This window comes from Burkholderia sp. Bp8992, from assembly GCF_003853705.1.
Taxonomy (GTDB): Bacteria; Pseudomonadota; Gammaproteobacteria; order Burkholderiales; family Burkholderiaceae; genus Burkholderia.
Genome location: NZ_QTQI01000005.1, coordinates 1 through 115,343, shown reverse-complemented (window position 1 = coordinate 115,343; position 115,343 = coordinate 1). Strand labels below are relative to the sequence as shown.

100 protein-coding genes (1 of these 100 running past the window's edge) are annotated in these 115,343 nt (G+C 68.4%); 36 read left to right on the top strand and 64 right to left on the bottom strand.

All coding sequences use genetic code 11. The annotated features are described in order from the left end of the window. Together DIE03_RS09655 and panE are read right to left on the bottom strand one after the other, a co-directional pair. Positions 1-610: the 5' portion of an AraC family transcriptional regulator gene (locus tag DIE03_RS09655; RefSeq protein WP_124449705.1), read on the bottom strand. It extends 350 nt beyond the left edge of the window; the window shows 610 of its 960 coding nt (coding positions 1-610); the start codon lies at positions 608-610; the stop codon falls past the left edge of the window. A gap of 246 nt (positions 611-856) precedes the next feature. Further along, the gene (gene panE / locus DIE03_RS09650) at positions 857-1,804 is read right to left on the bottom strand and encodes a 2-dehydropantoate 2-reductase (RefSeq protein WP_124449703.1); all 948 of its coding nucleotides are present in this window, start codon (positions 1,802-1,804) and stop codon (positions 857-859) included. Positions 1,805-2,050: 246 nt separating this feature from the next. On the opposite strand from panE, the gene DIE03_RS09645 reads away from it, so the two are divergent. Beyond that, positions 2,051-3,604, top strand: coding sequence for a methyl-accepting chemotaxis protein (locus DIE03_RS09645; protein ID WP_124449701.1), 1,554 nt, complete (start codon positions 2,051-2,053; stop codon positions 3,602-3,604). Positions 3,605-3,629: 25 nt separating this feature from the next. Here the strand turns inward: DIE03_RS09645 and DIE03_RS09640 are convergent, their stop codons facing one another. Beyond that, on the bottom strand, positions 3,630-4,307 hold the full coding sequence (locus tag DIE03_RS09640) for a LuxR C-terminal-related transcriptional regulator (RefSeq protein WP_124449699.1): 678 nt from the start codon (positions 4,305-4,307) through the stop codon (positions 3,630-3,632). 377 nt (positions 4,308-4,684) lie between these two features. Here DIE03_RS09640 and DIE03_RS09630 point away from each other — a divergent pair, with 377 nt between their 5' ends. Beyond that, positions 4,685-5,176 (top strand): hypothetical protein, encoded by a 492-nt coding sequence (locus DIE03_RS09630; protein WP_124449697.1) that lies wholly within the window; start codon positions 4,685-4,687, stop codon positions 5,174-5,176. Positions 5,177-5,203: 27 nt separating this feature from the next. On the opposite strand, the gene DIE03_RS09625 is transcribed toward DIE03_RS09630, so the two are convergent. The 4 genes from DIE03_RS09625 to DIE03_RS09610 all read right to left on the bottom strand — a co-directional run bounded on the left by DIE03_RS09625 (position 5,204) and on the right by DIE03_RS09610 (position 9,550). After that, positions 5,204-5,710 (bottom strand): hypothetical protein, encoded by a 507-nt coding sequence (locus DIE03_RS09625; RefSeq protein WP_124449695.1) that lies wholly within the window; start codon positions 5,708-5,710, stop codon positions 5,204-5,206. Between the two features lie 132 nt (positions 5,711-5,842). Next, the gene (locus DIE03_RS09620; protein ID WP_260434839.1) at positions 5,843-7,201 is read right to left on the bottom strand and encodes a sigma-54 dependent transcriptional regulator; all 1,359 of its coding nucleotides are present in this window, start codon (positions 7,199-7,201) and stop codon (positions 5,843-5,845) included. Between the two features lie 175 nt (positions 7,202-7,376). Next, positions 7,377-7,961 (bottom strand): hypothetical protein, encoded by a 585-nt coding sequence (locus tag DIE03_RS09615; RefSeq protein ID WP_124449691.1) that lies wholly within the window; start codon positions 7,959-7,961, stop codon positions 7,377-7,379. Positions 7,962-8,116: 155 nt separating this feature from the next. Further along, the gene (locus tag DIE03_RS09610; protein WP_260434838.1) at positions 8,117-9,550 is read right to left on the bottom strand and encodes a chemotaxis protein CheA; all 1,434 of its coding nucleotides are present in this window, start codon (positions 9,548-9,550) and stop codon (positions 8,117-8,119) included. Between DIE03_RS09610 and DIE03_RS38695 the strand changes: the two genes are divergently transcribed. Further along, entirely contained in the window at positions 9,522-9,839 is a 318-nt protein-coding gene (locus DIE03_RS38695) for a hypothetical protein (RefSeq protein WP_260434837.1), read from the top strand. The genes DIE03_RS09610 and DIE03_RS38695 overlap by 29 nt on opposite strands. Here the strand turns inward: DIE03_RS38695 and DIE03_RS09605 are convergent. The 4 genes from DIE03_RS09605 to DIE03_RS09585 form a co-directional block, all read right to left on the bottom strand. Next, entirely contained in the window at positions 9,823-10,101 is a 279-nt protein-coding gene (locus DIE03_RS09605) for a hypothetical protein (protein ID WP_124449687.1), read from the bottom strand. The two genes, DIE03_RS38695 and DIE03_RS09605, sit on opposite strands and share 17 nt — an antisense overlap. A gap of 73 nt (positions 10,102-10,174) precedes the next feature. Beyond that, positions 10,175-10,765: a hypothetical protein gene (locus DIE03_RS09600; protein ID WP_124449685.1), complete on the bottom strand. Its 591-nt coding sequence runs from the start codon at positions 10,763-10,765 to the stop codon at positions 10,175-10,177. Positions 10,766-10,875: 110 nt separating this feature from the next. After that, the gene (locus tag DIE03_RS09595; protein ID WP_124449683.1) at positions 10,876-11,199 is read right to left on the bottom strand and encodes a hypothetical protein; all 324 of its coding nucleotides are present in this window, start codon (positions 11,197-11,199) and stop codon (positions 10,876-10,878) included. Positions 11,200-13,125: 1,926 nt separating this feature from the next. Then, positions 13,126-14,049, bottom strand: coding sequence for an AraC family transcriptional regulator (locus tag DIE03_RS09585; protein ID WP_124449681.1), 924 nt, complete (start codon positions 14,047-14,049; stop codon positions 13,126-13,128). A 180-nt stretch (positions 14,050-14,229) separates the two neighbouring features. Between DIE03_RS09585 and DIE03_RS09580 the strand changes: the two genes are divergently transcribed. The 7 genes from DIE03_RS09580 (at position 14,230) to DIE03_RS09550 (ending at position 32,779) form a co-directional block, all read left to right on the top strand. Beyond that, a complete protein-coding gene (locus DIE03_RS09580) occupies positions 14,230-14,691 on the top strand; it encodes a (2Fe-2S)-binding protein (RefSeq protein WP_069252121.1) in 462 nt (153 codons plus the stop codon). Positions 14,692-14,693: 2 nt separating this feature from the next. Then, positions 14,694-16,904: a xanthine dehydrogenase family protein molybdopterin-binding subunit gene (locus DIE03_RS09575; RefSeq protein ID WP_124449679.1), complete on the top strand. Its 2,211-nt coding sequence runs from the start codon at positions 14,694-14,696 to the stop codon at positions 16,902-16,904. Between the two features lie 446 nt (positions 16,905-17,350). Continuing rightward, entirely contained in the window at positions 17,351-17,749 is a 399-nt protein-coding gene (locus tag DIE03_RS09570) for a winged helix-turn-helix domain-containing protein (protein WP_124449677.1), read from the top strand. Between the two features lie 372 nt (positions 17,750-18,121). Further along, positions 18,122-19,276, top strand: coding sequence for a type III secretion system cytoplasmic ring protein SctQ (gene sctQ, locus DIE03_RS09565; RefSeq protein ID WP_124449675.1), 1,155 nt, complete (start codon positions 18,122-18,124; stop codon positions 19,274-19,276). A gap of 3 nt (positions 19,277-19,279) precedes the next feature. Continuing rightward, positions 19,280-19,954 (top strand): type III secretion system export apparatus subunit SctR, encoded by a 675-nt coding sequence (sctR, locus tag DIE03_RS09560; protein ID WP_124449673.1) that lies wholly within the window; start codon positions 19,280-19,282, stop codon positions 19,952-19,954. After that, positions 19,951-20,739 (top strand): lytic transglycosylase domain-containing protein, encoded by a 789-nt coding sequence (locus DIE03_RS09555; protein ID WP_124449671.1) that lies wholly within the window; start codon positions 19,951-19,953, stop codon positions 20,737-20,739. The genes sctR and DIE03_RS09555 overlap by 4 nt, the downstream gene beginning before the upstream one ends. A gap of 196 nt (positions 20,740-20,935) precedes the next feature. Continuing rightward, positions 20,936-32,779, top strand: coding sequence for an LWXIA domain-containing protein (locus DIE03_RS09550; protein ID WP_124449669.1), 11,844 nt, complete (start codon positions 20,936-20,938; stop codon positions 32,777-32,779). Between the two features lie 39 nt (positions 32,780-32,818). On the opposite strand, the gene asnB is transcribed toward DIE03_RS09550, so the two are convergent. From asnB to DIE03_RS09470, 15 genes are all read right to left on the bottom strand, one after another. Further along, positions 32,819-34,786, bottom strand: coding sequence for an asparagine synthase (glutamine-hydrolyzing) (gene asnB, locus DIE03_RS09545; protein WP_124449667.1), 1,968 nt, complete (start codon positions 34,784-34,786; stop codon positions 32,819-32,821). Positions 34,787-35,063: 277 nt separating this feature from the next. After that, positions 35,064-36,095: an EscU/YscU/HrcU family type III secretion system export apparatus switch protein gene (locus tag DIE03_RS09535; RefSeq protein ID WP_124449663.1), complete on the bottom strand. Its 1,032-nt coding sequence runs from the start codon at positions 36,093-36,095 to the stop codon at positions 35,064-35,066. Between the two features lie 16 nt (positions 36,096-36,111). After that, on the bottom strand, positions 36,112-36,921 hold the full coding sequence (sctT, locus tag DIE03_RS09530; RefSeq protein WP_124449661.1) for a type III secretion system export apparatus subunit SctT: 810 nt from the start codon (positions 36,919-36,921) through the stop codon (positions 36,112-36,114). After that, positions 36,915-37,571, bottom strand: coding sequence for a hypothetical protein (locus tag DIE03_RS09525; protein ID WP_124449659.1), 657 nt, complete (start codon positions 37,569-37,571; stop codon positions 36,915-36,917). Before DIE03_RS09525 ends, sctT begins: the two co-directional genes overlap by 7 nt. Further along, positions 37,564-38,940 (bottom strand): type III secretion system ATPase SctN, encoded by a 1,377-nt coding sequence (sctN, locus tag DIE03_RS09520; RefSeq protein WP_124449657.1) that lies wholly within the window; start codon positions 38,938-38,940, stop codon positions 37,564-37,566. Before sctN ends, DIE03_RS09525 begins: the two co-directional genes overlap by 8 nt. Continuing rightward, the gene (gene sctL, locus DIE03_RS09515) at positions 38,937-39,566 is read right to left on the bottom strand and encodes a type III secretion system stator protein SctL (RefSeq protein ID WP_124449655.1); all 630 of its coding nucleotides are present in this window, start codon (positions 39,564-39,566) and stop codon (positions 38,937-38,939) included. Before sctL ends, sctN begins: the two co-directional genes overlap by 4 nt. Then, positions 39,548-40,297 carry a SctK family type III secretion system sorting platform protein gene (locus DIE03_RS09510; protein WP_124449653.1) on the bottom strand — a complete coding sequence of 250 codons (750 nt, stop codon included), beginning with the start codon at positions 40,295-40,297 and terminating at the stop codon, positions 39,548-39,550. The genes sctL and DIE03_RS09510 overlap by 19 nt, the downstream gene beginning before the upstream one ends. Then, positions 40,294-41,175: a type III secretion system inner membrane ring lipoprotein SctJ gene (gene sctJ / locus DIE03_RS09505; protein WP_124449651.1), complete on the bottom strand. Its 882-nt coding sequence runs from the start codon at positions 41,173-41,175 to the stop codon at positions 40,294-40,296. The genes DIE03_RS09510 and sctJ overlap by 4 nt, the downstream gene beginning before the upstream one ends. Before the next feature lie 52 nt (positions 41,176-41,227). Further along, on the bottom strand, positions 41,228-41,707 hold the full coding sequence (locus tag DIE03_RS09500) for a hypothetical protein (protein ID WP_124449649.1): 480 nt from the start codon (positions 41,705-41,707) through the stop codon (positions 41,228-41,230). Positions 41,708-41,855: 148 nt separating this feature from the next. Continuing rightward, positions 41,856-42,065 (bottom strand): hypothetical protein, encoded by a 210-nt coding sequence (locus DIE03_RS09495; RefSeq protein ID WP_124449647.1) that lies wholly within the window; start codon positions 42,063-42,065, stop codon positions 41,856-41,858. A 141-nt stretch (positions 42,066-42,206) separates the two neighbouring features. Then, positions 42,207-43,550, bottom strand: a complete 1,344-nt coding sequence (sctD, locus tag DIE03_RS09490) for a type III secretion system inner membrane ring subunit SctD (protein ID WP_124449645.1) — start codon at positions 43,548-43,550, stop codon at positions 42,207-42,209. After that, entirely contained in the window at positions 43,531-45,567 is a 2,037-nt protein-coding gene (gene sctC, locus DIE03_RS09485; protein ID WP_124449643.1) for a type III secretion system outer membrane ring subunit SctC, read from the bottom strand. Before sctC ends, sctD begins: the two co-directional genes overlap by 20 nt. Then, on the bottom strand, positions 45,567-45,845 hold the full coding sequence (sctS, locus tag DIE03_RS09480) for a type III secretion system export apparatus subunit SctS (RefSeq protein WP_124449641.1): 279 nt from the start codon (positions 45,843-45,845) through the stop codon (positions 45,567-45,569). The genes sctC and sctS overlap by 1 nt, the downstream gene beginning before the upstream one ends. Next, a complete protein-coding gene (gene sctV, locus DIE03_RS09475; protein WP_124449639.1) occupies positions 45,842-48,040 on the bottom strand; it encodes a type III secretion system export apparatus subunit SctV in 2,199 nt (732 codons plus the stop codon). The genes sctS and sctV overlap by 4 nt, the downstream gene beginning before the upstream one ends. Positions 48,041-48,296: 256 nt before the next feature. Next, the gene (locus tag DIE03_RS09470; RefSeq protein ID WP_124449637.1) at positions 48,297-49,124 is read right to left on the bottom strand and encodes an autoinducer binding domain-containing protein; all 828 of its coding nucleotides are present in this window, start codon (positions 49,122-49,124) and stop codon (positions 48,297-48,299) included. Between the two features lie 284 nt (positions 49,125-49,408). Between DIE03_RS09470 and DIE03_RS09465 the strand changes: the two genes are divergently transcribed. Continuing rightward, positions 49,409-50,314 carry a LuxR family transcriptional regulator gene (locus DIE03_RS09465; protein WP_124449635.1) on the top strand — a complete coding sequence of 302 codons (906 nt, stop codon included), beginning with the start codon at positions 49,409-49,411 and terminating at the stop codon, positions 50,312-50,314. A gap of 123 nt (positions 50,315-50,437) precedes the next feature. Here DIE03_RS09465 and DIE03_RS09460 read toward each other — a convergent pair whose 3' ends face one another. Together DIE03_RS09460 and DIE03_RS38210 are read right to left on the bottom strand one after the other, a co-directional pair. After that, positions 50,438-52,084: an Nramp family divalent metal transporter gene (locus tag DIE03_RS09460; protein ID WP_124449633.1), complete on the bottom strand. Its 1,647-nt coding sequence runs from the start codon at positions 52,082-52,084 to the stop codon at positions 50,438-50,440. Between the two features lie 121 nt (positions 52,085-52,205). Continuing rightward, a complete protein-coding gene (locus DIE03_RS38210; protein ID WP_165765561.1) occupies positions 52,206-52,343 on the bottom strand; it encodes a hypothetical protein in 138 nt (45 codons plus the stop codon). A 1,081-nt stretch (positions 52,344-53,424) separates the two neighbouring features. Between DIE03_RS38210 and DIE03_RS09455 the strand changes: the two genes are divergently transcribed. Beyond that, a complete protein-coding gene (locus tag DIE03_RS09455; RefSeq protein WP_124449631.1) occupies positions 53,425-53,694 on the top strand; it encodes a hypothetical protein in 270 nt (89 codons plus the stop codon). A gap of 120 nt (positions 53,695-53,814) precedes the next feature. Beyond that, a complete protein-coding gene (locus tag DIE03_RS09450; protein ID WP_124449629.1) occupies positions 53,815-55,302 on the top strand; it encodes a carbohydrate porin in 1,488 nt (495 codons plus the stop codon). A 96-nt stretch (positions 55,303-55,398) separates the two neighbouring features. On the opposite strand, the gene treA is transcribed toward DIE03_RS09450, so the two are convergent. Then, positions 55,399-57,126, bottom strand: a complete 1,728-nt coding sequence (gene treA / locus DIE03_RS09445) for an alpha,alpha-trehalase TreA (protein WP_124449627.1) — start codon at positions 57,124-57,126, stop codon at positions 55,399-55,401. A 136-nt stretch (positions 57,127-57,262) separates the two neighbouring features. Next, positions 57,263-57,892, bottom strand: coding sequence for a TetR/AcrR family transcriptional regulator (locus DIE03_RS09440; RefSeq protein WP_124449625.1), 630 nt, complete (start codon positions 57,890-57,892; stop codon positions 57,263-57,265). A 450-nt stretch (positions 57,893-58,342) separates the two neighbouring features. Between DIE03_RS09440 and DIE03_RS09430 the strand changes: the two genes are divergently transcribed. Both DIE03_RS09430 and DIE03_RS09425 read left to right on the top strand, forming a co-directional pair. Beyond that, the gene (locus DIE03_RS09430; RefSeq protein WP_124449623.1) at positions 58,343-59,731 is read left to right on the top strand and encodes an MFS transporter; all 1,389 of its coding nucleotides are present in this window, start codon (positions 58,343-58,345) and stop codon (positions 59,729-59,731) included. Between the two features lie 361 nt (positions 59,732-60,092). After that, complete coding sequence (locus tag DIE03_RS09425) at positions 60,093-61,304, top strand: winged helix-turn-helix domain-containing protein (RefSeq protein WP_124449621.1); 1,212 nt, start codon at positions 60,093-60,095, stop codon at positions 61,302-61,304. Between the two features lie 57 nt (positions 61,305-61,361). Here the strand turns inward: DIE03_RS09425 and DIE03_RS09420 are convergent, their stop codons facing one another. The 3 genes from DIE03_RS09420 to DIE03_RS38205 form a co-directional block, all read right to left on the bottom strand. Then, the gene (locus DIE03_RS09420) at positions 61,362-61,580 is read right to left on the bottom strand and encodes a DUF1653 domain-containing protein (protein WP_006480837.1); all 219 of its coding nucleotides are present in this window, start codon (positions 61,578-61,580) and stop codon (positions 61,362-61,364) included. Between the two features lie 57 nt (positions 61,581-61,637). Then, positions 61,638-62,081, bottom strand: coding sequence for a GNAT family N-acetyltransferase (locus DIE03_RS09415; RefSeq protein WP_124449619.1), 444 nt, complete (start codon positions 62,079-62,081; stop codon positions 61,638-61,640). 184 nt (positions 62,082-62,265) lie between these two features. After that, positions 62,266-62,940, bottom strand: a complete 675-nt coding sequence (locus DIE03_RS38205) for a DUF4087 domain-containing protein (protein ID WP_185658133.1) — start codon at positions 62,938-62,940, stop codon at positions 62,266-62,268. Here DIE03_RS38205 and DIE03_RS09400 point away from each other — a divergent pair. Further along, positions 62,939-63,562: an HAD hydrolase-like protein gene (locus tag DIE03_RS09400; protein WP_124449615.1), complete on the top strand. Its 624-nt coding sequence runs from the start codon at positions 62,939-62,941 to the stop codon at positions 63,560-63,562. The two genes, DIE03_RS38205 and DIE03_RS09400, sit on opposite strands and share 2 nt — an antisense overlap. A 399-nt stretch (positions 63,563-63,961) precedes the next feature. Further along, entirely contained in the window at positions 63,962-64,537 is a 576-nt protein-coding gene (locus tag DIE03_RS09395) for a DUF4142 domain-containing protein (protein ID WP_124449613.1), read from the top strand. 92 nt (positions 64,538-64,629) lie between these two features. Here the strand turns inward: DIE03_RS09395 and DIE03_RS09390 are convergent, their stop codons facing one another. Both DIE03_RS09390 and DIE03_RS09385 read right to left on the bottom strand, forming a co-directional pair. Continuing rightward, a complete protein-coding gene (locus DIE03_RS09390; protein ID WP_124449611.1) occupies positions 64,630-65,229 on the bottom strand; it encodes a GNAT family N-acetyltransferase in 600 nt (199 codons plus the stop codon). Positions 65,230-65,285: 56 nt separating this feature from the next. After that, the gene (locus tag DIE03_RS09385; RefSeq protein WP_124449609.1) at positions 65,286-66,200 is read right to left on the bottom strand and encodes a LysR family transcriptional regulator; all 915 of its coding nucleotides are present in this window, start codon (positions 66,198-66,200) and stop codon (positions 65,286-65,288) included. Between the two features lie 109 nt (positions 66,201-66,309). Between DIE03_RS09385 and lysA the strand changes: the two genes are divergently transcribed. Continuing rightward, positions 66,310-67,548, top strand: coding sequence for a diaminopimelate decarboxylase (gene lysA, locus DIE03_RS09380; RefSeq protein ID WP_124449607.1), 1,239 nt, complete (start codon positions 66,310-66,312; stop codon positions 67,546-67,548). A 26-nt stretch (positions 67,549-67,574) separates the two neighbouring features. Here the strand turns inward: lysA and DIE03_RS09375 are convergent, their stop codons facing one another. Then, positions 67,575-68,462 carry a DMT family transporter gene (locus tag DIE03_RS09375; RefSeq protein WP_124449605.1) on the bottom strand — a complete coding sequence of 296 codons (888 nt, stop codon included), beginning with the start codon at positions 68,460-68,462 and terminating at the stop codon, positions 67,575-67,577. A 123-nt stretch (positions 68,463-68,585) separates the two neighbouring features. On the opposite strand from DIE03_RS09375, the gene DIE03_RS09370 reads away from it, so the two are divergent. Next, entirely contained in the window at positions 68,586-70,046 is a 1,461-nt protein-coding gene (locus DIE03_RS09370; protein WP_124449603.1) for a PLP-dependent aminotransferase family protein, read from the top strand. A 48-nt stretch (positions 70,047-70,094) separates the two neighbouring features. Here the strand turns inward: DIE03_RS09370 and DIE03_RS09365 are convergent, their stop codons facing one another. Together DIE03_RS09365 and DIE03_RS09360 are read right to left on the bottom strand one after the other, a co-directional pair. Beyond that, positions 70,095-71,528, bottom strand: a complete 1,434-nt coding sequence (locus tag DIE03_RS09365; RefSeq protein ID WP_124449601.1) for a nicotinate phosphoribosyltransferase — start codon at positions 71,526-71,528, stop codon at positions 70,095-70,097. A 73-nt stretch (positions 71,529-71,601) separates the two neighbouring features. After that, the gene (locus tag DIE03_RS09360) at positions 71,602-72,642 is read right to left on the bottom strand and encodes a bifunctional nicotinamide-nucleotide adenylyltransferase/Nudix hydroxylase (protein WP_124449599.1); all 1,041 of its coding nucleotides are present in this window, start codon (positions 72,640-72,642) and stop codon (positions 71,602-71,604) included. A 189-nt stretch (positions 72,643-72,831) separates the two neighbouring features. Between DIE03_RS09360 and DIE03_RS09355 the strand changes: the two genes are divergently transcribed. Then, on the top strand, positions 72,832-73,284 hold the full coding sequence (locus DIE03_RS09355) for a type II toxin-antitoxin system RatA family toxin (RefSeq protein ID WP_124449597.1): 453 nt from the start codon (positions 72,832-72,834) through the stop codon (positions 73,282-73,284). A 96-nt stretch (positions 73,285-73,380) separates the two neighbouring features. On the opposite strand, the gene DIE03_RS09350 is transcribed toward DIE03_RS09355, so the two are convergent. Genes DIE03_RS09350 through DIE03_RS09330 form a run of 6 tightly spaced genes read right to left on the bottom strand, consistent with a single transcriptional unit; the run spans position 73,381 to position 77,285 of the window. After that, positions 73,381-73,758: a hypothetical protein gene (locus DIE03_RS09350; RefSeq protein WP_124449595.1), complete on the bottom strand. Its 378-nt coding sequence runs from the start codon at positions 73,756-73,758 to the stop codon at positions 73,381-73,383. Positions 73,759-73,783: 25 nt separating this feature from the next. Continuing rightward, the gene (gene speD, locus DIE03_RS09345; protein ID WP_124449593.1) at positions 73,784-74,167 is read right to left on the bottom strand and encodes an adenosylmethionine decarboxylase; all 384 of its coding nucleotides are present in this window, start codon (positions 74,165-74,167) and stop codon (positions 73,784-73,786) included. Continuing rightward, complete coding sequence (locus tag DIE03_RS38200) at positions 74,164-74,313, bottom strand: hypothetical protein (protein ID WP_185658142.1); 150 nt, start codon at positions 74,311-74,313, stop codon at positions 74,164-74,166. Before DIE03_RS38200 ends, speD begins: the two co-directional genes overlap by 4 nt. Next, a complete protein-coding gene (locus DIE03_RS09340; protein ID WP_124449591.1) occupies positions 74,310-75,821 on the bottom strand; it encodes a DUF4178 domain-containing protein in 1,512 nt (503 codons plus the stop codon). The genes DIE03_RS38200 and DIE03_RS09340 overlap by 4 nt, the downstream gene beginning before the upstream one ends. 9 nt (positions 75,822-75,830) lie before the next feature. Next, positions 75,831-76,871 carry an SPFH domain-containing protein gene (locus tag DIE03_RS09335; protein WP_124449589.1) on the bottom strand — a complete coding sequence of 347 codons (1,041 nt, stop codon included), beginning with the start codon at positions 76,869-76,871 and terminating at the stop codon, positions 75,831-75,833. Positions 76,872-76,898: 27 nt separating this feature from the next. Further along, entirely contained in the window at positions 76,899-77,285 is a 387-nt protein-coding gene (locus DIE03_RS09330; protein ID WP_059239663.1) for a DUF350 domain-containing protein, read from the bottom strand. 121 nt (positions 77,286-77,406) lie between these two features. Here DIE03_RS09330 and DIE03_RS09325 point away from each other — a divergent pair, with 121 nt between their 5' ends. The 6 genes from DIE03_RS09325 to DIE03_RS09300 all read left to right on the top strand — a co-directional run bounded on the left by DIE03_RS09325 (position 77,407) and on the right by DIE03_RS09300 (position 83,098). Continuing rightward, positions 77,407-78,921, top strand: coding sequence for a polyamine aminopropyltransferase (locus tag DIE03_RS09325; RefSeq protein WP_124449587.1), 1,515 nt, complete (start codon positions 77,407-77,409; stop codon positions 78,919-78,921). Beyond that, positions 78,921-80,540, top strand: a complete 1,620-nt coding sequence (locus DIE03_RS09320; RefSeq protein ID WP_124449585.1) for an NAD(P)-binding protein — start codon at positions 78,921-78,923, stop codon at positions 80,538-80,540. The genes DIE03_RS09325 and DIE03_RS09320 overlap by 1 nt, the downstream gene beginning before the upstream one ends. 124 nt (positions 80,541-80,664) lie before the next feature. Continuing rightward, positions 80,665-81,435 (top strand): N-acetylmuramoyl-L-alanine amidase, encoded by a 771-nt coding sequence (locus tag DIE03_RS09315; RefSeq protein ID WP_124449583.1) that lies wholly within the window; start codon positions 80,665-80,667, stop codon positions 81,433-81,435. A 54-nt stretch (positions 81,436-81,489) separates the two neighbouring features. Beyond that, positions 81,490-81,879 (top strand): lysozyme inhibitor LprI family protein, encoded by a 390-nt coding sequence (locus DIE03_RS09310; RefSeq protein ID WP_124449581.1) that lies wholly within the window; start codon positions 81,490-81,492, stop codon positions 81,877-81,879. Between the two features lie 62 nt (positions 81,880-81,941). Beyond that, the gene (locus DIE03_RS09305) at positions 81,942-82,520 is read left to right on the top strand and encodes a hypothetical protein (RefSeq protein ID WP_124449579.1); all 579 of its coding nucleotides are present in this window, start codon (positions 81,942-81,944) and stop codon (positions 82,518-82,520) included. 50 nt (positions 82,521-82,570) lie between these two features. Beyond that, on the top strand, positions 82,571-83,098 hold the full coding sequence (locus tag DIE03_RS09300) for a GNAT family N-acetyltransferase (protein ID WP_124449577.1): 528 nt from the start codon (positions 82,571-82,573) through the stop codon (positions 83,096-83,098). Between the two features lie 25 nt (positions 83,099-83,123). On the opposite strand, the gene DIE03_RS09295 is transcribed toward DIE03_RS09300, so the two are convergent. From DIE03_RS09295 to DIE03_RS09285, 3 genes are all read right to left on the bottom strand, one after another. After that, complete coding sequence (locus DIE03_RS09295) at positions 83,124-84,470, bottom strand: glutamine synthetase family protein (RefSeq protein ID WP_124449575.1); 1,347 nt, start codon at positions 84,468-84,470, stop codon at positions 83,124-83,126. Positions 84,471-84,623: 153 nt separating this feature from the next. Continuing rightward, the gene (locus DIE03_RS09290) at positions 84,624-85,181 is read right to left on the bottom strand and encodes a helix-turn-helix domain-containing protein (protein WP_124449573.1); all 558 of its coding nucleotides are present in this window, start codon (positions 85,179-85,181) and stop codon (positions 84,624-84,626) included. A 16-nt stretch (positions 85,182-85,197) separates the two neighbouring features. Continuing rightward, positions 85,198-86,487: an FAD-binding oxidoreductase gene (locus DIE03_RS09285; RefSeq protein WP_124449571.1), complete on the bottom strand. Its 1,290-nt coding sequence runs from the start codon at positions 86,485-86,487 to the stop codon at positions 85,198-85,200. Positions 86,488-86,746: 259 nt separating this feature from the next. Here DIE03_RS09285 and DIE03_RS09280 point away from each other — a divergent pair, with 259 nt between their 5' ends. The 3 genes from DIE03_RS09280 to DIE03_RS09270 all read left to right on the top strand — a co-directional run bounded on the left by DIE03_RS09280 (position 86,747) and on the right by DIE03_RS09270 (position 88,411). Continuing rightward, positions 86,747-86,974, top strand: a complete 228-nt coding sequence (locus DIE03_RS09280; protein ID WP_124449569.1) for a DUF2945 domain-containing protein — start codon at positions 86,747-86,749, stop codon at positions 86,972-86,974. Continuing rightward, entirely contained in the window at positions 86,971-87,537 is a 567-nt protein-coding gene (locus DIE03_RS09275) for a DUF488 family protein (RefSeq protein WP_124449567.1), read from the top strand. The genes DIE03_RS09280 and DIE03_RS09275 overlap by 4 nt, the downstream gene beginning before the upstream one ends. Positions 87,538-87,673: 136 nt before the next feature. Beyond that, positions 87,674-88,411 (top strand): sulfite exporter TauE/SafE family protein, encoded by a 738-nt coding sequence (locus DIE03_RS09270; protein ID WP_124449565.1) that lies wholly within the window; start codon positions 87,674-87,676, stop codon positions 88,409-88,411. A gap of 125 nt (positions 88,412-88,536) precedes the next feature. Here DIE03_RS09270 and DIE03_RS09265 read toward each other — a convergent pair whose 3' ends face one another. The 6 genes from DIE03_RS09265 to ftrA all read right to left on the bottom strand — a co-directional run bounded on the left by DIE03_RS09265 (position 88,537) and on the right by ftrA (position 94,821). Further along, positions 88,537-89,115, bottom strand: coding sequence for an NnrU family protein (locus DIE03_RS09265; protein ID WP_124449563.1), 579 nt, complete (start codon positions 89,113-89,115; stop codon positions 88,537-88,539). A gap of 310 nt (positions 89,116-89,425) precedes the next feature. Next, on the bottom strand, positions 89,426-90,001 hold the full coding sequence (locus DIE03_RS09260) for a TfoX/Sxy family protein (RefSeq protein ID WP_124449561.1): 576 nt from the start codon (positions 89,999-90,001) through the stop codon (positions 89,426-89,428). Next, positions 89,998-91,107 carry a malate/lactate/ureidoglycolate dehydrogenase gene (locus DIE03_RS09255; RefSeq protein ID WP_124449559.1) on the bottom strand — a complete coding sequence of 370 codons (1,110 nt, stop codon included), beginning with the start codon at positions 91,105-91,107 and terminating at the stop codon, positions 89,998-90,000. The genes DIE03_RS09260 and DIE03_RS09255 overlap by 4 nt, the downstream gene beginning before the upstream one ends. 60 nt (positions 91,108-91,167) lie before the next feature. Then, a complete protein-coding gene (locus DIE03_RS09250) occupies positions 91,168-92,622 on the bottom strand; it encodes a M20 family metallopeptidase (RefSeq protein ID WP_124449557.1) in 1,455 nt (484 codons plus the stop codon). Between the two features lie 80 nt (positions 92,623-92,702). Beyond that, complete coding sequence (locus tag DIE03_RS09245) at positions 92,703-93,773, bottom strand: nitronate monooxygenase family protein (protein WP_124449555.1); 1,071 nt, start codon at positions 93,771-93,773, stop codon at positions 92,703-92,705. Positions 93,774-93,858: 85 nt separating this feature from the next. After that, a complete protein-coding gene (gene ftrA / locus DIE03_RS09240; RefSeq protein ID WP_124449553.1) occupies positions 93,859-94,821 on the bottom strand; it encodes a transcriptional regulator FtrA in 963 nt (320 codons plus the stop codon). Positions 94,822-94,934: 113 nt separating this feature from the next. On the opposite strand from ftrA, the gene DIE03_RS09235 reads away from it, so the two are divergent. Both DIE03_RS09235 and DIE03_RS09230 read left to right on the top strand, forming a co-directional pair. Continuing rightward, complete coding sequence (locus DIE03_RS09235; protein ID WP_124449551.1) at positions 94,935-95,354, top strand: rhodanese-like domain-containing protein; 420 nt, start codon at positions 94,935-94,937, stop codon at positions 95,352-95,354. Positions 95,355-95,444: 90 nt separating this feature from the next. Next, on the top strand, positions 95,445-95,771 hold the full coding sequence (locus DIE03_RS09230; RefSeq protein ID WP_124449549.1) for a superinfection immunity protein: 327 nt from the start codon (positions 95,445-95,447) through the stop codon (positions 95,769-95,771). Positions 95,772-95,786: 15 nt separating this feature from the next. On the opposite strand, the gene DIE03_RS09225 is transcribed toward DIE03_RS09230, so the two are convergent. From DIE03_RS09225 to DIE03_RS09195, 7 genes are all read right to left on the bottom strand, one after another. Continuing rightward, a complete protein-coding gene (locus DIE03_RS09225) occupies positions 95,787-96,956 on the bottom strand; it encodes a cytochrome P450 (protein WP_124449547.1) in 1,170 nt (389 codons plus the stop codon). Positions 96,957-97,057: 101 nt separating this feature from the next. Beyond that, on the bottom strand, positions 97,058-97,324 hold the full coding sequence (locus DIE03_RS09220) for a YodC family protein (protein ID WP_011354382.1): 267 nt from the start codon (positions 97,322-97,324) through the stop codon (positions 97,058-97,060). Positions 97,325-97,659: 335 nt separating this feature from the next. After that, the gene (locus DIE03_RS09215; RefSeq protein WP_124449546.1) at positions 97,660-98,520 is read right to left on the bottom strand and encodes an oxaloacetate decarboxylase; all 861 of its coding nucleotides are present in this window, start codon (positions 98,518-98,520) and stop codon (positions 97,660-97,662) included. 133 nt (positions 98,521-98,653) lie between these two features. Next, a complete protein-coding gene (locus DIE03_RS09210) occupies positions 98,654-100,321 on the bottom strand; it encodes an ankyrin repeat domain-containing protein (RefSeq protein WP_124449544.1) in 1,668 nt (555 codons plus the stop codon). 186 nt (positions 100,322-100,507) lie between these two features. Continuing rightward, the gene (locus tag DIE03_RS09205) at positions 100,508-100,933 is read right to left on the bottom strand and encodes an N-acetyltransferase (RefSeq protein WP_124449542.1); all 426 of its coding nucleotides are present in this window, start codon (positions 100,931-100,933) and stop codon (positions 100,508-100,510) included. A gap of 56 nt (positions 100,934-100,989) precedes the next feature. Then, complete coding sequence (locus DIE03_RS09200) at positions 100,990-101,850, bottom strand: MurR/RpiR family transcriptional regulator (protein ID WP_124449540.1); 861 nt, start codon at positions 101,848-101,850, stop codon at positions 100,990-100,992. A 55-nt stretch (positions 101,851-101,905) separates the two neighbouring features. Further along, a complete protein-coding gene (locus tag DIE03_RS09195) occupies positions 101,906-102,259 on the bottom strand; it encodes a YgiW/YdeI family stress tolerance OB fold protein (protein WP_034189342.1) in 354 nt (117 codons plus the stop codon). A gap of 233 nt (positions 102,260-102,492) precedes the next feature. Here DIE03_RS09195 and DIE03_RS09190 point away from each other — a divergent pair, with 233 nt between their 5' ends. From DIE03_RS09190 to DIE03_RS09175, 4 genes are all read left to right on the top strand, one after another. After that, positions 102,493-103,155: a response regulator gene (locus DIE03_RS09190; protein WP_124449538.1), complete on the top strand. Its 663-nt coding sequence runs from the start codon at positions 102,493-102,495 to the stop codon at positions 103,153-103,155. After that, positions 103,152-104,534 carry a cell wall metabolism sensor histidine kinase WalK gene (locus DIE03_RS09185; RefSeq protein ID WP_124449536.1) on the top strand — a complete coding sequence of 461 codons (1,383 nt, stop codon included), beginning with the start codon at positions 103,152-103,154 and terminating at the stop codon, positions 104,532-104,534. Before DIE03_RS09190 ends, DIE03_RS09185 begins: the two co-directional genes overlap by 4 nt. Positions 104,535-104,718: 184 nt before the next feature. Further along, positions 104,719-105,213 (top strand): hypothetical protein, encoded by a 495-nt coding sequence (locus DIE03_RS38690; RefSeq protein WP_260434836.1) that lies wholly within the window; start codon positions 104,719-104,721, stop codon positions 105,211-105,213. Positions 105,214-105,416: 203 nt separating this feature from the next. Beyond that, positions 105,417-105,617, top strand: coding sequence for a hypothetical protein (locus DIE03_RS09175; protein WP_124449534.1), 201 nt, complete (start codon positions 105,417-105,419; stop codon positions 105,615-105,617). A 479-nt stretch (positions 105,618-106,096) separates the two neighbouring features. On the opposite strand, the gene blaPEN-bcc is transcribed toward DIE03_RS09175, so the two are convergent. Further along, a complete protein-coding gene (blaPEN-bcc, locus tag DIE03_RS09170) occupies positions 106,097-107,032 on the bottom strand; it encodes a PEN family class A beta-lactamase, Bcc-type (RefSeq protein ID WP_124449532.1) in 936 nt (311 codons plus the stop codon). Positions 107,033-107,159: 127 nt separating this feature from the next. Between blaPEN-bcc and penR the strand changes: the two genes are divergently transcribed. After that, positions 107,160-108,050: a beta-lactamase transcriptional regulator PenR gene (gene penR / locus DIE03_RS09165; protein ID WP_124449530.1), complete on the top strand. Its 891-nt coding sequence runs from the start codon at positions 107,160-107,162 to the stop codon at positions 108,048-108,050. Between the two features lie 493 nt (positions 108,051-108,543). Here the strand turns inward: penR and DIE03_RS09160 are convergent, their stop codons facing one another. The 3 genes from DIE03_RS09160 to DIE03_RS09150 all read right to left on the bottom strand — a co-directional run. Beyond that, positions 108,544-108,795, bottom strand: a complete 252-nt coding sequence (locus tag DIE03_RS09160; RefSeq protein WP_006482135.1) for a hypothetical protein — start codon at positions 108,793-108,795, stop codon at positions 108,544-108,546. 96 nt (positions 108,796-108,891) lie between these two features. Then, complete coding sequence (locus DIE03_RS09155) at positions 108,892-111,114, bottom strand: amylo-alpha-1,6-glucosidase (protein ID WP_124449528.1); 2,223 nt, start codon at positions 111,112-111,114, stop codon at positions 108,892-108,894. Between the two features lie 156 nt (positions 111,115-111,270). After that, positions 111,271-115,343 (bottom strand): autotransporter domain-containing protein (locus DIE03_RS09150; RefSeq protein WP_124449526.1); only part of this gene is annotated, 4,073 nt, incomplete at its 5' end.

Sequence of the window (115,343 nt, the reverse complement as noted above, 5' to 3'; positions counted from 1 at the left end):
GGGCGAGATCGGATTCGCGCAGCTCGGACGCGAGGTTCTTGCCGATATACGACAGCGCGTGGCTAAGCCGCGTGGGCGTGACATCGGCCTGGTCGTATGCAGGGCTCGCGAGCAGCGTGCGCTCGGCCGCGCCGCACAGGCGCTCGAGGATCGTCATGAAGAGCGCGATGCGGCGCATGCCGCGCGCGGTCAGCAGTTCGTCGAACAGCGGCGCGATCGCGGCGCTCGTCGCGGCGTCGAAGCCGACCCCGCGCCGCGCATCGTCGAGCAGCGCATGTGCGTCGCGACATTCGGGAAACGCGTCCATGCAGCGGCGCACGAACGCCGGGTCGAACTGGATCACGAGGTTGCGGCGCTCGACGGTCTCGCCTTCGGCCATGTCGCTGACCCAGTTGTGCGGCAGGTTCGGGCCGAGCAGCACGAGATGGCCGGGGCCGAACGAGCCGATGTGGTCGCCGACGAAATACTTGCCGCGCGTCGCGACGATCAGGTGCAGCTCGAATTCGGGATGGAAATGCCAGCGGATCGTGCGATACGGATAGCCGTGCGACCAGACCTTGAACGACTCGTCGCGTCGCACGTCGACCACTTCGAGATCGGGGTGCATCATGTTGGCGTCTCCATTCCCATGTATCGCTGGCCGGCCTGTTCGGCTGGGCGCACATCGCCGCGTGTCTCGCGCGGCGACGCGACCGGTCGCATGGGAAGCAATGTAGGTCGATCGAGCGCGCGGCTCCACCAACTTTACGCCTGATTTTCGATACTTTTTTGCCGCCCTCGGGCTGAAATGGCGCCGGATGGCAAATTTGTTGCAGCGCGGAACGGCGCGGCCGGCCGCACCGGCTGCCCCGCCGGCTTACGCCGCCGCGTGTTCGCGCGCGGTGCGCACCTCGTACGCCTTCAGGTGGTTGTATGCGATCCGCAGCAGCGACAGCGTATCGGCCGCCTGCGGATCACGGCGCGCGAGCAGGTCGCCGATCACGTGATCGGCTTCGACGCGTGCATGGTTCTCGACGTCGCGCAGCATCGACGCCGTCAGCGGCGACGGCGTCAGCACCATCCGCTGCATCCGTTCGACGGCGCCCGGATCGGGCCGGTGGCCGTTGTGTTCGGCGATCGCGCTGCATTCGGCGAGCATCGTCTCGAGCAGGCGGCGGCCGTCCGGCGCGGCCAGAATGTCGCCGACCGAGCCGCGAAACAGCGACGTGCTCGCGGCAAGCGTGGCGAGGAACACCCACTTCTCCCACATCCGTGCGGCGATGTCGTCGCTGAGCGTCGCGTCGAAGCCCGCGCCGCCGAGCACGTCGGCGACTGCCCGCACGCGCGGCGATTCGCCGCCGGCGAGTTCGCCGAACGACACGCCGTGCGTGTCGTTCAGGTGCACGATGCGCTGTTCGCGATCGAGCGTGGCCGCGATCACGCACAGCCCGCCGAGCACCTGCGCGGCGCCGAAGCGCTCGCGCAGCACGTCGAGGTGGCGCATCCCGTTGAGCATCGGCAGGATCAGCGTCTGCGGGCCGACGAACGGTGCGAACGAGGCAATCGCGTCGTCGAGGCTGTATGCCTTGCAGCTCAGCAGCACGAGATCGAACGGCGCGACGCCGGCATCCGCATCGGCCGCGCGCACGGTCTGCACGTTCGCGAGCGTCAGGTCGCCGAGCGGGCTGCGGATCAGCAGCCCGTCGCGTGCCAGCGCAGCGGCGCGTCCGTCGCGCACCAGGAACGTCACGTCGCGCCCCGCCGCGGCCAGCCGGCCGCCGAAGTATCCGCCGACCGCACCGGCCCCTACCACCAGAATTCGCATCGTTGCCTCCTTTGGGTTTCGTTCAGTGCCGGCGCCGACGCGGGCGCGCGGCGCGACGCAATTGCCCGACAGTATAGCGATGCCCGTTATGCATATGCATAGATACCCCTGTCGGCATCGAAGGCATGGGCGACGGCATCGGTTCCTAGGGATAACCCGTCTACGGCGACGCGCATCAAACGCCGTCAAGACACTTATCCCGTCACGCCGCCCCGGCGAGCATCCTCGACTGACCGACCACACACCATGCGCAACCTTTCCCTGAATCAGAAACTCGCTTCGATGATCGTCATCCTGTGGCTCGGCCTGCTCGTGATCGCCGGGCTCGGCGCATGGCAGACGCGCGCCTCGATGATCGCGGACCGCCGCGACCAGCTCGCGTCGCTGGTCGCGCAGGCCGCGAGCGTGACCGACCATTACTACAAGCTGTCGCAGCAGAACGTGCTGCCTGAAGCCGATGCGAAGCAGAAGGCGATCGAAGCGATCGCCGCGATGCGCCACGGTGCCGACGGCTATATCTCCATCAACGATTCGAAGCCGGTGATCGTGATGCACCCGATCAAGGCCGAGCTCAACGGCAAGGACGTGTCGAATTTCACCGACCCGAACGGCAAGCACCTGTTCGTCGAGATCGTGAAGGCCGGCAACGAGGAAGGCGGCAAGGGCTTCGTCGAATATCTGTGGCCGAAGCCGGGCGCCGACAAGCCGCAGGAGAAGACCAGTGCCGTGCAGCGCTTCGCGCCGTGGGACTGGTATCTCGTCACGGGCATGTACATGAACGACGTGCGCTCGGCCGTGCTCGCGAGCATCGGCCGCTGGCTCGCGATGACGGCCGTGCTCGGTGCGCTCGCGACCGCCGTGATGGTGCTCGTGCTGAAAAGCGTGCGTGCGAATCTCGGCGGCGAGCTCGAGGACGCACTCGACGCCGCGCAACGCATCGCGCGGGGCGACCTGACCGCGCGCATGACCGTGAAGCAGGACGATCGCGGCAGCCTGCTGCATGCGCTGCACACGATGCAGGGCGGGCTGATCGACATGGTGTCGCGCGTGCGGATGGGCACCGAGAACATCAACGTCGGCGCAAGCGAGATCGCGTCCGGCAACACGGACCTGTCGCAGCGCACCGAGGAACAGGCGGCGGCGCTCGTGCAGACCGCGTCGAGCATGGACCAGATGACCGCGAACGTGAAGCAGAACGCGGACAGCGCCGCGCAGGCCGCGTCGCTCGCCGGCCAGGCCGCGCAGGTTGCGACGCGCGGCAGCGCGGTGGTCGACGACGTCGTGCGCACGATGAACGAGATCACCGACCGCTCGCACAAGATCGGCGACATCATCGGCGTGATCGACGGGATCGCGTTCCAGACCAACATCCTCGCGCTGAACGCGGCCGTCGAGGCCGCGCGCGCGGGCGAGCAGGGCCGCGGCTTCGCGGTGGTCGCGGCCGAAGTGCGCTCGCTCGCGCAACGCTCGGCGACGGCGGCCAAGGAAATCAAGTCGCTGATCGTGTCGTCGAACGAGACGGTCGAACACGGCGCCGCGCTCGTTTCGAATGCGGGCGAGACGATGGCCGAGCTCGTGCAGTCGGTGCGGCGCGTGAACGAGATCCTCGACGAGATCAGCCATGCGTCGCGCGAGCAGAGCGCCGGGATCGAGCAGGTCAATCGCGCGGTGGGCGAGATGGACCAGGTCACGCAGCAGAACGCGGCGCTCGTCGAAGAGGCCGCGGCGGCCGCGCATTCGCTGCGCGATCAGGCCGAAGCGCTGCGCGACGCCGTCACGCGGTTCGCGTTGCCGGCTTGAAGGCGCCCGGCCGGCGCGGGCGTGCTCACCCCGCGCCGCCGGCCCGCGGCGCGGCCGCCCCGCTGCCGAGCCCCAGCCCGGCCGCCCGCTGGATCAGCTCGACGTCGTTGTTCGCACCGAGCTTCTTCATCGCGCTGATCTTCTGCGCGCTGACCGTCTGCTTGCCCTTGCTGAGGCGTTGCGCGATCGTCTTGATCGGCACGCCCGCCAGATACAGGCGAATCACCTCGATCTCCCTTGCCGACAGCTTCACGGGCGCCTCGCCGCACGCGCCGAGCGTGTCGACCGCGCGCCTGACGACCGGCGACTGGTACGCGCCACCGCTGTAGCTCGAATGGATCGCCGTGACGATGTGGCCGACCTCGTCGAACTTGCTGACGACGCTCACGCCGTCGATCGCGAGAATGGACCGGAAGATCAGCGGGTTCTCGTTCGCGACCAGCGCGACGATCCCGACTTTCGGCCGCGTGCGGCGCAGCCAGCCGAACAGCGCGAGGCCGTCCATCTGCGCGTCGCCGCGAATCGCATAATCGACCAGCACGACGTCGCAATCGACCGCGCCGAGCGACGCGACCAGTTCGGCCGTGCTCCGGTAGACCGCGACGAGCTCGATCGCGCAGGCGCTGCCGGCGACCTGCTCGATACCGGCCAGTGTCAACGGCCAGTCGTACGCGACGACGACGCGAACATTGAATTTCCTCATGCGTAGTTCCCGGTGGTTCGCCGGCCGCGCGGCGCGAAACGCGGGCGGCCGGTTGAGCGTTGAAAGGGCATTCAGGCTATTTTTAGCCTGAAACCCGATTCTAGGCAGCCAGGCGCGGGCGGGATATCGGACAACACATGGATCGGGCGCCGGGGACGTAATACGAGTTTGATATTTGCACGGGTTCGAGCGCACGGCAGCCGGCGGCCAACCGGCGCAGCATCGGCCCAATGGCAGGCGTCGTGCGCGATGCGGCCGGCCAGCAGGTAAAATTGCGCCTTTGCATGCCACCCCGGGCCCCCGGCGGCGAGCGATGCGCCGATGCCGGCCGCGCGCCCCCGCCCTTTTTGCCGGCTGCCCGCACTCGCGCTTTCCTCATGACCGAATCCGACCTGCAATCCGACGACACCACCCTCCACGAAGACGGCCTCTGGCGCGACAACGGCTGGACGGCCCGCATCATCAAGAACGAGGACGACGACGGCTGGGCCGTCGAGATGATCAAGGACGGCGAGTCCGAGCCCGCGCTCGTCGGGCCGTGGACGATGGGTCGCGACAAGAAGAACCCGAAACCGATGGACGCGAACGCATTCCGCACGCTCGTGAAGACCGCGACCGAAGTGCTGATGCGGCACGAGCAGCAACGGCGCGCGATGCTGCACAAGGAGGTGACGGTCCAGGGCGACGACGGACAGGATGTATCGGTGACGCTCGATATCGTGCCGGACGAGTTCGAGCCGTATGCGCAACTGAAGGCATTCGATCCGTACGGCGAGCTGCTGGCCGAAGCGAAGGTGTCGGCCGGGTTCAAGCTCAACAAGGCCAGCGCCGAACGCTGGGTCGCATCGGGCTTCGAGCGGCCGGCCTGAGCGGGCGCGGCGCGCGCGAGCGCACGATCAGGTGCCGGCGCCCTGCTCCGCACGCTCGAGCCGGCGCGCGGCCAGCTTGCGCCGCACGAACTCCTCGAACTGCTGCGTCGCGACCTCCGGGTCGCGCGCGGCCAGCCCGAGCGCGTTGCGCACGAGCTGGATCGGCGTCAGCACGATGCCCCACGGCAGCCCCCACCAGCCGAGCGTGGCCGATGCGAGCAGCGCGACCGCCTGCTTCCTGCGCCCGCAACGGCGGCAACACACGTGGCGCCGCGTCGTCCAGCGCGTGACGAACAGCAGCGATACGACGCGATGCGACGCATGCACGTCGACCGGCTGCCCTTCGCGCAGGCAGATCGGGCACGGCCCGTAGCGCCAGTCGTCGACATACTGCCGGACCTTCGCGTCGGGCACCCGTTCGGCCTCGACGATGATCGGATGCGCGCGTGCGCACGCCCGGCTGCAATAGCGGCGCCCGTCGATCGACCGGCCGCCGACCAGGAACGTCCTGCCGCAGTGACTGCACTCTGTCACGATAAACCTCGGATAAGCGTGATGCGCCGCGTGCCGGCCGCGCGCGCATCGATGCGCCGGCCGTCCGCACGGGTCATTTCCTGTTTTAACGGCCGCTGCCGCGCAGTCTTGAGCGGCGCGCGCCGGCGCGCCTCAGCCGTGCAGCCCGAGCGCGATCATCAGGCGGTACAGCGTCGCGCGCGAAATACCCAGTTCGGCGGCGGCATCCGCATGCTGGTGGCGGTTGCGCATCAGCGTTTCCTCGATCGCGCGCCGCTCGGCCTGCCGGCGCGTTTCCGCCAGCGTCGGCGGCTGGCGCGACGTGTACGCGCGCAGTTCGAGATCGGCCGCCGAGATCAGCGGACCGTTCGTCATCACGACCGCGAACCGGATCCGGTTGATCAGCTCGCGCACGTTGCCGGGCCACGGATAGTTGTGGATCGCCTCGACCGCGCAGGGCATGAAGCCGCGAATCCGGTGCGAACTGTCGCCGCGATAACGCCGCAGCACATAGTCGGCGAGCAGCATGATGTCGCGCCCGCGCACGCGCAGCGGCGGCTCGTCGATGCGCAGCACGCACAACCGGTAATACAGGTCGGCGCGGAACCGCCCCGCCTGCATCGCGGCCTCGAGATCGACGTGGGTCGCCGACACGATCCGCACATCGACCGGCAGCGACGCATGCCCGCCGAGCCGCTCGATCTTGCCCTCCTGCAGGAAACGCAGCAGGCTCGCCTGGCTCTCGAACGGCATGTCGCCGATCTCGTCGAGAAACAGCGTGCCGCCGTGCGCGGCCTCGATGCGGCCGATCTTGCGCTGGTGCGCACCCGTGAATGCGCCACGCTCGTGACCGAACAGTTCGGCCTGCAGCAGCGACGACGGAATGGCCGCGCAGTTCACGGCGACGAACGGTGCGTCGGCCCGCATCGACTGCTGATGGATCGCCGCGGCGGTCAGCTCCTTGCCGGTACCGGATTCGCCGGCGATGAACACGGTGGCGTCCGTGTTCGCGACCTTGCGGATCGTCGCGAACAACCGGCGCATCGCGTCGCACGAACCGATCATCGTGCCGCCGGGCGGCGCAGCCTCCGCCGCCGGGTCGCCGTCCGCGAGCTTCAGCATCCCGTACGCGTGGCCGACGAGATAGCCGATCGTCGTGTAGGCCGTCGCGTTACGCACGTAGTCGAAACAGCAATGGCGGATCAGGCGCGCGACTGAAATGTCGCGCAGCCGCTCGCCGTCGGTGAGCGCGACCCAGCCGACGCGCCGGTCGCGCAGCAGCGCTTCGAACGACGCGATGTCGAGCGATGCGAAGCTGCCGAAATCGACGATACCCGCATGCGGGCGATTCGCCTTGACGAGATTCAGTGCGTCCGCAACGGTTTTCGCGCGCCACACGTCCCAGCCGCGCGACGCCAGGCAATCGACGAGCGCGGCATCGTGCCGCTGCGACAGATAGACGAGCGGCCGCGACGGCACCACCTGATCGCGCCGGATGGCGACGAACGGCATCGCGCCGGCTTCCCGCTCGACATCCTGCGGGCCTGGCACGCTGAGCTGACAGCAAGAGTTCACGATGGCCTCGCCGCGTAGGGTTGGTTATCGGGGCGGCCGTTGCCGGATCGCATATGGCGGGGCCTCGTGGTCCCGCGGCGCGGCGCCGCCCCGTCCTCGAATCGATGTTTCGTTATCGGCAGAACACGACGCGCTGCGTGTAGATCTGCGGTTCGACGAACGGCTTCGCCGCTCCGTTGAGACCGTCGCGGTAAGTGCGGTAGGTCTTGCCGTTCACCGTCACGTCTTCCGCGCGAGCCGTCTCGATCTTGTCGAGCCCGTTGAGCTGCCACTCGCTCACGCGGTCCGCCGCCGCCACGCTCGACTCGCCGGCGATCTTCTGCGTGATCGCACTGCCATCGCTCCACGGCAGCGTCCGCATGTCTTCCGTGCGCTGCAGCGCGCCGACCGTCTTGCCCGTCGGCACCGGCCCGTTCTGCGCCTGGAACGGCGCGCCGCGACCGTACACCGGCGATTGCCACGACGGCGCGTGCCCTTCCTCGGGCATCATGTAAATCATCTGCGGGTCGCCGATCATCATCATCGGTGCGCACGCCGTGTTGTCGGGACGGTTGAGCGTCGAGAGCGCCTGCTGGACGCTTGCGGCGTTCGCGAGGGTCTGCTCGTTCAGGATGACGAAGACCGCGGGATTCTGGAAAACCGACTGCGCAGCGGCTTGCACGCCGACCAGCAGCAAAGCGACCAAAAAGATCCTCATGATTGAGGCCTCCTTGCATCCTCGTCAGGCAAAAAGAGGTGTTGACCTCGGGGATGGGAGCAACACCCGTCCAACCGGAACGATCGTCGTGCATCGGCGCCGGCCGTCTGCCGTGCGACCGCCATGCCGGCCACATGGCAGACGGCCCCGCGTGCTTACGACGACGTGCTCGTCGAGATGACTGCCGGTGCCGGCGCGACCGGTGCTGCCGGTGCGGCCTGCTGGTCGACCGCAGCCGGCGGCAACGCCTGGGCCGGGTCGGACAATGCCGGCATGTCGGCGGACGGCGCAGCCGGTGCGGCAGCGGATTCGACCGCTTCGGACACCTTCGCGTCGGCGGCAGGCATGTCGGCCGGCGCTGCTGCGGCAGCAGGCTGCGCGGCTTCCGGAGCGGGCGCTTCGACAGCCGCTTGCGACGCCGGCTCGGCAGCCTTTGCATCGGCTGCCGGCGCCGCGACGACGGCAGCAGCCGGCATCGGTTCGGCAACCGGTTCGCCGGCGGCCTGCGCTGCGTTGTCGGTCGCGGCCGGCATCGGCTCCGGCGCCTTGTCGGCGACAGGCTGTGCGGGCTCGGGGGCTTTCGTGTCGGCGATGGGCTGTGCAGGTTCAGGTGCCTTCGTGTCGGCGACGGGTTGCGCAGGCTCGGGGGCCTTCGTGTCGGCGACGGGCTGTGCGGGCTCGGGTGCCTTCGTGTCGGCGGCCTGCGCAGGCTCGGGTGCCTTCGTGTCGGCTACCAGTGCGGCAGGCTCTTGCGATGCCTTGTCGGCAACTGCCGGCGCAGCAATGATGGCCGCAGCCGGCACGGCTGCCATCGCTGCCGCCGGTACGACCGCGGCGGCAGGCGCCGCTGCCGCAGGCGCTGCAGCCATTGCCGGTGCAGCAGCCGCAACGGCGGGCGTTGCGACCGCCGGAGCGGCTGCGGCGACTGCCGGCGCCGCCACTGCCGGCGCGGCGGCAACTGGCGCAATCGCCGGTACAGGAACCGGCACCGGAACAGGCGCGGCCTGCACCGACGTCGTCTGGATCGGACGCGTCGGCGCGGGAGCCGGTGCCGGCGCGGCGGAACCGAGCGGCGGCAAGCCCATGCGGTCGCGCACGATCGGATCGCGATACTTCACGTCGTCGGCGACGGTCGCTTCGACGCTCGGCGCCACGTTCGAACGCGCGAGCGGCGCGGTCGTGCCCGGGCACAGGTGGCCGGTCGCTTCCACTGCGCGCCGGTTCGCATCGCTCTGGCACAGCAGCGCGAGCGCCACGTCGGTCAGCCCCATCGCGCGGAATTCACGCGCATCGAGACGCCGGACGCACGCCTGGTCGACCAGTGTCGTGCCGCCCGTCGCGCCGAACCCCGGGAACGATACGCCGACGCTCACCGATCCCATGCAGGTATCGGACAGCGTGGTCGTGAGGCCCGGTGCCTGAATCGACGGGTTGGTCTTGATCGTCTGCGTACCCGAGTAATTGACGTTTTCGGAAGTCTGGGTGTTGTAGGGGTTGGTGCCTGGCGAGCCCGACGTCTGGAGCGTGCTCACGCTCTGCGGCGTCACGTTCGAGCCGCCGTTGCTGCCGGACGGCATCGTCACGTTCACGTTCACGCTCGAATTGCCGCTGCCACGCACCCCGCTGCTGCTCGTTGCATTGCCGCCGCGCGAACTCGTGGTGTTCGTGTTCATGCTCGAGCCGCCGCCCTGGCTGATCGCCGTCGACGACGTCGAGGATTGCGCGCTCGAAGTCGAGTCGGCAGTTTGCGCCTGGGCACCGATCGTGGTCATCGCGAACATCGCCGCGCATGCCACCCTGATCCTGTTGCTGTTCATTTCACTCTCCGGACGAGGTTATACCTCCCACCCAGGCAACCGTGCTACTTCCCCTGAATGACTTCAGTTCTTGCTGCTTCCCCGAACTGCTTCCAGCCGCTACCCAGCTGGGACCACGGGCCATCCGACATTCCCTGCTGCTGGGCGTCCGATGCGCCGATGGCAATGCCCGACGAAAGCGATTGTTGTTCCGACGGTTTGGTTGTCTGAGAAGGGTTGTTTGACGTCTGCATATTCGATTGCCCACCATCGGCAGCACGGTCAGCGCCATATGCCGTCAGTGACGCGAGCATCAGAGCGGCGGCAATCAGGTTCTGCTTCATGCCAACTCCTTACGTGACAACAAGGCGGGAAAAGAGACCAGCGTCGCTGGGAAACTGGCCCCCCCACACCTGACTAATGACTGCTCCCGATCGCGCTCGAACTGCCCTGGCTTCCGCCCGATGCGGACGGCGAGCCAGCCGGACCGGTACTCCACGCGGTCGACGAGTTGTAGTGATTCGAACCCGTGATCGCAGCCGATCCGCCACTGCCCGTCAGTCCAGCGGCACCCGCGTTGGCATTGCCGTTGTCGTTCGCGCCCGTGGCCGTGTAGTGGTTCGCGCCGAGTACGATCGTGGCGGTCACCCCTCCCGACAGTGCGTTTGCGTTCTCGTTCGTTTTGCTGTTTCCGCCGTACGAGCCTGCGGCACCGATACCGCCGCCTGCCGCAAACGCGCCCCCGTTCGTGCCGGAACCGCTGGCCGTCGAGGTCGAGTTGTGGTTGGCGGACGCCGTGCCGACGGAACCAGCGGGTGTCACGGTACTTCCGGCGCTTGCACCAGCCGTCGATGTCGAATTGCTCGTATAGCTGCCGGACCCGACCAGTACCGAACCGGACACACCCGCTGCGACGGATTGCGTCTGGTTGTTCGTGAACGAACCTGCTGCCAATGCGGCCGACGATAGGACGGTGAGCGCTGTCGCTAATATGACTTTGGCTTTCATAGCAATTCCTTGCCGTGAGAAAGTTCGACGGTTCAGGAACCGGGTCCGTCCTTGTGGATCAAGACCCGGCCCCGTCCCGCCAGCCAATGACGAACGCTACGCGCCGCGGCTTAGTGGTGATATGTCCAGCCGGTCGAGCCGGCATTCGCGCCGCTGCTGCCGCCAGCCTGCGCACCGCCGAAGCCGAAGCCGCCGACCGTCGACGTTTGCGTGTGGCTCGTGTACGAGATCGAGCCGCTGCCGGGACCACCTGCAAGTGCACCGGCCGCGCCAAGTGCCGCGCCGGAATCGGTCGCGGTGAAGTGGCCGAACCCTGCGACCCCGGCCATCGTCTGGCCACCGCTCGACGAGTTGCTGCTCGAAATCGTGCCGCTCGCTGCGAACGCTGCACCCGAAACCGCCAGAACTGCTGCTGCAATCAGAAGCTTCTTCATGGTCGACTCCATAACGGCGTGGATGGAATGAGCCAGGGAGACCGCACGCCATCGATCCTCCTGTCTTGAGCAATCCTCAAAAAATTAAGGATCACTATTCAATCAGTACATGTTTATTGAATTTGAAATTATTCTTTGAAATTTTGGCCAGCCCGATTCTAGTTTTTGTTTTTATGTTTTCCAAAATTCATGGATAGGCGTTTTCGATTAATTCCATGAACATTGAGTTAATTACAAAAAACACCATGACTCAATCGACCGGAATCACGAACGCATCTTTCCGGCTCGCGACGTTCGATACCTCGCCGGACGAGATACCGGCATGCGGCATCCGTTTCCGGAATCGAAAATGCGCGAATATATTAACCACCGCAAAATGCAGCGCCGTTCAAAATGCTCTTTCTAACCGAGCGACCACGGGCCTGCATTGCAGCCAGGCGGCATGTCTTCTCCCTGAACGAGCGACGAAATGGCTTCCGGATAATCCGGCCCGCGGGCGTTCGACCTAATCCGGCCGGCGCCGGCATTGGCCCGGCGCAATCGAAACCGCCCTGCACGGTTGAAGACGAACCGGTGTCACGCTGTCCGGCACGAACAGCCCGATCCATCCGGGTGAACTGAATGAAGGTGAGCACCGCTGTCGCCCGGTTGCCGCGCGGCGGGACAGCCGCTCCAGCAAACGAGGCGCACGGCGGCCGTGCAATCGACACCGGGCAACCCGCGAAGCTGGCACTGCGTCGCGAGCAACATCCCGGTCTGTCCGACTACCCCTGTGGTGCGCAAAGTACGCGCCGATCAAGCTACTGCTTCTGGTCTTCATCGCCGTTTCCCCGACTGCTTATTGACGAGTTGGCCGCCCCCACATCGTTGTTGCATCGTGTCGACCGCTCGCCGGTGCGTTGAATATCGCAAGCGGCGTGCCACACGTTGTTCCGTCGTTCATTGCGCGTGACGGACCGCCTCAAGATGGGGGTATTCCTCCGGAAACGACATTTTTTGTTTCAGGAATGTATCGCGGCAAAGGTTTGGCACCCGCCGCGATCGTTGAGCGTCACGAAGCAATCCCCGGATTAGACGGACGAATCCGGCCCGCGAACCCTCGCCGAATGACCGGGTGAACGACTGTTTCAAACTTGAGAAGCGCGCTGCCGCGCCGGCCGGGCGGCACCGCACTTTCCGCTTGCAAATCGCATGGCGGGACACGTGCGGACGTCCTCCGATGCGAAGACGAACGAGAATCGATTCGCACCGTGCTCGGCCCCGGGCCGCATGCAGCATGCCTGCGATACGTCCGCGCCCGCACTCGTCCAGACTGTCGAAACGAATTTGATTCATCCGTGAAAATACCGACACGATCACGCGAGGAGGATGTCGGCATCCGGATGCGTCATCGTTGTAATAATCAAAAAATGACAACGCGTAGTTGAGATCGAAGCGGAGACACCGGCTTCTCATTTTCATTCGATGCAGCTTTCACACCATGAGTCATTCGGTAAGCGATGCATCGAAGAACTATTTCCAAGAAATTTTTCCCGCAATTCTCATCGATGAAACATATCGACTCGACATCTTCCTTAAGCTGGCAAGTTCGTAATGTCCTGATTTTTCGGGAATTTATTCGTATCGAATTGCATTGTCCCGGCACTCGCGCAGGTTCTTTTCCTGTCCCCACGATTCACGCGTGAAACATCCGCACGCCTGTCGAACGGCGATCGCGTGCACGCCCGCGCCCGACGGGGCTGCACGTCCATGGCATGCCGATTGCCTGATATCCGGCTCTCGCCGAGCGGCACGCCACCGCACACGCATCACGCCAGTCAGCGCGCCGGGGGGAAGGCGATGAATGACGGGCTCGCGCACGAAACGCGCGCCGGCCAGCGCATGCCGGTGACGGTCGCCGCGCAATAACCGCCATGCGGCGGCACGTCAGCCGAGCAGTTCCTTCTTGCGAAGATGCACGACGTCGCGCATCGGCGGCGCGCCGAACAGCCGGCTGTATTCGCGGCTGAACTGCGATGCGCTTTCGTAGCCGACGACGGCCGCCACCGACCCGACGTCGCCGCCCTGCCGCAGCAGCAATCGCCGCGCTTCGTGCAGCCGCAACTGCTTCTGGTACTGCAGCGGGCTCAGCGTCGTCACGTGCTTGAAATGATGGTGCAGCGACGACACGCTCATGTTGACCGCCTGCGCGAGCGACTCGACGCGCATCGGCTCCGCGAAGTGATCGCGGATCCATTCGATCGCGCGCGCGATCCGGTGCGTCTGGCTGCCCGCGATGGCCATGTGCCGCAGCCGCGTGCCCTGCCCGCTCGTCATCAGCCGGTACAGCACTTCCTTTTCGATCAGCGGCGCGACGACCGGAATGTCGCCGGGCGTATCGAGCAGGCGCAACAGCCGCAGCGCGGCGTCGAGCAGCGGCGGCGTCAGCTCGGCGAGCGCGATCCCCTCGCCTTCCGGGCCCGCGTCGGGCTCGGGCAGCCGCATCTCGGCCGCGAGCTCGACGATGCGCTGCGGATCGAGCGTGAGCGACAGGCACAGGTACGGCGCATCCGCCGACGCGCGCGTCACGCGCGAGAGGATCGGCAAGTCGATCGACGTAATCAGGCAATTGTGCGTGTCGTATTCGTAAGCCTGGCCGGCCACGATCACGCGCTTCGCGCCCTGCGCGGCGATCACGAGCGCAGCCCGCGACACGCCGCAGCCGAGATCGACCGGACGCGTGTGCCGATGCAGCATCAGGCCCGGCACGGCCGTCGAATGCGAGCCGTCGGCCGGCGCGAAACGGCCGATCAGCGATGCCAGCTCGCGCCGCCCGGATTCGCGCGACGCCACGATATCGGTCATGTCCATGACGCATCCTCGAATGATTTCCCGTGTCGCGGGAGCATAGCGAAACGGCCTGCCGCGTGCCGGGGATTTGCAGGATTGTTCAATAAATTTGCAGGATTGGGTAGACGCAAAAAGCGGCGGCTCGCGCACACTCCCGGCTAACCTGCCCGTATGGCGGGTTTTCCCCATGGAGACATAAAAATGCCTACCTCGTTTGTCCTGAACGGCAAGAACGTCACGCTCGACGCCGATCCGTCGATGCCCGTCCTCTGGGCGATTCGCGAACATGCGGGACTGACCGGCACGAAGTTCGGCTGCGGCATGGCGCAGTGCGGCGCGTGCACCGTGCATCTCGAAGGCCAGGCCGTCCGCTCGTGCGTGCTGCCGCTCGCCGGCATCGCGGGCAAGCACGTCACGACGATCGAGGGTCTGCAAAGCAAGCCCGCGCATGCCGTGCAGGCCGCCTGGGTCAAGCTGCAGGTGCCGCAATGCGGCTACTGCCAGTCCGGCCAGATCATGTCGGCCACCGCGCTGCTCGAACAGAACCCGAAGCCGACCGACGCGGACATCGATGCCGCAATGAACGGCAACCTGTGCCGCTGTGCGACCTACGCCCGCATCCGGGCCGCGATCCACGACGCGGCAGCGACGCTGGGAGCCTGACCATGACGATTGAACTCGACAACAACGATACGGTGCGCCCGTCGCGCCGCACCTTCCTGAAGGCCGCGGGCGCCGCGGCCGCGGTCGGCCTGACCATCGGCTTCGACTTCAGCGGCTTCGGCCGCCGCGCGCTCGCCGCGACCGCGCCCGCCGCCGGTTTCGCGCCGAACGCATTCCTGCGCATCACGCCCGACGGCACCGTCACGGTCATCGCGAAGCACGTCGAAATGGGCCAGGGTGCGTACACGGGCATCGCGACGATCGTCGCCGAGGAGCTCGACGCGAACTGGTCGCACGTGCGCGTCGAAAGCGCGCCGGCCGATGCGAAACGCTACGCGAACCTCGCGTTCGGCACGATGCAGGGCACGGGCGGCAGCTCGGCGATGGCGAACTCGTGGCAGCAGTTGCGCGAAGCCGGCGGCAAGGCGCGCGCGATGCTGGTGTCGGCCGCCGCGACCCGCTGGAAGGTGCCGGCCGGCGAGCTGACGACTGCCAACGGCGTCGTCACGCACGCGAAGACTGGCAAGACCGCGCCGTACGGCACGCTCGTCGCCGATGCGTCGAAGCTGCCCGTGCCGGACAAGGTCACGCTGAAGCAGCCGGCCGATTTCAAGCTGATCGGTCAGCGGATCCCGCGCGTCGATGCGTCGGCGAAATCGAACGGCACCGCGCACTTCACGCTCGACACGACGTTCCCCGGCATGCGCGTCGCGCTGCTGCAGCGCCCGCCGCGCTTCGGCGCGAAGGTGAAATCGTTCGACGCGACGGCCGCGAAGGCCGTGCCGGGCGTCGTGTCGGTCGTGCAGGTGCCGGGTGGCGTCGCGGTCGTCGCGAACGGCTTCTGGGCCGCGAAGCAGGGCCGCGACGCGCTGAAGGTCGATTGGGACGAAACGAACGCGGAAAAGCGCGGCTCGGACGAGATCATGCGCGAATACCGGCAGCTCGCCGACAAGCCGGGCACGTCGGCACGCAAGGACGGCGATGCCGACGCGGCGATCGCGGGCGCGACGCGCAAGATCAGCGCGACGTACGAATTCCCGTATCTCGCGCACGCGCCGATGGAGCCGCTCGACGCGGTCGTCAAGCTGACGGCGAACAGCTGCGAAATCTGGGCCGGCGACCAGTTCCAGACCGTCGACCAGGCCAACGCGGCCAGGACGGCGGGGCTGACGCCCGAGCAGGTGCAGATCCACACGCTGTATGCGGGCGGCAGCTTCGGCCGGCGCGCGAACGCGTGGTCGGACTACGTGGTCGAGGCCGTGTCGATCGCGAAGGCGCTCGGCGCGGACGGCAAGCCCGTCAAGCTGCAGTGGACGCGCGAGGACGACATCCAGGGCGGCTTCTACCGGCCGATGTACTTCCACAAGCTCGACGCGGGCCTGACCGCGGACGGCAAGCTGGTCGGCTGGCGCCACCGGATCGTCGGCCAGTCGATTCTCGCCGGCACGCCGTTCGAGGCGTTCATGGTCAAGAACGGCGTCGATGCGACGTCGGTCGAGGGTGCGGCGAACCTGCCGTACGCGGTGCCGAACGTGTCGGTCGAGCTCGCCACCGCGAAGACGGGCGTGCCCGTGCTGTGGTGGCGCGTGGTCGGCAGCTCGCACACGGCCTACGCGGTCGAGGCGTTCATCGACGAAGCCGCGCACACGGCCGGCAAGGATCCCTACGCGTTCCGTCGCGACCTGCTCGAGAAGGAACCGCGGATGCGCGCGGTGCTGGACCTCGCCGCGCAGAAGGCCGGCTGGGATCCGGCCAAGCCGCTGCCGAAGGGGCGCGGGCGCGGGATCGCGGTCGCCGAAGCGTTCAAGAGCTATGTCGCGCAGGTGGCCGAGGTGTCGGTCGACGCGGACGGCAAGGTGAAGGTCGACCGCGTGGTGTGCGCGGTCGATTGCGGGATCGCGATCAATCCCGACATCGTCGCCGCGCAGATGGAAGGCGGCATCGGCTTCGGGCTCGGCGCGGCGATGCACAGCGCGATCACGCTGAAGGACGGCCAGGTCGAGCAGCGCAACTTCGACGGCTATCACGTGCTGCGGATGGCCGAGATGCCGAAGGTCGAAGTGCACATCGTGCCGTCGGCCGAGGCGCCGACCGGTGTCGGCGAGCCGGGCGTCGCGCCGGTCGGCCCGGCCGTGGCGAACGCGATCTTCGCGGCGACGGGCAAGCGGCATTACGTGCTGCCGTTCGATTCGGCGGATAGCACGAAGGCCTGATGCGACGGAACGCCGGCTGCGGGAAGAAGATATTCCGCGGCCGGCGTGTTTTCGCGCGAGACGCGATGCAGGGTTCGATGTCGGCAAAAATCTCCGGCAATGCGTTGATTTACATACACAATTCTTCAAACCTGCAGGGGTCGATGTCGGGTTCGTCGTCCAGCGGAAAACCCTCGTGTAGCCCCCCAACCTCCCTCTCCCCCCACGTTACATCAGACGTAACGCCCGTAACGTCGCCCGGCGATGCTACGTAACAATCCTTCAACATTGTTCTGCCCCCTTCACAACCCGCATCGCACCTCACGTTAAAAATTCTTTTAAATTCAAATATGTAGAGCCACCCGCATCGGCACGGCCGTCAGCTGGCGACCGTCAATCCTCCCCCTGGCCCGGAAGTTGCAGCACAGAGCCCGCAAACACTCCTTTACGGACATGCGAGGGCCACCATGGATTGCAAATACCTGTACATCGACAACATAAAAATCAACTTCGTGCGCCGCACGATCGAGATCGACAACACGATCGTCGACGTCACGCCGCGTGAATTCGACGTCGTCGAATTCCTGCTCGACAACATGAACAAGATCGTGCCGCGGCAGGCAATCCAGGAGGCCGTATGGGGCCGCGAGCTCGGCGTGTCGTCGCGCACGCTCGACACCCATATCTCGCGTATCCGTTCGAAGCTGCGGCTCGACCACGACAAGAACCTGCGGATCATTCCGATCTACGCGGTCGGCTACCGCCTGGTGCTGTTCGGCGCGGCGATGACGCACGTCGAGCGCCACGAAGCCGCGCCGATCCTGCGAGCCGCGCCGCAACCCGCGATGGCCGCCGACTACGCGTGACGCTTCGCCCGCGCGCCGCCTGCTCGCGGCGCGCCGGCCACGTTCCCCTTACCGCGCTGCGCCTGGCCGCAGCGCTTCGCGGCCTGCCGGCCGGACCGGGCCTGCACGCCATCCGGCCCGCCATCCCGCCGCGACCCGACCGCCGCCTCCGGGCGGCGGTTGCTTTTGGGCGCCGGTCGCGTCCTGCCCGCCTTCCTCACGCTTCGTAGCACCCCGCTTCCGCGATCGCCGGGCAATGCACGCGACTACGGATTCCGGCGCGGCACGCGGCCATGGCCGTCCCTACAATCGACGCAGCAGCCGCGCGCCCTTCCGCGCCGCCGGCCCCAGAACAACCCGTCGAATCAACGCCGAATCCGCCCCGATCCCGCCGTGCCTGCGCTGTTCCTGACGAATGCCGACGCCGGCGACGCCGCCAGCCGGGCGATGCCCGCCGCTTCCGCGCCGCCCGCCGCTGCACCGGCCGCGGTCGCGCTCGACGCGTCGCCCTACCTGCCGCGCCTGTCCGCCGCCGCCGCGCGCGGGCTGTCGCACGCGTACTGCGCAACCGGCGCCGCCCCGGTCATGCTCGGTGAGCACGCGTACGAGGTGCGCTGGCGCGTCGACGCGGAACCGGCCGCCGATGCGCACGCCTACCGCTTCGTCATCGGCCCGGCCACGGGCACGCTGTGGATCGATCCGATCGCGGAAACCGAATGGCTCGGCGACGCAGCCGATCCGGCCGTGCCGGCCGTGATCCGCGCGGCGTTGCTCGCCGACCTGTGCGCGCCGCTCGCGGCCGTGCTGCAGGCCGCGACGCGGCAGCGCGTGGAACTGCTGCCGCCGCCCGACAGCGTGCCGGCCTGGCGCGCGGCGCCGGACGCGCTGCGCTTCGAGCTGCGGCGCACCGATGGCGCGTGGCGCTGCCATGGCGCGCTGCTGTTCGACGTGCCGGACGCGCTGGCCGTGTTCTTCGCGACCGCGCCGGCCGCGCTCGCCGATACCCGCGCGGCCTACGCGAACCTGCCCGTGCCGCTCGTGTTCGAGATCGGCCGCACCGAGCTGACGACGGCCGAGCTGGCCGACGTCGTCGGCGGCGACATCATCGCGATCGAACGCTGGCAGGCGCACGAGCAGAGCCTGCTGTGCGTCGCGCGGCTGCCGGCCGCGCCGGCATGGGAGATCACCGGACGGCCGTCGGGCAACCGGCTGACCGTCGAACGAATCAGGGAGATGCCTTTGGAACCGACCCGCACCGACAACGCGCCCGCCACGACACACGACGCGCCCTCCGCCGATGCACCGCGCACGCTCGACGGCCTCGCGGTCAACCTGCGCTTCGAGCTGCCGCCCACGTCGATGCCGCTCGGCGAGCTGAGCGCGCTGCAGCCGGGCGCCGTGATCGAGCTGCAGCAAGGGATCAACCAGAGCGTGATCCATCTCGTCGCGAACGGGATGCTGATCGGCACGGGCCACCTGATCGCGGTCGGCCAGAAACTCGGCGTGCGCGTCGTCACGCTGACGCAACCCGCACCGCGCGAGCGCTGAACGATGGGCAGCCTGCCGAATCCGGTCGCGCTGATCGCGGTCATTGCCGCGCTCGGCATCGCGCCGTTCGCGGCGCTGATGGTGACGAGCTACACGAAGCTTGTGGTCGTGCTCGGCCTGCTGCGCTCCGCGCTCGGGATCCAGCAGGTGCCGCCGAACCTCGTGCTGAACGGCATCGCGCTGATCCTGTCCCTGTTCATCATGGCGCCCGTCGGGATGTCGATCCGCGATGCGCTGCAGGCGCGCCACTTCGATGCGTCGGCGCAGTTGTCGACCGCCGATATCGGCGCGCTCGCCGACGCCGCGCTGCCGCCGATCAAGGATTTCCTCGTGTCGCACACGCGCCAGCGCGATCGCGAGTTCTTCGTGCGGACCGCGACGTCGGTGTGGCCGAAGAACCGTGCGGACGGCATCAAGGACGACGACCTGCTCGTGCTGGTGCCGAGCTTCACGCTCGCCGAACTGACGAAGGCGTTCCAGATCGGCTTCGTGATCTATATCGTGTTCATCGTCGTCGACCTGCTGGTCGCGAACATCCTGCTCGCGCTCGGGATGCAGATGATCTCGCCGACGACGATCTCGGTGCCGTTCAAGCTGCTGCTGTTCGTCGCGCTCGACGGCTGGTCGCTGCTCGTACACGGGCTGGTGATGTCGTACCGCGTGGCGGGCGCGGGATGAGCGCGCGCGGCCTGCGAATCGCGGCCGCGTGCCTGTGCGCGGTGGTCGCGCTCGCCTGCGCATGCCTGCCGCTGCGCAGTGCGCAGGCCGCAGGCGCCGGTACCGGCTTCGCGCCGCTCGCGCGCGCCTGCGCGCCGAACGTCGATCCGGACACGCTCGCCGCACTCGTGCGTACCGAGTCGGGCTTCAATCCGTATGCGATCGGCGTGGTCGGCGGCCATCTGGCGCGCCAGCCCGCGTCGCTCGACGAAGCGCGCGCGACCGTGCGCGACCTCGCGGCGCGCGGCTTCAGCTACAGCGTGGGCCTCGCGCAGGTGAACGAGCGCAATTTCGCGAAATACGGGCTCGATGAAGCGACGATGTTCGAACCGTGCCGCAACCTGCGGGCCGGCGGCGCGATCCTGACCGAATGCTTCGCGCGCTCGTCGGGCACCGGCCGCGCCACGCAGGCCGCGTTGCGCGCGGCGCTGTCGTGCTACTACAGCGGCAACTTCACGACCGGCTTCTCGAGCGGCTACGTGAGCCGCGTCGTCGCGAGCGCGCAGCGCAACGCGCGCGAAGGCGGCGTCGGACCGATTCCCGTCGTCGGCGACCCGCCGCCGCCCGCGCGCCAGCGGCGCATGGACGCGGCCGCGACCACGCCGCCGGAGCGCGCACGCCGGCTGCCGTCGCCTGCCGCGTCCGCCGATGCGCCGTCGTGCCACGCCCGCCCGGTCGTGATGATGTGCCGCGGGCTCGCGGCCAGCCAGGCGAAGCGGCTGTGCGTGAGGTGTCTCGACGAGTAGCGGTGCGGCGCAACACACCGGCCCCGCCGATGCGCATTTCGTAGCCGTCGGGCCCCGTGTGCGCCGCACGCATCGCACTGCTACGAAACTGGCGCCGCGCGCTGCGCACCCCGTTCCGTACACTCGAACCGGCGGCGAGTGCCGGGCGCCGGGTCGCGTGCACCCGCACGCCACGGCGGCCTGACAGGAGACTTTCATGCTGGACATCGACGGCGTCGGGATGGGCGTCAACTGGATGGCGTTCCTCGAGCGTACGCTCGAAGCCGAACGCGCGAAGGCGGCGAGCCAGGCCGCCCAGCAGTCGAGCGACCCGTCGAAACAGCAGGCCATCGCGCCGCCGGCCCCGCCGCTCACCGTGCAGGTCACGCCCGACAGCGATCCGTCGAAGCCGACCAACGCCGAAATCTCGTCCGCAACGTCGCTGATCCAGAGCCTCGCCGAGCAATACCGGCCAACCGCGCCGGACATCACGGTCGACGATCCGCTCACGAAGGCCGCGCAGACCGCGATCCAGGGGGCGCAGACGAAGTTCGACGACGCGCTGAAGGACGAACAGGGCAAGCAGACGGCTCTCACAGCCGCGCAGAACGATCCGCAGTCGTCGCCGGCCGCGATCGACCAGGCCCGCACTGCGTACGACCAGGCGCACACCGCCACCGCCAAGGCGGAGAAGGAGCTCGACGTCACGACCGACGCCGGCTACATGATCGCGTATGCGCAACAGGCCGATCACGACAACGCCGCGCTCGACCCGAAGCAGGCCGGCTCCGCGCAAGCGAACGCGAATGACGCGCTCGACAAGCTGAAGGCCGCCGTGCCCGGCATCGGCGACGATCCGACGAAGGCGTCGCAGGACACATGGACGCCGCAGCAGAAACAGGCCTACGACACGTGGCAGCGCGCGGATGCGAAGCTGTCCGAAGCGAAGGCGCGCCACAACGCCGACATCGCGAACTCGAACCTCGCCCTCGCGCAATTGCAGTCGTATGCGTCGAACGGCGATTATTCGGACGCAATGGATGCCGGCATCGCGCGCGTCAACGACCAGCTCGCGCCGCTCGGCCGCATGATCGACGCGCCGGCGGCGATGAATCCGGACGACGCGCAGAAGGCGCTGGCCGGCGCGGCCGACGACGCCAACTATGCGAACGCCTGCCTGAACGCCGCGACCGACGCGGCGAATCTCGCCGACGTCCAGATCACGTACAACACGGTGTCCGGCAAGTACGGCCCGACCGTGATGAGCACGACCGTCGATGCGCAGCAGAACCTGCTGAACCACGCACAGGCGAGCGCGCGCGTGAGCGGCGGCTATCTGCAGATGCTCTATGCGAATCGCCAGGTCACCGAGCAGCAGGCGAATTACGACGCCACGCAAAAGAGCGCGACGCAATGGCGCCACGACCATCCAGGCGTGAAGCTCGCGGATCCGCGAGCCGATCTCGGCGTCGACGACGCGGCCGCGCAACTGTCGAAGGCCAAGGATGCCGCGAGCCTCGCGCACGACGGCTACGTCGCCGCATACGGCAACGCGCTCGCGATCCACTATGACGACGTCGCTGCCGGCGTGCAGGACCAGTACAACCACCGCACGATGTGCCTCGTGAACGATCCGACGCCGCTCGAGATCAAGGGGCTGAAGACGATCGCGTCGGCACTGCATCAGGCCGACGACCGGATGACGGCGACCGTCAACGAGCGCGCGACGAAGCAGGCGCTCGCCGACGCGCAGGCGAAGCAGTCGGATCTGCAGATCAAGGTCGACGGGTTGCAGGCCCTGTACGACCAGTGGAACCGCGATCACGGCATCGGCCAGGCGCCGAGCGTGCTGGCGGTGACGAAACCGGACAGCACGCCGAAAAACATCCCGCTGACCGCGCCCGTCCCGTTCGTCGTGAATCCGTACGCGCAGCAGCTGACGGATGCGCGCGCGACCCTCGACCAGGCGAACCGCGACGTCCAGCAGGACCAGATGCTCAGCGAAACGCTGCATCAGCAGGTGCTGTTCAACGAATTCGACGCGCATCTCGACGAGCGGCTGCGCAACCCGAAGACGGAATCCGATCAGAAGGACTACGCGAAAGCGCTGTCCGACTTCTTCGGCGCACACCGCAGCGAGCTGTCGCAATCGCTGCTCGACAAGGCCGGCGAAGCGACGCAGCACGGCGCGACGATCGACTTCGGGAAGCTCGACGACACGCAGCAGCGCAACCTCGTCGGCGTCGCGATCGGGCTGTCGCCGGACAGCACGTCCAGCGATCCGCATGCCGCGCAGTTCACCGACGGCAAGAAACTCGAGTCGATCGACAAGGTGCGCAACGAGCTGCTGAAGGTGGGCGGCGGTGCGGGCACGCGTGTGAACGTGATGCCGATCGTCTACGCGTCGAAGGACGCCGGCCTGATGACGAGCGCGATCTTCAAGGTCACGAATGCGAACGGCGACACGCACTACGTCGACGACCAGGGCTCGAAGTATTCGGACATCGGCAATTTCCTCAACGACAACGAGCTGTCGTCGAACGGCACGCTCGACATCGCCACCGGCTACGACGCGAACGGCGTCGCGCAGATCGACCGCCACAACAGCGCGCACGACGACAGCTGGTGGGAAAGCGTGATGCATACGCTTGGCGCCGGCGACGTGAACCTCGGCATGCTGATCGGCGGCCTCGCGCTCGAAGTGGGCGGCGGCCTGCTCGATGCGACCGTGTTCGGCGCGCCGCTCGGCATCGCGCTCAACGCGGTCGGCACGGGGTTGATGTATACGTCCGCGACGGCGGCCGTCGTGAACTCCGGCTACGACCTCGCCAACCGGATGGAGCACGACCGCACGATCAACCCGCTCGATGCGGGCGCCCGCGCGGACTACCTGAACCTCGTGCCGCTCGGCGTCGGCAAGTTTGGCGAAGCGTTGTCGTTCGCGAGCCGCACCGCCACCGCCGAAAAGCTCGTGCAGCGCTTCGGCGGCGATGCGACGCAATTCGCATCGCGCGTGAAGACCGGCACGCAGTTTGCAACGAAAGCGTCCGCATACGGCGGCGCAGTAGACGCGGCCGGCCAGTTCGGCTACGACCTCGCGACCGGCCACACCGACCGGCTGTCCGGCGATGCGACGTCGTTCCTGCTCAACGCCGGGCTCGCGGCGGGCCCGCAGCGGATCAAGGCGCTGTCGACCGGCATCGTGCGTCGCACCGGCAGCTTCGGCGCGCGCGACCTCGGCAACCACGCCGTGTCGATCGGCGACCAGCGCGTGACGGTCGGCCAGGACAAGTACGCGGCGCTCGATACGCTGCGTGTCGGCCGCCAGCAGGCGACGCTCGACGGCCGCTCGATCACCGTCGCGAAAGACGGCACGTTGATGGTCGGCAACAAGATCCTCACCTACGAAGGCGTGCCGATCCGCGTGCTGAACCGCGGCAATGACGTCAACACCGGCGCACGCGGCAGAACCGAATCGACCGCGTTTCTCGACCAGGACGGCACGATCACGCTCGGCGAACGCGTGAAGGGCCTGACGCTCACGCGCTTCAACCGGTACGAGACGGATGCGCGCATCTCGGCCGACGAACACGGCGGACTCACGCTGTCCGACGGCATCGAGCTCAAGTACGCGCACGACCTCGCCCCGCCCCGCGCGGCCACGACGCCGGCCGCGCCATCGCAGGGCGACGCGCAGCCGCCAGACCAGGCGAGCCGCACGACCCCGGTCGCCGCACGCGCGACCGACGCGGCCGGCCCGGCGGCCTCCGCCGACGAGCCGGCAGCCGCGACCTCGCGGGCGACCGCGCAAACACGCCGTGCGTCGTCCGACGTGCGCGAACGCGCCGCCGAGAACGACCAGGACGCCCGGATCACGTCGAATGCCGATCGCCGCAGCGGCGATGCACGCACGATCAACTACCGGCGCGTCGTCGATCCGGCCGAATCCGGAGCAGGCGGCGCACTCAAGCCGCTGACGTTCCGCGAGCGGGTCGCGTGGACGATCCTCAACGCGCTCGAGACGTCGCCGCTGTCGCCCGGCTTCGTCGCGCGCGACGCCGACGTGACGCTGGCATCGCGCCGGCCGCTCGTCGAGCAGCACGAGTACGGCGGCCGCACGCTGTACGTCGTGCGCAACGACCGTGCCGGCGGCGCGTTCGCGACGCGCGACGGCGTACCGGTCGGCGGGCACGAACTCGCGCTCGATGCCCGCTACGCCTTTCGCGCGCCGGCCGACATGGCGGAACCGATCGTGCTGATCGCCGAGCAGGCGGACGCGAAGCTCGCGCCCGAACTCGCGAACGTGTGGAACCGGCCGGTGTTCGTCGCGCCGCGCGACGCGCTCGCGGCCGACGGCACGCTGCGCGCGACGAGCGGCTACCTGCGCTACGACCCGGCGCCGCACCCCGAAGTCGATCTCGGCCCGCTGCGCGCGGACGGCACGACCGTGTTCCATGCCGATACCGGCAAGCCGGTCGATCTCGCCGAGCATCTCGGCGCGCTGATCGCGTTCGGCAACGAGAAAGGCGGCTTCGCGCTCGGCCGCGGCGCGGTGCTAGGCCTGTACGAAGATCTGACCAGCACGCGCACCGAGCAGCGCAACGCGGCGCTCGCCGAGCAGGCCGGCCTTGCGCTGCTGCGCGGCCGCTTCGATCTGCCGACCGTGTCGATGGACGGCCCGTTCTCGCATGCGAACCGCGTCGCGGTGTTGTACCAGCCGCGCGGTGCGCTGCATACGCAGGACGTCGAGCGCGGCGTGCTGCCGCCGACGCTGAAGGCCGAGACGCTCGACCAGTTGCGTGCGCTCAAGTCGCTCATCGCGGAGAACCGCCTGTACTTCGACGTCCAGGGCATTTATCACGACGGCCGCCTGCTGATGACGGACCCGGGCCGCATCGAGACCGGCAACGACGGCTACCGCGGCACGCGCGATCGCGTGGACGACCAGCTGCAGCTCCTCGAGCGCGGCGTCGAACGCGGCGACGTGACGCTCGCGCACCCGGAAACCACCGAGGTCGCGCCGTCCGGCGACAAACCCGGGCTCGTCGCCCGGCTCCAGATGCGCTTCGGCGGCGCGCCGCTGCCGAACGAGGTCAGCGCGCTCGCGCAGCAGTCGGGCACGCTCGCGCAGCAACTGCGCATGCTCGACGACAACGGCTGGCGGGTGCGGGTCGGCAAGCGCGGCGGCGGCAGCCGGATCGATGCCGGCAAGAAGCGCGTCACGATCGACGGCGCGCTCACGCACTCCGAATCGATGACCTACACGCTCGCGCACGAGGCCAAGCATGCGGTCGAGGCGATCGACGGCTCGCTCGGGCTCGACTACAGCGGCCGACGCCGCTTCACGCGCAAGGCGCTCGAAGCGGAGGCGCGCGCGCAGCTCAATGCGTTCGAGGCGCGCTACGAAATCCAGATGAAGAGCGGCGTCGACATCGCCGCGCACGTCAAGCTGCCCGACGCGATCCAGGAAGTCGCCGACGCATGGCAGCCGTCGCACGACTACGCGGGCACCGTCGCGACACTGGCTGATGCGTTCGCGCGTTCGCCGGTGTCGGGCACGCACGGGCAGCACTACGAAGCGTTCTACGGCGACGCGTTCGATCGCGGCGCGGCGCAGGCGGCCCGCACGATGCCGGCACCGCAGGACGCACAGGCGGCCGGCGACGCGCCGCGTTCGATGCGCGAGATCCAGGCGCAGCGCGTCGCGTGGACGAACGACCACGTGGAGCGCAATGCGTCGCCGTTCGGCGCGGGCGGGCCGCCCGCGCTCGACACGCTGTCGTTCCTGCGCAGCGACGAGCACATCCGGCTCGATCCGCGCAACCGGATCGCGATCGTGCCGGCCGAATCGATGCGTGGCGGCACACTGCTCGGCCCCGACGGGCAGCCGGTCGATCCGCACACGTTCACGCTGCTCAACCCGCCGCCGCCCGATCCGGAGTACACGACAATCCTGTCGGCCCGCCACGCGAACGAAGGCGCGGCCGCGCAACTCGCGAACCTGTGGCAACGCACGATCTACGCGGCGCATCCGGATGCCGTCGGCGACGCCGGCGCGCTGACCGACCTGTCCGGCCTGAACCGTTACACGCCGGCCGCCTATCGCCAGCCGTCGCTTGGCGAACTGTCGGTCGACACGGCGCGCGATCGCCTGCATGTCACCGGCGACCCGTCGCGCGTCGTCGACCCGGCGGATTACCTCGGCCCGGTGCTCGGCTCCGGCGCGGACAAGACCGTGTTCGACGGCGGTGCCGGACAGGCCATCGGCATCTATCGCAACGGCACGCCCAGGGGCCTCGTCAACGCGTACGAAGCGGTCGCCCTCGAACAGGCCGGACTGCGCGAGCTCAAGGAGACCTACAAGCTGCCGACCAGCACGACCGACGGGCCGTTCACGGTCGCCAATCGCATCGGCGTCGTGCTGAAGCCGTCCGCGCAGCTGAGCAGCGTCGACGTCGAATTCGACGTCGGCCTGCCGGGCGTGGTATCGCACGACGGCCTGACCGATCTCGGCAAGATTCGCCACGTCACCGCGCAGCACCATTTGCTGTACGACTTCCAGGTGCTGTTCGGCCGCCGCGGCGAAGTCATGCTGCACGACCCCGGCGAGGTCATGCACGAGGCCGACCCGGACGGCAGCGTACTCGAACGGATCGACGACGTCGCCGCACGAATTCACCATGGACTTCAAACCGGGCGCATCCGCCTCGCGCACCCCGAGATGGCCGAGCACGGCGCCTACGCGCCGCGGCGCGGCGTCATCGAGCGCGTCGTCACGACCTTCCGCGGCGTCGTGCTGCGCATGCGCGCGCACGCGCTCGCGTCGCGTTCGCCGACGCTGATGGCGCAGATGCGGCTCGCGAAGCAGGACGGCTGGAAGGTGAAGCTCGGCGCGCGCGGCGAAGGCCAGTCCGTCGACGCCGAACGGCGCGTGATCGTCCTCGACGGCAACACGCGTCACGCCGGCACGCTGGTGTTCGCGCTCGCGCACGAAGCGCAGCATAGCGTCGACATCTCGACCGGTGCGCTCGGTCTCGATCACACGAGCCACGATGCATACGTGCGCAGCCTGCTGCTCGCGGAAGCTCGCGCGCAGGTTAATGCGTACCGCGTTCGCGACGAGATCCTCGCGGCGGGCGGCGGCGACATCGCGGCCCACGTGCAGCTGCCGGACGCGCTCGCGCGCGCCGCGCGCCGGGCGTACGAGAGCGGCGATCCGGCCGCATTGCAGGCTCTCGCGGACCAGTTCGGCGACACGCGCACGTCGCTGCCCGGCAATCCGACCTATCGCGTGCTGTACGCCGAGCAGGCGCGCGCGCTGACCGGCGACGCGCGACTGCCGAAGCTCGCCGCGCCGGGGTCCGGCAACGGCGCAGCGGGTGCATCAGGCGCCTCCGGCGGCGGGCGCGCACGCGAAAGCGCACGGATGAAGCGCGCACGCGCATGGCTCGACGAACGCGGGTTGCGTACGTTGACGCGCGTCGCAGGCAACAGCCTGCCGGAACTGCGCAACCTCGTCCGGGAAACCGGGCGCAGCACCTACGTGCTGATCGCGCGTGCCGGCACGCCGAGTGCCGGATCGCCGCCGAAGTTCGTCGCCGAGGCGCAGGTCGATGCGAACGGCGCGATCGAGATCACTTTTACCGACCGGTCGCTCAAACGCGCGGGCCGGAATACACTCGACGACGCGCTGTCGCTTGCGCTCGATGCACGGAATCGCAACGCGGCCGCGGCAGCACGACTCGACTTCGATTTCTACGTATCGAAGGTGCCGCTCGCCGAATTGAAGCGCCTGGGCGGCCCGTCGAAGATCGAGCCGGCGCACGATGGCGACACGATCGAGCTCGCCCATGCGGGCCAGGTCGACGACGCGCTCGCGGCCGCGATCGATGCACTCGGCTCGGTCAGGCACTATTCGAACGCCAACAAGGCGATCGCGAATGCGCGCAACGCCGATACGATCTATGCGGTCGACCGGAAAACCGGCGAGATCGTCGGCCATGCGACGCGCGATCCGAACAGCGGGGTGTGGTACTACGAGGCAAAGGCGCCGCTCGACGGCACCCGCGTCACCCCGCGCACGCTCGACGACGCGTTCCAGCGCCGCGTGAAGGCGCGGATGCTGCCGGGCGGCCCGCGCCACCGGATTCCGCTGTCGCGCGCACGCCAGCGCGGCGTCTCGTTCATCGTGACGGAGATCGGCGCCGACATGATGGCGCGCATCGGCCGCTTCGATCCGGTCAAGGCGCCGAAGGAAAAGGCCGACCGCCTGCCGTCGCGCCTGCGCCCGCGCTATGTCAGCCAGACCTCGATCGCGTGGACCCTCAACGCGAGCCACCGCGTCGCGCTGCTGACGCGCGCCCGCGCCACCGCACTGCTGAAGCGACAGGCGATGCCGGGCGCCCTGCCGTCGGGGTCGGCGGCGCCCCATGCGCAGCCCGTCCCGGCCACGCCGGCAGGCGCCCGCGCCCCATCCCGCCCGACGCTGCACGACGCGCTGGTCGAAGCGCACATGCTGCCCGTCGACGCGAACCACGCGCTTGACTTCAGCGGCCCGAACGCCGTGCATCTGCTGACCCTCGCCGAGCACGGCATGCTGGCCCCCGACACGCACCGCGTCTACGTGTACCGCAACGGCCAGACGATCGCGCACCAGCTCGACGCACCCGACGGCGTGCTCGTGCCCGACGCCGACGGCAACCTGCTCTGGCACGACGACTGGCGCGACACGAGCGGGGCCGGCGTGCCGCTCGACGCGTCGCCGATCGGCCGCGGCCCCTACGGCGCCGACGTCCATCTGCTGCTCACCGAGCTCAAGCCGGACGGCGTCGACACCTATGCGGCCGGCACGCGCGTGGACGCGCTGAACAAGCAGATCGCACGCCTCACGAAGCTGCAGGGGGCGTCGAGCCGCAACCTGGTCGATACGCTGCGCAAATGGGCCAGGCAGGAAAAGGCCGCGGCCGTGCGCGAACGCAACGCCACGCAGCAGCGCATCGATCGCGAAATCAAGGCCGCACGCAAGCGCAACGCGCCGCCGCCCGAGCATCCGGTGCTCGAAATCAAGCCATACCAGCCGGCGCTCGTCAGCTCGACGCAGATCGAATGGAAGCGGCGCTACGGCGACGGCGGCATGCCCGACCCGCTCGCGCATATCGCGCGGCTCAAGGCGTTCATCGAGCGCGAAGGCAACACGCGCGCCGGGCCGCTCGAATTCGAGGACACGCCAGGCGACAGCGCGCCGCCGGTGATGATGGCCGACGCGAAGGGATGGACCGGGCTCGGCAAATGGCTCGGCGTCGCACGCGACTATGCGACGGGTGGCGCGCGTTATGCGCCGGTGCCGCGCTGGAAGGACATGCAGCGCAAGCTGAGCGCGGCCGCCGCCATCGACCGGCAGATCATGCGTGCGTTTTTCCGGTCGAGCCGCGACGTGCAATATCGCGTCGCGCCGATGAGCCGCGCCTACCGGCTGTCCGACGATCCGCAGGCGTTTCTCGCGTGGTTGCGCCGCAACGGCGCGGCGGGCGCGGTCGTCACGCTCGTTGTCGATCCGCATACGCTCGCGGCGGCCCAGGGCAAGAAGCACGACCAGGATTTCGTCGACGACGTGAAGCGGCTCGGCGACCAGACGCGCGCGAAGCTGGACTACACCGATGCGACGATCACCGGCGAGAACGGCCACGTCGTGCATCTCGACGAGCTGACCGAGAAAAGCCTGCACGCGTGGCTCGACGCCGCGGCCGAAGGCGGCTTCCTGCTGCGGCTCGAAACCGCGTCGGGCCGTGCGCTGGTGTCGCGTACCGACGAGCGCTACCAGGCCGGCACCAACGACCAGTATCACGACTACGTGCGGCTCGCGTCGCTGCTCGAGAAGTGGGCGAACCAGCACCCGCGCGAAACCGCGCCGCACGTGATGGTGACGTTCCACGGCTGGGATGCCGTGCCGGAACCGGTGCCGGGCGCCGGTCACGTCGAACTCGTGAACGCGCTGCTCGACCGGCCGGCGCTGAACTGGGTCCACGTCGGGCTGTCGTACGCGACGCACGGCGCCGACTTCATTGCGAATCCGGACCTGACGAGCGCGCTCGCGAAGATGCTCATCGAGCGTGCGGGTCCGCACGCAGGCAGACGCAACCACGCCGCGTTCGAGCGGATTCACGGCGGCGACGCACTGACCCGCGTCTTCGAGCGCGTCGATGCCGACACGCTGGTCGAGCAGCATCAGATGCTGCTCGCCGAAATCGACCGGATCGGCCGCGACAGCGGGATGACGCCCGACGAGATCGGCTCGCTCGTCAGCCGGCTATACGAAGGCAACACGACGAAGCTGCTGAATCGCGCGCGCTACGCGGTCGCCGACTACGCGACGCGGGCATGGCAAGCGGACCCGAACAACGCGCCGAAGCCGAACTCGAAGGTGCGGCGCTTTACCGAAGACTGGCAGCGCGACATCGGCAGCAAGCTCGACAAGCCGCAGCAGAGTCAGACCATCGGGAGACGCCCGTTCTCGACCCCACCCGACTGGCGCGCGGTCGTGCAACGTCCCGAATTGCTGGTCGACGACGCGAAGCCGCTCAGCGACAGCCGCCTCGTCAGCAGCCAGTCGAACCGGCCCGACCCGGCCGCGCAAACCGAACCGCCGCTGACGCCCGAGCAGGCCGCGCATGCGGAACTGAACGCGCTGCGGCTGCAGCAGGCGGGCCGGCTGCGGTCGTGGTTCACGCGGGAAAACGTGCTGTCGATGCTGGCCGGCGTCGGCGTGGGCTTCGGCGTCGGCTTCGGCGCGCACCAGTTCGGCCTCGCGTCGCCCGAGTTCAAGCAGACGAGCAATGCGATGTTCGTCGGCGCGCGCACCGGCCGTCTCGTGCAGGCCCTGCACCAGGATTCCGTGCGGGCGCTGCAGGATGGCGATCCGCGGCTGTTCCGGCGCATGCTCGATCGCTTCGTGCGCGGGCTTGACAGCCAGCTCGCCGCACACGAGATGGACCGCGACACGCGCGGCGCGTCGCTCAGGCTGCTGGCCAACGAGGCGCGCGCCAAGGTGAACCAGCTGATCGCGCTGCACGAAAAGCAGAAAGTGCCGGCGGACGAGGTGGTCACCTATACGAAGATGATCGCGAACGACATGATCGCGCAGATGCAAGGCGTGCTCGGCGGCACGTCGATCCAGCAGATGCACCACGGCAACCCGCGCCGCTTCTTCGGCAAGCTCGGGCGCTCGGCGGCGCTGGCCGGCTACGTCGGCCTCGGCGAGACCGCGATCCACAACCTGTTCACGGATCCGTCGATCGTGCCGGTGCTCGGCGGCGTCGGCGCGCTGCTCGGTCTCGGCTATACGGCCGCCATCCATCTCGGCGCGACGCGCAACCTGTCGCTCGACCGCCGCAGCCGGCTGGTGCGCGCGATCGATGCGACGTCGGATGTCGTGTCGGTCGCGGCCGGCTATACGGGTGCGTTCATCGGCGCGCACGCGACGATCCACTCGAACGTCCCGCTCGCGCTGTCGGGCGCAACCTCCGCGACGCTGCTCGCGCTCGCGCGCATCGACACGCATTTCCCGAACGCGACCAAGGCGATCACCGGCCGGATTCCCACCGCGATCGTGCTCGTGCCGATCGCGATCTACGTCGGCAACTGGATCTACACGTTCTTCGACGACAAGGGCAAGCCGGCGCCGAAGTCGAACGTCGCGCCGCCGGGCGCCGGCGCGTCGCCATCACCGAGCGCGTCGTCGCCCGCCCCGTCGCCGTCGGCCACGCCGTCCGCGAGCGTGCAGCCGACACCCGGGCCGTCCGCGACGGCCACGTCGACGCCGCCCGCCAGCCCGTCAACGCAGCCGCCGCGCTACTTCGTCGTCGACGGGGATTCGCTGTGGGTGATCGCCGACCAGCATCGCGATTCGCTGCTCGACGCCGCCCACGTCCCGCCCGCGGACCGGCCTGCGATGTCGCGCGCAGAGCAGGACGCGGCGGCACTCCGGGAGATCCTGCAGCTCAATCCGGCGGTAGCCGCCGATCCGGCGCACCTGGCGATCGGCACGCCGCTGAACGTCGGCTGACCGCGGCCCGGCCGCGCGTCGGCCGGCCGCGGCGCCGCGTCACCCCGCGCGCTGATGTTCCAGCCATGCCTGGAACATCAGCACCGCCCACAACTGGTGCTGCCAGTTCATCCGGCCGGTCTGGTGCTGCCGCCACAGACGCTCGACCGCGGTCGCGTCGAAGAAGCCCTCCTCGCGCAGTCGCGACGGCTGCAGCAACGCCTCGGCCCAGTCGCGCAGCGCGCCGCGCAGCCAGTGGTCGACGGGCGCGCAGAAGCCCTGCTTCGGCCGGTCGATCAGCGCGGACGGCACGTACCGGTCGAGCAATCGGCGCAGCAGCGCCTTCGACTGCCCTTCCGGCAAGCGCACGGCCGCCGGCACGCGCCACGCGAATTCGACGACGTGATGGTCGAGGAACGGCATGCGCGTCTCGAGGCTGACGGCCATCGCGGCACGATCGACTTTCGCGAGGATGTCGGTCGGCAGGTACGTGAGCGTATCGATCGCCATCGCCTGCTCGGCGAAGCTCAGGTGCGCGGGCCACGCGGATACCGTGTCCAGCGGCGTCGGCGGCTCCTGCCCCGACAGCGCGATGCGCTCAGGATGATGCACCGACGACATCAGCAGCCGGTATAGCCCGATGCGGCTCTCGGCCGTCATCACGTGGCCGAGCTTGTGCAGGCGATCGCCGATGCGCGTCGCCGAGTCGCGCGCCTCCACGCCGCCCCACGCGCCCTGCGCGACGGCCGCAAGCTGGTCCGCATGATCGGGCCGCAGCGCATGCAGCGCGGCCGCGATCCGCGCGCGCACGGCCGCCGGCACGCGATGCAGCTTGCGCCACAGGCGCGGCGTCAGGAAATAGCGCGTATAGCCGCCGAACAGCTCGTCGCCGCCGTCGCCGGACAGGCTCACCTTCACGTGCCGGCGCGTCAGCTCCGACACGAGGAAGGTCGGGATCTGCGACGCATCGGAGAACGGCTCGTCGTAGATCGACGGCAGCTTCGGCACGACGCCGAGCGCATGGTCGGCCGTCACGTAGAGCTCGGTATGACGCGTGCCCAGGTGGCGCGCGACGGCCTTCGCGTAGCCGGCTTCGTCGTAGCCGGCCTCGTGGAAGCCGATCGTAAACGTGTCGACCGGCGTCGACGATTGCGCCTGCATCAGCGCGACGATCGCCGACGAATCGATGCCGCCCGACAGGAACGCGCCGAGCGGCACGTCCGCTTCCATCTGCCGCGCGACGGCCTGGCGCAGGATCGTGTCGAGCTGGCCGACGGCCTCGTCGGCGCTGCCCTCGAACGGTTGCGCACGGCCGTTCTCGATCGCCTGTTCGAGCGTCCAGTACGTCCGCACGCGCGGCGTGTCGCGCGCATGTTCGAACTGGATGAAGGTGCCGGGCGGCAGCTTGTGGATGCCGCGATAGATCGTGTAAGGCGCCGGCACGCTCGACTGGCGCAGGTACAGGCACAGCGCGTCGCGATCGATCGCGCCGTCGAAGCCCGGATAGCCGCGCAGCGCCTTCAGCTCGGACGCGAACACGAGCGCGTCGCCGATCCGGCCGTAGTAGAGCGGCTTCTCGCCGATCCGGTCGCGTGCGAGCGTCAGCACGCGCGACGCGCGATTCCACAGCGCGAACGCGAACATGCCGATCGCGCGGCGCAACGTTGCCTCGACACCCCACGCGACGATCGCCGCGATCAGCACCTCGCTGTCGGAGTGGCCGCGCCACGCCGGTGCGCGACCCGCGCGCTCGAGTTCCGCGCGCAGTTCGCGGTGGTTGTAGATTTCGCCATTGAAGACGAGGACGTAGCGGCCGCATGCGGATGCCATCGGCTGCCGGCCGTGTACCGACAGGTCGACGATCGCGAGCCGCCGGTGGCCGAGCGCGATGCCGGCTTCCGGGTCGACCCAGATCCCCTGCCCGTCCGGCCCGCGATGCGCGAGGCTCGCCGTCATTCGCGCGAGCGTGCCGCGCGCTGTCTCCTCATCGAAGGCGACGCTATTCAGAAAGCCGTCGATTCCGCACATTTGATATGTCTGCCCCTGTTGACCTGTTCCGTCACGTGCGGCGCAACCTCGCTGCCCGCCGTCCGGCATGATGGTCGGGCCATATTACGAAGAAATAAATCAGCAATAATTCACCAGTGAATGCCGGATAAAACCGGAAAAAAAATGGCGTCAAGCGCCCTGCGCTGATAGCAACGCCAAGGGGCCATATCAAATCGGAGCGAATGGCCACTGCACAGCGCAGAACGAAAAAAGGGGCGGTATTCAAAGAAGCCCGCAGCGGCCTTCGCCACGCGCGTCACCCCGCGCCGGTCGCCCATTTCAGCAACTGCGCGACCTCGCGGAAATGCTGCGGCTGGATCGTGCCGTTCTCGGGTGTCGTCTCGTAGAGCGCCTGCGCGAGCCCGACGTTCGCGAGCGTCGGCCGCAACTCATCGCGGGCGAGCCGCACGATCCGCTCGGCCGCGTCGCCCTCGCCGCGCGCGAGCACCCACGGCAGCGTGCCGATCCCGCCGTAGTAGAGCGCGACCGCGACGCGCGGCGAATACACGACCACCGACGCATAGCCGATGCGGTCGGGCAGCGACGCGAACTGCGCTTCACGCGCGAGCTGCCGGCGCTTGGCCTCGATGTGCGGATCGCCTTCGTCCTCCTTGTGCTCGCGCCGCACTTCGTCGATCGACATCTTCATCTTCTGGTTGAACTCGTGCCGCTGGTGCACGATGTCGATCAGCGCCATCACGATGTAGATCAGCGCGGCCCAGCCGAACAGCAGCATCAGCAGCTTCACGATCAGCGCGAGGATCGAGACCGGCCGCGTGAAGCCCGACTGCACCGCCGGATCGAGCGACTCGACGATCAGCCAGCCGAGCGTCGCGACCAGCAGCGCCGTCTTCAGCAGCATCTTCGCGAGATTGACGAGGTTGCGCAGCGACCACAGGTTCTTCATCCCCTCGGCCGGATTGAGCCGCGACAGCTGCGGCACGAGGCGGCTCCACGCCATCACGCCGCCCACCTGCACGAAGCCCGCGAGCAGGCCGGCAAGCAGCCCGGCCGCGACGATCTGCGCGGACAAGGTCGCCCAGTCGCGCGCGGCGCCGTCGATCAGCACCGCGATCCGCGCGGACGGGTCGGCGACGCCTGCCGCATCGAACACGAGCCGGAACAGCGCCTGCAGCCGCGCGAACAACGAACCGATACCCACCGCGAGCGCCACGCACACGCCGACGAAGAACGCCGACGAAATCGTTTCCGCGCTCTTCGGCACATCGCCCTTTTCGCGCGCCTCGCGCAGGCGCTTCGCGGTCGGCTTCTGGTCCTTTTCGGCCATCTCGGCTCCGGCCCGCTCAGCCGCCGCCGTGCGCGGCGAACAGCGCGCGCAGCAGCGCCATCAGCCCGCTGTCGGGGCTCAGCAGCGAATGCAGCGACGCATACACCACCGGCAGGAACAGCATCATCATCAGCAACGCGAGCGCGCTCTTCAGCGGCTGCGAGAACACGAAGATGTTCAGCTGCGGCACCGCACGCCCGACGAGGCCGATCCCGAGCTCGACGAGGACCAGCACGATCGTCACCGGTGCGGCGAGCTTCACCATCCATTCGAAGATCGTGTCGGTCTGCCGCACGATGAAGGTCTGCAGCATCGACGAGAAATCGGGGCCGAGCGAGCCGATCGGCCACCACGCGTACGACTGCGCGAACAGCTGCACGAGCACCTGCAGGCCGCCCGCCGTGACGAACAGCGCGATCGCGACGAAATTCAGGAATCCCGACGTCGGGCCGCCTTCGTGACCGCCCATCGGATCGAAGAACGCGGCGCTGCCGCTGCCGGTCTGGAAGTCGATCAGGTAGCCGACGCCCTGGATCGCGAACAGCACCGCGCTGAACGCGCCCGCGAGCAGCATGCCGACCACCGCCTCCTTCGCGACGAGCAGGCACCACATCAGGAACGGCAGCGCGGCCACCTGCGCGGCATCGATCGCCGGCGCGACGAACGCGGCGATCACGACGGCGATGCCGTTGCGCACGAGACCCGTGATGATCTGCTCGTTGAACACGGGCACGACGAACATGATCGGCAACAGGCGCGGCATCACGTAGAGCAGCGGTCGCAGCGTGCCCGCGACGTCGTTGAAACCCGCGGCCTGGTCTAGCATCGGCGCTCCGCGGCGGCAGGCGAAGCGGTCTCGTCGGCCGCGGCGGATGCGCCCGGTTCGATGCCGGCTTCAGCGTCGGTCATCTCCGCATCGAACGCGGCGGCCGCTTCAGGCTGCGCGGACGCATGACCGGACACATCGCCCGCGCCGGCCGCCCACGCGCCGGCCGTCGAGAAACGCCGCACCGCGTAGCCGTCCGCCACTTCGTCGGCGTCGCGCTCGACGCGCGCGGCGCGCGCATGCAGCGCCTTCTCGCCGGCCTTCTCGAGCTTGTCCTCGGCGGCCTTCGCCTTGCGCGCGGCGCGCTGCAGGTCGGCCAGCGTCGCCTCGTGGCCGCGATGCACGTGCGCGGCCTCGTGCACCGATGCGTTCGCGGTGCCGATGTGGCGGTCGAACGTGCGGGTGTCGGCCGCGGCATCCTGCAGCGCGCGCGCCTCGCGCAAATCGTCGGCGAGCCGCGCCTGGATCGCGGCCTTCGCGGCAACCTGCTGCGCGAGCTGCGCGTGCGCGGCATCGAGCGCGCGGCGGCTTTGCGCGGCGATGCCCTGCTGGCGCGCGGCCGCGACGCGGGCGATCTGGCTGCGCATCTCGCGCACGCGCTTCAGGCGCGCGAGCGTCGCGAGCACGAGGCGGTCGTCGGCTTCAGACATGATCGTTCGCCAGCTTCATCAGCTTCGCGAGCTGCGCGTCGAAACGCACGTCCTCGTCCGACGCCTGCGCGCAGAACGCGCCGATCGCGTCGCGCGCACGCAGCGCGAGATCGCCGAGGCGGTCGCTGCCTTCGCGATATTCGCCGATCTGCACGAGCAGCTCGATCTCCTGGTACTTCGCGATCAGCTCGCGCACGCGCGCGGCGGCATGCTGGTGCGCGCGGCTCGCGACGAGCGGCATCACGCGCGACAGGCTCGCGAGCACGTCGATCGCCGGATAGCGGTTCGCGAGCGCGATCTTGCGCGACAGCACGATATGGCCGTCGAGGATCGAGCGCACTTCCTCGGCGATCGGGTCCGACTCCTCGTCGCCTTCGACGAGCACCGTGTAGAGCGCGGTGATCGACCCGTGCGCGCCCTGCCCCGCGCGTTCGAGCAGGCGCGGCAGCACCGCGAACGTCGACGGCGGGAAGCTGCGCCGCGTCGGCGGCTCGCCGCTCGCGAGGCCGACCTCGCGTTGCGCACGGGCAAAACGCGTCAGCGAATCGACCAGCAGCAGCACGCGCTTGCCCGCATCGCGGAAATGCTCGGCGATCGCGGTGGCGACCAGCGCGGATTTCACGCGCTCCATCGCGGGGCGATCGGACGTCGACACGACGACGATCGACCGTGCGCGCACCTCCGGCGACAGGCTGTGCTCGATGAATTCGCGCACCTCGCGGCCGCGTTCGCCGACCAGCGCGATCACGTTCACGTCGGCCTGCGCGCCGCGCGCGATCATCCCGAGCAGCGTGCTCTTGCCGACGCCGGACGGCGCGAAGATACCGACGCGCTGCCCGATGCCGAGCGTCATCAGGCCGTCGATCACGCGCACGCCGGTCGGAAACGGCGTGTCGATCATCTTGCGCGCGAGCGGATTCGGCGGATCCTGCTGCGTCGATACCCACGCGGCGCCCGTCACGGGGCCGCGATCGTCGAGCGGCCGGCCGAGCCCGTCGAGCACGCGGCCGAACAGCCCTTCGCCCACCGGAAACACGTGCTCGCGCCCGGACGGCACGACGGTCGTCTCCGGCGACAGCCCGGCCACGTCGCCGAGCGGCGTAAGCAAGGTCGTCTGCCGCGAAAAGCCGACCACCTCCGCGAGCAGCGTCGGCTGGTTCGGCGTGCGCAGCTCGCAGATCTCGCCGAGCCGCGCCCGGATGCCCGTCGCGTTCAGGATCTGCCCGACCGCGTGGTTGACGCGCCCCTGCACCGACACCGGCGAGAAGAACGCGAGCCCCGCATCGAGTTCGCCGACGAGGCGGCCGCGATCGAACGGTGCGCCGTCGTCGTCGCCGAACGGTTGCGGATCGTCGAGCGGCGCGTTCATCGCGCGGCACCCTTCAGCGCATCGCGGCGGATCGCCTGGCGCAGCGCATCGATCTGCAGGTCGAGGCTCGCGTCGATGCGCCCCGACGGCGTCTCGACCGTGCACGCGTGGCGTTCGAGCTGCGCATCCTCGACGATGCGGATCTTCTGCCGGTTCGACTGCCCGGCGAACGCGCCGTCGAGCGCATCGCGCATCTCGTCCTTGCGGCCGGGCGCGACATGCACGACCAGAAACGCCTCGTCGCGCACCAGCGGCGCGATCCGCGCGAGCGCGGCCTCGTACAGCTTCTGCGTGCTCATCTCGCCGACGATCGCGCGCACGGCCTTCACGACGATATCGGCCATCGCGTCCTTCATCGTCTCCATCGTGCGCGTGGCGGCCAGCGCCTGCGTGTACGCCTGCGCGGCCTGCTCGCGCTGCGCGCGGCGCATGCCTTCGTCGTAGCCGGCGGCCTGGCGCTTGTCGAATTCGCGCTGGGCATCGGCGACGATGCGCGCGGCCTCTTCATGCGCGGTCGCGATCACCGCGGACGCATCGAGCAGCGCCGCGTATTCGCGCTCCTTGAGCACCTTGCGCTCCGACAGCAGCTGCAGGTTGTCGCTCGTGATCAGAAAAGCCAGTCCCATGACGCAAGCCTCTCGGGAATCAGAAACAGGAACATCAGTTCGCCGAACTGGTCGCGCTGCGCGCGGTTCAGCCAGTAAGGCGCTTCATCGTCGATCGCGCGGTTGAATTTCAGGCGCACGCGCCGCGCGACGGCGTCACCGGCCACGCCGATGAAATCCGCGAGCAGGCGAGCACCGCGCGCGCGGATCACGACCGGCAGCGCGGCGGGATCGGCTCGCCACGGCTCGAGCGTCTCGGCAAGCGCGCCGAATTCCGGCGCGCGTTCGAGCGTCAGTTCCAGCGCGTCGCCGCCGAGCCGCGCCGCGACTTCCGCGCGGATGCGGCGCCCGGCCAGCGCGTCGCGCAGCCAGGTGCGATGCAGCAGCAGCCCCGCATACGCGGCCAGTTGCTCGAGCGCCGCGCCCGGCAGCAGCGCGAGCCGCGCGCACGGGTTCGCGACGTCGAAGTCATGCCAGTCGGCTACCCCGTTCGCAGCGAGCAGGTGCCGCGCGAGCAGCTTGCGGCCGGCTGCGCCGAACGCGTCCGGCGAACGATAGCGCGCAGGCCAGTCGGCCGGCACGCGCGTCACGTGCAGGTAGCGGTCGGGCCGCAGGTTGAAGTCGCACACGAGCGCGTGAAACGCGCTGCGGCGCGCAGCCGGCGGCGGCGCGAGCGGCTGCAGCCACGGCAGCGGCACGGCGTCGGCCGGGTCGGGCCCGGCGCCTGGCAACGGCGCGTGCGGATCGCTCATGCGCCGTCGCGCGCACCGTCCGGCGTGCGCAGGCCACCGCCCGACTGCGACGCACCGCCGGTGCCGTTCGCGCCGCGCGGCGCGCCGAGCAGGCCCGCGAGCCGCGCGCCGAACATTCCGCGCCGTGCGGCCGACAGCGCAATCACCGCGCAGGTCAGCAGGATCAGCGCGAACACGAGCCAGCCCAGCGGCGAGCGCAGCCGCAGGACGTCCGATACCGCGCTGCCGATGCCGTCCACGCGCGTCGCGCGCGCGGCGGCCGGCTGCAGGAACAGCGACACGTTGTCGTATTGCAGCCCTTCGATGCTGTGCGCGACGAGATCCTTGACCATCGGCGCCATCGCGCGCAGGTCGACGCCCGGCCGGTAGCGGATGTACACGGCCGCCGACGACGGCTTGATCTTGTCCGCGAGCGGATCGTTCTCCGGAATCACGACCTGCACGCGCGCGACGACCACGCCCTCGATGTCCTGCAGCGTGCGCGACAGGTCCTGCGACACGCCGTACAGGTAGCGCACGCGTTCCTCGGCCGGCGTCGACACGAGGCCCTGCTTCTGGAACAGCTCGCCGAGGCTCGCGTAGCTCGGCTTCGGCAGCCCGTTCGCGTGCAGCACCGTGAGCGCCGGCTGCATGTCGCCGTCGGCGACGCTCACGAGCCACGCGTTGCGGTCCGACGTGTCGCGCGCATCGTTGTCCTTCGACGCGCTGATGCCCGCGTCGCCGAGCACCGCGATCATCTGGTTCGCGTCGCGCTCCGACAGGCCCGAGTACAGCTCCTTCTGGCACCCGGCCAGCAGCACGAGCAGCCCCGCGAGCAGCGCGCGCGCCGCCCGGCTGCGCCACGCATGCACGCGTGGCGTCGAATCGATCGTCGTCATCGTTTGTCCGCTTCAGGGTGCGTGAGGCCATCGACGGCCCGCACGCACGCTTTCACTCCTGCGTCTTCAGCACGGTGTGCGTGAAGCCGTTCGCCGCCTGCGCGACCGACAGGCTCAACTGGTATTCCGAAATCGTGGTGGTCGCCGTCCACTGGAAGTCCATCGCCTTCACCATCGTCATCAGCGGGTCGCTGCGGTTGTCCGCCATCGACGTCAGCATCTCGCTGCGATGCTTGTCGATGTTCGCGTACCGCGAATCGAGATCGTTGCCGTAGGTGCGCAACCGCTCGACGAGCGACGACTGGTTCGCCTGCGCGGGCGTCATCTGCACGGCCGGCGCTGCATCCGCCGGCGCGCGCGACATCGCGACGCCCGATGCGGACGGCGGAGCGGACGGCGATGCCCCCGGTTGCATCAGCGCATCGAACTGGCGCACCTGCGCCGGATCGGACGCCGCTCCCGCCTGCTGCTGCGCGGCACTCGCGAGCGCGGCCGCGCCCGGCGGCGCCGCGCCTACGCCTGTCACTGACATGTCCATGCCCTCCTTGAATGGCCGACACCGGACCGGATCGGTCGGGCCAGCCCGGAACGGGCCGGCCGGCACGCACGCATCCGCCGCCGGACGCCCTCGTCGGGCAGACCCGGCGCGCGGTTACGCGCGGCACGGCCGGCGGCCGGCGTCATGCGCGGCCGGCCGAGCTCAGGTGTTGCGCAACCTGGGCGTTCGCCGTCCCCTCTTGCGCGGTCACTGCGTTGCTGGTTTCGAACGTGGCCGTCGACTGCTGGACCTGGAAGTTGATCTTCGTCAGTTCGAGCTGCGTCTTGGTCAGGTCGTCGGCCTGCTGCTGGACCTGGTTCGTGTTGGTTGCACCTGCTGCCTGCGTACCCATGTTGCGCTCCTTTACGTGAACGTCATCCACCTTCCGGCGGCGGCCCCATGCCCCGCCTGCGACGGGGGGCGCCGCGCCCATGCGACGCCCCGCGTATTGCACGCACCGCGCGCCGCGCGATGCGCATGACCTGTCGCGACGCTAGTGCGCCGCCTCCTTCGATGCGCCGGCGGCGGCCGCCGCCTCCGGCAACAGCGTCGGCCCCGGCACCGGCTGCGCGACCCCGGCGGCCGCGCCGCTCGCGAGCGGCGCCACGGGCGGCGCCGGCGCCTGCTCGGGCGCACTCGCCGACGGGCCGCCGAGCGGCATCGTGATGCGCTGGCCGCCGCGTTCGAACACGACTGCGTCCGGGCCGATCGACACGACGGTCGCGCCCTCCTTCAGCCGCGCACCTTCGAAATAGCGGCTGCCGTCGGCCGTCTCGATATAGCGCTGGTCGCCGTCGCCGGCGAACACCGTCGTGATCTCCGGAATGCCCGCCATGCCGCCGAGCGTCGTCGCCGTGCGCGGCGCGGCCGGATCGGCATCGCGCACGTGATCGACCACTTCGAGCGCCGGACGCGCGTCCTTCATGTAGTTGCGGATGCGCGGCTCGATCTGCGCGCGCGCGGCCGCCCCCGTCAGCTCGATCCGGCCGCGGCCGAGATACGTGACCGTCAGCGCCGTATCGCTGAAGTAGGTCTGCGCGGTCGCGACCAGGTCGCTGACCACGTAGATGTTGCCGAGCGCCGCGTTGTCGACGCCCGCGACGATCTGCGCGACGCGTTCGCGCGCGGCCGGGTCGCTGACGTAGCCGGACACGATCACGCCGTCGTCGCGCGGCGCGACGGCCAGCTCCGGATACGCATGCAGCAGTTGCTGCAGCCGGTGCGTGCGCGCGAGCACCGATTCGTGCTGCCACGGCAGGCGCCCCGACCACGTGACGAAGCCGTAGCCGAGCGCGCCGAGCAGCACGCCGAGCCACAGCGCGACCAGCGCGATCACGAGCCGCCGGCTGCCGAGGCGGCGCAGCCCGCCCGTGAGCCAGCCGAGCCACGCGGCCTCGTGCGCGGCGGCCGGCGCATCGGCTTCGTCCGGCACCGCGACGCTCGCCTGCGCATGCCGCGCGATCCCGAGCCGGATCGAACCGACCGTCACGACGTCGTGCGGCGTCAGCGAGCGGCGGCCCGCGCCGAGCGGCTCGTCGTTGAACAGCACCGCCGCGCCGGTCTCGCCGCCGTGGTTCTGCACCGTCACCGCGAGCGCGCCGACCTGCAGGCACACCTGCTTCGCGCCGATCTCGCGATCGGGCAGGATCACTTCGCAATCGGCCGCCGTGCCGACCCAGTTCGCGCCGCGCGCGAGCGACATCGTGCGGCCGTACATCGGCCCGCTCAGGAAGCACAGGTTCCACGGCGACGCGAGCGCGGCCGAACCGGCCCCCGCGCCTCCCGCGCCGCCGGGCAATGCGCCGTCGCCGTGCGGATCAATGATGGTCGTCGACATGGGTGGTGGCTCCTGCGGTCGTCGCCGCCGGCCGCGACGCCGCATCCTTAGGCGGCGGCAGCGCGGGCGGACCGAACTTCGTGCCGGGCAGCGGCGTCGGCGTCAGCGGCACCGCGACGTCGTTGTCCGGCGGCCGATACATCGACATCCCTTCCTGGCTCGCCGGCCCGTCGGCGCCCGGATTCACGGGCGATCCGTCCGGCGCGTACATCGACGCGGTCGTCACCACGCGCGGCGTCAGCAGGTAGAACCGCTCCATGTGATTGCCCGACTTGTCGGTGTACTTGAACAGGTTGCCGATCAGCGGAATGTCGGACAGCCAGGGCACGCCGCTCTTGTTCAGCCTCACCTCGTCGTCGTTGAAACCGGCGATCAGCAGGCTCTTGCCTTCGTCGATCATCGTCTTGGTGACGATGTTGCGCTGCTGGATCACCGGCACGTTCGACACGGCCTGCCCCGGTACGATGTTGCCGTCCTGGATGTCGATCGACATCATCACGCTCTGCGGATTGCCCGACACGGCCGCCGCGTTGCGGATCGCCTCGTCGACGATCATCGGCGTCACCTTGATGCTCGTGCCGGTCGTCACGCTGTACAGCGACGAATCCTGGTAGCCCGGCACCTGTACGTAGAACTGCGTAAGGTTCTCGAGGATCGCCTCGGTGTTGTCGAGCGCGAGCACCTTCGGCTTCGATCGCATCTGCGCCTGGCCCTTCTGCGCGAGCGCGTTGATACGCGTGAGCAGGTAATTGCGCAGCGACCCGCCGATCGACGCGGTCAGCGCGATGCCGGTCGGCATGAACGCGCCCGTCTGCCCGGTTTCCGACGTGCCGATGCCGAACGTCAGCGGCGGATTGCCGACGCCGTTGTACTGCGTGTTGCCGTTCAGCGGGTTTTGCCCGTTGCCGATCTGCACGTCGCCGTGCGTCGTGTGCAGGCGCCAGTCGATCCCGAGGCTGTCGAGCGAATCCTCGTTGATGTCGATGATCGTCACGTTGATCTCGACGATGCGCGGACGCTCGTCGAGCTGGCCGATCAGCGACTGGTAGCGGTACATGTTCTCCGGCAGGTCGCGCACGATCACCGCGTTGATCGCCGGGTCGGCGACGATCTGCGGCAGCGTTTCGCCGCCGCTGCTCGAGAACGGCGAGAAGCCGCCGCTCGCGCCGCCGTCGCCGGAATAGCCGCCCGAACGCGGGCCGCCGGAGATGTCGGGGAAATCGAGGCGCGGCACCGCGATCGTCAGCCCCGAGCCGAGCTTCACCTGGCGCGCGGCCTGGCCGAGCGACGGGTTCGTCGGTGCCGCCGCCGTGTCGCCGGCCTTGCCGAACAGCCGCCGCAGGATCGTCGCGACACCGGGCACCGTCACTTCCTTGCCCGAACGGTTAATCGTGAAATCCGATGCCCAACCGTACTTGAGCCGGAACGCGCGGATATCCGCATGCGCACCATTCGCCGACGGATCGCCGACCGAGCCGACCGCCTGCCGCACGAGCTCGACGTAGCGGCGCGGGCCGGCCACGTACACGCTGTTCGCGCGATCGTTGATCACCAGCGTGTAGCGCTTGTCGGGAATCTGCATCGCCTGCAGTGCACGGCCGATTTCACCGGAGGCATTCGGCGGGATCGGGATCATCTGCGTCTGCGACTGGTCGGCCGGATCGACGTACAGGAACGAGCCGTCGTAGTACCACGTGAGCCCGTAGGTCGAGCAGATCGTCTCGAGCGTCTGTTGCGGCGTGCCCGAGAAGCGGCCGCTGATCACGCCGTCGACCTTCGGGTCGACCACCGCCGTCACGCCCTGCGACGACGCGAGCTCGCGGATGAAGTCGCCGATCTTCTTGCCGTTCGCGACGATCGTGAACGGCTTGTTGCGCCAGCGCAGGTCCGCGGCCCGCGCATGCTGCGCGGGCGCCATGCACAGCGACGCCGTGAGCAGCGCGGTCGCGCACATGGCGAGCGCGGCCCGTTGCAGGCTGCGCGGTTGAAACGGGATCGAGGCGACGCGTCGACGCATCAAAGGACTCCTGTGGAAGAAACGAACATGCGTTCCAGCGCCTGCTGCGCGAAGCGCAGCACTTCGCCGCCGAGCCAGGCCGACAGCAGCACGAGTGCGACCATCACGGCGATCAGCCGCACCGCGATGCCGATGTTGGCGTCCTGCACCTGCGTGACGGCCTGCAGGATCGCGACGACGAGGCCCGTGACGGTGGCGATCAGCACGATCGGCAACGACAGCAGCAGCACGAGCATCAGCGCCTGGCGCGTCAGGTCGAGGATCGTCGAGCTCGTCATTGCGCGGCTCCCGGTACACGCACGTCGGCGCCCGCGCCGACCGTGCCGTCATCCGGCGGGTTCTTGACCCAGCCGACCGTATGCAGCTGCACGTCTTCCTCGACTTCCTGGTACGACAGCACCGCGAGGTCGGGCAGCACGGGCTGCAGGATCGTCTTCACGTAGCGGCGCGCACCGAGCGCGACCATCACCGCGAGCCGCGCGGCGCCCTGCGCGGTGCCGTGGCCGCCCGCCTGCGCGGCCTGCACGATCGCGCGCACCTGCTCGCCGATGTCCTGCTTGACCGCGCTCGACAACGCGAGGAAATTGCCCTGCTTCGTGCGCATCACCGCACTCTCGATCCGCTCCTGCAGGTTCTGCTCGAACAGCACGACCCGCAGCTGGCGCGTCGTGCCCGCATGGCGGTCGGTGATCATCCGGCGCAGGTCGACGCGCACGAGCTCGACCAGCGCGATCACGTCGTCCGGTTCGTTCGGCGCCCACGTGATCAGGCTTTCGAAGATCACGCGCAAATTGCGGATCGGCACCTGCTCGGCGAGCAGCCTGCGCAGCACCTCGGTCACGCGCTGCAGCGGCACGAGCCGCGTCAGCTCGCCCACGAGTTCCGGGTGCTCGCGGCGCACCAGATGCACGAGCGCCTGCGTTTCCTGGATCCCGAGCAGTTCGTCCGCATGCTGGCGCACGATCTGCTCGACGTGCGCGGCGAGCGCGCTTTCGCTCGACAGCCACTTGCCGTCCGGCGCGGGGCCGTCAGGCTTGATCCACAGCGCGGTCGCGAACGGGCCGAATGCTTCGGCCGGCTGGCGCTCCGCGCGCTCGGGCAGCGGCGCGACGCCGTCCCACAGCAGCCAGCCCGGCTTCAGCGCGCCGTGCGCGGCGAGCACGTCCTGCAGATAGATCCGGTACGTGCCGGCCGCCGCACCTTCGTCGTCGTTCAGCGTGATGCGCGGGAACACCGTGCCGATGTCCGCATCGACGCGCGCCTTCGCGCTCGACAGCGCGGCCTGCAACTGCGCGAGGTTCAGGCTCGTGCGCAGGTCGTCGGACAGCGACACCGCGATCAGCGACGTGACGCCCGCCGCATGCGACACCTTCGCCGGCTGGCCGTCGTCGGCCGCGCCGACACGCCCCGCGATCTGGATCAGGTTGAAACTGGGCGCGGCCGTCTTGCGCTTGAGCTGCGAGAACGCGAACACGCCGAGGCCGATCGCGATCAGCGCGAACGACCATTTGGGGAAACCGGGCACGACGAGAAAGCCGGTCAGCACGACCGCCGCGATCAGCAGCGCACGCGGATGCGCACCCAGCTGCTCGCCGAGCTGTTCGCCGAGCTGGCGCTGCCGCGCATCGCGCGTCGCGACGCGGGTCGTCACGATGCCGGCCGCGATCGACACGAGCAGCGACGGAATCTGCGATGCCATCCCGTCGCCGACCGTCAGGATCGCGTAACGTTGCAGCGCCTGGCCGATATCCATCCCGTGCATCAGCGTGCCGACCGCGATCCCCGCGACGATGTTGATGAACGCGATCACGAGGCCCGCGATCGCGTCGCCCTTCACGAACTTCATCGCGCCGTCCATCGCGCCGTGCATCTGCGATTCCTGCTCGAGCTTCTCGCGGCGCTCGCGCGCTTCGTCCGCGCTGATGATGCCCGCGCGCAAGTCCGCGTCGATGCTCATCTGCTTGCCGGGCATCGCGTCGAGCGAGAAGCGCGCGCCGACTTCCGCCACCCGCTCCGACCCTTTCGCGATCACGATGAACTGCACGACGGCGATCACGAGGAACACCACGCCGCCCACCACGACGTTGTTGCCGACCACGAGCCGCCCGAACGCGTCGATCACGTGGCCCGCGTTCGCGTGCAGCAGGATCAGCTTGCACGACGCGATGTTCAGCGCGAGCCGGAACAGCGTCGTGAACAGCAGCAACGCAGGAAACGACGAGAAGCTGACCGCCGACGGCACGTAGGTCGAGACCGTCAGCAGCACGACGCTCGCGGCCAGGTTCAGCGAGATCATCCCGTCGAGCGCGGCCTGCGGCAGCGGCAGGATGAACAGCGCGACGACCGCGATGATGAACGCCGCGATGAACAGGTCGGCGCGCGGCGACGCGCCCCCGAGACGCCGTCCGGACACGCCACGGCCAGCGGAAAACAACCGCTGCCAGTCGCGGGAGAGCGCCTTCGGTTCTGCCATCGTGCCGGTGTCCTGTCGTTATCGCCGGCTGGCACGGGCAATCCTGCCCCTGCCGCGCGGACCGTTGAATGGGACGAGTGTAGCGACGGGAAACGGTGGAAAAAGGGACGCGCCTCGTAGCGTGAAAGCGCGTTTTCCGGCGACGATCGAATCGGACTACGAAACCCGGCGGCACGCCCGGGAGCGCGCCGCCGGAACCGCTTCCATTGCGTGCGAACCGCCGGCGCGCGCACGTCGGCGGTGCGTCAGGCGACGGTTACAGGCGCCGCGCGGCGAGATACGCGAGTTGCGCGCGGTTCTGCACGTTGAAGAGTTTCTCGAGCGAACGGATGTGATGGCCGACCTTGTGCAGCGACGTGCGCAGCGCGCTCGCGATCTCCTGGTCGGATAGCCCGTGCACGAGCCGGTCGAGCACCTGTTGCTGCTCGTCGCCGAGCGCGAAGCCACGCATGCGGGCGATGCGCGCCTCGAGGAACGGCAGCGCGACGCGATGCACGGCGAGGCTGACCGACAGCGCGCCGCCGATCACCCGATCGTCGATCCATTCGGTGCCGTGCGTCTCCGACGTCACGTTCACCGCGACGCGCAGGTCGAGACGCGGCGCCGACAGGCTGAAGATCACGCCGCTGTTCATTGCGTGCGCACGCAAATGGCCAGCGAGCGCCAGCACCTTGCGGTCGCCGCTGCCCTGCGCGGCCGCCTCGATCTCGTCGAGCCGCCATGCGACCGGAAAGCCGCTCTGCCGCACCTGCGCGAAACGCGGGTCGCTCTCGTAGAGCATTCCCTCGATGAACGGCTGCATGAACGTCGCCGGCGCGAGGTCGCGCAGCAGATGCGCGCACAGAATGCGCCGCCCGATCATTTCGTAGGCGCCGTAACCGAGCGTACTGAATCCGATTTGCCGCAATCGCGCATGGCATTGCGCGAAATCGATTTGCGCAAGGTCGGTTTTACCGGATCCGATTTGAATGCCGGTAAAAAAGTCGCGCTCGATTGCCTGATATTCGTTCGAATAAGCGGCAGCGGTCGCTATATCGGCCTGTGAGAACCATTCGACGCGTGGTGCGCCGTCAGCATGTGTCATGAGGAGCCCGCCCCTTTCCCAATATATGAAACTGCGCCCCGTCACGATCTGGTCTTTTCTTTATGATTTTCTGGTAATCAATATATGCGCGCGAACATGAACCTTTCGCCGCAATTAGTATTACGGCATATTACGCATACACAGGCATTTTTGTACAATGCCCCCGCGTTTCGTCAGGGATGACGATCGGCGCATATCAAAACGATGCTCGATCGCACCGCCGCGAATGCCGTTCACGATACGGCCGCCGCCAGGCGATGCGCGTCGATTCCGAGGGATGGCTCATGTCCGATATTGCATTGCATGAAGAAGCGGTCGCCCCAACCTTTGCACGCCCGTCGCGCGGGTCGGGCGCCTGCGCGGATGCGCTGCGGGAGCGCGCCGTGCAGGTCGTCTGGTGCGACGACGTGAAGCGCGGCGACGTCGCGCAGCCGCACGCGCCGAAGCTCGGCGTCGCCGATACGCTCGCGCACGCGCAGAGCACGGCCGAGCGCAACCGGATCGTCACGAGCCTGCTGCATCTGACAGGCTTCTCGACGTTCGCGTACTTCGCGCTCGAATTCGCGCGCGACCGTGTCGAAAGCCTCTACCTGCACGAAGCGTTCACGCCGCCCACCTATCGCGGCGACTATGTGCGCCACAACCACCACGATGTCGATCCGCGCACGCTCGGCGCGCGCGTGTGCAACATGCCGATCGTGTGGGACCTGCAGCAGCTGCGGCGCGATCACCGCGAGCGCGAGGACAGCCCGTACGCGAGCCCCGCCGCGCTCGACGGCTTCCTGCAGACGATGCAGGACGACGGCATGTGCAGCGGCATCATGTATTCGATGGCCGTGCCCGGCACGCGGCTGCATGCGTTCATGAGCTTCACCGCGCCGCGCCGTACGCGCGAATGGATCACGCCGGCGACCATCGAGCAGGCGCTGTCGATCGGGCTGTCGGTGCACAAGTTCGCGTCGCCTCAACTGATCTCGACGTCGCGCGAGCGCGCGGTGAACGGGCTCACGCCGTTCGAACAGGAACTGCTGCTCGGCATTGCCGAAGGCGCATCCGACAAGGAGATCGGCCGGCGCCTCGACACCAGCGCGCACAACGTCGACTATCACCTGCGCAAGTTGCGCAAGCGCTTCGGCGTCGCGAACCGGATCCAGCTCACGTACCTGACGTCGAAGCTCGAGCTGATCTGAGCGCGCCGCAACGGCGTTTCATGAAATCGAACGCGTAAACGCACATGCCGGCCTCGCGGGCCGGCATGTGCGGGTTGCGGCGCGGTGCCGGGTCCGGCGCCGCTTCCTGGCAGACGTCCTGCGTTACTTCAGCAGCGTCATCTGCACGACCTTCACGATCACGAGGCCGACCGCGATCACGAGATAGCCGCGCAGCACGGCCATCCAGATCCGCGTCGCGACCGTCATGTTCTGCGGCTCAAGCGTTTCAAGCGGCGGCATGCGCCACGTATCGCGCAGCGAGCGATCGAGCGCCGGCTCGACCACGCGCTTGTTGCGGCGAATCAGGACCGTCGCGAGATAGCCGGTGATCGCGAGCACGGTGCCGCCCACCAGCACGTCGACGATCGCTTCGCCGCTGATATCCGGATACATCACCGATGCGGTCAGGATGATCGACAACAGCACGAGCACCCAGATCACCGCGCCCGTGAACACGTTGAGCTTCGTCGAGTTGACCCAGGGCCCAAGCACCTGGCGGTCGTTGCACAGCACGAGCAGGAACACGGTCGCGCTCGGCAGCAGCACGCCGGCCAGCGTCTGCACGGCTTCGGTCAGCAGGCCGAGCGGGCTGCCCGGGATCAGCACGAGCGTGGCCGCGGCCGCGACGATGCCGAAATAGACGAGATAGAAGCCCTTCGCATCGGTCACGCCGCGATGCAGCGAGTGACGGATCTTGAACACGTCGCCGATCGCATAGGCGGTCGACAACGACACGGCCGCCGCACCGATGATGCAGGCATCGAGCAGCGCGACCGCGAACAGCGTCGCGCTCGTGCGGCCTGCATACTTCTCGAGGCCCGCGATGATGCCGCCCGCGTCGGTGAAGTTGCCGGCTTCCGGACGGCCGTTGAACAGCGCGGCGCTGAAGCCGATCATGGCCACCGCACCGACCAGCACGAATGCGATGCCGATCCACAGGTCGGCCTTCTCGTACTTCATGAAGCGCGGCGTGATGCGCTTGTCGATCACGTAGCTCTGCTGGAAGAACAGCTGCCACGGCGCCACCGTCGTGCCGACGATGCCGATCACGAGCAGCATCACGTCCGACAGTTTCGCGTGCGCGGGCCAGTTCGGCACGAAGAAATCGCGCGTCATCTGCGCGACGGGCGGGTGGATCGACACGAGCACCGGCACGAGCAGCAGGCTCAGCACGCAAAGCCCGATCGCGAATCGCTCGAAGCGCCTGAAATCGCCGGTACTCACCGCGGCCATCGTCAGCGCGGCGGCCACGCACACGCCGGCTACCTTCGGCAATCCGAAGAAGTCGAGCACGAACGTGATGCCGATGAACTCGGTGACGATGGTCAGCGCATTGAGCAGGAACAGGTCGATCACGCTGAACGCACCCCAGAACTTGCCGAAGCGTTCGAAGATCAGGCGCGCGTGGCCGACGCCCGTCACCGCGCCGAGGCGCAGCACCATTTCCTGGTTCACGTACAGCACCGGCACGAGCAGCAGCAGCGTCCACAGCAACGTCGTGCCGTAGTTCTGGCCGGCCTGCGTGTAGGTGCCGAATGCGCCGGCGTCGTTGTCGCCGACCATCACGATCAGGCCGGGGCCGATGATCGCGAGCAACGTGCGCAGGCGCGCCCACCACGAGCCGCGCGCACCGGTGTCGTGGCGCTCGATCGTGCCGAGTGCACCGCGGATGTCGCCCAGGTGGGCTTCGTCGAGCACGGCGCTGCGTTCGACGGCGACCGGTGGAGAGACGTTGGATGGCGTGGACATGATGTGTTCCGTACGGCTAAGGGTTATTCGATTCGATAAGCGTGTGACCTTGGAATGCGCACGAGGCAACCGCTCGAAGGCGGATACGCGTGCGCATGCCGAGTCGCGCTCGGCACTTCTTTCAGCGGATCAACGATTTCAGCTGGTTCAGCAGGCGGGAAAACACCCGCGGACGGGCGTCGAGCGTCAGCATCGCGTCGTAGTGGTTGCGCGATTCCGTGACGTGCGGAAGGTTCGACAGCAGAAGGCCGAAGTTCATGGTCTGGCTCCGTGCGGCGACGGCAGGCGTGCCGGCCGCGTGGTGGGTGCGGGGCCAGTCCGGGGCCTGAACGACGAGTCAGGCTAGTCGGCCGGAGTGTCCCTGCGACCCGGGTTCAAAAGGGTCGGTGCATGCAACGGGCATAAGGGACAACTGTCACTGTCGTTCATGGCGGCTCCTATGCGGTGTTCCGGAAAACACGGTTGACCGCCGTCAGGCCTGCGGGCCGCCATTCGCGAGCATGGAACAAGCATGCGCGAACGCGGCCGCCTGCCGGGCGGCGGTGAAACCGGGCAACGCATGCGAGAACGCATCACGCTAACCGGCGCGAATCAGGGTGCACGTAGGAATTTGCTGCGGAATACTGCTGCGCGCACCGTTTGCCTGGGAGACAAACGGCGGCTTCGGTGAGGCGCGGACGTCGGTCGCTCAGGCGGAAATTTCGTTCGAAGATCGACTACTGCAGGCGTCCAAGGCGGCGGCCCCAAGAGTGAAGATGGCGGATTCTATGGACGGCCCGAAAGTGAAGTCAACCCCTCCAAACCCCATTTTTCGAAATAAATTTCCCCCTTTCCGCCACTGAAAGATTTGCCCTTGAAACGGCGTACCGGAACCTTTCAGCGCGTCACGGCGCGGTCAGGCACGCGACGCGTGCGAACAACGGCGCGGCACCCCACTGTGCGCGCCTCCCGTCCCTGCCCGGACGCCGTCGCGCCGCGGCGGTCCGTTGCGACGCGCACGCCACAGACGTCATCTTTTGTGCGTTTTTTACTTGCACCGCAGCAAAAGTCGCGACTACAATCCGCCCCAATTCATCAAGGGAGTCCCTCCGTGGACACATGCTCTAGTTGCAGTTCGATGCCGGTCCAGGCCGGCCAAGCCATCGCGAGATAGCAGCCAGACGCATGTCTTTCGCCGCTAGCTCGCATTCGTCGGGTTAGCGCGCTTCCTCCCGGGCCGGTCATCGCCGCCTCGCCAGTCGCACGCTCCGTTACGTTCCACCCTCCGATCGCAGGCCGCATCGTGCGCCCGCGCTCGAACACGTCGTCCGGCGTTTGCCGGACCGGACGGAGGTAGCGTCATGTTCTTTCAATCGTTCGCGCTCAAGCTCAAGCGCATCGTGCACGTCGCGTGCGACCGCTCGTTCGTTTCCGGCCTCTCGCCGCTCGCCCACGCGTTCAGCAACTGGCGCGGCATGGCGCTCACCCACGTGCCGGCGACGCCGCGCCCGCTCGACTGCGTACTGGTCGCCGTGATGGCAGCCGCGGTCGCGCTCGCCGCGCTGCTGTGCGCGGCCGCGTCGCGCCTCGGCTTCGCGCAGGTGTGGCGCGTCGGCGGCTGGCTGCCGTAACCCCATCGCCGCGCGGCGTGATCCACTCGCCCTGGGCCGCCGCGCGATCGTCTCGCCGCGTTTCCCGCATCACGTTTTCGTTTCTTCAGTCTAACTAATCAAATCATCGACGGAGCCCGCATGAAGAACCCTCTCTCTCCTGTCCCGCGCAAGCTTCGCGTCAACGCACTCGCCACGCTGCTGCTGTCGCTCGCCGCCACGCCCGCGTTCGCGCAGGCGTCGTCGCCGGCGGCAACCGGACCGACGGCCGGCACCAGCGACGCCGCCGCGCCCGCACAACAGGCCGCCGATGCTGCCGCGCCCGCCCCCACCGGTTTCTGGGAGCGGTCGAACCTGCTCGGCAACATGGGCGGCCTGCGCGACCTGCTCGGCGATCACGGCGTCACGCTGAGCCTGCAGGAAACCAGCGAGTACCTGTACAACACGTCCGGCGGCACGGGTCGCGGCGGCGCGTACCAGGGGCTCACGCAATTCGGCTTCAACGTCGATACCGGCAAGGCGATCGGCCTGCCGGGCGGCACGTTCAACGTGTCGGCGCTGCAGATCCACGGCACCAGCCTCACGCAGCGCTACCTGCAGACGCTGCAGACCGCGACCGGCATCGAGGCGACCTCGACCACGCGCCTGTGGGAGCTCTGGTACCAGCAGTCGCTGCTCGACGGCAAGGTCGACGTGAAGGTCGGCCAGCAGAGCGTCGACCAGGAATTCATGGTGAGCCAGAACGCGGCGACGTTCATGAACGCGACGTTCGGCTGGCCCGTGCTACCGTCCACCGACCTGCCGGCCGGCGGCCCCGCCTATCCGCTGTCGTCGCTCGGCGTGCGGCTGCGCGTGAAGCCGGCCGATGCATGGACCGCGATGATCGGCGTGTTCGACGGCAACCCGGCCGGCCGCACCGACGGCGACGCGCAGGTGCTGAATGCGCACGGCACCAACTTCAACCTGCGCAGCGGCGCGTTCGTGATCGGCGAAGTGCAGTACGCGCTGAACGCGCCGCCCGCCGATCCGAAGGCGCCGCAACCGGCCGGCCTGCCCGGCACGTACAAGCTCGGCTTCTGGTATCAGTCGCAGCACGCGAACGATCCGCGCTACGGCACCGACGGCCTGTCGCTCGCGAATCCGGCGAGCAACGGCACGCCCGCCACGCATCGCGGCAACTACGGGTTCTATGCGGTCGCGGACCAGATGGTGTGGCGGCCGTCGGCCGACAGCCCGCGCTCGGTCGGCGTGTTCGCGCGCGTGATGGGCTCGCCGGGCGATCGCAATATCGTCGACTTCGCCGCCAACGCGGGCGTGACAGTGAAGGCGCCGTTCGCCGGACGCGACAACGACGTCGCCGGCATCGCGGTCGGCTACGCGAAGATCGGCTCGCATGCGCGCGGCCTCGACGGCGACACCGGCGTGTACACGACGCCCGGCTATCCGGTGCGCCGCGCGGAGACGGTCGTCGAAGCGACCTACCAGTACCAGGTCACGCCATGGTGGCAGTTGCAAGCCGACCTGCAGCACTTCTTCCGCCCGGGCGGCGGCATCCCGAACCCGAACGCGGCCGGTGCACGCATCGGCGACGAGACGGTGGTCGGCGTACGCACGACGATCACGTTCTGACGCGAGCCGCATGAAGACACGGGCCGGACGGCCGCTTGCGCGACAGTCCGGCCCGTGTGCTTGCGCACCGTGCGGGCACATGGCCCGCGCCGCGTATTACTCGCCGTACAGCCCGAGCAGTTTCAGCGTGACGCCGTTGGTCCAGCCGAACCCGTCCTGCAGCGGATATTCGCCGCCTCCGCCGCCACCCGTGCCGGCGCCTTCGACCACGTATTTCTCGACGAGCTTGCCTTCGGTCGCATACACATGCTTCACGTCCGACAGGAAGCGCGTGCCGATCTCCTTCGCGAGCGCCGGTTCGCCATAGCGGCGCAGCCCGTCGATCGCGATCCACTGCAGCGGCGCCCAGCCGTTCGGCGCGTCCCACTGCTGGCCCGTGTTCTCGGTCGTCGTCGCGAGCCCGCCCGGCTGCAGCAACGTCTTGCGCACTTCGCGCGCGGTCGCCTTCGCGCGCTCGGGCCATGCGACGCCCGCGAACAGCGGATACAGCGTGGCCGCCGTCACGCCGTCGCGCGACTTGCGCAACTGCCAGTCATAGTCGCCGTAATAGCCGCGACGATTCCACAGATAGCGGTTGATTGCCGCTGCACGCCGCGCCGCGCGCCCGGAGAAGTCGGTCACGCATGCGATGTCGCGGGTGACCGTGCAGCCCTTCACGATCGTCGTCTCGAGATGGAACATCAGGCTGTTCAGGTCGACCGGCACGATCGACGTCGTGCGGATCGTCGCGAGCGTCTTGCCGTCGCCGAACCAGCGCGAGCTGTAGTCCCAGCCGCTTTCGGCGCCCGCGCGCAGGTCGCGGTACACCTCGTTCGCCGGACGGGAAGGCACGGATTTCGCGGTCGTCACGTCCTCGAGATACGACTCGTCGCGCGGCGTGTCGCTCGCATCCCAGTACCGGTTCAGTACCGTGCCGTCGGGCAGCACGACCACGTGGCGCGCGGCCTGCCCGCGCGGCGTCGTGGTTTCGCCCTGCATCCAGTACGCGTGCTCCTTGCGCAGTTCCGGCAGGTATTTCTGGTAGACCTTGTCGCCTTCCGCCTGTGCGGCGAGCGTGACCATGTACGCGAAGAACGGCGGCTGCGAGCGGCTCGCGTAATACGTGCGGTTACCGTTCGGGATGTGCCCGATCGTATCGATCAGACGTGCGAAGTTGTCGAGCATGTCGTCGACGAGATCCTCTCGTCCCGACACCTGCAGCCCGAGCATCGTGAAATAGGTATCCCAGTAGTAGCCTTCGCGGAAGCGGCCGCCCGGCACGACATACGGTTTCGGCATCGCGATCAGCGAACCGTACTGCGGCACCGTGACGCTCGTGCGCGTGAGCTGCGGCCACAGCCAGTCGATATGCTGGCGCAGCGTCTGGTTCGGCGGCGGCGTCACGCCGCTTTCCGGGGGCGGCGTGAAGTGCTGGCCGACGAACGTCTTCAGCGAAAAGCCCGGCTGCGATTTCTGTTGCTGATACAACTGCACGATCGTCGCGGGATCGGTATCGGGCGTCGCGTCGACGAAGGTTTTCTGGTCGGGATAGATCTGCGCGGTCTGCACCGCGACGAACAGGTCGCCGTAGAGCTGGCTCGGCGGTAGCAGCAGCGTGCCCGACGCGGGAGCCGCCGCAGCGGCAGTGGCCGCGACCGTGGACTGGCTGGCCGCCTGCGCAGCGGCCTGGTTCGCGTTGTCGGCCTGCGCGGCGCAGCCCGCGACGGCGAGATAGGCGACGGCCAGCGCGGCAGCCCAGCGCAGACGCGGCGCGGGTGGCGCAACACGTGAAGCGTGATGAACCGGGAAGCGAGAAGCAATCGATGCGGCACGACGTGACGTCATGGCGTGTCCCCTCCTTTCGATGGTGAGTGGATCGGCACGAGGTCTCGTTCGCGCGCGCGTTCGTCTCGATGGCCCTCGATCGATACGCGTCATGTTGTGGTGCGAATGGGTCCGACTGTCGCACAAAACGTGCACATCAAGCAAGTTTCGATTCGCGCGACTCGCGCAGGTAACCGCGTACCGCCCGCCACACGCGTGCTTCGAGCGCCGCCGCATCGGTCTCGCCGCGCGCGCCCGCCGCGTCGACGATCCCTTTCACGATCGCGAGCAGGTCGTGTGCGACGACGCCGGGTGCGGCGACACGCGGCGCATCGCGCTGCCCGAGCGCATGCAGCAGCGTCGCGTGGATGCGGTCTGCGACGCGCGCGGTGCGCGCACCGAGCGGCAGTCGCGCTTCCTCGAAATCGATCAGCCGCGCGAGCACCGGCCGGCGCATCTGGTGCGCGACGGCCCCGCGCACCAGCATGCGCAGCACGTCGTCGCACGACGCCAGCGCGGCTGCCCGGTCGACGTCGTCGAGCAGATGCGCACTCTCGCGCTCGACGAGCGCGGCCGTCAGCGCATCGCGGTTCGGGAAGTATTGATAGAGCGAGCCGATGCTCACACCGGCCAGCGCCGCAACGGCGTTCGTCGTGTATCCGTCGAAGCCGTCGCGCTCCAGAATGCGAGCAGCGGCCTCGACGATCGCGTCGACGGTGGCCACCGAGCGGCGCTGGCGCGGCGCCTTGCGGGGCGAAAGCGGGAGAGGCGAAGGCGATTCGGACATGGCGGGAATGCACGTTTCGAACATGAGCAAACGCTCATATTCTAGAAACGCCTTTCCACGCCGTCAAAGGGAATCACCATGATCCGGCCAACTTCGATCGTACGCACCGCAACCATGCCGTGAAGATGCGCGTCGGGCCGCTGTTCCCGAACACCCCTGCTGCAGCGCCAACTACGTCGAGCCGTTCCGGGATCGTTGCGTCGACAACGTCGGGATCCTGCCGTGCGTCGAAAACGCATCACATGCGTCGATCGACGACGAGGCCGCGCGGCCCGCCGGCCGGTTCCGTGTCGCACACCGACACGATCGTTGCGCCGTGCGTGCGCAGTCGTTCTTTCCATACGGTTCGCCGGAAAGGACGACTGTTGCAACATGCGGAACAACTGTTGTCACGCGTGACTCAGCGGTCACATTGTGGGCATAATGGCGTCTTTACCGCGCGCCCAGCCCATGTCGCCCGTCTTTCTAGCACCGCTCATCGTTGCCTGTGCGTTGTTCATGGAAAGCGTCGACGCGAACATCATCGTCACCGCACTGCCCGCGATGGCGAGGGACTTCGGGCACAACCCCGTCACACTGAACATTGCGATCACGGCCTATGTGGTCGGCCTCGGCGTGTTCATTCCGATCTGCGGCTGGCTCGCCGACCGCTTCAGCGCACGCTCCGTGTTCCGCACCGCGATCGGCATCTTCGTCGTCGGCTCGCTGATGTGCGCGGCCTCCAACTCCCTCGGCGTGCTCACGTTCGCGCGCTTCATCCAGGGCGTCGGCGGCGCGATGATGGTCCCGGTCGGCCGCATCATCATCTTCCGCGCAGTGCCGCGCTCCGATCTCGTGCGCGCGATGAACTACCTCGCGATTCCCGCGCTGTTCGGGCCCACGGTCGGGCCGCTCGTCGGCGGCTTCATCACGACCTACCTGCACTGGCGGATGATCTTCTTCATCAACGTGCCGATCGGTATCTACGGGATCTATCTCGCGAGCAAGCACATCGCGAACACCCACGAGCCCGATCCCGGCCCGCTCGACTGGTTCGGCTTCCTGCTGTCGGCCAGCGGCGCCGCGCTGCTGCTGATGGGCCTCACGCTGATCGACGGCGCGCTCACGTCGCGCTCGAACGCGCTCCTCATGTGCGCGGCCGGCACCGCGATGCTCGCGCTGTACGTGCCGTACGCGCGCCGCAAGGAGCGGCCGGTGCTCGACCTCAGTTTCCTGAAGATCCCGACATATCACGCGAGCGTCGTCGGCGGGTCGCTGTTCCGCATCGGCCTCGGCGCGGTGCCGTTCCTGCTGCCGCTCGCGCTGCAGGAAGGGCTCGGCATGACCGCGTTCCATTCGGGGCTCATCACGTGCGCGTCCGCGCTCGGCGGCGCGGTGAGCCGCTCGACGGCCACGCATACGCTGCGGCGCTTCGGCTTTCGCACGGTGCTGATCTACAACGCGGCCTTCGCGGGCCTCGCGATCGCCGCGTACGGCGTGTTCCATCCCGGCATGGCGACCTGGGCGATCTGGCTGATCGTGCTCGTCGGCGGCATCTTCCCCGCGCTGCAGTTCACGAGCCTGAACTCGATGATCTACGCGGATATTTCACCGCGCGACGCCGGCCGCGCGACGAGCCTCGGCAGCGTCGTGCAGCAGATGTCGCTCGGCCTCGGCGTGACGGTGGCCGGCCTCGTGCTGCACGTGTCGCACTGGCTGCAGGGCCATCAGAAGATGATGTGGTCGGATTTCTGGCCCGCGTTCCTGGTCGTCGGGCTGTGCTCGTTCGCATCGATTCCGATCACGCGGCGGCTGCCGCCCGGCGCCGGCGACGAAGTCGCGCGCGGCAAGCGGCAATAGCCAGCCGCAGGCTGGCCGGTGCGGCGGAATCGCGTGGTGGGGAAGTAGAAACAGGAAATACAAAAAAATCAGCGGACATCCACTCGGGGCCGGTGCACAGCCGCATGGATGTCCGCTCAGGGCTCCTGAATTCCCGATGGGGGTTGAGAATCCAGGATTCGCTTCCTGCGTGCCATGGACATATGTGCGTCGGAAGCGGAATCGTTGCGCGCACTTTTCGTCGCGCCATGAACTGCACTATAGGGAAACTTGCGAAACCCGTCTGTCAACCATTGTCAGACGCGTTGCAGCGGCGCGGCGCACACGTGCGCCGCTTTCGCGCTAAAGTGGTCCCCGATCGCCACCTTCGACCGCCCTTCCCATGCTTACGCTCTCGCCCGCCGCCGCCCGCGCGCTGCATCTCGCCGCGCAGGGCCTGCTGACGCCGCCCCGCCGCAAGGCGACCAAGGCCGACGTGCTCGACTCGATCCGCCGGATGGCGCAGTTGCAGATCGATACCATCCACGTCGTCGCGCGCAGCCCGTATCTCGTGCTGTTCAGTCGCCTCGGCGATTTCGCGCCGCAGTGGCTCGACGAACATCTCGCCGAGGCACGCCTGTTCGAGTACTGGTCGCACGAAGCGTGTTTCCTGCCGGTCGAGCAGTTCGGGCTGATGCGCTACAAGATGCTCGATCCGTCGGGGATGGGCTGGAAATACGCGGCCGAATGGCACGAGCAGAATCGTCCGGACATCGAACGGCTGCTCGCGCGGATTCGCGACGAGGGCCCGGTGCGGTCGGCCGATTTCACGCGCGAGGATGGCGCAAAGGGCAACGGATGGTGGGATCGCAAGCCGGAGAAACGGCACCTGGAGGTGCTGTTCACGACCGGCGACCTGATGGTGTCGGAACGCCGCAATTTCCAGCGCGTGTACGACGTGCGCGAACGCGTGCTGCCCGACTGGGACGACTCACGCGACCTGCCGCCGCGCGATGCGGTGCTGCCGGCACTGCTCGACTACACGTGCCGCGCACTCGGCGTCGTGCGTGCGGACTGGGTCGCCGACTACTACCGGCTGCCGCGACGCTCGTACCGCGAGGAACTGGAGCGGCTCGCGGAAGCCGGCGACCTGATTCCGGTGCAGATCGACGACTGGAAGGAACCCGCGTACGTGCATCGCTCGCTCGAGGCCTGGCTGCCGGCCGCCGAGGCCGACACGTTGCGCTCGACGGTCACGACGCTGCTGTCGCCGTTCGATCCGGTCGTCTGGGACCGGCGCCGCGCATCGACGTTGTTCGGCTTCGACTACACGATCGAATGCTATACGCCACAGCACAAGCGGCGCTACGGCTATTTCTGCCTGCCCGTGCTGCATCGCGGCCGGCTGGTCGGCCGCGTCGATGCGAAAGCGCATCGCACGCTGGGTACGTTCGAGCTGAAGGCGGTGCATGTCGAGCCGGGTGTGCGCTTCGGCACGGGGCTCGCGGCCGACGTTGCGAAGGCCGTGAAGAAACTCGCGGCATGGCACGGTACGCCCGAGGTGACGGTCGGGCATGCGCCGCCCGAACTGCTGAAGGCGCTGGCCGGCGCGTGACGGCGTCACGCTCACGCACCCGGCCGTCTCGGCGGCACACGCGCCGCCGGTTGCGGATCAGTCGCGCAGCTTGCGAAAACGCGGCGTGCCGTCCTCGAGGTTTCCGTTGAACATCGCTTCCGGGCGCACCCACAGCCCGCGCGCGTGCGGCCACAGGTGCTCGTACACGACCACCGATTCCTCGGTTTCGGAATGGCGCGCAACGCCGATGTAGCGGTACAGCCCGCCCTTGTAGTGACGGTGCGTCGCGAGTTGTTCGGCTTCCTGTTCGGTCATGATGGGCTTCTCTTCGGCAAAAACGGAAAGCGCGTATTGTATGCGCTGCGCCGCGCGTCAGCGTTTCGCGTAGATGTCCGGGCGGCGGATCTCCATCAACCGTTCGGGGTTCGCGGACGGCCCGAAGCCGACCGGGCGGTACAGCTCGTGCGCATCGGTCGTCACGAGCATGATGCGGCGCAGCCGCTGCACCATCTCCTGCGCGAACACATGGTCGATCAGCGCGCGGCCGTAGCCGTTGCCGCGTTCGGCCGGCAACACGAACACGTCGCACAGGTACGCGAACGTCGCGTGATCGGTGACGAGCCGCGCGAACCCGACGAGCCGGTCGCCGACATACGCGCCGAAGCACAGCGAGCCCTCGATCGCCTTCTCGACCACATCGCGCGGAATGCCCTGCGACCAGTACGCGTCGCGATGCAGAAAGTCGTAGATCGCGTCGATGTCGAGTTCGCGCTTGTCGGTGGAAAATCTCAGCGTGGCGGGTGCGGCTGCGGGCACGGCGGTTCTCCGGTCGGGGTCGGAAGGCGGAGCATCGACGATACCGCGCTGCGGGGCGGCGGACAAGGGACACCGCCAATCCGCTGCAGCTGAACACAGGTGCGGCGTCTTGCCGGATGGTGATGGGCGACTACGCCGGGCACCATTGCACCTGTACGAGTAGCGCGACCTCCATCTACCTTCGTCACGGCGCCGGCAACGTCTTGTCGGCCTTGCAACGCTTCAGCGGAAGCGGCTTCGCAGCGACGATCCTCGTCACCTCGCGCGAGTGCGGATCGATTTCCAGGTCGAGGCATGCGCAGCCGTAGCCGTGCTCTTCCGCGTTGGTGACGACCCAGCCTTGCGTCGACATGTCGGGCATCTCGTCGAGGCCCGGTACCGGCTCGTTGCCCATGGTCGACAACGTCCAGCTGCCGTCCTTGTCGACCAGCCACCAGTTGGCCGGCGTCGGATTCTCGAGCCATCCGCAACGTTTTACCGGAGCGGCAGCCGCTTCCGCAGCAGTAGTCAACGCGAGGGCCGCGCCGAGAACCCACATCGCACAACGGGTACGAGCGATTTTCATTTGATCGAATTCAGCCAGGAAGAAGCATCGGTAAACCGCCAGCGCGGACGCCGGACAGCATACCGGGCTTTCCTTCCTGCGGCGCGCGCCAGCCGACGCAAGGCACCCGAATCGGTGCAGCCGGTCGCGCGCTTCGCGGGCGGCTTCCGGTCGAAGCCGAGCATCCGGAAGACGCGAAGCCGTTGCGCGACGCTCTCGCATCGCCGCAGGCTCAGGCGCAAGCGACAGTGCAGGCACCGGCGCTCGATTCGGTGACAATGTCGCCTGTCCAATAACCCTGTCACGTCGCTTCATGACCTTCCGCCTCATCGCATTCGACTTCGACGGCACGCTCGCCGATTCGCTCGACAGCTTTCTCGCGGCGCTGTCGGAAGCGTCGCGCCTGCACGGCTTTCGCGACGCCACGCCCGAACTGCGCCCCGCGCTGCGCGGGATGTCGGCACGCGACATCATTCGCGCGCTCGACGTGCCGATGTGGAAAGTGCCGCGCGTGACGATCGACATGCGCCGCCTGATGCAGCCGCGCGTCGCGCAGGTGAGACTGTTCCCCGGCGTCGACGCGACGTTCGATGCGCTCGCCGCACGCGGCATCCGCATCGCGATCGCCACGTCCAACACCGAGGACATCGTGCGCGACCGGCTCGGCCCGCGCGCCAGTGCTCACGTCGACACCTTCGCGTGCGGCATTCCGCTGTTCGGCAAGGCGCGTCGCCTGCGCGCGCTCGTTCGCGAGGCCGGTGTACGTGCGGGCGAAGTGCTGTACGTCGGCGATGAAATCCGCGATGCCGACGCGGCACGACGCGCACACATTGCATTCCAGGGCGTAGCGTGGGGCTACACCGCACCCGACGCATTGCAGGCACATTGCGCGACGCCGTTGCTGACGCGCCTCGATGCATTGCTCGATCGCGTCTGACGCTTGCTCGCACATCGCATGCGCGCGCCGACACATCGCTCGACGTGCATGACACGACACGACAGCAAGACGATGAACGGCAGATGACACGCGCATGCATCTCATGCGTTGCATGCGCCACGTGCGCGCAAAAATTGCCGCCACCGCACGCGCACCAGGTACGCAATACCTGTTCGCGCACGTACGCCTCGTTTCGTCTTACCAACCGTTACACAAACCACAGCACGGTTGCACCTGCTACCCGACCGCTCTCCTAGAATCAGTCGGGCCGGGAAACACTTCGACCGGCGCCGCGGCAGAGCGGCGGTCGAATCCGGCCCGGGCGCGCCCGGTCTCTCGCACAGCTACGGATCACGTCATCCGTTTTTTAAACCAGAGCCCCGATCGAAAGGAGGTCCCATGAACCGCTTTCCCCACATCTCGCGCCTTGCATTGTCTGCCGCTGGCCTGCTTCTCGTCGCCGTGACGGCGACCGCGCAAACCGCCCAACCGGCACCCGCGCCTGCTGCGCCGGCCGCCGCCGCGACGCGCATCCACGAAGCCGACCAGGCGTTCATCACGGACGGCACGAAGACTGTATCGACGCAGCACGACGCGGCACGCATCGCCGATTCGCGCACGTCGGACAGCCAGGTCAAGGCCTTCGCGCAACGCGTGTCGACCGACGACGAAAAGATCATCCAGGCGATGCGTGCGGCGAGCCCGCGCGGTGTCGACGTGCCGGCCAACGATCCCGACACGGCCGTGCTGAACAGCATCAAGACCCTGCGCGGCGCCGAGTTCGACAAGGCGTATATCGAACAGGTCGCACTTGCCGGCCAGCAGAAGACGATCTCGGCATTCCAGGCCGAAATCGCATCGGGCCGCGACACGAAGCTGAAGGAAGTCGCACGCCAGTCGCTGCCGATCCTGCAAGCGCACTACGCAGACGCGCAGAAACTCGCACAGCGCCACCACCTCGCATCGGCGCAGTAACGCGATGCAGCGCCGCGCCTCGCGCGCGGCGCACCGCTTCCCCCTTCGTCGCGCTGCCGCCCCCCTGCCGTCGGCGCGACGCACGTCACACCTTACGTCGCAAGCTTCGCCGCCAGCCGCGCACTCACCTCCGGCCATTCGTCGTCGATGATGCTGAAACGCACCGAGTTGCGCTTGCGGCCGTCCGGCATGATCCGCTCGTGACGCACGATCCCTTCCTGCTTCGCACCGAGCCGCAGGATCGCCGCGCGCGATTTCTCGTTCAGCTCGTCGGTGGTGAACTGCACCCGCACGCATTGCAGCGTGTCGAACGCGTACGCGAGCAGCAGCCATTTCGCTTCGGTATTCGCACGCGTGCGCTGCGCCGACTCGCTCAGCCACGTATGGCCGATCTCGAGCTTGCGATTCTTGCGGTCGATCTTCCAGAAGCGCGTGCTGCCGATCACGCGGCCCGATGCGCGATCGACGATCGCGAACGGCATCACGGTGCCGGCCGCGCGCCCCTGCAATGCGGTCTCGATATAGGCATCGACCGTCTCCGCGCCCGGCACGACCGTGACCTTCAGGTTCCACAACTCGCCGTCGGCGGCGGCATCCAGCAGCGCCTGCCGGTCGGACGCGTCGAGCGGCCGCAGGACGACGCGTTCGCCGTAGAGGGTCGGTGGTTCGACGGAAGATGAAGCGTCGGTCATGACGGGATTCCGGAAAGTGAAGACGTTGGCGGCGAAACGCCCATGATACGGCGCCGCTAGCCGAGGTGCGCGGCCAGCCGGCGGCGGATCGCCTTCGCCTCGCCGCGCAGCGCGTCGGCGAACGCATCGACGAGCAGGCTTTTCGGCCGGTGCTCGGGCACGACCACGCTGACGCGGTACGGAAACGACCGCGTGAGCGGACGCACGTGCAGGTCGCGCCCGACGAAATCGAGCGCGGTCAGCGGATTGACGATCGCGGCACCGAGCCCCTGCCGCACGAACGCACACACCGACACGGCCGACGGCGTGTCGATCACCGAGCGCGGCGCGACGCCGAGTTGCGCGAACGCCTCGTCGATCAGGATGCGGTACGGATCGTTCAGCGACAGGCTCACGAACGGACGATCGGCGAGATCGAGCAGATCGATCGCGTCCTGCGCGAGCAGCGGATGGCCGGCGGGCAGCACGCACACTTCGTCGACCTCGAGCAGCGGCGTGAGCACCGTGCCGGCCGGCGCGACGTCGCGCTCGGTCAGGCCGAGGTCATAACGCTGCGCGGTGAGCCATTCCTCGAGCACCGGCGATTCCTGCGTCGCGACCGACACGCTGGCGCCCGCGTGAACCTCGTGAAAACGACGGCACGCGCCGGGCAGGATCGCATGCGAAAACGCCGGCAGCGCGATCACCGACAGCTGGCCGTCGCGAAATTCGCGCAGGCGCGCGGCCGTTGCCGCGACGCGTTCGAGCCCCACATAGGCGAGCCGCACGTCGTCGAACAGCGTGAGCGCGGCCATCGTCGGCCGCAGCCGGCCGTGCGTGCGCTCGAACAGCGCGAAGCCGACGACCTGCTCCATCCGCGCGAGCTCGCGGCTGATCGTCGGCTGCGACGTGTACAGCATCTCGGCCGCGCGCGTCGTGCTGCCGGTCACCATCAGCGCGCGGAAAACCTCGATATGACGGTGCGTAAGCATGGTCGCCTATATCAGAAATGAATCGAATCACGAAAAACCGACATTTTACTGTATAGCCGATCCGATGCATCATCGACGCTATCCGTTCATTCGATCCGATTCATCCGCCATGTCCCTCGATTCCCGCCAGCTCGCGACGCTCGCGCAGCAATACGGCACCCCGCTGTGGGTGTACGACGCCGACGTCATCCGCGACCGCATCGCCCAACTGCGCCAGTTCGACGTCATCCGCTATGCGCAGAAGGCCAACTCGAACGTCCATATCCTGAAGCTGATGCGCGAAGAAGGCGCATGCGTCGACGCCGTGTCGCTCGGCGAGATCGAGCGCAGCCTCGCTGCGGGCTTCAGTCCCGCAGGCGAGCCGGAAGGCGTCGTGTTCACGGCCGACCTGATCGACCGCCCGACGCTCGCGGCCGTGCTGAAGCATGGCGTGACGGTCAACGCCGGTTCGCTCGACATGCTCGCGCGCATCGGCGAGCACGCGCCGGGCCACCGCGTGTGGCTGCGCGTGAACCCCGGCTTCGGCCACGGCCACAGCAACAAGACCAACACCGGCGGCCCGCAGAGCAAGCACGGCATCTGGATCGACGACGTGCCGCGTGCGATCGAGATCGTGCGCCAGCATGGGCTGAAGCTCGTCGGCATCCACATGCATATCGGCTCGGGCGTCGACTACGGCCACCTGTCGCAGGTGTGCGATGCGATGGTCGATCTCGTCACGTCGCTCGGCCACGACATCGACGCGATCTCCGCCGGCGGCGGCCTGTCGATCCCGTATCGCGACGGCGAGCCGCGCGTCGACGTCGGCCACTACTTCAGCCAATGGGACGCCGCACGCAAGCGGATCGAGCGGCACCTCGGCCACCCGGTACGCATCGAGATCGAACCGGGCCGCTTCCTCGTGGCGGAAGCCGGCACGCTCGTTACCGAAGTGCAGGCGGTCAATCGCCGGCCGAAGCATGATTTCGTGCTGATCGACGCGGGCTTCAACGACCTGATGCGGCCGTCGATGTACGGCAGCTACCACGCGGTGTCCGTGCACGGGCACGACGGCACGCTGCCGGCCGGCCGTCCGTCCGTCGATCTCGCGATCGCGGGGCCGCTGTGCGAATCGGGCGACGTGTTCACGCAGGACGCGGGCGGCGTGGTCACGCACCGCAAACTGCCGCAGCCGCAGATTGGCGACCTGCTGTTCCTGCACGATGCGGGCGCGTACGGCGCGTCGATGTCGTCGAACTACAACAGCCGGCCGCTCGCGCCGGAAGTGCTCGTCGATCGCGGCACGCCGCGGCTGATCCGCCGCCGGCAGACGATCGAGGAACTGCTCGCGCTCGAAACGTTCGAGTAAAGCCACGTCGAGGAACGCGGCGCGCGTCACCCCGCGCGCTGCACCGGCGCCATCTTCGAGAAATACTTCGCGCCCGCCACGCAGCCGACCACGACGAGCGTCACGGCGACCATCGACGGCGGCACCGTCTCGTGCAGCAGGCCTGCCGCCAGCAGGAAGCCGAAGAACGGCTGCAGCAACTGCAGCTGGCCGACGCCCGCGATCCCGCCGAGCGCGAGCCCGCGATACCAGAACACGAAGCCGATCAGCATGCTGAACAGCGACACGTACGCGAGCCCCCACAATGCAGCGGCATCGACGGCGTCGAACGACGCGGGCCACGTGAGCCACGCGAGCGGCATCATCAGCGGCAGCGACAGCACGAGCGCCCACGAGATCACCTGCCAGCCACCGAGCTGGCGCGACAGGCGCGCGCCTTCCGCGTAGCCGAGTCCGCACGCGACGATCGCGGCCAGCATCAGCGCATCGCCGACGACCGACGCCTGCCCGCCGTTGCGCAGCGCAAATGCAGCCACCGCCCCGCTGCCGACGATCGAGAAGATCCAGAACGGCAGCCGCGGCCGCTCGCCGCCGCGCCATACGCCGAACAGTGCGGTTGCCAGCGGCAGCAGCCCGACGAACACGATCGCGTGCGCGGACGTCACGTGCTTCAGCGCCAGCGCCGTCAGCAGCGGAAAGCCGACCACGACGCCAAGCGCGACGATGGCCAGCGACACAGCCTCGACCCGCGTCGGCCGCCGCTGCTTCAGCACGAGGAGCAACAGCAGGCCGAGCGCACCGGCGATCGTCGCGCGTGCAAAGGTCAGGAACAACGGGTCGAGCCCCTGCACCGCGACACGCGTCGCCGGCAGCGAGCCACTGAAGATGATCACGCCCAGCAGGCCGCTGAGCCATCCATCGGTCGTCTTTTGCACGGGAAATCCTGAACGGGGAAAGTGGATGACCGATGATCCGCCGCCCGCGAAAGGCGCGTAAGCTACAGCCCGATACAATTCAGACAAACTGTACTGGACAACCGGCCGTACAGTTCACTCACCATGCGCCGAACCGCCCCGCCTCCCGTCCCGCCTGCAGCGTCGCGCACGCGCGTCGAAACCGTGATGGACACCTTGCGCGCGCGCATTGCGAGCCGCGCGCTGATGCCTGGCGCGCGCGTGCCGTCGATCCGGATGATGGCCGACAGCCTGGGCGTATCGAAATCGACGGTCGTCGACGCGTACGAACGGCTGGCGAGCGAAGGCGTGCTGGTCGCACGGCGCGGCTCGGGCTTTTACGTGTCGGGCCACGCGCCGCCGCTCGCGCTCGCCGATCTCGGCCCGCGCCTCGATCGCGAGCTCGATCCGCTGTGGCTGTCGCGCCAGTCGCTCGAAGCAGCGCCGACGTCGGTGAAGCCCGGTTGCGGCTGGCTGCCGTCGTCGTGGTTGCCGGACGAGAGCCTGCGCCGCGCGCTGCGCGCCGTGTCGCGCGACGACGCCGACGCGCTGACCGACTACGCGACGCCGCTCGGCCTGCCCGCGTTGCGCCAGCAGCTCGCCTGGCGGCTCGCGCAGCACGGCGTCCATGCGGAACCCGCGCAGATCATGCTGACCGACGGCGGCACGCATGCGCTCGATCTCGTGTGCCGCCTGCTGCTGGAACCCGGCGACACGGTCGTGCTCGACGATCCGTGCTACTTCAACTTCCAGGCGTTGCTGCGCGCCCACCGTGCACGGATCGTCAGCGTTCCGTACACGCCGAACGGTCCCGATCTCGTGCGCTTCGAGCAGGTGCTCGCCGAGCATCGCCCGCGCCTGTACATCACCAACGCGGCGCTGCACAACCCGACCGGCGCGACGCTTGCGCCGCCCGTCGCGCACCGGCTGCTGACGCTTGCGGCCGAGCACGGGCTGCTGATCGTCGAGGACGACATCTTCGCGGATTTCGAGAACGCTCCCGCGCCGCGCCTCGCGGCCTTCGACGGGCTGTCGCGCGTCGTGTCGATCGGCAGCTTCTCGAAGACACTGTCGGCCGCGATCCGCTGCGGCTTCGTCGCCGCGCGCCCGGAATGGATCGACGCGCTCGTCGACCTGAAGCTCGCGACGTCGTTCGGCAACGCGCAGATCGGCGCGAACGTCGTGCACCGGCTGTTGATCGACGGCACGTACCGGCGCCATCTCGACAGCCTGCACGCACGTCTTGCGGACGCGATGGGCGAAACGATCCGGCGCCTGACGCGCGCCGGGCTCGGCATCTGGACGGAGCCGCGCGGCGGCCTGTTCGTGTGGGCGGAATTGCCCGACGGGCTCGATGCCGCGCGCGTCGCGCGTCATGCGCTGGATCACGACGTCGTGCTGGCGCCCGGCAATGTGTTCAGTCCGTCGCATGGCGCGACGTCGTACATGCGCTTCAACGTTTCGCGCTGCAAGGGACCTGCGGTGTTCGATGCGCTCGCGCGGGCGATGGATGCGGTACGGGCGGGTGATCGCAGCGGCGTGCCGCTGGAGGCAGGCGGAAGGTAAATGCCCGAAGCTGGCATCGGGGGAGGTTTCATACCTCCCCCACCAGCCTCACACCTCGCCCGCGTGCGCCCTCGCCCGCACCTCGGCAAACGATGTATCGACAAGCAAGCGCCCGGTATCGAACACGGTCTCGAGCGCGTCGTCCCATTCGCCTTCCAGTGCACGGTCGTCCCACGCAACCGGCAGCGTCACAGTCCGATACTCGCCGGTGCAGCGATTGCGCAGCAACGTGAGCCGCCCCTTCTTCGAACGCTTGCCCTGATCGGTGACCGGATCCTTGCGGACGTCGTGCCACGCGCCGCCGCGCCGGATCGCCGAGCACTTCATCGCGAAACGCTGCGTATCGCGGTTGACCCGCTGCAACAGCGCACCGCCCATGCCGAACACGAGGTTGCCGGCCGCGTAGCCCGCATCGTCGAGCGCGGAGAGAATCGCTTCGATCGACGCCTCGTCGACACCGTCGCCCTGGATCACGCGCACACGGTTCAGCACCCGCCGCCCTTTTCCATTGACGGTCGAACCGAACGATGCATCGAGCGCACGCACGGTCTGCAGCACGATCGTCACGGGGTCGCCCGAATCGGGACGCACGACGAGCGTCGCACCCGAATCGAGCACGGCCTGCCGAAGCTCGCCGCCCCACATATCGAGTGCGGCGAACAGATCGTAGGAGTCCGATACGACCGATACGATCGCACCCGGCAAGCCGAATCGATTGATCATGTTCCGGTACGCATCGGCCTCGCCTTCGCGGCCCCACGACGTGATCGTGCTGTGCTCGGCCGCCGGCACCGAGTACGCGGCCATCGGCTCGCGATAGAAACGGTTCGCGGCCAGCACGCCGAGCACCGTGTCCGAGCCCATGAAGTTCACGAGGTGCGCGGCGCCGCCGATCGCGGCCGACTCCGCGCTCGACACGCCGCGCGCGCCGAAGTCGTGCAGCTTGAACGGCAGTTGCGCGAGATCGTCGTCGGTCTTTTCGAGGAAGCGGCGGATCGTCTGCCGCAGGTGCCAGCTGCGGGTCGCGACCGTCACCGGATACCAGATGCGCAGCAGCATCGTCTCGAGATACGACGCGAGCCAGAACACCTGCGGATCGTCGCATTCGACAGTCATCAGCACGTTGTGCACCGGTACGACCGAACCCTCGGGCACCGCGCGGATCTTCACCGGCAGGTAGCCGTCGTAGCGTTCGACGATGTAGCGCCACCCCGCTTCGTTGAACGGCACGCCGTGCACCGCGAAGAAATCGCGTGCGTCGTCGATCATCGCGTGCGTGACCGGCTTGCACAGATATTCCTTCAGCAACATCTGCAGGCCGAAGAACACCGTGCGGTCGTAGCGGCCGCCGCGCGATTCGACATACGAGAACATCGCCGACGCGTCGGGCGGATATTGCAGGAAGTGCGAAGCCTTGTAGGAATCCGTATTGAGGATCGGATTGGCGAGAACCGCGGCAAGGCCGCCGAGATCGTTTTGCATGGCTAGAGCTCCTCTAGGCCGTTGAAGTGCCGCCGCGTCTGTCGCGGCGGACGGAATGCGGGGAATCAGCGGATCACAGCTTCCCCAGGAAGTGATACGCGATGTCGAAGTGATCCTCGAACATCACGTTGCGCATCTGCGCGAATTCGTTGAGCGGCACCCAGCGCGCCTTGTCGGCATCGTCGCTGCCCTTCACGCGCGGCAGCTCGCCGGTCGGGAAGTTGAACAGGCACGCGTGCGTGATCGTGCGGCCGCGCAGCGAGCGCGTCGGGTGATCGAACACCTGGCGATCCTTGATCGAGCCGCGCAGCACGGGCTCCGGCAGCTTGAGGCCGGTTTCCTCGCGCAGTTCGCGGATGCAGGCCGCATCGAGCCGCTCGTCCTGGTTCACGAACCCGCCCGGCAGTGCCCACAGGCCGCGGCCCGGCTCGCTGCGGCGACGCACGAGCAGGATGTGGCCCGAGTGCACGACCACCGCGTCGACCGTCACGAACGTGACGGGATACGGTGCGGCCGCCCACGCCTTGCGATACGCGGCAATGAATTCGGCTTCCGACTTCAGCTGCGCGAATTCCGGCTGCGTGCGAAAACGCTCGAGCCAGCCGAACACGGGTTCCGGCACGGCCCACTGCACGAAACTGTTGGTGCGTTCGGCGAAATACTGGTCGCGGATCTCGGTGGCGGAAATGTCTTCCGTCGCGTCGACGTCGACGAGCTCCCATTGCGGGAACATCCGCAGGTAATACGACGTGGCGTCCTTCTCGTGGCCGATCAGCCCGACCTTGCGCTGTGCGATGTCGCCGAGCGTGGATGCGACGGCGTCCTGCACCCAGCGCACCCAGTCGCCGTCGTTGTACGTCGAATCCTGCAGCGGCGCGATCGTCACGCGGTCGCGCTCGGACGCGTCGAGCAGCGAAGCCAGCATCTGGCGGCGCTCGTCGAACGAGAACGGATCCTTGATGGTGCGGGGCTTGTCGGTCGACCCGATCAGCACGCACACGCGCTCGGCCCGGCTCAGTGCCGACTTCAGCACGTTCAGGTGACCACGATGCGGAGGCTGGAAACGACCAATGAAAACGAGCGCGTCGAAGCGCCGGTTCTGTTGCGTACTCATGAGGCTCCCTCAAGAGATTGAAACGCTCCGGGTCTGTCCCGAAGGGTTGTATTGAATCCTAGGTGAAATCCCGAGGTGCGTCAATCGCGCCCGTTCGAGCACACGCTCGACTTGACGAAGTCTGACGAAACGCGCGTTTTTGGCGGGTTACACTCGATTTCATCCTAATCCGCGCCCTTGCCCGCCATCATGAGGATCTCAGTCAGCCGGACCGTCGGCGTCGATCGCAGGCGCCTCTTCACGTGGTCGCAGGATTACGCGCGGCGGCTCGTGTGGGACAGTTTCCTCACCGACGCCTATCTGCTCGACGGAACGACGGCCGACGTCGGCGTCGACGCGTTCTGCCGCAGCCAGTCGGGCGCGACGATGGTGTCGCGCTACATCTCGTACCGGCCGCCGCAGGTCGCCGCCGTCGAAATGGTCGAAGGGCCCAAGGTGCTCGAACGCTTCAGCGGCAGCTGGAATTTCACCGAACACACGCCCGGGTCGACCGAGGTGAAGTTCACGTACAACTTCCGCGCCCAGCCGTCCTGGCTGCGCTGGCTGCTCGAACCGCTGATCGGCGCGTTCTATCTCGTCCAGACGCGCCGGCGTCTCGATTCGTTCAAGCGCTGGGCCGAGGCCGAAGCGCTGCCGCACTGACCGGCGCGCGCCGCCGCGTCAGATGACAGCCGCGTGACAATCGTCCGCGCCGATCGCCTGAACCGCGGCGACACGGCGCTCGACCCGAACCGCACGCTAGCGCGTCTCGAACGTTTCCGCGCCCGATGCGCGGCGCAGCGTCACTTCCATACCGGTCAGCCATCCTGACGATTTCAGGATCGGGCGCGCGATCGCGTACAGGCGGTCGGCGCTGGCGCCATGGAAATACAGATACCCGTCGTTGCCGTCGCGATGGAGTTCGGTCTCGCCGAGTTCACCCGCGCCTGCCTGCCGCACCGCGCGATCCAGCCGCTGCTCCAGCGCGTGAAGCCGCGCGTTGTCCTTCTCGTCGTAGTCGAAGTGGACCATCACGACCGGCCCGGCCGGCCTCGGCTTCGGCGGCGCCTCGGCCGCAACGTTGCCGGTGAACAGCGCGAAGACGAACGGCGCGACGAATCGGGTTCTTTCAAACACGGCGATCGAGGTGCGAAATGCGTGTTCAAGCCGACACGCCGCCACGCGCCACCTGCTGCCGAACCTGCGCGTGCGTGCCGAGCGCGGCGGCAATCGCATCGACCGCTTCGGCCGCGCGCGCCGCGCCGCACATGAATGCGTCGACGGCCGCGAAGCGATGCTCGGGCCACGTGTGGATCGTGATGTGCGACTCGGCGAGCAGCACGACACCCGTCACGCCATGCTCGCCGCCGAAGTGATGGAAATGCGCGCCGATCACGCGCGCGCCGGCCTGCCGCGCGGCGCCGGTGAGGATCGCTTCCAGTCGCGCGGTGTCGCGCAACAGTGCCGCATCGATGCCGGCCAGATCGGCCAGCACGTGCGAGCCGAGCGTCGCGCGTGGCGGCTCGATCCCGTCGCGTGCGGTCATTTGTGCGACCCGTACGACGAGTAGCCGCTGCGGGCCGACGAACTGCCCCAGCCGCTGCCGCCCGAACCGCTGCCGCCGATCGACGCGCAGCTGAACAGCGTGACGACGAACAGGCCGTAGAGGCCGTAGAGGATGTACCGGATCACGACTTGCCCCCGTCCGACGCAAAGCCCTTCCACAGCCATTCCGGCAGCCACAGCACCAGCAGGCCGACCAGCACGTAGACGGTGCGGCCGCTGAACGAGAACAGCGTTCCCATGTTGAAGATCACGAGCAACGCGCTGAACACCCACGGCAGCGGCGCGAAACTCTGCGGACTTTTCCCGCCGAACAGGCCCGTCGACGCTGCCGCCCCCGAAGCAGCCGCCGCCGTCGCAAGCGCCGGCTTACTGAAGCGCTCGGCCAGCGCGCTGCCCGACAGCGGCCGGGCGCGCGACCAGACGATTTCCGCATCGCTGCGCTCGCGCGTCAGCTTGTCCTTCTGCCAGCCGTAATCGATGATCGACGTGCGATCGCCCACCTGCACGCGCCAGTTGAACGCACCGACCACGTAGACGACCTCCGAGTCATATTCCTCGCGCAGCCGGTAGGTCTTGCCACCGTCGGTCACGTCGGAATCGCTGCCGATCGTCGGCCATTGGTCGAGCACCTTCACGCGCTCCCAGCGCCCCTCGCTCTGCACCAGCCACAGGAAGCCGCGCTTCGGGTTCAGCAGCAGGTATTCGTCCCAGGTCTCGTCGTCGCCCGGCACGCGGCAGCGCATCATCCCGATCACCGTGTACTTCACGCCGTCGAACGTGCCGATCGCACCGAGTTCCAGCGCGCCCTTCACCGCGTCGAGCTTGCGCTGCGCCGCGAACACGGTCTGCTGCTCGGCCGTGCACTGCACGCCCGCGTGGCAGCTTCCGCATACGACGTAGTCGGCCACGTTCGGCAGATACGACAGCGGCGCGCCGCAGCTCGGGCACGCGAACGGCACCATCTCCGTGCCGCGCTTCTCGCGCGTGTCGTGTTCGGTGTCGCGCAGCCCGGTGAACGCCAGCGCGTCGAACTCCAGTGCCTCACCGGTGTAGACGGCCGGGCTGCCGCCGTTCGAGTCGGCGTCGGAATAATCGTAGGTCGCGAATGCGTTGCCGGTTCGCAGATCGACGACACGCGCCTCCCAACCCGCATCGATGCGGAACGGCGACTCGCCGTCGCCGCCCGTGCACCGCGCGGTACGCACGTCGGACACGAGATACGCGCGGCCGCCGTGGTCGATCCGCATGCCCGGCTCGAGCGTGCCGAACGCGGGCCATGCGCCGCCGGACGCATCGTCGGGCTCGCGCACCGTGACCGCGTACTGGCCCGACGCATCCGACAGCCAGCCGAACGCGCCGTCGTCGAACACGACGTACCACTCGCTCCACGCGCCGGCGTCGTAGGTCATCTGGATGCGCCCGAGCACCGTGAACGCGCGCTTGCCGTAGCGGCCAGCCGTGCCGATCTGGATCGGCGACGCATCGTCGAGCACCGTGGCCAGCTCGCCGATCCGTTCGACGTCGGCGCCGCGCTTGAGCAGCGTGCTGCGGCAGAACGCGCAGACGGCCATCACGGCCGCCGCCGAGCGAAACTCGACCGGCGCGCCGCACTGGGGGCACGAGGTGCTGAACATGCGCGACGTTTACCGGGTGAGCTTCGCGAGGATCTCGGCCTTCGCGCGCGAATATTCGTCTTCGGTCACGAGCCCCTTGTCGAGCAGCGCCTTCAGCTGTTCGAGCCGCTGCACGTAATCGGTGCCCTCGGCCGGCGCGGCAGCGACGGGCGCCGCGGCGGGCGCGGGCGGTGCGGGCGGCGCCGGTTGCGCGGCGCCCGCGATCTGGCCGGCCATCGCCTGCCCGATCGCCGCACCGGCGGCGAGCCCCGCGCCGACCCCGGCGATGCCGCCCGGGTTCTGCGCGGCGAGCGGAATCGCCTGCGCGGTCTGGTATTGCGTGGCACGTGCAAGATCGCCGGCCATCCCCGCGCCGATCCGCAGGTCGAGCGCCTTCTGCAACTCGGCCGGCAGCGACACGCTTTCAACCGCGAACGCGTCGAGCGCGAGCCCGTAGCGCGTGAATACCGGCACCAGCGCCTCGGCGACGCGCTGCGACAGCAGCGACTGGTTCGCGGCCATGTCGACGAACGGCACGTCGGCCGAGCCGAACGTCGTGCTCATCGCGGTGACGACCAGGTTGCGCAACTGCTGCTCGAGATCGTCGACCGTGTACGCCGCGCGCGTGCCGCTGACCTCGCGGTGGAACGCGGCCGCATCGACGATCCAGTACGAGTAGATGCCGAACGCGCGCACCTGCACGAAGCCGAATTCACGATCGCGGATCGTCACCGGCTGCGCGGTGCCCCAGCGCCGGCCGAGCTGCAGCCGCGTGCTGAAGAAGTAGACGTCCGACTTGAAAGGCGATTGAAAGAATTTATCCCAGTTCTTCAGGTACGTGAGTACCGGCAGCGTATTCGTTTCCAGCGTGTACAGCCCCGGCTGGAACACGTCGGCCACCTTGCCTTCGTTGACGAAGATCGCGACCTGGGTTTCGCGCACGGTCAGCTTGCCGCCGTACTGGATCTCCTGGTCTTCCATCGGATAGCGCCAGGCCAGCACGCCGTCGGTGTCTTCCGTCCATTGCAGGACGTCGATGAACTGCTTGCGGATGAATGAACCCAGACTCATGTCGGTCTCCTCGAAACGCGTGGCGCGTCAGGTCAGGCAGGCGGCATTGATGATGCCGACGACGAGCGACGCGGTGCCCATCAGGCCGCCCATCGCGACGTTGCGATCCTCGATTGCATGATTCATGCCGGGCATCAGGCGCGTCAGCGCCGCATAGGTGATCAGTTGCACGATCATCGCGCCGACGGCCCAGATCACGACTTCGCCGAGCGTCGAGTTGTGCGCGATGCTGGACGCGAGCGTCAGGCAGAAACCGATCAGCGCGCCGCCGAACGACAGCGTCGCGGCCGCGTTGCCGTCGCGGATCAGCGCCAGTTCGTCGAACGGGGTGACCTTCAGGTACACTGCCGCGAACACAAGAAGCAGCACGAACGCCGACAGTAAATGAACCGCATAAAGATAGGCACTATTCATTCTTTTCCTCGGATTTTGTGCTCGGTTCGCCGCCCCGTCGCCGGCCGGCCCGCACGGGCCCAGCTGACAAAAATCCGCGCCAGTATATCCACATTGCCGAACACTGCACAACGGATGCGCCATGCTGCATAGGCGTGCGCTCGTCCTGTCGATTCTCGTGCTCGCGTCGTGCGGGCTCGGCTACGAACTGATCAGCAGCGCGCTGTCGAGCTACCTGCTCGGCGATTCGATCCTGCAGTTCTCGTCGGTGATCGGCACCTATCTGTTCGCGATGGGAATCGGCTCGTGGCTCGCGAAGTTCGTCGAGGACGACGACGTGCTCGACCGCTTCGTCGACATCGAGCTGCTCGTCGGCCTGCTCGGCGGCGTGTCGGCCGCGCTGCTGTTCGCGGTGTTCGCATGGCTCGCGGCGCCGTTCCGCGCGGCGCTCTACGCGCTCGTGCTCGCGCTCGGCCTGCTGATCGGGATGGAGATCCCGCTCGTGATGCGCGCGTTCCAGCAACGGCGCCAGGCCTTCCGCCACACCGTCAGCGAAGTGCTGACCTTCGACTATCTCGGCTCGCTCGCCGTGTCGCTGATCTTCCCGCTCGTGCTCGCGCCGCGTCTCGGCCTGCTGCGCACGAGCTTCCTGTTCGGGCTCCTGAACGCGTTCGTCGCGCTGTGGACGACGCACCTGTTCCGCGACGAGATCCGCAACGTACGCGGCAAGCTGATGCACGCGGCGCTCGTGATCGGGCTGCTGGTCGCCGGGTTCGCGCTGTCGGACCGCATCACGCACTGGGCCGAGCATGGCGTGTACGGCGACGAGACGATCTATTCGGAAACGACGCCGTACCAGCGCATCGTGCTCACGCAGTGGCACGACGACATGCGGCTGTACCTGAACGGCAACCTGCAGTTCTCGTCGCGCGACGAGCATCGCTATCACGAGGCGCTGATCCATCCGGCGATCGGGGCGCTGCCGTGGGCGAAGCGCGTGCTCGTGCTCGGCGGCGGCGACGGCCTGGCGGTGCGCGAACTGCTCAAGCACCGTAATCTCGAACAGATCACGCTCGTGGACCTCGATCCCGCGATGACGAAGCTGTTCTCGACGTCCGTGCCGCTCGTCAAGCTGAACCAGGGGTCGCTGAAGGACCCGCGCGTGCACGTGATCAACGATGACGCCGTACGCTGGCTCGAATCGAATGCCGACGTGTACGACGCGATCGTCGTCGACTTCCCCGATCCGACCAACTTCGGGCTCGGCCGGCTGTATTCGGTGCCGGTGTTCCGGCTGCTCGCGCGCCACCTGTCGGAGAACGGCTATGTGGTGATCCAGTCGACGTCGCCGTACTTCGCGCCGCACGCGTACTGGACCATCATCGCGACGCTGCACGAAGCCGGGCTCAACACCTGGCCGTATCACTGCTACGTGCCGTCGTTCGGCGACTGGGGCTTCGTGATCGCCGGCAAGCGCCGCGACTTCACGGTGCCGACGCACTACTCGGTGCCGACGCGCTGGCTCGACGCGCAGACGGCCGCCGAGATGTTCCACTTCCCGGCCGACATGCCGGCACTGCCGATGTCGCCGAACGAACTCAACGACCAGCCGCTCGTGCGCCGCTTCGACGACGACTGGAAACACGTGCTGCGCTGATGGACCGCCGTACGTTCCTCGTCGCGTCCGCGGCCGCGTCGCTCGCCGCATGCGGCCGCACCGGCTGGATCGAGACGACGCCGCGCGTCGGCTACCCCGGCATGCGCGAAGGCCACGCGCTGCGCGACCATGCCAGGCTGCCGCCGCCGTCGGGCACGATCGAGACGGATGTCGCGATCCTCGGCGCCGGCGCGGCCGGACTGTCGTGCGCCTGGCAGCTCGCGCGCGCAGGCCACAAGCGCTTCACCGTGCTCGCGGGCCCCGAATTCGGCGGCAATGCGGCCGGCGGGCGCTTCGGCGATCTCGGTTATCCGAAAGGCGCGCACTACCTGCCGCTGCCGTCGCTCGAATCCGCGCATCTTCGCGACATGCTCGCCGATCTCGGCGTGATCGAATCCGCGCCGTTCTCCATGCGCCCCGTGTACGACGAGCGCGCGCTCGTGCACGCGCCCGACGAACGGCTCTTCATCGCCGGCCAGTGGCAGGACGGCATCGTGCCGACCGCCGGCCTCGGCGCCGACGAGCTCGCGCAGCAGGCGAAGTTCTTCGCGTACACGGACGGACTGCGCGCCGCGCGCGGCACCGACGGCCGCAAGGTGTTCTGCATCCCGATCGCCGAATCGTCGCGCGACCCGCAATGGCGCGCGCTCGACCGGCGCTCGTTCCGCCAGTGGCTGCTCGACGAGGGCTACACCGCGAAGGCGCTGCACTGGTACCTGAACTACTGCTGCCGCGACGACTACGGCGCGGGCTACGAGCACGTCTCCGCCTGGGCCGGCCTGCACTATTTCTCGTCGCGCGGCGGCCATGCAGGCGATGCGAGTGACGGCGCGGTGCTGACCTGGCCCGACGGGCTGCACACGATGGTGACGAAGCTGGGCGATTCGATCACCGCGCGCACCGGCTCGAACGCGTGGTCGCGGGACGGCTTCGCGGTGCGCGCGACCGAACGCGCAGGCGGCGTCGACGTGCTGTGCGCACGCATCGGCGACGACGGCACGCTGTCGACGTTCACGCTGAAGGCGCGTCGAGTCGTGAGCGCGATGCCGCTGTTCGTCGCGGCGCGCGTGTTTCCGCAGCTTGCCGCGTATGGCTTCGAACCTGCGCGCGACCTGCCGCCGCGCGCGCCGTGGCTCGTGTCCAATTTCCTGCTCGAAGGGATGCCGGCCGAAGCAGCAGGCGTGCCGCTCGCGTGGGACAACGTCGTCTACGACGGCGCGGCGCTCGGCTATGTGGTGTCCACACACCAGTTGATCCGGATGTCGCCGCCGACGCGCTCGGTCTTCTCCGCGTATCAGGCGTTGAGTACTCAGACGCCTGACGATACGCGTCGCTGGCTCGCGCAGGCGCAGCCCGACGCGTTGCGCGAGCAGGCGGCGATCGACCTGCAGGCCGTCTACGGGCGCGAACTGTGGAAACACGCGACGGCACTCGAGATCACCGTGCGCGGCCACGCGATGGCGACGCCCGACGTCGGCTTCCTGAGCCGGCCCGGCCTGCTCGCGCTACGCGATGCCGACGGCCCCGTCGTGTTCGCGCATGCCGACCTGTCCGGGCTGTCGCTGTTCGAGGAAGCGTCGTACTGGGGCACGCTCGCGGCCCGGCGCGTGCTCGCCTGACGGCCGACGTTCGTCATTGCGGCGCCGCCGCCACCCGCTATAATCGCGCGACATTCCGACTGCATCGAGCAGGCCGACGGCGCCGCACCGTGCGATGCGCCGCATGCCCTCCGCGACAACAACAATGACGAACCGTACCCTTCGACGCCTTCACCCGCTCGTGCGCGCCGCCGCGCGCGTGCTCGCATGCGCCCCGCTGCTCGGCGCGCCGCCGGCGCTGCATGCGGCCGACACGGCCAGCACCGCCGCCTCCGGCATTGAGCCGGCCGCCGGCCGTTACATCGTCGTCGACACCGGCCATACGCCGGCGCACCCCGGTTCCACCGGTGCGAGCGGCCGCGTCGAATACCTGTACAACCTCGATCTGTCCGGCGCGGTCGCCGAAAAGCTCGCCTCGCACGGCGACCGCGTGCTGCGCACGTCGGCCGACGGCCGCGAGATCAAGCTCGATCAACGCTCGACGCAGGCGCCCGACGCAAACCTGTTCGTGTCGATCCATCACGACTCGATGCAGCAGCAGTTCATCGACGCGGGCCGGCAACGCGAATTCCGCGGCTTTTCGGTGTTCGTGTCGGAGCGCAATCCGCACTATGCGGAAAGCCTGCGCTGCGCGAAGGCCATCGCCGAGCGGCTGGTCGCGGCTGGCGAACGGCCATCGCTGTATCACGCGCAGCCGATCCGCGGCGAGAACCGCCCGCTGATCGACCCGCAACTCGGCATCCACCGCTTCGACGATCTCGTCGTGCTGCGCACCGCGCCGATTCCGGCCGTGCTCGTCGAAGCCGGCGTGATCGTCAATCCGGACGAAGAAGCACGACTCGCGCGGCGCGAGACGATCCAGCGCCTGTCCACCGCGATAGCGGGCGGGATCGACGCATGCACGACGCCGCAATGAATGACGATATCGCCCGTCGGTCTCAACGGTTTTCACCCAGTCAGGAGCATCACAATGAAAAAGAAGAATCTGTTCGCATCCTGCGCGCTGCTCGCGCTCACCGTTCCATTCGCCGCTCACGCGGCCGGCTGCGGGAAGCCGCGCAGCGCGTTCGACCAGGTGTACTGCACCAGTACGCAATTCTCGCAATCCGACCGCGATCTGAATGACGAATACGGCCGCCTGCGCAAGCAGCTGAGCGGCGACCAGCAGGCGACGCTGAAGGCCGGTCAGCTCGCGTGGCTGAAGCAACGCGACGCGCAGTGCAGCGAGACGCGCGGCAGCAGCTATCTCGTGGATATCCAGTGCGCGAACGACATGACGCAGTCGCGGCTGTCGTTCCTGCGCGAGCGTGAGCGCGAATGCTCGAGCACCGGGTGCGTGACGTCGAAGCTCGGCGAGTAAGGTCGTCGCACATGCCGTGCCGCGATGCGCTTCGCGGCATGGCACGCTCGAAAGGAACGACGATGCGGCATGAATTCTCCGAAGTCCTCAACGACCTGATCGACTGTTTCCTCGTCGGCGATCTTCTGCTGCTGAAGCGCTACAAGGAAACCCATCGGCTGTCGGACAACGTCGCGTCCGAGTTCACGACCGGCGACAGCGGCGACCATGCCGTGGTCGACGGTATCGTCATTCCGCTGGCCGGCATCGAGAATCATCCGTACACGATCATCTTCACGCTGGATAACGACACACCCGAATTGCTGAAGGCCGGCAGCCGCCTGCAGCATCGCCGCGGCGGATACGTACTGCGCGTCGAGCATCGTTCGGTGATGCTTTACACGTGGCGCATTCTCGAACGCCTCACCGACGAGACGGTGAACGCATTGCTCACGCGTTATCGCGAACCCGGCAGGCCCGTGATCGAACTCGACAACGGCTGGTACGACGTCGAAATCCTCGGCGGCGAAGTACCGCGCAACGGCTGGTTCGAGCCCGCGTTCGAGTTCGTGCTGAAGAAAACCGAGATGCCCGCCGACGCATCGCAACTGGATCTCGGCTACAGTTTCGCAATCGCCGCCAGCCTGGATCCGGCGGATTGAAACCCGCGCGCTGCAACGCGGCGCATGGCAACCGGTCAGGCGAGGCACGCATGGCACCGAACACCACGACGATCGACATCCGCGCCGCCACCTCCGCCGACGCACCGGCCATCGCCGATATTCACGTTGCGTCGTGGCAAGCCACCTACACGGACATCATGCCGGCCGCGTTCCTCGCCGGCCTGTCGGTCGAAAAGCGCACGGCCGCGTGGCGTTACGCGCTCGACGCCGGACGGCCGCGCGTCGCGCTCGCGATGACGAACGACCTGCCTGCCGGCTGGATCGCCTACGGTCCGACGCGCGACACCGACAAGGATCGCGCATGGGGAGAAATCGAAGCGATCTATCTGCATCCTTCGCATTGCGGCCGGGGCATCGGCGCGGCGCTGGTCGATCACGCATGCCGGTCGTTGCATGATGCCGGCCATGCATGGGTATCGCTCTGGGTCCTGATCAAGAATCGACGCGCCAGGGCGTTCTACGAACGAGAAGGCTTCGTCGCCGAGGACGACATCAAGACGTTCGAAATCGACGGGACGCCGATCGAAGAAGTGCGCTACTGGCGCGCACTTCCCTGATCGGCTTCATCGACCGGCGCGGCCATCAAAGGAACCACCGATACTCCCGCGCGCCGATCTCGTTGCGGAAATCCAGTTCCTCCTGCCGCTTGTTCTCGCAATACACCATCACGAACTCGCTGCCGAGCCCTTCGCGCACGGCCGGATGATCCTGCATCGCGGCAACCGACGACAGCATTTCCTTCGGGAAGTCGATGCCGCTGCCGCGATCCTCGTTGAGCGGCGCAATCGGCTCGCGCTTCGCATCGAGCCCGTGCTCCATCCCCGACAGGATCGCCGCGAGCACCAGATACGGATTCGCATCCGCGCTCGCGAGCCGGTGCTCGATGCGCAGGTTGCGTGCATCCGACTCCGGAATCCGGATGCACGCGTCGCGATCCTCGAAGCCCCAGCTCGCACGGCTTGCCGCGTTCACCATCGACCCGTAGCGCCGGAACGCGTTGTGATTCGGCGCGAACACCGGCATGCAGTGCGGCAGCAGCGCAAGGCAGCCGGCCACCGCGTACCGCAATGGACGCTGCCCGTCCGCCGCGAGCAGGTTGCGGCCCGCGTCGTCGTACAGGCTCACGTGCACGTGCATCCCGCTGCCCGGCGCATGCAGGTACGGCTTGCCCATGAAACTCGCGCGATAGCCGTGCCGCAACGCGACGCCGCGCGTGCTGCGGCAGAACATCGCCGACCAGTCGGCCGCGCGCAGCGCATCGTCGGTGTGGCCGAAATTGATCTCGAACTGGCCGGGCCCGAGCTCGGCGGTGATCACCGTCGCGTCCACCCCCTGCTCGCACGCGACGTCGACCATCTCGTGCAGCACGTCGGAGAAGCGCGACAGCCGCTCGATATGCATGTTCGGCTGATCGTCGCGATCGTCGCTCAAACGGTCGCGCGGAAACTGCGGCAGCCCCTCCGCGAGTTGCGCGTCGAACAGGTAGAACTCGAGCTCGAACGCGACGACCGGCCGGATGCCGCGCCGTGCGAACCGCTTCAGCACGCGCGCGAGCACCTCGCGCGGCTCGAACTCGACCGGCGAATCGGTGCCGTCGGTCGTGATCAGCATCTGGCCGAGCGGTTGCTTCTCCCAGGTCACCGGCTTCAGCGTGCCGGGGATCAGCCGACGCACGGCGTCCGGGTCGCCGTCGTTGAAACAGTAATCGCCGATCTTGTAGAGCCCGCCCTGCGTGCCGAGCAGGATACAGTTCTGCGGCAGTTTCAGCAGCGAACCGGCCGCGACCTTTTCCAGCGCATCGATCGGATAGCGCTTGCCGTAGAAGTGTCCGGGCAGGTCGAGGCAGATCAGGTCGACATATCGGATTTCAGGGTGCGCCTGCCGGAATGCGCGGACTTCATCGACCAGCGCGGGAACGACGTCAGCCATGTCTCATCCTTTCCATGTCTTGGTATGGCGGTGCCGCGACGCGGCGAACCGGATTCATGCGGCACACGTGACCCTGTGAGCCGCATTTCAATCAGTACTGCAAACAGGCTGCGTGGCGCGACCGCTTGCAACACTGCGCGCCCCGCGGACAACTCAGGTGAATACCCAGATCACGCGCGTCGGCGCGTCGGTCAGGTTGGCGTAACGGAAGCGCTTGTGCGCGGGAAGCTGGAATGCATCGTTCGGCCCGAGCGTGACGGGCGTGTCGTCACCGTCGACCCAGATCGTCAGTTCGCCTTCGAGCACGAAGCCGCCCTGCTCGTCGCTGTCGTCGACCGGCCGCTCGCCGCTGCTCGCGCCCGGCGCGAGATGGCTTTCGAGGATCGAGAAGCGCGAACGCATGTTCGGCGACACGAGCATGTCGGTAATGCCGGCCGCGTAATACACGGTGCGCCGCTCGTCGGGCCGCGTGACCCACGGCACGCTGCGCGGCTTGCTCAGGCTGTAGAAATACGTGGTCGGCACGCCGAGCGCCTCGCCGATCGCGGTGAGATCCGCGACCGTCGGGCGCGACAGCCCGCGCTCGACCTGCGACAGAAAGCCGACCGAGCGGCCGATCCGTTCGGCGAGATCGTTGAGCGTGACCTTGCGATGCTTGCGCAGGTCGCGGATCAGGATCGCCAGACTTTCTATCTCTTCCTGTTCGTTCATGACGGGTTCCGGTGGATCAGACGGTATCGCGCAGACGGTACCAGGCCTTGCCGATCGCTTCCAGCGGCGCGGCGAGCCGGTCGCCGCCAGGGAAGCGCGGATTGCGGATGCGCTGGTACTGCGCGAGCAGGCGTTCGTCGCCGAGCACGGCGTCGGCCACCGCGCGCGCGCCGGCGAGCGTCGGGAGCACGCCGTGCCCCGAGAAGCCCTGCAGCCAGAAGCGCTGCCCGTGGCGGCCGATATCCGGCGTGCGCCGCATGCTGATGTCGATATGGCCGCCCCACGCGTAGTCGAGCGGCACGCCGGCCAGCTGCGGGAACACGCGTTCGAGATGCGGTCGCGTCGCCGCCGCGATATCGGTGGGAATGCCGCCCAAGTACGTGCAGCCGCCGCCGAACAACAGCCGGTTGTCGGGGCTCAGGCGGAAGTAGTCGGGCACGAACTGGTTGTCGATCACGCAACTGTTCTGCGGCAGCAGCGCCCGCGCGACGTCCGGCGCAAGCGGTGCGGTCGCGACCTGGTACGTGCCGACCGGCAGCAGCCGGCGCGCGAGATCGCGATCGAGGCGGTCGACGTATGCGTTGCACGCCAGCACGAGCACGTCCGCGCGCACTTCGCCGTGCGCCGTGCGCGCGACGTGGCCGCCGGCCGCCTCGCGGCAGTCGAGCGCGCGGCTCTGTTCGTAGATGCGGCCGCCCGCGCGCTCGATCGTCTGCGCAAGGCCGAGCGCGAGCTTCAGCGGATTCAGGTGGCCGGCCTCCGGATCGTGGAGCGCCGCGAGATAGCGCGTGCCGCCGATCCATTCGGGCATCTCGTCGCGGCCGATCACGCGCAGCCGGTCGTAGCCCCAGCGCTCGGCCGCCTCGTCGCGGGCCTGTTCGAGCATCGCGACGCGGCGTGGTCGCACGGCCGCCCACAGGCTGCCGGGCCGGTAGTCGATGTCGAAGCCGTGCCGCACCGGCAGTTCGCGCACTTCGGCCGCCGCCCAGCGCATGCTGTCCCACAGCAGGCGCGCGCCGTCGCGGCCGAGCGAATCCTCGAGCGGCTGCATGTCGCACGACCAGCCGAGCAGCGCCTGGCCGCCGTTGCGGCCCGACGCGGCCCACGCGACACGGCTTGCCTCGAGCACGACCACGCGCTTGCCGGCGAGCGCCAGGCGCAACGCCGTATGCAGCCCGCTGAAGCCCGCGCCGACGACGAGCACGTCGGCGTCGATGCGTTCGTCCAGCTCCCGACGAAGCGGGATCGGCGCCGGGTAGGTGCCCGCGTAGTAGCTTGCGACGTGTCGGTCGGACTGCACGAACATGCGGACTCCGTGAAATTTACGCCGAGAAATTTCATGAAAAATTAGCACGACAATTTCACGCGAGCAAGCACGTCGAAAAGCGCCCGGTGCGTCGGGAGAATGAAAGATTGCCCGCGTTCCGGCACGTCGATTGCACTGGCAGAACCGTGCCGCCCGGCCGTCCATGTCTTCTTCCGGGCACGGGCGCGGCAGATAATGGCTGCAGTCCCGCACCGCACGCATCCGCGAACCGCGCATCGCCACAGGGAGGCACTCCCGCATGACCACGCCATTCAGGCTGGGCGACCATGTCCGGTGGAATTCCGAAGCCGGCTACGTGACCGGCACGATCGTCGCGATCCACACCGCCGACTTCGACTACAAGGGCCACCGCCATCGCGCATCGCCCGACGATCCGCAGTACGAGATCAAGAGTGACCGCACCGACCACATCGCCGCGCATCGCGGCCGCGTGCTCGAACGCATCGACGGCAAGGACGACGCATGACGCTTCCGTTCTACACGATCGGCCATTCGAACCGCACGCTCGACGAATTCGTCGGGATGCTCGATGCGGTCGAGATCGCGCTGCTCGCGGACATCCGCAAGATGACGCGCTCGCGCACCAATCCGCAGTTCAACGAAGCGACGCTGCCCGATGCGCTCGCCGCCGACGGCATCGCATACGAACACATCGCCGCACTCGGCGGCCTGCGCGGCAAGTCGCACGACGTGCCCGACGACGTCAACGACTTCTGGACGAACCGCAGCTTCCACCGCTACGCCGATTACGCGCTGTCGCCGGCATTCCACGCAGGCCTCGACCAGCTGATCGCACAGGGGCACGCACAACGCTGCGCGATCATGTGTTCGGAAGCCGTGTGGTGGCGCTGTCACCGTCGCATCGTGTCCGACTACCTGATCGCGCGCGGCGAGACGGTGCTGCACATCATGGGCCCCAGCCGCGTCGAGCCCGCGCGCCTCACGACCGGCGCGGTCGTCCGTCCGGACGGCACGATCGTGTATCCGGACGTCGAAGGCGACGCCGCCGCGCCTGACGAAAACACCTGACCGGGCGCGCGACACCGCACGCCAGCCTGCGCGCAGTACCGGCTTCCTGCCGCTGCGATCCTGCATTACCATCGGGCGTCCACCGCGCCTGCCCGCATCCGGCAAGCGGGCCCGCCACCTCTCCCGTTGCACACCGATGCTCGCTCTCATCATCGTCGCCGGCCTCTGGGCCGGCCTTCAGAACGCCCTCGCGGGCGGCGGTTCGTTCGTCACGCTGCCCGCACTGATCGTGTCGGGCATGTCGCCGCTCGCGGCCAACATCACGTCGACGGTCGCACTGTTCCCCGGCCAGGTGACGACGGGCTGGGCGAGCCGCAACATGGTGAGCGGCGTGGGCAGGCTGCCGTTTCGCGCACTGTTCGCGATCAGCGTGGCCGGCGGCGCGCTCGGCGGCCTGCTGCTGCTGAAAACGCCGTCGTCGATCTTCTCGCACCTGGTGCCGTGGCTCGTGCTGTTCGCGACGGTCGTGTTCGCGTGGGGCAGTTTCTTCCGCAAACCGGGCGCAGGCGCGCAACATCTCGGCCCCGTCGCGGCCGGGGTCTCGCAATTCCTGATCGCGATCTACGGCGGCTACTTCGGCGGCGGCATCGGGTTCCTGATGATGGCCGCGCTGACGATGGCCGGCCTGCCGCCGCGTCACGCGATGTCGACCAAGAACGCGCTCGCTGGCGTGATGAACGCGTCGGCGGTCGTGCTGTTCGTCACCTCGCCGCACCTGCACTGGCGTGAGGCGATCGCGCTCGGCTGCGGCGCAATCGTCGGCGGCCTGCTCGGCGCGTGGGCGCTGCATCGCGTGAACGAACGCGTGCTGCGAATTGCAATCGTCTGCATCGGCGTGCTGCTGACCATCGGGTTGTTCGTCAAACCGATCTGACGCACGCACACCGTTGCCGCGGCAGTCTCCGACTCACCGTCGGCGGCCCGGCACAAAGCGATCCTGCTCGGCGCGAGCCTCCACGATTTCCTGCTGCGGCGTCCTGTCCGGCCCGGCCTTCGCGTTCACCCGAACGGCCGCACACCGATCAGCAGGCCGTGCAGGAACAGCGCGAACACGGCCCAAGCGACGAGTCCGGCCGCAACGGCCGCGACGTCACCGGCCAGCCCACCGGCCGGATAACGGACGCCGTCGCGGCGATCGCGTGCGCGCGACACGACGAAATCGACGATCGCCCACACGAAGAACGCACCGAACAGCACGACCGCGTGCACGGTGCCGTTCACGAGCAGGTGCGCGACCGCCCAGACCATCACGCCGGCCAGCATCGGGTGCCCGACGAGCGTCTTGATCCGGTTGCGCGGCACGTACGACGCCGCGATCAGCACGAACGCGACCGCGGTCAGCATGCCCGTCAGGTGACGCACGCCAACCGGCGACACCCACAGCAGCGTCGCGCCCGCGCGGGCGATCCCGTACCCCCAGACGATCAGGACGAAGCCGACGATCGACGCGATCGAATAACCGCCCTTCCAGCCCTTCTCGCCGATCCGCTCGATCGTCGTGGACCGCCAGCCGTCGGCGACGATCCGGATCGAGTGCACACCGAGGAAGATCGCTAAACCGAGAATCAGGACGAGCATCGACTGTCTCCGTCTGAAATGATGAATGGGGAAACATCCCGCGCGGCGTACGATGCGCCGTTCGCGGAGCCGGCGGCGAGGCCGGCGCGGGCCGCGCCAGGCACGGGCGCAACCCGCGCCGATCATAAACGCCGGGGCCGCCGTTGTGAAGCATGGAGGACGTGCGGCGCGTCAAGCTCGATGCGTTCGACCGTCCGGTCGTGCGGGCCCGTGGCCGTTCAGCGCACCGATCGCCCGGTGATGGGTACGCCTGAAAGAAAGGACGGCGAAAAGCGCGAGGCTGCCGCTTTGCGCGACCGGTACTACGGTACTACGTCTGCTTGCGCTTCGCCGGTTGTGTCGGTGCCGGCTCACGCGCGGATTTCGATGCCGGTTTGGCTTTCGCCACCGAGGCCTGCTTCGGCGTGGACTTCGACGCCGTCCCGGATGCCGTCTTCCGCGCAGGTTTCGGCGCGGATTTCGGTGCAGGCTTCGGCGCGGATTTCGATGTCGTCCCGGCACCCGCCTTCGACGCCGGTTTCGGCACGGCCCTTGCCTTGCGCTTCGGCGGCCCCGCCAGCAGCGCCGCGCGATACGCGCTGCGGCACCAGTCGAACAGCGCGCCCGCATCCTCGAGCACGTCGGCCGGCGTTTCGTAATAGCCCTCGAGCGCGACGGTGCGTGTGGGCCTTGAATACGAGAACGGCCCCATACCCGCCGCGACGAACGCCGGACGGTTCACGTCGTCGACACGCAGGAACAGCGACCCGCGCGACATGAAGCCGAACATCACGCCATCGAGCCGCATCGCCGCCCCGCTGAAGAACCGTGCGACCTCGACCGTGCCGAGCGGCGCGAGCTGGTACGCGATCTCCTCGCCGTGCGCCTTCTCCGACTGCCAGCTCATGCGGCCACCTCGCAGCGCTGCGTCCACGCATCGAGTTCGGCGTCATCGAAACCGGCGGCCACCGCACTCTCGCGAATCTGCCGCCACGTCGCGCGGTCGACCGGGATGCCGGCGGCCCCGCGTGCGGCGCGGCTCGCCTCTTCCGGCTCGCCGGGCACCAGCACCGGCGCATCGCCGGCCTGCGGCGACGCCTTTGCCCACGCGACGAACGCATCGGCCTCGCGCTCGGCGTCGGCCGCTGCGAACGCGTTCGGGTCGATCAACACCGACAGCATCCCGTTGACGATCGCGCTCGTCTTCTGCAGCGTATCGCCGTGCGTCGTATGACCGCCGACCAGCGCGCCGCCGAAGATCTCGCACATCGCCGCGAGCGCATACCCCTTGTGCAGCCCGAACGGCAGCAGCGCGCCGAACGGCTGTTCGTGCATCACGGCGGGATCGTCGGTCGGCTGGCCGCGATGATCGATCAGCGACCCGGCCGGCACGCGCTTGCCCTGGTTGTAGGCCACACGTGTCTTGCCGTACGCGATCGCGCTCGTCGCGCAATCGAGCAGCAGCGGCGGCTTGCCCGCCCGCGGATACGCTGCGCAGAATGGGTTCGTGCCGAAACGCGGGTCGGTACCGTGCAGCGGCGCGACGAGCAGGTCGCCCGGCACGTTGACGAAATGGAACGACGCGAGCCCCGAGCGCGCGCACTGCTCGGCCCAGTGTCCGATGCGGCCGAGGTGGTGGACGTCGCGCAGCCCGATCGCGCAGAGCCCCATGCGCCGTGCGCGCTCGATCCCTTCGACCATCGCCTCGAACGCGATCACCTGGCCGAAGCCGCGCCCGCCGTCGATCGTCAGCACCGCGCCGCCGTCGCGGACGATCGACGCGTGCCCGTTCAATTGCAATTGCCCTTCCCGCCACGACGCAACGTAGTTCGGGATCATCCCGATCCCGTGCGAATCGTGGCCCGCGAGATTCGCGCCGACCAGGTGATCGGCGACGAGCCGCGCCTCACGCTCGCTGCTGCCGGCCCGTTCCCAGAGTGCCGCGACGAATGCATGCAGCGGTTCGGCGCGCATGCGCAGCGGTTCGGTATCGGGCGTCGGCAGTGCAGTCATCGGCAACACTCCATCAGGTCGGGCCCGATCGGGCAATCGGTACTTCAGGCGTAGCGACGATCAGCGCGCGGTCGCGATCACGTCGGCAACCGCCGCGGTCAGCTTCTTCGCGTACGGCACGTGCAGGAACTCGTTCGGGCCGTGCGCGTTCGACTTCGGCCCGAGCACGCCGCATACCATGAACTGCGCTGCGGGGAAGCCTTCCTGCAGCACGTTCATCAGCGGGATCGTGCCGCCGAGGCCCATGTACGCGCAGTCGGCGCCGAAGTGGCGGCGCGACGCGGCGTCGAGCGACGACGCGAGCCACGGCGCGAGATCGGGCGCGCTCCAGCCCGTCGCGGCACCTGCGTCCGGCTTGAACGTGACCTTCGCGTTGTACGGCGGATCGAGTTCGAGCAATTCCTTCAGCTGCTGCACGGCCTGCGCGGCATCGACGAGCGGCGGCAGGCGCAGCGACAGCTTGAACGCGGTGCGCGGGCGCAGCACGTTGCCGGCATCGGCGAGCGCCGGCATGCCGGCCGCGCCGGTGACCGACAGCGACGGACGCCACGTCGAGTTCAGCAGCGCCTCGCGCGGATCGGTCGTGGTCGGCAGCACGGGCTTGCCGTCCGCACCGCACGCCCACGGCAGCCCCTTCCACACCATGTCGCCGAGAATCGCGGCGGCCGCCTCGGCTTCGCGCACGCGGCTCGACGGAATCTCGCAATGGAACACGCCCGGCAACAGGTTGCCGTTCTTCGCATCTTCGAGACGTTCGAACAGCTGGCGCATCACGCGGAAGCTCGACGGCGCGATGCCGCCGTAGACGCCCGAATGGATGCCTTCTTCCAGCACCTCGACCTGCAGGTCGCCCGACACGAGGCCGCGCAGCGACGTGGTGAGCCACATCTGGTCGTAGTTGCCGGCGCCCGAATCGAGGCAGACGACGAGCGACACCTGGCCGAGCCGGTCGCGCAGCGCGTCGACGTACGGCAGCAGGTCGTAGCTGCCCGACTCCTCGCAGGTCTCGATCAGGCCGACGCAGCGCGGCCGCTCGATGCCCTGCTCGTCGAGCGCGCCGAGCGCCGCGAGGCTCGCGTAGATCGCATAGCCGTCGTCCGCGCCGCCGCGGCCGTACAGCTTGCCGTTCTCGAATTTCGGCGTCCACGGGCCGAGGTCCGCGCGCCAGCCGTCGAATTCGGGCTGCTTGTCGAGGTGGCCGTACAGCAGGATCGTGTCGGTGCTGCCCGAGCGCGTGGCGGGCGTCTCGAAGAAGATCACCGGCGTGCGGCCCGGAAGGCGCACGATCTCGAGCTTCAGGCCCTTCACGGGTTGACGCTCGGCCCACTGCGCGGCATCGGTGACGACGCGCTCGAGGTAGCCGCGCTTCGCCCAGTCGGGGTCGAATGCGGGGCTCTTCGCGGGAATCGTGATGTAGTCGGTCAGCGCGTGGAGGATTTCATCGTTCCACTTGCGCTCGATGAAGGTAACGAGCTTGTCATGGTCGAGGACGGGGGTAGTGTCGACGGAAGTCATGGTGGGGGTGCCTGGATCGGGCTGACGAAAACCCAGATCATACGCCGATGCTCCCCCGCCGGCGCCTCCTTCCTGGCCGTTCAGACGACCTTCGGGAACGCGTCGCGCAGCCCTGCCGCGCAGGCCAGCGCGTCGTCCCACAGGCGCCGCGTCAGTGCCCCCGCATCCTCCTCGCGTGCGAGCGCCGCGGCCTCGCCCGACCACAGCAGCGAGAAATCGTCGCGGCCCTGCCGCTCGAACGCGCCGCGCAGCGGATCGACCGCGGCCGTCGCTAACGGGAACGCCGGCGCGAGCGCACTCATCGGCCCCTGCTCGCGCATGAAACGCGTCAGCAGCCCGCGCGCGGGGCGGCCCGTGTACAGGTTGGTCATGCGCGTGCCGTCGTCGCGTGCGGCACGCACGGCCGCACGATGCTGCGCGGAGCGGCCGGCCTGCGGCGTCAGCAGGTAGCCGGTGCCGATCTGCACCGCGCGTGCGCCGAGCGCGAACGCGGCCGCGATGCCGCGCCCGTCGGCGATCGCGCCGGTCGCGATCACCGGCGCGCGCACCGCGTCGACGATCTGCGGCAGCAACGCGAACAGGCCCGGTTGCGCATGAATGTCGTCGGTCAGGAACATCCCGCGATGGCCGCCGGCCTCCGCGCCCTGCGCGACGATCGCGTCGACGCCGCGCGCATCGAGCCAGCGTGCTTCCTCGACGGTCGTCGCGGACGAAATGACCTGCGCGCCCGTGCGTCGCACGCGCTCGAGCAGCGTGTCGTCCGGCAGCCCGAAATGGAAACTCACGACGGCCGGCCGCAGTTCCTCGACGACAGCACACATCGCGTCGTCGAACGGCGCGCGGCCGGGGCCGCCCTTCACGCTGCCGGGATCGAGCCCGGCTTCCGCGTAGTAGCCGGCGAGCGCCGCGCGCCAGCGCGCGTCGACCTCGGCGTCGGGCGCGGGCGGCGCATGACAGAAGAAGTTCACGTTGAACGGCGCGGGCGTGCGTGCACGGATCGCCGCGATCTCGTCGCGCAACTGCTGCGGGCCGAGCGCCGCGCATGCGAGCGAACCGAGCCCGCCGGCTTCGCACACGGCGATCGCGAGCGGGCTCAGCGAGCCGACCATCGGGGCCTGGATCAGCGGCAAACGGGAAGGTAGTGTCGTCATCGGCATCCTGGTTCGGAATGAACGGTCATCGTCATGTCGGTCGTCGTTGTCGTCGTCGCGCACGATCCACCCGGTCCGGCGCGCGCTATCGTCCGCCGCGATCCATCCCGCGCCGGTACGCGGCGGGGCTCGTCGCCGCGACGCGCCGGAAGTGCCGACGCAGCGATTCCTCCGAGCCGAATCCCGCGCGCGCCGCGACCTGCGCGAGCGACAGCGCGGGCTGCGCCTCGAGCATGTCCTTCGCGACGTTCACGCGCTCGCGGATCAGCCACGTGAGCGGCGACATCCCCGTCGCATCCGCGAACTGTCGCTGCAGCGTGCGCGTGCTCATCGCGGCCTGCGCGGCGAGCGACGCCAGCGTGTGCGGCTCGGCCGCGTGCGCGCGCATCCAGTCGATCAGCTTCGCGAGCCGGTCGGTGCCGCCCGGCGCGACCGGACGCGGCACGAACTGCGCCTGCCCGCCGTCGCGGTGCGGCGGCAGCACGAGGCGCTGCGCGACACGGTTCGCGATCGCGCCGCCGTGATCGCGGCGCACCAGATGCAGCAGCATGTCCAGCCCCGCCGCCGAGCCGGCCGACGTGACGATCTGCCCTTCGTCGACATACAACGCATCGGGATTCACGCGCAGCGCCGGATAGCGCGCCTGCAGGCGTTCCGCGTAGCGCCAGTGGGTCGTCACCGTGAGCCCGTCGAGCACGCCGGCCGCCGCGAGCACGAATACGCCCGAACAGATCGAGCAGAGCCGCGCGCCGCGTCGATGCGCGGCCCGCAGCTTCTTCAGCAACGGCTCGGGCGGCAGTTCGTCCGGATCGCGCCAGCCTGGAATCACGATGGTGTCCGCGCGATCGAGCGTCGCGAGCCGGTACGGCGCGGCGACCGTGATGCCGCCCGCCGCGCGCACCGGCCCAGGCTCGCTGGCGCATACCGCGAAGCGATACCAGTCGACGCCGAGTTCGGGGCGCTCGAGCGCGAACAGTTCGACCACGCAGCCGAATTCGAACGTGCAGAGGCGATCGTAGGCGAGCGCGACGACGAGATGATTGTGCATGGCGCGATGTTACCGGAACTTGTCGATCACGCCACTGCCGCAAAACCGGCCGAACCGCGATACTGCCCTTCATCCCGGCGCGTTCCGCGCCCTTCGACCCGGAGAACCTGCCCATGTCCTACGTCACCGACGTGCCCGCTGCCGACAGCCCCGCCGCCCTCGCGCATTTCGAGGCCTCGCTGCGATTCGAGACCGATTGCTGGGACGTGCACGACGCGTTCGCGTCGGGCACGCCCGATTTCGTCCTGCTCGACGTGCGCGGCCCCGACCAGTTCGCCGCCGGCCATGTGCCCGGCGCACGCAACCTGCCGCACCGCAAGATCATCGAGAGCAAGCTCGCCGGTTACCCGGCCGGCACGCTGTTCGTCGTGTACTGCGCGGGCCCGCACTGCAACGGCGCCGCACGCGCGGCGATCCGGCTCGCGCGCCTCGGCCGGCCCGTCAAGCTGATGATCGGCGGCATGACCGGCTGGCTGGACGAAGGTTTCGCGTTGAGCAACGAAGTGCAGCCGATGAACGCCGAAGCCGGCTGATCGTCATTAAAAGCGCAACAATCAATTGCCGGCACACGAACGGAAAAAGCGCGACAATCAGCCTCATTGCAGTTCGGACGGAGCAGCACCATGCATGATGAAGTCCTGATTCAAGTGGCCGGTTCAGTCGCCGCGATCGCGATCTATTTTCTGCCGGCCGTGATTGCCGACAGGCGCGGCCGGCACGACAAGCTGACGATCGCGATGTTCAACGCGCTGTTCGCGTGGACCGGCATCGGCTGGCTGATGACGCTGTACTGGGCCTGCCAGCCGAACCCGCGCACCGACGTCGCGCAGGCGATCCTCGCGAAGCGCCGCGGCATCAGCATGCGGACCTTCTCGACCGGCCTCGTCGAACGCGTGCAACGCCGTGTCGCCGCCCAGGAGCAATGGGCCGAGAAGCAAGGCTGCCGTTAGGTCCCTTTTTCTCCTTCACCGTGCCGCGTCGAACTTCGGCATCCTGACGTTGGTCGACGCGCGGTAATTCCAGTTCAATCCCTCGTGCGGCGGCCAGCCGCCTGCGCGCAAGCACGCCCCGAACGCCCCTGCCGTCACCGCCCGCGCGATCCGCTCGCCCGGGCAGCCATGCGGCCCCGTGCCGAAACCGAAATTCGGCCCCGCCACGCGGCCGGGCGTCAGCCGGTGCGGTTCGCGGTGCACGGCCGGGTCGCGGTTCGCTGCAGCGAGCACGACGAGAATCGCGTCGCCGGCTTCGACGGCCACGCCTTCGATCGTCGTACGCGCCGCGACGAAGCGGCGCGTGTTCTGCACCGGCGAATCGAAGCGCCCGACTTCGGCGACGAATGCGTCGAGCGCGGCGTCGTCCGGCACGGTGCGCCCAGCGTGGGCTTCCCCGTTCCAGGCGACCAGCGCGTTGCCGAGCCACGCGGCCGTCGCTTCACATGTCTGCGACAGCAAGCCGACGAGATTCGCGACCAGCCCGCCGCTCGCCTGCCAGCCCGACGCGCGGGCCGCCTGCTGCACGGCGGCGACGAGCGTGCCGTCGTGCGCACGCGTCTGTGCGACACGCTCGGTCATCCGGTCGAGCAATTGCCGTGCGCCTTCGCTCGCACGAGCCAGCGCCTCTGCATCCGACAACGGCGACAGCGCGGCGACGAAGTCGACAACCCGCGCCGCGATGTCGTCGAGCTGCGTTTCGTCGAAGCCGAGCAGATCGGCAACCGCGCAAACGGGCACGGTCATGCACCACGTATTCAGCGCGGCGGCGTCACCCGGCGCCGGCAACCGGCGCGCGGCAAGCTGCGCCGCGCGATCGCGCAGCGCATCCGTGTCGATCGGCGCGAACGCCGCACGCAGCGCCTGCTTCGGCACGTCGTGCCGCAATGCGCCGTCGTTCATGCGCACCAGCTCGCCGAACAGCGCGCCGGCCGTCGTGCCGCGCAACGCGGGCGGCACGGGCGTGTCCAGCGGGCGAACGCGGCAGGCCGGATGGCCGAGCACGGCCGTCACGGCCGACGCGCGGCTCGCGACCCACAGGCCGAGCGTAGCGTCGAACGCGAGCGGCGGCCCGTCGACGAGCGTCGCGTAGTAGGGATAGGGATCGCGGTGCGTCACCGCTGCAATGGGATCGGTCGGGTTCATGCGCTCAGTATCGATGCAGTGCATCGCCGCATGTTTCGGGTTCGCGTGAAATGTCGCTGCGCGGGTGCCGCGCGTCGCGGCATCGCAACGACAGGCAATCGTCAGGCGGCCGACCGGTAGCGGTGCGACTGCATGCGCATCCGGACGCGCCCGGCCGAAATCGCCCGCGGCTCGGGCACGACCGTGTCGTGAGGGAACATTTCCTGCCGGAATTCGCCGTTTTCGTCGAACCACTGGCAGATCAGCCAGTCGCCGTCGTCGAACACGACCGGCCCCGCATACGTGACGGTCATGCGCGGCCCGCCGGTTTTCAGCGTCACGACATCGCCGACGCGAAACCTGACGCGCTGATTTTCTCGGTTCGTCATCGCTCTCTCGGATTTTATATATTGATATTCCCGGCGGCCCGCCGACCGGTCATTTGAATGTGCCGCAGATTATCAATCAAAAAACCCGACAGCAACTGCCAAAATCAAAAAAGCATCGCTCGGGAAAATGCAACGATGCGCGGCATCGGCACGCGCGGCGGACCGCTGCCCGCCCGATCCGGTGCGGTTTGCGCGGAGGATCGGGCCAAACGGGGGAAATGCGGGGAATAGACGATGGTTTTCGCGCCGCCATCGGCGGTTAATTCAGATGTGAAATAGATTGATTATTGTCAATCAACGTTTTCACTGGAAACGATCCCATGTTTTATTGACGATCATTCGCCGAACTGAATCGGCGAATTATCGGGTGCCGCGAACCAGCGGTTGATGTCGCGCCCCGGCACGGCCGTCTGCGCGAACGTGAACGTGCCGTCGCGCGCCATCTCGGTCGCGGCGCGCAGGAACGCACCGAGCGCGGCCCGCGCCAGCGCGCCGCCGACGCTGACGCGCTTCACGCCGAGCGCCGCCAGCTCGTCCAGGCTCAGCAGCCCGCCCTGCAACCCCATCACGACGTTCACGGGCGCGCCGACCGCCCGTGTCACGGCCGCGATTTCGCCGGCATCGGTGATGCCCGGCGCATACAGCACGTCGGCGCCCGCGTCGCGATAGGCGACGAGCCGTGCGATCGTGTCGTCGAGGTCGCGGCGGCCGTGCAGGTAGTTTTCGCAGCGCGCGGTCAGCGTGAACGGAAACGGCAGCGCACGCGCCGCTTCGACGGCCGCCGCGATGCGCTCGACCGACGCGTCGCGCGCGTAGATCGGCGCATCGGCGCGGCCCGTCGCGTCCTCGATCGAGCCGCCGACCGCGCCGGCCTCGGCCGCGAGCCGGATCGTTTCCGCCACCGTGTCGGGCGCGTCGCCGAAACCGTTTTCGAGATCGGCGCTCACCGGCAGGCCGCCCGCGGCAACGAGATCGGCAATATGGTCGAGCATCGCGTCGCGGTCGATCGCGTTGTCGGGCTGGCCTTTCGAAAATGCGTAGCCGGCGCTCGTGGTGGCGAGCGCCTCGAAACCGGCCATTGCCAGCAGGCGCGCGGTGCCGGCGTCCCACGGGTTCGGGATGATGAACGCGCCGGGGCGCGTGTGCAGCGATCGGAAAGCTTCGGCGTGGCGGGCTTGCAGGTCGAAACGGGTCATCGTGGACTCCCGGTTGGTGATGACGGGTGAGCTTACGCCGGTCGTGCACGCGACGTTTCAGCGATAGCCGAAATGTCGTCGCACGACCGGAAAAAGTCCGAGGCGCCGGATGCGCGCTGCCGGCCGCCTTCGCTTACGTCGATGCAGGCGCCTCGCCGTCGATGCCGAGCAACACGTCGGTGACGGCCTCGGAGAACCGCATCGTGCGGCCGTCTACCAGCACGGCGTCCGGTTGCGACGGATCGCGCGTCGCGTGCGGCACGCCATGTGCGATCAGCACGCGCGCGCATGCTTCCCAGTCGGGTACGTCGGCGCCCTCCGGTTCGTTGACGGACGCCCACGACAACGTGCCGAGCGCGTCGCTCCCGAATCCGTGCTGCTCGCGCCAGCTTGCGCCGTGCGCGAGCAGGAACGCCAGCAGCTCGGCATCGCCGCGGAACACCGCATGATTGAGCGCGCTCGCGTCCCAGTCGCCGCCGCGCGCGGCGATCGGCCAGCCCAGTTCGACCATGACCTTCACCGCGTCACGCGAACCCCAGGCGGCGGCATCCGGCAGCTGCCGCAGCCGGTCCCCGGTCAGCGCCGCCGGCAATTCGGGATGCTGCGCCTGGATGCGCCGCGCGTCGTCGGCGTCGGCCCGTGCGCAGGCCGCCACGAACGCGTCGTCCGCGCCGAGCGCCTCTTCCGCGCCGGCGTCGCGCAATAGCGCCGCGACGTCGGTCAACCCGGCCTGCATGGCCAGCCGGTACGCACTGACGCCCGCCGGCGTGCAGGCACGGGGATCGGCGCCGGCCGCCAGCAGCGCGGCGACATGGCGCGCCGAGCAGCGCACGCCGATCGCGCGCAGCAACGGCGCGCCCCACGTCTGCGCGAGCCCCGCTCCGGGCGGCTCGTTCGCGTCGCCACCATGCGCGAGCAGCAGCTCGAGCGCACCCGCATCGTGCATGTCGAACGCACGCCGCAAGGCATTCGTGCCGCCCACCTGCGCGCCATGCTCGAGCAGCACACGCGTGCAGGCCGGATTTTCCAGTGAGTGATACAGCGATTCGCCGTCGTTCGGGTCGGCGCCGGCCTCCAGCAACATCGCCGTGAGCACCGGATCGCGATTGACGCCCGCGGCGCCATACAGCGCCGACAGCGGCGCCGACTCGTCAGGCTCGGCAAGCGAAGCCGGCGGGAACCGGTTGCCGATCCGCTGGTTCGGATCGGCGCCCGCGTCGAGCAGATGACGCGCGCAAGCGCGCAGCCTGACGGCGAACGCCGGAATCTGCCCGAGCCGCGAATGCGTGACCGCGACCAGCGGCGGCAGCTTCAGCGCACCGTCGGCACGCGCGATCCAGCCGGGATCGGCGGCCAGCGCCGCCTTCACGACGTCGAGATCGCCGGCCGCGCACGCGATGGCCGGATCGGCCGACACGAGATCGGGTTGGTCGAGCAGCAACTGCGCGGCGACGCGCGGCCGCGCCGCGTCGCCACCGCCGGTCACGTCGCCGCCGTAGGCCAGGCCGAGCCAGCGCCGGACCAGCAGCGACCGCTGCTGCCGCGCGAGCGCCTGTGTTTCGACGAATACGCCGAGATCGGCCCACGACGCGAAACCGTACTCGCGCGCAATGCAGGACTGTGCGTCGTGCAGGCGCAACCCGAGCGCGAGCGCTTCGTCGTGCGTGCGGTTCCGGGCGGCGGGGAGAAACCGGACGAAGCGGGCGACAGCCTGCGCGTCGCCTTGCCGGTACAGGCGCAACAACGCCTTGGCCTGCTTTTTCAGATGGTCGGGATGAGCGTTGGGAGGCAGCTTGTTCATGCGGATCCTCGTGCACAAATGGCCGAAGGTCCGCAATACCGCCAGCACAAAGGATGGGGGAAAGACTGGATTTGTTGCGACAGGTGGGTTCAACCCTTTCCGCGGACCCGGAAGCGACCTGCATCGCTGCCCGGTATCGTAGGCGACGGCCAGCGGCATCGTCAATCGTGCCGCCGGCGGCGCCACTCAGCCCGCGAGCCTCTTCGTCAGGAAAATGCGCGTGTGCCCGACCGGATAGTCCGGCAACTCGCCGAAGCGGACATAGCCGCGCTTCTCGTAGAACGGCCGCGCCTGGAAATCGAACGTGTCGAGCCACGCGCTGTGGCAGCCGCGCGCGACGGCCTCCGCTTCGGCCAGATCCATGATGCGCGTGCCGGCGCCCTGGCCGCGCGCGGCCTCGGGCACCACGAGCAGGTCGACGTGCAGCCAGCCGAACGCCGTGCCGCCCCACAGGCCGCCGACCACCGCGCCGGCCGCGTCGGTCACGACCACTGCCAGCGGCCGGAATTCGGCCGGACCTGCCTGGCTTTCGTTGAATCGCACGAGCGGCGCGACGATCTGCCTGCGGACCTCGGCATCGCCCGCATCGGTCACTTCGTAGGTGAACGTCATCGGTTACGTCGGGTTGAATCGAGAATGGGGAGCCGAAGCCGCATGTGCCGCGCGCGTCAGACGACGTAGGCGCCCTTCGCGTGCAGTTCCGCTTCGGTACGTTCGAGCTCCGCGATCGCATCGCTGCCTTCGAGTGCGAGCAACTGCGCGACCAGCGCCTCGGCCATCGCATGCGCGGCCACCAGCGACGGGAAGAACGACGGGCTGTCGTGCGTGAAGATCAGCTGCGCGTCCGCGTTCAGCGCGATCGGCGAGACCGCGCTGTCGGTGATCGCGACGATCTTGCTGCCCTGCGCCTTCGCAGCCTGCGCGACGCGCTTCGCTTCCGCGGAATACGGTGCGAAGCTGACGACCACGGTCACGCTCTGCTTCGCGATCGTCCGCAGCTCCATTTCGAGCGAACCGGCGACGCCGTTGAGCAGCGACACGGTCGGGCGGAACAGCCGGTAGCCGTATACGAACCCGAACGCGATCGGATAGCACGAGCGGAACCCCGCCACGTGCACGTGCGATGCCTTGCGGATCAACTTGGCCGCGTCCGCGAGCGCATGCTCGTTCTGCGCGGCGGTGGCCGACAGGTTGTGCTGCTGCGCGGCGAGCAGGTCATGCGCGAGCGACGCCTTCGCGTCGGGCCGCACGAGCGAGCGCGCGCGCTGCGTGAGCGGCTCGGGGCGCGTGCGCACGCGCGCGACGCACAGGTCGCGCAACTCGTTCCAGCCGGGGAAACCGAATTGCTGCGCGAACCGCACGAGCGACGCCGGCTGCACCTGCGCGCGCTGCGCGACCTTGCGCATCGACGACGTGGCGACTTCGTCGGGATGATCGAGCAGGAAGGCGGCGCCCGCCTGGAATTGCGGGCTCAGCTCGGAAAATTGCGCCCGGATCCGGGACGCGAGTTCGTCGAAATTGGCAGCCATCGTGGTGGGAACGGGAACCGGTCGTTCATGGTATCACCGGCCCCGCACGCACCGGTCAGCGCAGCACTTCGACGTGATCGGCGTCGACCTTCACGCTGCCCGACCATTTGCGCTCGAATTCGCCGGTCACCTTCACTTCGTTCTTGTCGCTGACGGGCTGGCCGGCCGCCCACAGCTTGTGGTCGATCTCGACGCGGATCGTGCCGGTGGCATCGGCGAACTCGTAGTCCTCGCCGCCGACGTGCTTGACGATGCGCCCCTGCAACTGCACGTGCTGGTCGTCCTTGCCGTTGGCGAGCAGTTCCTTCACGGTCGTCGTGGTCAGCGCGGACGGCCCCGTGTATTGCGCGTAGACGGCGGCGGGCAGCGTGGCGAGCGCAACCGCCAGGATTCTGGCCAGGTGTTTCATGATGTCGGTCCTCTTCTTCGATGTGACGCCGCGCCCCGTTGAGCACGACGGCGCCAGATTACGGACCGTAAGATTAAGCAAACCTGAAGGGTCTGCCGAAGCGACATGGTGCCGCATTGGACGAGTACGAAAGGCCCGCCGCGCCGCGCCCGCATTTAAGCTTCGCCTAAGACGCGTGCGCTTATCATGGGAACCCCGGGCGTTGCTGCGCCCTGCTGAAGAGACACCAATCCATGCGCGTACTGCTCGTCGAGGACGATCCGCTGATCGGCAGCGGGCTCGAACAGGGCCTCAAACAGGAAGGCTTCGCGGTCGACTGGGTGAAGGACGGCGACGCCGCGTCGCTCGCGCTGCGCTCGACCGGCTACGGCCTGCTGCTGCTCGATCTCGGGCTGCCGAACCGCGACGGCCTGTCGGTGCTCGCCGCGCTGCGCCGCCGCGACGAAAACCTGCCCGCGATCATCATCACCGCGCGCGACGGCGTGCCCGACCGCATCGCGGGGCTCGACAGCGGCGCGGACGACTATCTCGTCAAGCCGTTCGAGCTCGACGAGCTGCTCGCCCGCATTCGCGCGGTCAATCGCCGCCACGCGGGCCGCGCGCAGACGACGCTCGCGATCGGCCCGCTGCGGCTCGATCCCGTCAAGCACCTCGTGTGGCTCGACGACGACGAAGTGCCGCTGTCGCCGAAGGAATTCGTGCTGCTGCACGAACTGATGCGCGAACCGGGCGCGGTGATTTCGCGCGAGCAGTTCGAGGAGCGGCTGTACAGCTGGGGCGAGGAAATCGAGAGCAACGCGGTGCAGGTGCACATCCACAACCTGCGCAAGAAGCTCGGCCACGACATGATCCGCACGGTGCGCGGCGTCGGCTACCGGATCGGTGACGGCACATGACGCACGTGCAACGCGCGATCGCGCACTGGCGCAACGCGTCGCTGCGGCGGCGCCTGCTGACCTGGCTGCTGCCGGCCGCGTGCGTGATCGGCCTGGTCGCGAGCGCGGGCACCTACTGGGGCGCGCTGCGCGAACTCGACGACCTGCTCGACGACCAGATGCGCAGCATGTCGAAGCAAATCGTCGTCGGCCCGAACGGCGAGCTGTCGTTCAGCGACCACGCGAACGGCAAGCACGGCTTCGAGGCAAGCGACCCCGACGCGGTGCTGCTGCAGGTCTGGCGCAACGGCTCGCTGGTGTATTCGACCGACCGCGATTCGAAGCTGCCGCCGCCCGCGCAGAAGGGCATCGCGAGCGTCGATGTCGGCGGCCAGCCGTGGCGCACCTATGTGACGGAACGCGGCGGCACGACGATCCGGCTCGCGCAGGCGCGACATGCGCGCTGGGAAGCGATCGCCGCCATCGCCGTGCACCTGCTGTGGCCGGTGTTCTCGATGCTGCCGCTGCTGGCCATCGGCCTGTGGTTCGGCATCGGCGCGGGGCTGCGGCCGCTGCGCACGATCGCATCGGGCCTGAAACGCAGGAATGCGAACAACCTCGAACCGGTCGACGTCGCGTCGATGCCGAACGAGGTTCGCCCGCTAGCGGAAGCGATCAACGACCTGCTCACGCGGCTCGACCGCTCGTTCACGCTGCAGCGGCACTTCATCGCCGATGCCGCGCACGAATTGCGCACGCCGATCATGGGGCTGTCGATCCAGTCGCAGCTGCTGCGGCGCGCGGCGACCGCGGAGGAGCGCGAGCGCATCCTCGCGCAGATCCAGGCGGGCACGACGCGCCTCGGCCACCTCGCCGAGCAGCTGCTGACGCTCGCGCGCCTCGAACCCGATGCGCAGGCGGCCGCGTCGGCGTCGGCGTCGACGCCCGTCGATCTCGCCGCGCTGTGCCGGTCGGTGGTATCGGACCGCGCACGCGTCGCCGACGCGCACCAAATCGATCTCGGCGCGATCGTCGCCGCGCCCGTGATGGCGGCAGGCAACGTCGACACGCTGCGCGTGCTGCTGAACAACCTCGTCGACAATGCGATCCGCTATGCGGGCAACGGCGCGCGTGTCGACGTGTCCGCTCGCGTCGACGGCACGACGCCCGTGCTCGAAGTCGCCGACGACGGCCCCGGGATCCCGGAAGCCGAACGCAACGACGTGTGGGAACGCTTCTATCGCGGCGAAGGCGCGCAGGCCGTCACGTCGTCAGGCAGCGGGCTCGGGCTGTCGATCGTCAAGCGGATCGCCGAACAGCACCGCGCGACGGTCGCGCTCGGCACCACGCAGGGCGGGCGCGGGCTGACCGTCACGGTGCGGTTTCCCGCACCGGTCTGATGCGCGCGTGATGGGCGGCTTTTCCACAGAATATGTTGGCAAGCTTGTGGACAACCGTCCATTAACGGCACCAAGCCCTTGATCGGAAAGCGTTTGTCGCGCATGCGCGGCAAATGCGCCGCGCGGCGGCGATCCGGTGCGCGATGCACCGCACGCGGTCAGCCACGCACCCGATTCAACCGTCATGCATGATCCGTCGCAGCCGATGGATCCTTCCTTTTCGATCCACCAAACAGATTGCGATCGACGCGGAGCCGTCGTGCGTGTCAACGTGTTCACGCTCGCCCCTGCGGACAAAGCCGGCTTTCTCACCGAGTGGAAAGACGATGCGGAATTCGTGATCTGCACCGCGCAAGTGCGCGTGCGAAACGTGGCAGCGCGTGGCATCCACCGTCATCGCGAACGCGGACTTCTCCACAGAAAATGTTGGCAAGCTTGTGGATATCCTGCGCACCGCGACGCTAAACCCTTGATCCGATGGACTTTGGCACGCGTGATGCAGACGCGGCCCGGGCGCTGGCCGTTGCACGCCCCGCTTCGCCTCGGTTCGCATCACGACGCCACGACGGATGCACGCCGCGACCGCCGCACGCGTGCGGGCCGGCTGCCGCGCCACTTACCCACAGATTGTGTTGGCAAGCTTGTGGATATCCTGCGCAAGCATGCGCTAACCCGTTGATCGGCTTGCCATTCATGCGCGGCGTCACCGTTTCGGCAACACGCGGCGCAAGCGCGTGCGAAAGCGGACGATCCGGCGCAACGGCAACACGCCGCCCGCGCCTTGACGCCCGTGCACGTCACGCATCAAGATCATGCGAGCCGCACGCGGCCGCGCATCGGCGGCGTCGCGCCGCACCACGACACATCACCCCGAGGAAGACCATGGAACACTTCACCGCGTGGCAGTTGCTCGTCTCGCTCGTGCTCGTCGCCATCGTCGTCTATCCGTACGTCCGCATCGTCCGGCGCACCGGACATTCGGGCTGGTGGATCCTGACGATGTTCGTCCCGATCCTGAACTTCATCATGCTGTGGGTGTTCGCGTTCGCGCGCTGGCCCACGGTCGACGATCGGCAGCGCTGAACATCGCGGCGACGGCCCGCGGGCTTGTCCACAGATTGTGTTGGCAAGCATGTGGATAGCCTGCGCATACCGCGACCAAGCGCTTGATCCGAAAGACTTTGTCCGCGCCGCTTCGAATGGGGCACGCGCGCGGCAAATCGCCGGTTGCGCACCCGCCCGTGGCGTGACACGCCGCCTGCCGTGCCGGTCGACTTGCTTGTCCACAGATTTTGTTGGCAAGCGTGTGGATAGCCTGCGCATACCGCAGCCAAGCGCTTGATCCGAAAGACTTTGTCCGCGCCGCTTCAAACGCGGCACGGCGGCGCGCGCGATGGCGAACGCGGCCGCACGCTGGCTTGTCCACAATTTTTGTTGGCAAGCATGTGGATATCCTGAGCATGCGTGACCTAAGTCGTTGATCGCACAACGTTTGGTCACGCGGGTCACGACTGCGGCACGGCGTGCATGCGGATCGCGCCGCGCACGCCGCACCGCACCGTTCAACCGAACGTCTGCGCGACGATGCGCGCGACCGACGCGATCACGTCGTCCTTCGCCCGCGCATCGGCTTGCGCCTGCGTGTAGTACACGACCAGCACGATCGGCGCGCCCGACGCCGGCCAGATGACGCCGGCATCGTTCGTCGTCCCGTAGTCGCCGGTTCCCGTCTTGTCGCCGACCGTCCACCCGGCCGGCACGCCTGCACGAATCCGCTTGTCGCCGACCTTGTTGCCGCGCAGCCAGGTGACGAGCTGCGCACGCTGCGCGGCCGGCAGCGCCTCGCCGAGCGTGAGCACGCGCATGCTCGCGGCCATCGCGGCGGGCGTCGTCGTGTCGCGCGGGTCGCCCGGCAACGCGGTATTCAGTTCGGTCTCCCATCGATCGAGCCGGAACGCGTCGTCGCCGATCGAGCGCGCGAACGCGGTTACGGCGGACGGGCCGCCGATCAGCTTCATCAGCAGGTTCGCAGCCGAGTTGTCGCTGTACTGGATCGCGGCCTCGCACAGTGCGGCGACCGTCATGCCCGTGCCGACATGCTTCCCGGACACCGGCGAATAGTTGACGAGGTCGGCCTGCGTATACGTGACGTGCTGTTGCAGCAGGCCCGGGCGATCGACGCTCTGCGCCAGCACCGCCGCGCTCAGCATCGCCTTGAACGTACTGCAGAACGGGAATCGCTCGCCCGAGCGATGTTCGACGACGCGGCCGCGCGCGGTGTCGATCGCGTACACGCCGAGACGGCCGCCCGCGTCGCGCTCGAGATCGGCAAGCGCCGCCCCGGCAGCCGCGGGCGCCACGGCGTCCGCAGCCGCCGCTGCCTGACTGGCCGCATCCGGCGCCGTGGCCTGCCGCAATGCGCACGCGGTGGCGGTGAGAACGACCGGCGCCGTCGCGGCGGCCAGCAACAGGGTTCGACGTTTCGATGAGTAGGTCATGTCGGTTGTCTCGTGGTGGAATGGCGACGAATCGAGGTTGAAACGGCCGGCCGCCGAGACAGCACTATCGAGACTTTACGGTTGCCTGACAAGCAACGATAATTGAGCGCTGACAAAAGAAATTCTTATGACCAAGCTCCGCCCTCATCTTCCGCTCAATGCGTTGCGCGCGTTCGAATCGTCGGCGCGCCACCTGAACTTCACGCGCGCCGGCCTCGAGTTGAGCGTGACCCAGGCCGCGGTCAGCCAGCAGGTGCGCTCGCTCGAGGAACGGCTCGGCTGCACGCTGTTTACACGGCTGCCGCGCGGCCTCGGGCTCACCGACGAAGGGCGCGCGCTGCTGCCCGTGCTGAGCGACGCGTTCAGCCGCATCGAGACGGTGCTCAAGCAGTTCGACGGCGGGCGCTTCCGCGAGGTGCTGACGCTCGGTGTCGTCGGCACCTTTGCCCTAGGCTGGCTAATGCCGCGACTGAAGCAATTCGGCGATACGCACCCGTTCGTCGAGCTGCGGCTGCGCACCAACAACAACGTCGTCGACCTGGCGGCCGAGGGTCTCGACTTCGCGATCCGTTTCGGCGAAGGCAACTGGCCGGCGACCCGCAACGAGCCGCTGCTCGATGCGCCGCTCACCGCGCTGTGCACGCCGGAAATCGCGCGGCGCCTCGCGCAGCCGGCCGATCTCGCCAATGAAACGCTGCTGCGCTCGTACCGCACCGACGAATGGCACGGCTGGTTCGACGCCGCGCAGCTCGAGCCATGGGCGGTCAACGGGCCCGTGTTCGATTCGTCGCGGCTGATGGTCGAGGCCGCGATGCAGGGTGCGGGAGTCGCGCTCGCGCCGGCCTGCATGTTCGCGCGCGAACTGCAGCTCGGCCTGCTCGCACGGCCGCTCGATATCGACGTGTGCGCGGGCGGTTACTGGCTCACGTCGCTGAAATCGAAACCGCTGACGCCGGCAATGACGCTCTTTCGCGACTGGATCGTGGCCGAGGCGGCCGGCACGACGCCGGACGCGTAACGCAGCCTCGCTTGTCCACAGAAAATGTTGGCAAGGATGTGGATATCCTGGGCACCCAGGATCCAAGCCCTTGATCGTGCACGCATTTGCTTTCCGGTACACGCATCGGGCAGCCTTTGTGCAGGGGCTTCGCACGCCTGTCGCATTCGGGCCCGATACTCAACCAGTGCGACGCAATCGATTGCGAGTTGTCCACAGATTTTGTTGGCAAGCCTGTGGATATCCGTCAGATCCGGCGCGTAACATCTTGATACACAAGGGTATTCGACATCCGGACCTTGAGCGGTCAATGGTGTGGCACCGGAAGGGCATTCGACGCATACCGGACGACCTCCGGGCACGCACCGCACGCGTGACCGAAAGGCCGGCCGGTTCTCCACAGATTATGTTGGCAAGCTTGTGGATATCCTGCGCAGCGCCCACCTAACTCATTGAGCGCACGGGGTTTTGTGCTTCATCTGCAGAATCGGGCAGCGCCGGCGCAAGCAATGCATCAATGCCGGTCGAGCCCGCCGCGCAATTCGCTCGCCTTGTCGCGCAGCGCTTCGTAGCCCGAACGCGCATGCTCGGGAAGATCGGGATCGCCGATCAGTGCGCCGAGCGTTTCGATCAGGCTGAACAGGATGCCCTTCGCCGCGCCGACCGCGATGCTCTGCGATTCGATCGACTTGTGCAGGTGGTCGACCGCCGCTTCCAGATTCTCGAGCTTGTGCTCGCCGTCGTCGGGCCGGTTGTCGGTCGTCATCGTCTACCTCCGCCATCGTTCAAGGGTCATGTCACGATTCTATGCCGCCGGGCGCGAACGTGGCGCGACATCGCGCAACGTTCGCGCAGCACGGCGCTACAGCACCGCGACCACCTTCACGCGGCCCGGCTGCTCCGCCGCCGCGACGACCTGGCCGTCGACGCGACGGAACGTCAGCGACACGGTTTCGTCGCCGACGCGCAGCGCGTCGATCCGCAACCAGTCGACCCCTTCCGGCAGCGCCGGGCGCTCGACGCGCACCTCGTGGCGCGACGCGTCGATGCTCACGCCGAGGCACGCCTGCAGCATCATGAACGGCGCACCGGCCGCCCATGCCTGCGGCAGGCAGGCTACCGGATACGCGGTCGGCGGTTCGCCGCGCCGGCGCGGGAACCCGCAGAACAGTTCCGGCAGGCGCATCTCGAAGCTCACCGCCGCCTCGAACAGCGCGCGCAGCAGGTTCACCGCGGCCGTCTTGTCGCCGTAGCGCGCGAGCCCGCGTGCAATCAGCGCATTGTCGTGCGGCCATACCGAGCCGTTGTGATAGGCCATCGGGTTGAAGCGCGGCTGGCCGGCCGCGAGCGTGCGAATGCCCCACCCCGTCTGGAACAGCGTCGAGCCGAGCACGCCGGCCACCGCCGCGCCGCGCTCGGCGTCGGGCAACCCGAACGCGAGCAGGTGGCCCGCGTTCGACGCGAACACGCGGCACAGATCGCCATGACCGTCGAGCGCGATCCCGTAGAAATCGCCTTCCGGCATCCAGAACAGCGCGTCGACCTGCTCGCGCAGCGTCTTCGCGCGCAGCGCGTAGCGCGTTGCGTCGGCCGCGTGGCCGCGCCGGTGCGAGCATGCCGACATCGCATCGAGCGCCGCGCACGCATAGGCCTGCACTTCGACGAGCGCGATCGGCCCGTCGGGGAAGCGGCCGTCCGCGTGGAACACCGAATCGTGGCTGTCCTTCCAGCCCTGGTTCGCGAGGCCGCGCTCCGACGTGCGCTGGTAATCGAGCAGTCCGTACGGATTGCGGTCGCACTTGTCGATCACCCATTGCGCGGCGCGTTCGAGCGCGGGCCACAGTTCGTCGATCAGCGCATCGTCGCCGGTGCGTTCGACATAGGCGCCGGCCAGCACGATGAACAGCGGCGTCGTGTCGACGCCACCGTAGTACAGCGCGAACGGCACCTCGCCCGTGGCGGCCATCTCGCTGCGGCGGAACTCGTGCATGATCTTGCCGGGCTCCGCGTCGCGGAACGCGGACGTTTCGCGCGCCTGGTGCTCGGCGAGAAAGCGCAGCACGCCGCGCGCGAGCGACGGCTGCAGCCACAGCATCTGCAGCGACGTGATCACCGCATCGCGGCCGAACGGCGTCGAGAACCACGGAATGCCCGCATATGGGTACGGCCCCGTGTCGAGCTGCGTCGTGAGCAACCCGAGATCCGCGAGCGAACGGTCCAGCCATGCGTCGAACAGCGGATTGCCGGTGTTCACGCGCGCCATCGACTCACGCCGCGCGCGCATCTCGCGATGCACGCCGACGAGCGCGGTGCGCAGCGCGACGCGGCCGCATCCGGGCCCTTCGCCGTGCGCCGGGCCGAGCGTCGCATCGACGGTCAGGTAGATCGACACGCAGGCCTGCGCGGCGATCGCCAACGTGTAGTCGGCACGATCGACCGACAGCGCGTCAGGCGCCGGCGAGAAATGCACGGTCACGTTGCGCTCGACGCTGTCGAGGCCGTCGTACCGCAACCGCACCGCGCCCGCATCGACGCGCGGAGCAACGACCGTGCCGCGCTTCGGGCGCCGCGTGCCGCGCACCTCGAACATGTCCTTGAAATCGGCCGCGAACGACAGCGACAGCGGCACCTCGGCTTCGCTCGCACCGTAGTTCGTCAGCGTCAGCGCTTCGTACAGCACGTCGCCCGCGAGCACGCGCGTCCGCTCGATATGGATCACGCCCTCGGGCGTCTCGTGGCCGCCGAGCGGCGGCAGCGGGCGGTTGGTCAGGTGCGCGGTGAACGACGCGTTGTCGGCGCTCGTCGCGCCCGACAGCAGCGACGGCGCACGGCCGCCGAACGTCAGGCGCCATTTCGACAGCACGCGCATGTCATCGACGAACAGGCCGTCGTCATGGCCGCCGATGTCGCCGAGCGCGTCGCTGACGACGAACGCGTCGCCGGATTTGAGCACGTACTGGTTGTTCCGCGCGAGGGCCTGCGGATCGGCTTCGGGTGCGATGAAGGCAGGGCCCGACGCGGTGGTCGGGGCGACCGGCGCGACTTGCGGCGCCTGCGTCGTAGTGGCTTCGGCGTGATTCGGCATCGATGCTCCTGTGTCGAGGCGCGACGCGCGGCGCGCGTCGCGTGTTTCGCACAGGATAGGCCAGAACGGGGCACGTGCGCAGCGACGACAAAGAGGCGACGCCCGGCGACGTTGCCGTCGCCGCCTGGCGTCGCGCACAGGCACATCACGTGCAGCTCAGAACTTCCACAGGATGTTGCCGAGGATCGCGTTGTCGCGCACGCCGCTGCCGTACTGGCCGCTGTACGTGAGGCCGAGCGTCAGGCGCTTCGTGATGTTCGCGTCGATACCGGCTTCGAGCACCGCGCTGTCGCGCGCAATCGGCACGCCCGACACCTGGAACGACGTACCGCCGTTCGCGAACGTGAACGCCGACGACGGCCGCACGTTGCCGAACGCATGGCGCCAGCCGACCGTCCCGCGCGCGGTGAACGTGCCGCTCCCGATCGAGCCGAGTTGCGACGCCGCGCGCACGCCGAGTGTCGAGAAGCCGACGTGAGTCGTCTCGCCGCCGGCACGCAACGCGGCCGCGCCACCGGTTTCCGTGTAGCCGTCGGTATGCAGGTTCACATACGCGAGGCCCGCGAACGGCTCGATCGCGACGGGCCCGACCGGCAGCGCGTACCCGACTTCGCCGAACACCTGTGCCGAATGCGCGTTGTAGCCGGCCGAGTCGTGATCCGAGAAGCCCGCGAAGCCGGGGTAACGGTCGCTGTTGATCCGGTACCACGTGTACGACGCGCCGCCGCGCACGCCAAGCGCGCCGTACTGCGCGCCGCCATACAGCGACAGGTAGTAGCTGTTCACCGCCGCCGACGCGCTCTGGTCGTTGTCGAGCGAGCTGTGCGTGACGCCTGCCGCCAGACCCGCCCGCCACTTGTCGTTGAGCGCCATGTCGGCACCGGCGATGAAGCCCGTCATGCTGCGGTTGATCGTCGACGCATTGCCGTCGCCGGTGAGCCGGCTGCGGCCGCCGAACGCCTGCCCCCAGACGACCGGTTGATACGGCGTGCCGCCGTAGCAGCCCTCGCGCGAACCGATCCGGCGTTCCGGCGGCAACGTCGGGTCGACCGCGCCGGCCGTGTTGTCGCCGCACAGCGCGGCGCCGCCCGACGACAGCGCGGCAAGCGGGCCCGATCCCGGTGCGAGGCCCTGGCGGACACGGTCGGTCACCGCGTCGCGCACGTAGCGGCTGTCGAGCAGCAGCATGCTCTTCAGGCTCGCCTGCAGTTCGCCGTCGAGCAGCCCGTACGCGCGCCGCGCGGTGGGCGCGTCGGTCGTCAGCACTGCGTCGTACAGCGGGTTGCCGGCGCCGAGCCCGCCGAGCGCGGTCGCGACCGAGCGCTGGTTCGGCGTCGTCGCGACGTCCGGCAACGACGTGCCGTTCTCGACGAGCCGCAGGTACACGTGACCCGGATCGTAGCTGAGCGTCGGCATCAGGAACGCGTAGTTCGCGTTCACCTGGCTGAACGTGCCCTGCACGCCCGACGCGGCCGTGAGGATCGTGTAGGTCGTGCTCGGCTGGTAGCCGCTCTGGTTCGCGATCACCTGCACGGTGCCGCCGTTCAGCGTCGCCGTGCCGCCCGCCGCGAGGCTGCCGCTCTGTTGCGGCGACGCCGCGACCTGGAACGTCGAACCCGGCTGGAACGTGACGTTGCCGCCCACGTTCAGCGCCGCGCCCGGCTGCGACGCGGCCGCCGTCGCACCGCCCTGCACCACGAGGCCGCCGACCGTGCCGGTGCCCGTCAGCGTCGCGCCGCTCTGCACGGTGACGTTCGACTGGCCGAGCGAACCGTTGACGGCGAGCGTGCCCGCGCTGACCGTGGTCGGGCCGCTCAGCGTGTTCGTGCCCGTCAGCGTCAGTTGGCCGCTGCCGGCCTGGGTCAGCGAACCGGCGCCGGACAGCACGCTCGCGATCGTCACGTTGCCGGATTGATTGACGACCAGCGCACCGTTGTCGACGACATTGCCGGCCACGCTGCCCGACGTGCCGCCGTTACCGAGCTGCAGCGTGCCGCCGGCCGCGATCGTGGTGCCGCCCGTGTACGTGTTGCCGCCGGTCAGCACCTGCGTGCCGCTCGCCACCGTCACGCCGCCCGAGCCGCCGATCGTGCCGCCGAACGTGCTGCTGCCGCTGCCGTTCAACGTCAACGCGTTGCTGCCGAGGTTCACGTTCGTGCCGGCCGCGCCCGACAGCGCGCCGATCGTCTGCGCGCCCGTCGCGCCGCTCGCGTCGAACGTCGCACCCGCGCCAGCGAGATTCACCGCGCCCGTCGATGCGAGACTGCCGCCCGCGCCGAGCGCGAGCGTGCTGCCGCCGTTGATCGTCGTGCCGCCCGTGTAGGTGTTCGCGCCCGTCAGCGTCTGCGTGCCCGTACCCGCAACCGTCACGGCACCCGTGCCGCCGATGGTCCCGCCGAACGCGCCGCTGGTGCTGCCGTTCAGTGTCAGCGCATTCGTGCCGAGGTTCACGCTGGTGCCGGCCGCGCCGGTCAGCGTGCCGATCGTCTGCGCGCCCGTCGCACCGCTCAGGTTGAACGTCGCGCCCGTGCCTGCCAGATTCACCGCGCCGGTCGATGCGAGACTGCCGCCCGCGCCGAGCGCGAGCGTGCTGCCGCCGTTGATCGTCGTGCCGCCGGTGTAGGTATTCGCGCCGGTCAGCGTCTGCATGCCGGTGCCGGCGAACGTCACGCCACCGTTACCGCCGATCGCGCCGCCGAACGTGCCGCTGCCACTGCCGTTCAGCGTCAGTGCATTCGCGCCGAGGGTCACGTTCGTGCCTGCCGCGCCCGACAGCGTACCGATGGTCTGCGCGCCCGATGCGCCGCTCAGGTTGAATGTCGCACCTGCGCCCGCGAGATTCACCGTGCTGCCCGATGCGAGACTGCCGCCCGCACCGAGTGCGAGCGTGCTGCCCGCGTTGATCGTCGTGCCGCCCGTGTACGTGTTCGCGCCCGTCAGCGTCTGCGTGCCGGTGCCCGCAACCGTCACTGCACCCGTGCCGCCGATCGTCCCGCCGAACGTGCCGGCACCGCTGCCGCTCAGCGTCAGCGCGTTCGCACCGAGGTTCACGTTCGTGCCGGTCGCGCCCGACAGCGTGCCGATCGTCTGCGCACCCGATGCGCCGCTCAGGTTGAACGTCGCGCCGGTGCCGGCCAGATTCACCGAGCCGGTCGATGCGAGGCTGCCGTTCGCGCCGAGTGCGAGCGTGCTGCCGCCGTTGATCGTCGTGCCGCCCGTATACGTGTTCGCGCCCGTCAGCGTTTGTGTGCCGGTACCGGCCAGCGTCACGCCGCCCGTCCCGCCAATCACGCCGCCAAACGTACCGTTGCCGCTGCCGTTCAGCGTCAACGTGTTCGCGCCGAGGTTCACGTTCGTGCCGGTTGCGCCCGACAGCGTACCGAGCGTCTGCGCGCCCGTCGCACCGCTCACGTCGAACGTCGCGCCGGTACCCGCGAGATTCACCGCACTGCCCGACGCGAGACTGCCGCCCGCACCGAGCGCGAGCGTGCTGCCCGCGTTGATCGTCGTGCCGCCCGTATACGTGTTCGCGCCCGTCAGCGTCTGCGTGCCGGTGCCCGCGAACGTCACCGCGCCCGTGCCGCCGATCGCGCCGCCGAACGTGTTGTTGCCGCTGCCGTTCACTGTCAACGCATTCGCGCCGAGGGTCACGTTCGACCCGCCCACACCGGTGAGCGCGCCGACCGCCTGTGCGCCCGTCGCACCGCTCACGTCGAACGTCGCCCCGGTGCCGGCGAGGTTCACCGCGCCCGTCGCCGCGAGGCTGCCGCCCGCGCCGAGCGCGAGTGTGCCGCCCGCGTTGATCGTCGTGCCGCCCGTATACGTGTTCGCCCCCGTCAACGTCTGCGTGCCGGTGCCCGCGAGCGTCAGGCCGCCGGTCCCGCCGATCGTGCCGCCGAACGTGCTGTTGCCGCTGCCGTTCAGCGTGAGTGCATTCGCGCCGAGATACACGTTCGTGCCGCCCGCGCCGGTCAGCGCGCCGAGCGTTTGCGCACCCGTCGCACCGCTCACGTCGAACGTCGCACCGGTACCCGCGAGATTCACCGCGCTGCCCGACGCGAGACTGCCGCCCGCGCCGAGTGCAAGCGTGCTGCCGCCGTCGATCGTCGTGCCGCCGGTGTAGGTGTTCGCGCCCGTCAGCGTTTGCGTGCCGGTGCCCGCGAACGTCACCGCGCCCGTGCCGCCGATCGCGCCGCCGAACGTGTTGTTGCCGCTGCCGTTCACTGTCA

Bases quoted from the DNA above. Each gene is read 5' to 3' on its own strand.
- DIE03_RS09280 (WP_124449569.1), top strand. From the start codon at position 86,747: ATGACCACGCCATTCAGGCTGGGCGACCATGTCCGGTGGAATTCCGAA.
- DIE03_RS09210 (WP_124449544.1), bottom strand. From the start codon at position 100,321: ATGAACAAGCTGCCTCCCAACGCTCATCCCGACCATCTGAAAAAGCAG.
- DIE03_RS09205 (WP_124449542.1), bottom strand. From the start codon at position 100,933: ATGACGTTCACCTACGAAGTGACCGATGCGGGCGATGCCGAGGTCCGC.
- DIE03_RS09340 (WP_124449591.1), bottom strand. From the start codon at position 75,821: ATGTTCAGCACCTCGTGCCCCCAGTGCGGCGCGCCGGTCGAGTTTCGC.
- DIE03_RS09300 (WP_124449577.1), top strand. From the start codon at position 82,571: ATGGCACCGAACACCACGACGATCGACATCCGCGCCGCCACCTCCGCC.
- DIE03_RS09310 (WP_124449581.1), top strand. From the start codon at position 81,490: ATGAAAAAGAAGAATCTGTTCGCATCCTGCGCGCTGCTCGCGCTCACC.
- DIE03_RS09495 (WP_124449647.1), bottom strand. From the start codon at position 42,065: ATGGGTACGCAGGCAGCAGGTGCAACCAACACGAACCAGGTCCAGCAG.
- DIE03_RS09185 (WP_124449536.1), top strand. From the start codon at position 103,152: ATGACGCACGTGCAACGCGCGATCGCGCACTGGCGCAACGCGTCGCTG.
- DIE03_RS09285 (WP_124449571.1), bottom strand. From the start codon at position 86,487: ATGTTCGTGCAGTCCGACCGACACGTCGCAAGCTACTACGCGGGCACC.
- DIE03_RS09620 (WP_260434839.1), bottom strand. From the start codon at position 7,201: ATGCCGTTCGTCGCCATCCGGCGCGATCAGGTGGTGCCGTCGCGGCCG.
- lysA (WP_124449607.1), top strand. From the start codon at position 66,310: ATGTCCCTCGATTCCCGCCAGCTCGCGACGCTCGCGCAGCAATACGGC.
- sctV (WP_124449639.1), bottom strand. From the start codon at position 48,040: ATGGCAGAACCGAAGGCGCTCTCCCGCGACTGGCAGCGGTTGTTTTCC.
- DIE03_RS09255 (WP_124449559.1), bottom strand. From the start codon at position 91,107: ATGACTGCACTGCCGACGCCCGATACCGAACCGCTGCGCATGCGCGCC.
- DIE03_RS09290 (WP_124449573.1), bottom strand. From the start codon at position 85,181: ATGAACGAACAGGAAGAGATAGAAAGTCTGGCGATCCTGATCCGCGAC.
- DIE03_RS09305 (WP_124449579.1), top strand. From the start codon at position 81,942: ATGCGGCATGAATTCTCCGAAGTCCTCAACGACCTGATCGACTGTTTC.
- DIE03_RS09500 (WP_124449649.1), bottom strand. From the start codon at position 41,707: ATGTCAGTGACAGGCGTAGGCGCGGCGCCGCCGGGCGCGGCCGCGCTC.
- DIE03_RS09215 (WP_124449546.1), bottom strand. From the start codon at position 98,520: ATGACCCGTTTCGACCTGCAAGCCCGCCACGCCGAAGCTTTCCGATCG.
- DIE03_RS09245 (WP_124449555.1), bottom strand. From the start codon at position 93,773: ATGACGACACTACCTTCCCGTTTGCCGCTGATCCAGGCCCCGATGGTC.
- DIE03_RS09630 (WP_124449697.1), top strand. From the start codon at position 4,685: ATGACCGAATCCGACCTGCAATCCGACGACACCACCCTCCACGAAGAC.
- DIE03_RS09580 (WP_069252121.1), top strand. From the start codon at position 14,230: ATGCCTACCTCGTTTGTCCTGAACGGCAAGAACGTCACGCTCGACGCC.
- DIE03_RS09355 (WP_124449597.1), top strand. From the start codon at position 72,832: ATGAGGATCTCAGTCAGCCGGACCGTCGGCGTCGATCGCAGGCGCCTC.
- penR (WP_124449530.1), top strand. From the start codon at position 107,160: ATGACCAAGCTCCGCCCTCATCTTCCGCTCAATGCGTTGCGCGCGTTC.
- DIE03_RS09595 (WP_124449683.1), bottom strand. From the start codon at position 11,199: ATGAAGAAGCTTCTGATTGCAGCAGCAGTTCTGGCGGTTTCGGGTGCA.
- asnB (WP_124449667.1), bottom strand. From the start codon at position 34,786: ATGTGCGGAATCGACGGCTTTCTGAATAGCGTCGCCTTCGATGAGGAG.
- DIE03_RS09235 (WP_124449551.1), top strand. From the start codon at position 94,935: ATGTCCTACGTCACCGACGTGCCCGCTGCCGACAGCCCCGCCGCCCTC.
- DIE03_RS09535 (WP_124449663.1), bottom strand. From the start codon at position 36,095: ATGGCCGAAAAGGACCAGAAGCCGACCGCGAAGCGCCTGCGCGAGGCG.
- DIE03_RS09585 (WP_124449681.1), bottom strand. From the start codon at position 14,049: ATGGACATGACCGATATCGTGGCGTCGCGCGAATCCGGGCGGCGCGAG.
- panE (WP_124449703.1), bottom strand. From the start codon at position 1,804: ATGCGAATTCTGGTGGTAGGGGCCGGTGCGGTCGGCGGATACTTCGGC.
- DIE03_RS09200 (WP_124449540.1), bottom strand. From the start codon at position 101,850: ATGGCTGCCAATTTCGACGAACTCGCGTCCCGGATCCGGGCGCAATTT.
- sctR (WP_124449673.1), top strand. From the start codon at position 19,280: ATGGGCAGCCTGCCGAATCCGGTCGCGCTGATCGCGGTCATTGCCGCG.
- DIE03_RS09250 (WP_124449557.1), bottom strand. From the start codon at position 92,622: ATGACTTCCGTCGACACTACCCCCGTCCTCGACCATGACAAGCTCGTT.
- DIE03_RS38205 (WP_185658133.1), bottom strand. From the start codon at position 62,940: ATGAAGCGACGTGACAGGGTTATTGGACAGGCGACATTGTCACCGAAT.
- DIE03_RS09425 (WP_124449621.1), top strand. From the start codon at position 60,093: ATGCTTACGCTCTCGCCCGCCGCCGCCCGCGCGCTGCATCTCGCCGCG.
- DIE03_RS09325 (WP_124449587.1), top strand. From the start codon at position 77,407: ATGCTGCATAGGCGTGCGCTCGTCCTGTCGATTCTCGTGCTCGCGTCG.
- DIE03_RS09260 (WP_124449561.1), bottom strand. From the start codon at position 90,001: ATGAGCTGGCAGTCGGAGAAGGCGCACGGCGAGGAGATCGCGTACCAG.
- DIE03_RS09230 (WP_124449549.1), top strand. From the start codon at position 95,445: ATGCATGATGAAGTCCTGATTCAAGTGGCCGGTTCAGTCGCCGCGATC.
- sctN (WP_124449657.1), bottom strand. From the start codon at position 38,940: ATGAACGCGCCGCTCGACGATCCGCAACCGTTCGGCGACGACGACGGC.
- sctD (WP_124449645.1), bottom strand. From the start codon at position 43,550: ATGTCGACGACCATCATTGATCCGCACGGCGACGGCGCATTGCCCGGC.
- sctS (WP_124449641.1), bottom strand. From the start codon at position 45,845: ATGACGAGCTCGACGATCCTCGACCTGACGCGCCAGGCGCTGATGCTC.
- DIE03_RS09440 (WP_124449625.1), bottom strand. From the start codon at position 57,892: ATGTCCGAATCGCCTTCGCCTCTCCCGCTTTCGCCCCGCAAGGCGCCG.
- DIE03_RS09455 (WP_124449631.1), top strand. From the start codon at position 53,425: ATGTTCTTTCAATCGTTCGCGCTCAAGCTCAAGCGCATCGTGCACGTC.
- DIE03_RS09465 (WP_124449635.1), top strand. From the start codon at position 49,409: ATGTCCGATATTGCATTGCATGAAGAAGCGGTCGCCCCAACCTTTGCA.
- sctC (WP_124449643.1), bottom strand. From the start codon at position 45,567: ATGCGTCGACGCGTCGCCTCGATCCCGTTTCAACCGCGCAGCCTGCAA.
- DIE03_RS09195 (WP_034189342.1), bottom strand. From the start codon at position 102,259: ATGAAACACCTGGCCAGAATCCTGGCGGTTGCGCTCGCCACGCTGCCC.
- DIE03_RS09510 (WP_124449653.1), bottom strand. From the start codon at position 40,297: ATGAGCGATCCGCACGCGCCGTTGCCAGGCGCCGGGCCCGACCCGGCC.
- DIE03_RS09400 (WP_124449615.1), top strand. From the start codon at position 62,939: ATGACCTTCCGCCTCATCGCATTCGACTTCGACGGCACGCTCGCCGAT.
- DIE03_RS09395 (WP_124449613.1), top strand. From the start codon at position 63,962: ATGAACCGCTTTCCCCACATCTCGCGCCTTGCATTGTCTGCCGCTGGC.
- DIE03_RS09605 (WP_124449687.1), bottom strand. From the start codon at position 10,101: ATGAAGCAGAACCTGATTGCCGCCGCTCTGATGCTCGCGTCACTGACG.
- DIE03_RS09370 (WP_124449603.1), top strand. From the start codon at position 68,586: ATGCGCCGAACCGCCCCGCCTCCCGTCCCGCCTGCAGCGTCGCGCACG.
- DIE03_RS09615 (WP_124449691.1), bottom strand. From the start codon at position 7,961: ATGAGGATCTTTTTGGTCGCTTTGCTGCTGGTCGGCGTGCAAGCCGCT.
- DIE03_RS09275 (WP_124449567.1), top strand. From the start codon at position 86,971: ATGACGCTTCCGTTCTACACGATCGGCCATTCGAACCGCACGCTCGAC.
- DIE03_RS09155 (WP_124449528.1), bottom strand. From the start codon at position 111,114: ATGCCGAATCACGCCGAAGCCACTACGACGCAGGCGCCGCAAGTCGCG.
- DIE03_RS09470 (WP_124449637.1), bottom strand. From the start codon at position 49,124: ATGACACATGCTGACGGCGCACCACGCGTCGAATGGTTCTCACAGGCC.
- DIE03_RS09160 (WP_006482135.1), bottom strand. From the start codon at position 108,795: ATGACGACCGACAACCGGCCCGACGACGGCGAGCACAAGCTCGAGAAT.
- DIE03_RS09385 (WP_124449609.1), bottom strand. From the start codon at position 66,200: ATGCTTACGCACCGTCATATCGAGGTTTTCCGCGCGCTGATGGTGACC.
- DIE03_RS09575 (WP_124449679.1), top strand. From the start codon at position 14,694: ATGACGATTGAACTCGACAACAACGATACGGTGCGCCCGTCGCGCCGC.
- DIE03_RS09390 (WP_124449611.1), bottom strand. From the start codon at position 65,229: ATGACCGACGCTTCATCTTCCGTCGAACCACCGACCCTCTACGGCGAA.
- treA (WP_124449627.1), bottom strand. From the start codon at position 57,126: ATGACGTCACGTCGTGCCGCATCGATTGCTTCTCGCTTCCCGGTTCAT.
- DIE03_RS09600 (WP_124449685.1), bottom strand. From the start codon at position 10,765: ATGAAAGCCAAAGTCATATTAGCGACAGCGCTCACCGTCCTATCGTCG.
- DIE03_RS09430 (WP_124449623.1), top strand. From the start codon at position 58,343: ATGTCGCCCGTCTTTCTAGCACCGCTCATCGTTGCCTGTGCGTTGTTC.
- DIE03_RS09525 (WP_124449659.1), bottom strand. From the start codon at position 37,571: ATGTCTGAAGCCGACGACCGCCTCGTGCTCGCGACGCTCGCGCGCCTG.
- DIE03_RS09570 (WP_124449677.1), top strand. From the start codon at position 17,351: ATGGATTGCAAATACCTGTACATCGACAACATAAAAATCAACTTCGTG.
- sctL (WP_124449655.1), bottom strand. From the start codon at position 39,566: ATGGGACTGGCTTTTCTGATCACGAGCGACAACCTGCAGCTGCTGTCG.
- DIE03_RS09330 (WP_059239663.1), bottom strand. From the start codon at position 77,285: ATGAATAGTGCCTATCTTTATGCGGTTCATTTACTGTCGGCGTTCGTG.
- DIE03_RS09365 (WP_124449601.1), bottom strand. From the start codon at position 71,528: ATGCAAAACGATCTCGGCGGCCTTGCCGCGGTTCTCGCCAATCCGATC.
- DIE03_RS09460 (WP_124449633.1), bottom strand. From the start codon at position 52,084: ATGTCCACGCCATCCAACGTCTCTCCACCGGTCGCCGTCGAACGCAGC.
- DIE03_RS09175 (WP_124449534.1), top strand. From the start codon at position 105,417: ATGGAACACTTCACCGCGTGGCAGTTGCTCGTCTCGCTCGTGCTCGTC.
- DIE03_RS09640 (WP_124449699.1), bottom strand. From the start codon at position 4,307: ATGAGGAAATTCAATGTTCGCGTCGTCGTCGCGTACGACTGGCCGTTG.
- DIE03_RS09335 (WP_124449589.1), bottom strand. From the start codon at position 76,871: ATGAGTCTGGGTTCATTCATCCGCAAGCAGTTCATCGACGTCCTGCAA.
- DIE03_RS09295 (WP_124449575.1), bottom strand. From the start codon at position 84,470: ATGGCTGACGTCGTTCCCGCGCTGGTCGATGAAGTCCGCGCATTCCGG.
- DIE03_RS38690 (WP_260434836.1), top strand. From the start codon at position 104,719: ATGCATGATCCGTCGCAGCCGATGGATCCTTCCTTTTCGATCCACCAA.
- sctJ (WP_124449651.1), bottom strand. From the start codon at position 41,175: ATGACGACGATCGATTCGACGCCACGCGTGCATGCGTGGCGCAGCCGG.
- sctT (WP_124449661.1), bottom strand. From the start codon at position 36,921: ATGCTAGACCAGGCCGCGGGTTTCAACGACGTCGCGGGCACGCTGCGA.
- ftrA (WP_124449553.1), bottom strand. From the start codon at position 94,821: ATGCACAATCATCTCGTCGTCGCGCTCGCCTACGATCGCCTCTGCACG.
- DIE03_RS09270 (WP_124449565.1), top strand. From the start codon at position 87,674: ATGCTCGCTCTCATCATCGTCGCCGGCCTCTGGGCCGGCCTTCAGAAC.
- DIE03_RS09220 (WP_011354382.1), bottom strand. From the start codon at position 97,324: ATGACGAACCGAGAAAATCAGCGCGTCAGGTTTCGCGTCGGCGATGTC.
- DIE03_RS09450 (WP_124449629.1), top strand. From the start codon at position 53,815: ATGAAGAACCCTCTCTCTCCTGTCCCGCGCAAGCTTCGCGTCAACGCA.
- DIE03_RS09360 (WP_124449599.1), bottom strand. From the start codon at position 72,642: ATGAGTACGCAACAGAACCGGCGCTTCGACGCGCTCGTTTTCATTGGT.
- DIE03_RS09420 (WP_006480837.1), bottom strand. From the start codon at position 61,580: ATGACCGAACAGGAAGCCGAACAACTCGCGACGCACCGTCACTACAAG.
- DIE03_RS09190 (WP_124449538.1), top strand. From the start codon at position 102,493: ATGCGCGTACTGCTCGTCGAGGACGATCCGCTGATCGGCAGCGGGCTC.
- speD (WP_124449593.1), bottom strand. From the start codon at position 74,167: ATGACCGCACGCGACGGGATCGAGCCGCCACGCGCGACGCTCGGCTCG.
- DIE03_RS09265 (WP_124449563.1), bottom strand. From the start codon at position 89,115: ATGCTCGTCCTGATTCTCGGTTTAGCGATCTTCCTCGGTGTGCACTCG.
- DIE03_RS09225 (WP_124449547.1), bottom strand. From the start codon at position 96,956: ATGAACCCGACCGATCCCATTGCAGCGGTGACGCACCGCGATCCCTAT.
- DIE03_RS09320 (WP_124449585.1), top strand. From the start codon at position 78,921: ATGGACCGCCGTACGTTCCTCGTCGCGTCCGCGGCCGCGTCGCTCGCC.
- DIE03_RS09645 (WP_124449701.1), top strand. From the start codon at position 2,051: ATGCGCAACCTTTCCCTGAATCAGAAACTCGCTTCGATGATCGTCATC.
- DIE03_RS38210 (WP_165765561.1), bottom strand. From the start codon at position 52,343: ATGAACTTCGGCCTTCTGCTGTCGAACCTTCCGCACGTCACGGAATCG.
- DIE03_RS09550 (WP_124449669.1), top strand. From the start codon at position 20,936: ATGCTGGACATCGACGGCGTCGGGATGGGCGTCAACTGGATGGCGTTC.
- DIE03_RS09555 (WP_124449671.1), top strand. From the start codon at position 19,951: ATGAGCGCGCGCGGCCTGCGAATCGCGGCCGCGTGCCTGTGCGCGGTG.
- DIE03_RS09315 (WP_124449583.1), top strand. From the start codon at position 80,665: ATGACGAACCGTACCCTTCGACGCCTTCACCCGCTCGTGCGCGCCGCC.
- blaPEN-bcc (WP_124449532.1), bottom strand. From the start codon at position 107,032: ATGACCTACTCATCGAAACGTCGAACCCTGTTGCTGGCCGCCGCGACG.